Source organism: Litorimonas cladophorae (assembly GCF_014652455.1).
In the GTDB taxonomy this organism is placed as follows: Bacteria; Pseudomonadota; Alphaproteobacteria; order Caulobacterales; family Maricaulaceae; genus Litorimonas; species Litorimonas cladophorae.
In genome coordinates, this window is sequence record NZ_BMYV01000003.1 from 115,344 (window position 1) to 230,686 (window position 115,343).

93 protein-coding genes, 4 tRNA genes, 3 rRNA genes and 1 riboswitch (2 of these 101 cut by a window edge) are annotated in these 115,343 nt (G+C 51.2%); of the genes, 49 read left to right on the forward strand and 51 right to left on the reverse strand.

Annotation, left to right across the window (positions count from 1 at the left end; genetic code table 11):
- A protein-coding gene (locus IE073_RS12420; RefSeq protein ID WP_189586615.1) for an aromatic ring-hydroxylating oxygenase subunit alpha crosses the window boundary here: on the forward strand, positions 1 to 34 show its 3' end. It extends 1,175 nt beyond the left edge of the window; only the last 34 of its 1,209 coding nucleotides appear in the window; its start codon lies off the left edge, out of view; the stop codon is at positions 32 to 34.
- A 1,051-nt stretch (positions 35 to 1,085) separates the two neighbouring features.
- Here the strand turns inward: IE073_RS12420 and IE073_RS12425 are convergent.
- Positions 1,086 to 2,036 (reverse strand): isopenicillin N synthase family dioxygenase, encoded by a 951-nt coding sequence (locus IE073_RS12425; protein ID WP_233350072.1) that lies wholly within the window; start codon positions 2,034 to 2,036, stop codon positions 1,086 to 1,088.
- An 82-nt stretch (positions 2,037 to 2,118) separates the two neighbouring features.
- Positions 2,119 to 2,415 (reverse strand): DUF1905 domain-containing protein, encoded by a 297-nt coding sequence (locus tag IE073_RS12430; protein WP_189586618.1) that lies wholly within the window; start codon positions 2,413 to 2,415, stop codon positions 2,119 to 2,121.
- 112 nt (positions 2,416 to 2,527) lie between these two features.
- On the opposite strand from IE073_RS12430, the gene IE073_RS12435 reads away from it, so the two are divergent.
- Both IE073_RS12435 and IE073_RS12440 read left to right on the forward strand, forming a co-directional pair.
- Positions 2,528 to 3,265 (forward strand): M50 family metallopeptidase, encoded by a 738-nt coding sequence (locus IE073_RS12435; RefSeq protein ID WP_233350073.1) that lies wholly within the window; start codon positions 2,528 to 2,530, stop codon positions 3,263 to 3,265.
- Between the two features lie 52 nt (positions 3,266 to 3,317).
- Complete coding sequence (locus IE073_RS12440) at positions 3,318 to 4,835, forward strand: hypothetical protein (protein WP_189586624.1); 1,518 nt, start codon at positions 3,318 to 3,320, stop codon at positions 4,833 to 4,835.
- 2 nt (positions 4,836 to 4,837) lie between these two features.
- On the opposite strand, the gene IE073_RS12445 is transcribed toward IE073_RS12440, so the two are convergent.
- The 8 genes from IE073_RS12445 to IE073_RS12480 all read right to left on the reverse strand — a co-directional run bounded on the left by IE073_RS12445 (position 4,838) and on the right by IE073_RS12480 (position 12,840).
- Positions 4,838 to 5,491 carry a DUF1523 family protein gene (locus tag IE073_RS12445; RefSeq protein ID WP_189586627.1) on the reverse strand — a complete coding sequence of 218 codons (654 nt, stop codon included), beginning with the start codon at positions 5,489 to 5,491 and terminating at the stop codon, positions 4,838 to 4,840.
- A gap of 10 nt (positions 5,492 to 5,501) precedes the next feature.
- Entirely contained in the window at positions 5,502 to 5,780 is a 279-nt protein-coding gene (locus IE073_RS12450) for a hypothetical protein (RefSeq protein ID WP_189586630.1), read from the reverse strand.
- Between the two features lie 3 nt (positions 5,781 to 5,783).
- Entirely contained in the window at positions 5,784 to 7,256 is a 1,473-nt protein-coding gene (locus tag IE073_RS12455) for a DUF6638 family protein (RefSeq protein ID WP_189586632.1), read from the reverse strand.
- Positions 7,253 to 7,450 carry a hypothetical protein gene (locus IE073_RS12460; protein WP_189586635.1) on the reverse strand — a complete coding sequence of 66 codons (198 nt, stop codon included), beginning with the start codon at positions 7,448 to 7,450 and terminating at the stop codon, positions 7,253 to 7,255. Before IE073_RS12460 ends, IE073_RS12455 begins: the two co-directional genes overlap by 4 nt.
- A 119-nt stretch (positions 7,451 to 7,569) precedes the next feature.
- The gene (locus tag IE073_RS12465) at positions 7,570 to 9,516 is read right to left on the reverse strand and encodes an ATP-binding protein (RefSeq protein ID WP_189586638.1); all 1,947 of its coding nucleotides are present in this window, start codon (positions 9,514 to 9,516) and stop codon (positions 7,570 to 7,572) included.
- Positions 9,517 to 9,525: 9 nt separating this feature from the next.
- A complete protein-coding gene (locus IE073_RS12470) occupies positions 9,526 to 10,644 on the reverse strand; it encodes a hypothetical protein (protein WP_189586641.1) in 1,119 nt (372 codons plus the stop codon).
- Position 10,645: 1 nt separating this feature from the next.
- A complete protein-coding gene (locus IE073_RS12475; RefSeq protein ID WP_189586644.1) occupies positions 10,646 to 11,755 on the reverse strand; it encodes a coiled-coil domain-containing protein in 1,110 nt (369 codons plus the stop codon).
- Between the two features lie 173 nt (positions 11,756 to 11,928).
- The gene (locus IE073_RS12480) at positions 11,929 to 12,840 is read right to left on the reverse strand and encodes a hydrogen peroxide-inducible genes activator (protein WP_189586647.1); all 912 of its coding nucleotides are present in this window, start codon (positions 12,838 to 12,840) and stop codon (positions 11,929 to 11,931) included.
- A 558-nt stretch (positions 12,841 to 13,398) separates the two neighbouring features.
- Here IE073_RS12480 and nhaA point away from each other — a divergent pair.
- The 5 genes from nhaA (at position 13,399) to glmS (ending at position 20,003) form a co-directional block, all read left to right on the forward strand.
- Complete coding sequence (nhaA, locus tag IE073_RS12485) at positions 13,399 to 14,637, forward strand: Na+/H+ antiporter NhaA (RefSeq protein WP_189586650.1); 1,239 nt, start codon at positions 13,399 to 13,401, stop codon at positions 14,635 to 14,637.
- Positions 14,638 to 14,640: 3 nt separating this feature from the next.
- Positions 14,641 to 15,618: a sodium-dependent bicarbonate transport family permease gene (locus tag IE073_RS12490; RefSeq protein WP_189586652.1), complete on the forward strand. Its 978-nt coding sequence runs from the start codon at positions 14,641 to 14,643 to the stop codon at positions 15,616 to 15,618.
- Positions 15,615 to 15,932, forward strand: a complete 318-nt coding sequence (locus IE073_RS12495) for a P-II family nitrogen regulator (protein WP_189586656.1) — start codon at positions 15,615 to 15,617, stop codon at positions 15,930 to 15,932. Before IE073_RS12490 ends, IE073_RS12495 begins: the two co-directional genes overlap by 4 nt.
- Before the next feature lie 52 nt (positions 15,933 to 15,984).
- Positions 15,985 to 18,093 (forward strand): amino acid permease, encoded by a 2,109-nt coding sequence (locus tag IE073_RS12500; RefSeq protein WP_189586659.1) that lies wholly within the window; start codon positions 15,985 to 15,987, stop codon positions 18,091 to 18,093.
- A 92-nt stretch (positions 18,094 to 18,185) separates the two neighbouring features.
- The gene (gene glmS / locus IE073_RS12505) at positions 18,186 to 20,003 is read left to right on the forward strand and encodes a glutamine--fructose-6-phosphate transaminase (isomerizing) (protein WP_189586662.1); all 1,818 of its coding nucleotides are present in this window, start codon (positions 18,186 to 18,188) and stop codon (positions 20,001 to 20,003) included.
- Here glmS and IE073_RS12510 read toward each other — a convergent pair whose 3' ends face one another.
- The 5 genes from IE073_RS12510 to IE073_RS12530 all read right to left on the reverse strand — a co-directional run bounded on the left by IE073_RS12510 (position 20,004) and on the right by IE073_RS12530 (position 25,200).
- A complete protein-coding gene (locus IE073_RS12510) occupies positions 20,004 to 20,792 on the reverse strand; it encodes a sterol desaturase family protein (protein WP_189586666.1) in 789 nt (262 codons plus the stop codon). It lies immediately after the preceding gene.
- Positions 20,793 to 20,848: 56 nt separating this feature from the next.
- Positions 20,849 to 22,045 (reverse strand): hydroxymethylglutaryl-CoA reductase, encoded by a 1,197-nt coding sequence (locus IE073_RS12515; protein ID WP_189586669.1) that lies wholly within the window; start codon positions 22,043 to 22,045, stop codon positions 20,849 to 20,851.
- An 85-nt stretch (positions 22,046 to 22,130) separates the two neighbouring features.
- A complete protein-coding gene (locus IE073_RS12520) occupies positions 22,131 to 23,267 on the reverse strand; it encodes an acyl-CoA dehydrogenase family protein (RefSeq protein ID WP_189586672.1) in 1,137 nt (378 codons plus the stop codon).
- Entirely contained in the window at positions 23,267 to 24,448 is a 1,182-nt protein-coding gene (locus IE073_RS12525; protein ID WP_189586675.1) for an acyl-CoA dehydrogenase family protein, read from the reverse strand. The genes IE073_RS12520 and IE073_RS12525 overlap by 1 nt, the downstream gene beginning before the upstream one ends.
- Positions 24,445 to 25,200 carry a TetR/AcrR family transcriptional regulator gene (locus tag IE073_RS12530; protein WP_189586679.1) on the reverse strand — a complete coding sequence of 252 codons (756 nt, stop codon included), beginning with the start codon at positions 25,198 to 25,200 and terminating at the stop codon, positions 24,445 to 24,447. Before IE073_RS12530 ends, IE073_RS12525 begins: the two co-directional genes overlap by 4 nt.
- 173 nt (positions 25,201 to 25,373) lie before the next feature.
- Here IE073_RS12530 and IE073_RS12535 point away from each other — a divergent pair, with 173 nt between their 5' ends.
- Genes IE073_RS12535 through IE073_RS12550 form a run of 4 tightly spaced genes read left to right on the forward strand, consistent with a single transcriptional unit; the run spans position 25,374 to position 30,037 of the window.
- Positions 25,374 to 27,188: an acyclic terpene utilization AtuA family protein gene (locus IE073_RS12535; RefSeq protein WP_189586682.1), complete on the forward strand. Its 1,815-nt coding sequence runs from the start codon at positions 25,374 to 25,376 to the stop codon at positions 27,186 to 27,188.
- Positions 27,185 to 27,985, forward strand: coding sequence for a TIGR03084 family metal-binding protein (locus IE073_RS12540; RefSeq protein ID WP_189586685.1), 801 nt, complete (start codon positions 27,185 to 27,187; stop codon positions 27,983 to 27,985). The genes IE073_RS12535 and IE073_RS12540 overlap by 4 nt, the downstream gene beginning before the upstream one ends.
- A 55-nt stretch (positions 27,986 to 28,040) precedes the next feature.
- Positions 28,041 to 28,871, forward strand: a complete 831-nt coding sequence (locus IE073_RS12545; RefSeq protein WP_189586688.1) for an SDR family oxidoreductase — start codon at positions 28,041 to 28,043, stop codon at positions 28,869 to 28,871.
- Positions 28,871 to 30,037, forward strand: coding sequence for a serine hydrolase domain-containing protein (locus tag IE073_RS12550; RefSeq protein WP_189586691.1), 1,167 nt, complete (start codon positions 28,871 to 28,873; stop codon positions 30,035 to 30,037). Before IE073_RS12545 ends, IE073_RS12550 begins: the two co-directional genes overlap by 1 nt.
- On the opposite strand, the gene IE073_RS12555 is transcribed toward IE073_RS12550, so the two are convergent.
- Positions 30,038 to 31,204, reverse strand: a complete 1,167-nt coding sequence (locus tag IE073_RS12555) for an acyl-CoA dehydrogenase family protein (RefSeq protein ID WP_189586694.1) — start codon at positions 31,202 to 31,204, stop codon at positions 30,038 to 30,040.
- A 153-nt stretch (positions 31,205 to 31,357) separates the two neighbouring features.
- Positions 31,358 to 33,952, reverse strand: a complete 2,595-nt coding sequence (locus IE073_RS12560) for a TonB-dependent receptor (protein ID WP_189586697.1) — start codon at positions 33,950 to 33,952, stop codon at positions 31,358 to 31,360.
- A 234-nt stretch (positions 33,953 to 34,186) separates the two neighbouring features.
- On the opposite strand from IE073_RS12560, the gene mnmC2 reads away from it, so the two are divergent.
- On the forward strand, positions 34,187 to 35,890 hold the full coding sequence (gene mnmC2 / locus IE073_RS12565) for a tRNA (5-methylaminomethyl-2-thiouridine)(34)-methyltransferase MnmC2 (RefSeq protein WP_189586700.1): 1,704 nt from the start codon (positions 34,187 to 34,189) through the stop codon (positions 35,888 to 35,890).
- Positions 35,891 to 35,900: 10 nt separating this feature from the next.
- Here mnmC2 and IE073_RS12570 read toward each other — a convergent pair whose 3' ends face one another.
- The 7 genes from IE073_RS12570 to IE073_RS12595 form a co-directional block, all read right to left on the reverse strand.
- Positions 35,901 to 36,938, reverse strand: a complete 1,038-nt coding sequence (locus IE073_RS12570) for a GIN domain-containing protein (protein ID WP_189586703.1) — start codon at positions 36,936 to 36,938, stop codon at positions 35,901 to 35,903.
- Positions 36,939 to 36,940: 2 nt separating this feature from the next.
- Entirely contained in the window at positions 36,941 to 37,186 is a 246-nt protein-coding gene (locus IE073_RS12575; protein ID WP_189586706.1) for a hypothetical protein, read from the reverse strand.
- A gap of 138 nt (positions 37,187 to 37,324) precedes the next feature.
- Complete coding sequence (locus IE073_RS12580) at positions 37,325 to 37,798, reverse strand: PspC domain-containing protein (protein ID WP_189586709.1); 474 nt, start codon at positions 37,796 to 37,798, stop codon at positions 37,325 to 37,327.
- A complete protein-coding gene (gene pspB / locus IE073_RS12585) occupies positions 37,795 to 38,013 on the reverse strand; it encodes an envelope stress response membrane protein PspB (RefSeq protein ID WP_189586713.1) in 219 nt (72 codons plus the stop codon). The genes IE073_RS12580 and pspB overlap by 4 nt, the downstream gene beginning before the upstream one ends.
- Before the next feature lie 122 nt (positions 38,014 to 38,135).
- A complete protein-coding gene (gene pspA, locus IE073_RS12590) occupies positions 38,136 to 38,834 on the reverse strand; it encodes a phage shock protein PspA (RefSeq protein ID WP_189586716.1) in 699 nt (232 codons plus the stop codon).
- Positions 38,835 to 38,899: 65 nt separating this feature from the next.
- A complete protein-coding gene (locus IE073_RS14240) occupies positions 38,900 to 39,034 on the reverse strand; it encodes a hypothetical protein (protein WP_267905577.1) in 135 nt (44 codons plus the stop codon).
- Positions 39,035 to 39,048: 14 nt separating this feature from the next.
- The gene (locus IE073_RS12595) at positions 39,049 to 39,210 is read right to left on the reverse strand and encodes a hypothetical protein (RefSeq protein ID WP_189586719.1); all 162 of its coding nucleotides are present in this window, start codon (positions 39,208 to 39,210) and stop codon (positions 39,049 to 39,051) included.
- Positions 39,211 to 39,473: 263 nt separating this feature from the next.
- On the opposite strand from IE073_RS12595, the gene IE073_RS12600 reads away from it, so the two are divergent.
- The 4 genes from IE073_RS12600 (at position 39,474) to IE073_RS12615 (ending at position 43,620) form a co-directional block, all read left to right on the forward strand.
- Positions 39,474 to 40,553, forward strand: coding sequence for a sigma 54-interacting transcriptional regulator (locus IE073_RS12600; protein WP_189586722.1), 1,080 nt, complete (start codon positions 39,474 to 39,476; stop codon positions 40,551 to 40,553).
- A gap of 178 nt (positions 40,554 to 40,731) precedes the next feature.
- A tRNA-Met gene (locus tag IE073_RS12605) sits at positions 40,732 to 40,808 on the forward strand.
- A 595-nt stretch (positions 40,809 to 41,403) separates the two neighbouring features.
- Positions 41,404 to 43,068, forward strand: a complete 1,665-nt coding sequence (locus IE073_RS12610) for a winged helix-turn-helix domain-containing protein (RefSeq protein WP_189586725.1) — start codon at positions 41,404 to 41,406, stop codon at positions 43,066 to 43,068.
- Positions 43,069 to 43,092: 24 nt separating this feature from the next.
- Positions 43,093 to 43,620: a hypothetical protein gene (locus IE073_RS12615; RefSeq protein WP_189586729.1), complete on the forward strand. Its 528-nt coding sequence runs from the start codon at positions 43,093 to 43,095 to the stop codon at positions 43,618 to 43,620.
- An 89-nt stretch (positions 43,621 to 43,709) separates the two neighbouring features.
- Here IE073_RS12615 and IE073_RS12620 read toward each other — a convergent pair whose 3' ends face one another.
- The 6 genes from IE073_RS12620 to IE073_RS12645 form a co-directional block, all read right to left on the reverse strand.
- Positions 43,710 to 45,062 (reverse strand): YiiX/YebB-like N1pC/P60 family cysteine hydrolase, encoded by a 1,353-nt coding sequence (locus tag IE073_RS12620; RefSeq protein ID WP_189586731.1) that lies wholly within the window; start codon positions 45,060 to 45,062, stop codon positions 43,710 to 43,712.
- Positions 45,063 to 45,232: 170 nt separating this feature from the next.
- Positions 45,233 to 45,347, reverse strand: a 5S ribosomal RNA gene (gene rrf / locus IE073_RS12625).
- A 174-nt stretch (positions 45,348 to 45,521) separates the two neighbouring features.
- Positions 45,522 to 48,320, reverse strand: a 23S ribosomal RNA gene (locus IE073_RS12630).
- Between the two features lie 300 nt (positions 48,321 to 48,620).
- Positions 48,621 to 48,696 (reverse strand) — tRNA-Ala (locus tag IE073_RS12635).
- A 162-nt stretch (positions 48,697 to 48,858) separates the two neighbouring features.
- A tRNA-Ile gene (locus tag IE073_RS12640) sits at positions 48,859 to 48,935 on the reverse strand.
- 227 nt (positions 48,936 to 49,162) lie between these two features.
- Positions 49,163 to 50,641: ribosomal RNA gene (locus IE073_RS12645) — 16S ribosomal RNA — on the reverse strand.
- The 16S, 23S and 5S rRNA genes sit together here with 2 tRNA genes alongside, the layout of an rRNA operon.
- A gap of 529 nt (positions 50,642 to 51,170) precedes the next feature.
- Here IE073_RS12645 and IE073_RS12650 point away from each other — a divergent pair.
- The 3 genes from IE073_RS12650 (at position 51,171) to IE073_RS12660 (ending at position 54,432) form a co-directional block, all read left to right on the forward strand.
- Positions 51,171 to 52,568 carry an alkaline phosphatase gene (locus tag IE073_RS12650; protein ID WP_189586734.1) on the forward strand — a complete coding sequence of 466 codons (1,398 nt, stop codon included), beginning with the start codon at positions 51,171 to 51,173 and terminating at the stop codon, positions 52,566 to 52,568.
- A 33-nt stretch (positions 52,569 to 52,601) separates the two neighbouring features.
- The gene (locus IE073_RS12655; RefSeq protein WP_189586737.1) at positions 52,602 to 53,405 is read left to right on the forward strand and encodes an alpha/beta fold hydrolase; all 804 of its coding nucleotides are present in this window, start codon (positions 52,602 to 52,604) and stop codon (positions 53,403 to 53,405) included.
- A 178-nt stretch (positions 53,406 to 53,583) separates the two neighbouring features.
- A complete protein-coding gene (locus tag IE073_RS12660; RefSeq protein ID WP_233350074.1) occupies positions 53,584 to 54,432 on the forward strand; it encodes a delta-class carbonic anhydrase in 849 nt (282 codons plus the stop codon).
- Positions 54,433 to 54,652: 220 nt separating this feature from the next.
- Here the strand turns inward: IE073_RS12660 and IE073_RS12665 are convergent, their stop codons facing one another.
- Positions 54,653 to 55,021 carry a hypothetical protein gene (locus IE073_RS12665; protein WP_189586742.1) on the reverse strand — a complete coding sequence of 123 codons (369 nt, stop codon included), beginning with the start codon at positions 55,019 to 55,021 and terminating at the stop codon, positions 54,653 to 54,655.
- 1,436 nt (positions 55,022 to 56,457) lie between these two features.
- A complete protein-coding gene (locus IE073_RS12670) occupies positions 56,458 to 57,732 on the reverse strand; it encodes a serine hydrolase domain-containing protein (RefSeq protein ID WP_189586745.1) in 1,275 nt (424 codons plus the stop codon).
- Between the two features lie 65 nt (positions 57,733 to 57,797).
- On the opposite strand from IE073_RS12670, the gene IE073_RS12675 reads away from it, so the two are divergent.
- The 4 genes from IE073_RS12675 to IE073_RS12690 are packed head-to-tail and all read left to right on the forward strand — an operon-like array spanning position 57,798 to position 61,790.
- Entirely contained in the window at positions 57,798 to 58,568 is a 771-nt protein-coding gene (locus IE073_RS12675) for an alpha/beta hydrolase (protein ID WP_189586748.1), read from the forward strand.
- 56 nt (positions 58,569 to 58,624) lie between these two features.
- Positions 58,625 to 59,578 (forward strand): ABC transporter ATP-binding protein, encoded by a 954-nt coding sequence (locus IE073_RS12680; protein ID WP_189586751.1) that lies wholly within the window; start codon positions 58,625 to 58,627, stop codon positions 59,576 to 59,578.
- Positions 59,575 to 61,056: an ABC transporter permease gene (locus IE073_RS12685; RefSeq protein WP_189586756.1), complete on the forward strand. Its 1,482-nt coding sequence runs from the start codon at positions 59,575 to 59,577 to the stop codon at positions 61,054 to 61,056. The genes IE073_RS12680 and IE073_RS12685 overlap by 4 nt, the downstream gene beginning before the upstream one ends.
- 35 nt (positions 61,057 to 61,091) lie before the next feature.
- On the forward strand, positions 61,092 to 61,790 hold the full coding sequence (locus IE073_RS12690; RefSeq protein ID WP_189586759.1) for a COQ9 family protein: 699 nt from the start codon (positions 61,092 to 61,094) through the stop codon (positions 61,788 to 61,790).
- Here IE073_RS12690 and IE073_RS12695 read toward each other — a convergent pair.
- Together IE073_RS12695 and IE073_RS12700 are read right to left on the reverse strand one after the other, a co-directional pair.
- Positions 61,778 to 62,875, reverse strand: coding sequence for an Mrp/NBP35 family ATP-binding protein (locus IE073_RS12695; RefSeq protein ID WP_189586762.1), 1,098 nt, complete (start codon positions 62,873 to 62,875; stop codon positions 61,778 to 61,780). The two genes, IE073_RS12690 and IE073_RS12695, sit on opposite strands and share 13 nt — an antisense overlap.
- A 4-nt stretch (positions 62,876 to 62,879) precedes the next feature.
- The gene (locus IE073_RS12700) at positions 62,880 to 64,736 is read right to left on the reverse strand and encodes a hypothetical protein (protein WP_189586765.1); all 1,857 of its coding nucleotides are present in this window, start codon (positions 64,734 to 64,736) and stop codon (positions 62,880 to 62,882) included.
- Between the two features lie 644 nt (positions 64,737 to 65,380).
- Here IE073_RS12700 and IE073_RS12705 point away from each other — a divergent pair.
- On the forward strand, positions 65,381 to 68,017 hold the full coding sequence (locus tag IE073_RS12705; RefSeq protein WP_189586768.1) for a pentapeptide repeat-containing protein: 2,637 nt from the start codon (positions 65,381 to 65,383) through the stop codon (positions 68,015 to 68,017).
- A 78-nt stretch (positions 68,018 to 68,095) separates the two neighbouring features.
- On the opposite strand, the gene IE073_RS14245 is transcribed toward IE073_RS12705, so the two are convergent.
- A complete protein-coding gene (locus IE073_RS14245; protein WP_267905578.1) occupies positions 68,096 to 68,227 on the reverse strand; it encodes a hypothetical protein in 132 nt (43 codons plus the stop codon).
- A gap of 18 nt (positions 68,228 to 68,245) precedes the next feature.
- Between IE073_RS14245 and IE073_RS12710 the strand changes: the two genes are divergently transcribed.
- Together IE073_RS12710 and IE073_RS12715 are read left to right on the forward strand one after the other, a co-directional pair.
- A complete protein-coding gene (locus IE073_RS12710; protein WP_189586772.1) occupies positions 68,246 to 69,487 on the forward strand; it encodes a PLP-dependent aminotransferase family protein in 1,242 nt (413 codons plus the stop codon).
- Complete coding sequence (locus tag IE073_RS12715; RefSeq protein ID WP_189586774.1) at positions 69,484 to 71,163, forward strand: SET domain-containing protein; 1,680 nt, start codon at positions 69,484 to 69,486, stop codon at positions 71,161 to 71,163. Before IE073_RS12710 ends, IE073_RS12715 begins: the two co-directional genes overlap by 4 nt.
- On the opposite strand, the gene IE073_RS12720 is transcribed toward IE073_RS12715, so the two are convergent.
- The 3 genes from IE073_RS12720 to IE073_RS12730 form a co-directional block, all read right to left on the reverse strand.
- Positions 71,160 to 72,149: a hypothetical protein gene (locus IE073_RS12720; RefSeq protein ID WP_189586778.1), complete on the reverse strand. Its 990-nt coding sequence runs from the start codon at positions 72,147 to 72,149 to the stop codon at positions 71,160 to 71,162. The two genes, IE073_RS12715 and IE073_RS12720, sit on opposite strands and share 4 nt — an antisense overlap.
- A 171-nt stretch (positions 72,150 to 72,320) precedes the next feature.
- Positions 72,321 to 72,395 (reverse strand) — tRNA-Val (locus IE073_RS12725).
- A 124-nt stretch (positions 72,396 to 72,519) separates the two neighbouring features.
- Positions 72,520 to 72,879, reverse strand: coding sequence for a response regulator (locus tag IE073_RS12730; protein ID WP_189586781.1), 360 nt, complete (start codon positions 72,877 to 72,879; stop codon positions 72,520 to 72,522).
- 138 nt (positions 72,880 to 73,017) lie between these two features.
- Between IE073_RS12730 and IE073_RS12735 the strand changes: the two genes are divergently transcribed.
- The 3 genes from IE073_RS12735 to IE073_RS12745 all read left to right on the forward strand — a co-directional run bounded on the left by IE073_RS12735 (position 73,018) and on the right by IE073_RS12745 (position 75,325).
- Positions 73,018 to 73,908 carry an N-formylglutamate amidohydrolase gene (locus IE073_RS12735; RefSeq protein ID WP_189586784.1) on the forward strand — a complete coding sequence of 297 codons (891 nt, stop codon included), beginning with the start codon at positions 73,018 to 73,020 and terminating at the stop codon, positions 73,906 to 73,908.
- 149 nt (positions 73,909 to 74,057) lie between these two features.
- Entirely contained in the window at positions 74,058 to 74,462 is a 405-nt protein-coding gene (locus IE073_RS12740) for a helix-turn-helix domain-containing protein (RefSeq protein ID WP_189587113.1), read from the forward strand.
- A 32-nt stretch (positions 74,463 to 74,494) separates the two neighbouring features.
- A complete protein-coding gene (locus IE073_RS12745) occupies positions 74,495 to 75,325 on the forward strand; it encodes an inositol monophosphatase family protein (RefSeq protein WP_189586787.1) in 831 nt (276 codons plus the stop codon).
- Positions 75,326 to 75,365: 40 nt separating this feature from the next.
- Here IE073_RS12745 and IE073_RS12750 read toward each other — a convergent pair whose 3' ends face one another.
- The 3 genes from IE073_RS12750 to IE073_RS12760 form a co-directional block, all read right to left on the reverse strand.
- Entirely contained in the window at positions 75,366 to 81,050 is a 5,685-nt protein-coding gene (locus IE073_RS12750; protein WP_189586790.1) for a DUF11 domain-containing protein, read from the reverse strand.
- A 165-nt stretch (positions 81,051 to 81,215) separates the two neighbouring features.
- Entirely contained in the window at positions 81,216 to 82,409 is a 1,194-nt protein-coding gene (locus IE073_RS12755; protein ID WP_189586792.1) for a DUF11 domain-containing protein, read from the reverse strand.
- Between the two features lie 271 nt (positions 82,410 to 82,680).
- Positions 82,681 to 83,163, reverse strand: a complete 483-nt coding sequence (locus IE073_RS12760; RefSeq protein WP_189586797.1) for a DUF11 domain-containing protein — start codon at positions 83,161 to 83,163, stop codon at positions 82,681 to 82,683.
- A gap of 264 nt (positions 83,164 to 83,427) precedes the next feature.
- Here IE073_RS12760 and cpaB point away from each other — a divergent pair, with 264 nt between their 5' ends.
- The 11 genes from cpaB to IE073_RS12815 all read left to right on the forward strand — a co-directional run bounded on the left by cpaB (position 83,428) and on the right by IE073_RS12815 (position 93,888).
- Positions 83,428 to 84,390 carry a Flp pilus assembly protein CpaB gene (gene cpaB / locus IE073_RS12765; protein ID WP_189586799.1) on the forward strand — a complete coding sequence of 321 codons (963 nt, stop codon included), beginning with the start codon at positions 83,428 to 83,430 and terminating at the stop codon, positions 84,388 to 84,390.
- A gap of 1 nt (position 84,391) precedes the next feature.
- Positions 84,392 to 85,720 carry a type II and III secretion system protein family protein gene (locus IE073_RS12770; protein WP_189586804.1) on the forward strand — a complete coding sequence of 443 codons (1,329 nt, stop codon included), beginning with the start codon at positions 84,392 to 84,394 and terminating at the stop codon, positions 85,718 to 85,720.
- Positions 85,707 to 85,973, forward strand: coding sequence for a YqhG/Tai3 family protein (locus IE073_RS12775; protein ID WP_189586807.1), 267 nt, complete (start codon positions 85,707 to 85,709; stop codon positions 85,971 to 85,973). The genes IE073_RS12770 and IE073_RS12775 overlap by 14 nt, the downstream gene beginning before the upstream one ends.
- 29 nt (positions 85,974 to 86,002) lie before the next feature.
- A complete protein-coding gene (locus IE073_RS12780; protein ID WP_189586810.1) occupies positions 86,003 to 87,526 on the forward strand; it encodes a pilus assembly protein TadG-related protein in 1,524 nt (507 codons plus the stop codon).
- Positions 87,526 to 87,987 carry a TadE/TadG family type IV pilus assembly protein gene (locus tag IE073_RS12785; protein ID WP_189586812.1) on the forward strand — a complete coding sequence of 154 codons (462 nt, stop codon included), beginning with the start codon at positions 87,526 to 87,528 and terminating at the stop codon, positions 87,985 to 87,987. The genes IE073_RS12780 and IE073_RS12785 overlap by 1 nt, the downstream gene beginning before the upstream one ends.
- Complete coding sequence (locus tag IE073_RS12790; protein WP_189586815.1) at positions 87,984 to 88,577, forward strand: TadE/TadG family type IV pilus assembly protein; 594 nt, start codon at positions 87,984 to 87,986, stop codon at positions 88,575 to 88,577. Before IE073_RS12785 ends, IE073_RS12790 begins: the two co-directional genes overlap by 4 nt.
- Entirely contained in the window at positions 88,570 to 89,607 is a 1,038-nt protein-coding gene (locus IE073_RS12795) for a CpaE/TadZ family protein (protein WP_189586818.1), read from the forward strand. The genes IE073_RS12790 and IE073_RS12795 overlap by 8 nt, the downstream gene beginning before the upstream one ends.
- Before the next feature lie 81 nt (positions 89,608 to 89,688).
- Positions 89,689 to 91,149, forward strand: a complete 1,461-nt coding sequence (locus tag IE073_RS12800) for a TadA family conjugal transfer-associated ATPase (protein ID WP_189586821.1) — start codon at positions 89,689 to 89,691, stop codon at positions 91,147 to 91,149.
- On the forward strand, positions 91,149 to 92,108 hold the full coding sequence (locus tag IE073_RS12805; protein WP_189586825.1) for a type II secretion system F family protein: 960 nt from the start codon (positions 91,149 to 91,151) through the stop codon (positions 92,106 to 92,108). Before IE073_RS12800 ends, IE073_RS12805 begins: the two co-directional genes overlap by 1 nt.
- Positions 92,105 to 93,043, forward strand: coding sequence for a type II secretion system F family protein (locus tag IE073_RS12810; RefSeq protein ID WP_189586827.1), 939 nt, complete (start codon positions 92,105 to 92,107; stop codon positions 93,041 to 93,043). The genes IE073_RS12805 and IE073_RS12810 overlap by 4 nt, the downstream gene beginning before the upstream one ends.
- The gene (locus IE073_RS12815; RefSeq protein ID WP_189586830.1) at positions 93,040 to 93,888 is read left to right on the forward strand and encodes a tetratricopeptide repeat protein; all 849 of its coding nucleotides are present in this window, start codon (positions 93,040 to 93,042) and stop codon (positions 93,886 to 93,888) included. The genes IE073_RS12810 and IE073_RS12815 overlap by 4 nt, the downstream gene beginning before the upstream one ends.
- Here the strand turns inward: IE073_RS12815 and IE073_RS12820 are convergent.
- On the reverse strand, positions 93,885 to 94,526 hold the full coding sequence (locus IE073_RS12820) for an exopolysaccharide biosynthesis protein (RefSeq protein ID WP_189586833.1): 642 nt from the start codon (positions 94,524 to 94,526) through the stop codon (positions 93,885 to 93,887). The two genes, IE073_RS12815 and IE073_RS12820, sit on opposite strands and share 4 nt — an antisense overlap.
- A gap of 66 nt (positions 94,527 to 94,592) precedes the next feature.
- On the opposite strand from IE073_RS12820, the gene IE073_RS12825 reads away from it, so the two are divergent.
- The 3 genes from IE073_RS12825 to IE073_RS12835 all read left to right on the forward strand — a co-directional run bounded on the left by IE073_RS12825 (position 94,593) and on the right by IE073_RS12835 (position 97,864).
- Positions 94,593 to 95,210 carry a LysE family translocator gene (locus IE073_RS12825; RefSeq protein ID WP_189586836.1) on the forward strand — a complete coding sequence of 206 codons (618 nt, stop codon included), beginning with the start codon at positions 94,593 to 94,595 and terminating at the stop codon, positions 95,208 to 95,210.
- Between the two features lie 62 nt (positions 95,211 to 95,272).
- Positions 95,273 to 95,800, forward strand: a complete 528-nt coding sequence (ppa, locus tag IE073_RS12830; RefSeq protein WP_189586838.1) for an inorganic diphosphatase — start codon at positions 95,273 to 95,275, stop codon at positions 95,798 to 95,800.
- A gap of 78 nt (positions 95,801 to 95,878) precedes the next feature.
- Positions 95,879 to 97,864, forward strand: coding sequence for an alkyl/aryl-sulfatase (locus IE073_RS12835; RefSeq protein ID WP_189586840.1), 1,986 nt, complete (start codon positions 95,879 to 95,881; stop codon positions 97,862 to 97,864).
- 76 nt (positions 97,865 to 97,940) lie between these two features.
- On the opposite strand, the gene IE073_RS12840 is transcribed toward IE073_RS12835, so the two are convergent.
- Positions 97,941 to 99,086 carry a PQQ-dependent sugar dehydrogenase gene (locus IE073_RS12840; RefSeq protein ID WP_189586842.1) on the reverse strand — a complete coding sequence of 382 codons (1,146 nt, stop codon included), beginning with the start codon at positions 99,084 to 99,086 and terminating at the stop codon, positions 97,941 to 97,943.
- Between the two features lie 60 nt (positions 99,087 to 99,146).
- Positions 99,147 to 99,887, reverse strand: a complete 741-nt coding sequence (locus tag IE073_RS12845; RefSeq protein WP_189586844.1) for a pirin family protein — start codon at positions 99,885 to 99,887, stop codon at positions 99,147 to 99,149.
- A 351-nt stretch (positions 99,888 to 100,238) separates the two neighbouring features.
- Between IE073_RS12845 and IE073_RS12850 the strand changes: the two genes are divergently transcribed.
- From IE073_RS12850 to IE073_RS12860, 3 genes are all read left to right on the forward strand, one after another.
- On the forward strand, positions 100,239 to 102,365 hold the full coding sequence (locus IE073_RS12850; RefSeq protein WP_189586846.1) for a sodium-translocating pyrophosphatase: 2,127 nt from the start codon (positions 100,239 to 100,241) through the stop codon (positions 102,363 to 102,365).
- A 124-nt stretch (positions 102,366 to 102,489) separates the two neighbouring features.
- Positions 102,490 to 102,969 (forward strand): hypothetical protein, encoded by a 480-nt coding sequence (locus IE073_RS12855; RefSeq protein ID WP_189586848.1) that lies wholly within the window; start codon positions 102,490 to 102,492, stop codon positions 102,967 to 102,969.
- 74 nt (positions 102,970 to 103,043) lie between these two features.
- Positions 103,044 to 103,691 (forward strand): CC0125/CC1285 family lipoprotein, encoded by a 648-nt coding sequence (locus IE073_RS12860; protein WP_233350076.1) that lies wholly within the window; start codon positions 103,044 to 103,046, stop codon positions 103,689 to 103,691.
- Between the two features lie 72 nt (positions 103,692 to 103,763).
- Here the strand turns inward: IE073_RS12860 and IE073_RS12865 are convergent, their stop codons facing one another.
- The 4 genes from IE073_RS12865 to IE073_RS12880 form a co-directional block, all read right to left on the reverse strand.
- Positions 103,764 to 104,990: a dicarboxylate/amino acid:cation symporter gene (locus IE073_RS12865; RefSeq protein WP_189586850.1), complete on the reverse strand. Its 1,227-nt coding sequence runs from the start codon at positions 104,988 to 104,990 to the stop codon at positions 103,764 to 103,766.
- 815 nt (positions 104,991 to 105,805) lie between these two features.
- Entirely contained in the window at positions 105,806 to 106,078 is a 273-nt protein-coding gene (locus IE073_RS12870) for a hypothetical protein (RefSeq protein WP_189586852.1), read from the reverse strand.
- A 394-nt stretch (positions 106,079 to 106,472) separates the two neighbouring features.
- The gene (locus tag IE073_RS12875; RefSeq protein ID WP_189586855.1) at positions 106,473 to 107,747 is read right to left on the reverse strand and encodes an O-acetylhomoserine aminocarboxypropyltransferase/cysteine synthase family protein; all 1,275 of its coding nucleotides are present in this window, start codon (positions 107,745 to 107,747) and stop codon (positions 106,473 to 106,475) included.
- Positions 107,748 to 107,871: 124 nt separating this feature from the next.
- The gene (locus IE073_RS12880; RefSeq protein ID WP_189586857.1) at positions 107,872 to 109,158 is read right to left on the reverse strand and encodes a Xaa-Pro dipeptidase; all 1,287 of its coding nucleotides are present in this window, start codon (positions 109,156 to 109,158) and stop codon (positions 107,872 to 107,874) included.
- Positions 109,159 to 109,308: 150 nt separating this feature from the next.
- Here IE073_RS12880 and IE073_RS12885 point away from each other — a divergent pair, with 150 nt between their 5' ends.
- Entirely contained in the window at positions 109,309 to 110,793 is a 1,485-nt protein-coding gene (locus tag IE073_RS12885) for a glycosyltransferase family 39 protein (protein ID WP_189586859.1), read from the forward strand.
- Between the two features lie 10 nt (positions 110,794 to 110,803).
- Here IE073_RS12885 and msrA read toward each other — a convergent pair whose 3' ends face one another.
- The 3 genes from msrA to IE073_RS12900 all read right to left on the reverse strand — a co-directional run bounded on the left by msrA (position 110,804) and on the right by IE073_RS12900 (position 114,728).
- Complete coding sequence (gene msrA, locus IE073_RS12890; protein ID WP_189586861.1) at positions 110,804 to 111,469, reverse strand: peptide-methionine (S)-S-oxide reductase MsrA; 666 nt, start codon at positions 111,467 to 111,469, stop codon at positions 110,804 to 110,806.
- 69 nt (positions 111,470 to 111,538) lie between these two features.
- Positions 111,539 to 112,972 carry a cryptochrome/photolyase family protein gene (locus IE073_RS12895; protein ID WP_189586863.1) on the reverse strand — a complete coding sequence of 478 codons (1,434 nt, stop codon included), beginning with the start codon at positions 112,970 to 112,972 and terminating at the stop codon, positions 111,539 to 111,541.
- Between the two features lie 88 nt (positions 112,973 to 113,060).
- On the reverse strand, positions 113,061 to 114,728 hold the full coding sequence (locus IE073_RS12900; protein ID WP_189586865.1) for an amino acid kinase family protein: 1,668 nt from the start codon (positions 114,726 to 114,728) through the stop codon (positions 113,061 to 113,063).
- An 87-nt stretch (positions 114,729 to 114,815) separates the two neighbouring features.
- Between IE073_RS12900 and IE073_RS12905 the strand changes: the two genes are divergently transcribed.
- Positions 114,816 to 115,211 carry a DUF983 domain-containing protein gene (locus IE073_RS12905; protein ID WP_189586867.1) on the forward strand — a complete coding sequence of 132 codons (396 nt, stop codon included), beginning with the start codon at positions 114,816 to 114,818 and terminating at the stop codon, positions 115,209 to 115,211.
- Between the two features lie 47 nt (positions 115,212 to 115,258).
- A riboswitch (SAM riboswitch) is annotated at positions 115,259 to 115,343 on the forward strand; it runs 38 nt beyond the window's last position.

Sequence of the window (115,343 nt, forward strand, 5' to 3'; positions counted from 1 at the left end):
GCGGCTTCAAACGCGAGAGGACATCCAAGAATGAAGGTCAAACGCGTTTTTATTGGACTCTTTTGGATTTTTTTGATTTTTTTATTCGCCTTATTTGCGGTGCCTGTAGTCGTGGGCAATAACTCTAAAGAGTTCAAAATCCTTATAGGAAGCGTCATTTTAATTTCTGGCCTATACGGAGGCGTCCAACAAATATTTTGGAATCGAAAATGATGAAATAGGTGACGTCAATTTTACCCCACCCTCGGATACTACAAATTTACAAAACATCACTGATTATCATAAGTGAGTCATATGACTTGGGAATATCGACTAATTAAGGTGAATGGGGCTTTTGGAGTCTATGAAGTCTACTACGAGGACGGGAAGGTTGTGTCTTATTCTCAACGGCCTGCTTCACCCCGTGGGGAAGATATCGAAGCTATAAAGGAAGATTTCAAACGTTATTCTGCGGCACTTGATAAACCGGCAATTGAAGTTGACTGACTACAAAAGCAGCGCGCCATATTGGGCAAAAGCCCCAGACAACAATGATCCCCGCCTATTAAAAATTTTAATGTATAGCTTTCAGTGACTTAAACCTAATTTCAAGAGAATGATCCCCGCCCTCAAAACCTATGATATGTTGTTTAGGTTCTTTCGGACACGGGACAGGTAGGAGCTCACCTGGTGTAATTTGCTGAAAGCAAAATACACACTATGCATTTTGTCTTCGACAAATTGCATTGACTGGTCCGAGAGACGGTGGGTCTGAGCGTTGGGTGGTGAGACATCCGAAGGTGCCGGGACTTTAGGAGTGAGAGCCGATGCCTGGGGCCACAGCTGCCTCAACTGGTAGGACAAACGGGCCGCTTCTTCAAAAACCATTGCCGCAAGGTTTGCATTATTCGTCTGACAATCGGGTGATGTGGCAATCGCGTAAAACAAAAACTATAAATTTGGTATTCCATCGCGGATGCCAACCTTGCGGACGGTCCCGCTTATAATTTTGGCTTCGGCAGTTCCCCCTGAAATAAGGAGATGGGCTGCGAGCATTGGCGCTTGTCTTGAACGTTATTAAAAAAAGATGGAACCGTTTCGCGAATCTATTTTTTCAGCAAACCAATCTCAAGGAGGCGTTCCGTCAGATAATCTTCTGCGGTGATGGGGGCCTCAACCTTGCCTGTTTTCGCGACGCAATTTGGCAGCGGGTCAATTAAATAATCTTGATTGGGATGCAGGAAGAACGGGAAGGAATAGCGAGGGAATTTTGCGCGTTCAGCAGACGGATTCAAGACGCGGTGAGTTGTCGACGGGATCGTCCAAGCCGTCAGGCGTTGCAACATGTCACCCGCATTGACGACCAAAGCCCCCTTGGGAGCATTGACATCCAGCCACGTTCCATTGCGATGTTTCGCCTGCAAGCCCGCTTCTTCTGCGCCGAGCAAAAGCGTTATCAGGTTAATATCTTCATGGGCGGCCGCGCGAACAGACCCTTCTGGTGGTGGGTTGATGTGTGCGGGGTAATGCAACATGCGTAGAATGGAATTGCCATTATTGACCTTGTCATCGAAATAGCTCTCCTCCAGCCCCAAATGGAGTGCGACCGCGCGCAGAAGGTCAGCACCGAAACTATCCAAAGCCTCATAAAGGTCCCGCGTTGATGTGTTAAATTCGGGCAGTTCCTCAACCACCGGCGTGTCCTTCATCTTCGCGCGATATGGGCTATCGGCGGGAAGATCACGGCCTGTGTGCCAAAATTCTTTGAAATCAGAGATCGCGCGGCCCTTGGCATTTTCCGAACCAATGGGAGAGTAGCCCCGCTGATGTCCATTATCGGGATCCGCATATTTCCGCTTTGTCTCTGGCGATTGCGCGAAGAACGTCTTGGCGTCCTCTGCAGCTTTATCAATAATATCTTGCGGGATAGTGTGATCAGAGACGACCGCGAATCCAGTCTCTGCGAAACTTTCGCCAAAGGCTTTCGCAAAAGCGGCTTTGTCAGTTTTCCAAAGGTTATAGCTGACGGGTTTTATCTCGATTGTTGTCATATCCATTTTATCGCGCGAGTCTGAGGGGGTTGGCAATGGCCTTCGGCAGAAAGCGCTGCATTATCCAAGATGGGCGAACGTGGTGCGTTCAGATCGCGACGCTAATGGCGACATCCACGCTGTCACCGATTTCAAGATCCTCGGCTTTGCGAATGGCTTTCTTGATCGGCAGGAAATATGCGCCGCTTTCCTTGTCTGGGAAAAGGGAGGTGTTCCATTCGGTGTCCCCAATGCGGAACTTCACACGGACCGAGCGAAAACCGCGCGCCGAATGCCGCGTAAAATGTTTGATATCTGCGCTCATTTCGACGGGCAATGTCACAAAGACCCAACTGCCTTTCCACTCCCAAAGCGCGGCGGTAAATTCGAAGTCCAAATCGATCATGACGCCTCCTGCATTGGACCCCTGTTTCTCACAGTCGAGGATAAAAGACCAATAGCTGTTGAAACCAAGAAGCGGGCTTGCGACAGCTCGTGACACCCTTAACATTAAGACCATGTCAGTGACCCAATTCAAGAATATAAAACCCCTCCCCCCGCGCCTGCCTGCGACGCAATTTTGGGGCCTTTGCTTCATTGTCTGGATGTTGCTGCAGGTGCCTATGGTTCGCATTCCGATCATGTTCACCTCAACCTGGGCCCATGAATTAGGGCATGGGTTAGGAGCGGTCTTCACAGGGGGGCGCTTTATTGAATTGACCGTCTTTCCCAATTTTTCGGGCGTCGCCCAAACCGCGACCGTCAATGACTTTCAGCGCGCTATGGTTATTATCGTTGGGCTGCTGGGCCCAAGCCTTCTCGGCGTATTGATGATTATTCTAACGCGGGCGTTAAATTGGTATCGCATTGCCATTATTGTGTTGGCGGCTTTGCTGGCGATGTCGCAGATTTGGGCCGCCGATAGTTTCACACAGCTAACATTGGCAAGCGGAACCTTGGCTCTGGGTTTGGTCGCGTGGAAGGTACCAAACCAGGCCGTGCTCTATATCGCACATATTATCGCGATCGGGCTCTGTTTGAATGCGCTGACGGGATTTGGTTATTTCTTCATCGGGAACGCCGAAGTGGCGGGATCACTCTATAGGTCAGACTCAGGCGTGTTGTCCGACATCATTGGGGGGCCGCATTGGTTTTGGGGCGGGTTGATTGCCGCACTGTCGATACTTATTTTGTTTGCGGGCGTCGTACTGTCAGACAAATGGGCGCGTCGTAAAGACATCATCCACCCGCCATAGTGGCATGTAGATTGCATCGAGAGGATTAAATTCTTCTTGGGGGCATCCGACAATGAAACATCTAAAAACTACAATGGCAGCTTGTGTCTTAATGGGGCTGAGTGGGCCAGCATTTGCTGCTGAAGTAGACCTAGAAGCTATTTGTGCACTGGACAATATACCCGAGGATCAGCGCGATGCTGTTAAAGAGATTTGCGACAGCGTGCGTCTCGAACTCGTCAAAGCGCAAATCGAAGACTTGCGGAATGCAGCAAAGCTAGAGGGTTTAGATACCGATGCTCCGAATGAGGGCACGACCACCCTCAATGGTGTCGCGACAGGATACGCGTCTGTTTTGGCTGTTCAGGCGGCGGCACGCGCAGGCGGCGAAATGGGTGGCGAAATCTGCCGACAAGCACGAGGACGAACTATTTATTTCGGTATGCCACAGCAATATAGGCAATCGGCAAATCTAAAAAAACATTATCTGAGGCGTATCAAATCCCTACAAAGTCAGCATATTACTGCAGCAACCGCAATAACCCAGGCCACGCAGTCCGTTTCTACCCTTGAAGTGGAGGTTAACAATGCGATTGTAGCAGCACAAGCGCAGCCCGAGGAAAATGGCGGAACAGATGAAATAAAGAACTTTTTAGCTCCCGGTGTTGTAACAGCCGTGGGACAAATCATCGGCACGACGAATGTATTAAACGCTCTAACAAAACTCGTGCGGAGTAACGTAACAATTACGGGTATTAGTCCTGACATCCCTGACGAAGCCGTTGCATATGCAATCAAAAGCGGAATCACGGCTGCGGCTAGAACGCAAGGCGGATGCCGCATTGCATCACCAGAGAGCAATCTAGATGCCAACGACCCGCTCGAAGGCGAATTGAACAGCTTGTACATAAAACTAAGTGATTTGCAGGGGACGTTAGATACCCTAGTCGGCCAAATGACGACATCAGTTGCCAGAATTAGATTGGTAGATACAAATGCCGCTGATGACCTGAAAGAAACGCTTACAGACCTTGAAACTAAAGCTAGGACAATTGTAAATAATGCGAGCACGGAGTCGGAAAAAATCTGGACTGAACTCGCGACGGCCAGCGGGTCAGGTGCCACGCCTAAGACAACATTATTGGATCGTATAATCAGTGCAGATGTCGCAGTCAGAGACAGGAATGCGGTCTTCCTCGATGCGCGTCAGGTTAAAAGTGCAGCGGCGCAGGTCCATAGCAAAGGCCTCTTCCGCACCGACCGCTTACATTTCAGCGGTAGCGTCGTCGTCGGCTATGAGCTCGTTGACAGAACGGGACACACTCTGGGCAGTGGGATGTTTGATGCGAGTCGCGCAGAACAGATCCGCGACAGAACAGGCTTTAATTCTCGCAATGGCAGGATAACCAGCTTTGACTATGCACCTACTGTACAGCCTACGTATCGTCCCGCACCTCGCCCAGCTTACGCGCCACAGCATGTCCCAAGTTACGCGCCACGATATGCACCATCTGGAACGGTGACATATCGTCCAACGTATGTTCAATCTATACCGCCACAGACCATTTATACCTATGAATCAGGGCGATAACGCTACTTAGGCGATCCAAATAATTTGCGCCAAAATCCACGAGCTTTTTCGCTGCCCTCTTCGACGGTTTCGCCGACTTCGCGTGCAGCATCGCTGATTGTATCGCCGACTTTATCCAGCGTCGGATCAATCCGTTTGGCTTTCCAACGGCGAATGGCGCGCCAACTCATGAACCAGAGGACCAATAAAAGCCCGATGAAGAAAATATTAAAATAGGGAAAGATGAAAACATCGGGTCCCGAAACTCGCTTCATAGATGTCGCGTTGGGAAAAATCGAAAACATCCGAATGCGCCACCCATAGTGCCGCACCGCGACCCATTGATCATCATCTTTGGCTAAAGCCTGCGCTTGGGCTGTGACATCACTACTGTTGAATTTGAAATAGGGTGGAAAGCCCCAACCTGTATCTTCGTTCCTATAGACACGCGTTCGTCCCTTTGGAGTCTCCGTATTGATAAAGCGAACGTCGCGGGTCGCGCCTTCATTTGTACCGATATCGGCGCGGTCCCAAAAAGGGTCATCCTTATCTATATCCACGCGTTTCATATCCACGCCGACAATGCGAACCACGTCATTTTGAGGCAAAAAATAGTTCAGGAAAACAGCGCCAAAAACGAAAAGAAGAATGGCAGGTAAGTGTTTGGCGAATTTCATGGTCGTCCCCTTAAGTGTATTGGGCCAGATAAATCAGAAACCCCATGATCAGGCCGGGGATCACATAAACCCCGAGTATCAACTTGGGTTTATATGACCGATTATAGCGTTTCATGCCACGGGCGACAAAGACGTCCTCTTCTTCCGTGATCTGTTTGATTTTAGATTGCGATTTATACTCAGCCTTCAAACTCGCTTGCTGACGAATACGCGCCGTAAAGCTCAAAATAGCATAAGCGATACTGAGCAATATGAAAACGATGATGAAATTGCGAATGATTGGAAACATGATCTATCTCCTATTCCGATCTTTGCTTCGAGAACGCTTCTGCGGTTTGCCCCATGGACTGATATAGGGTTTTGCTTCGGCACTGCGGTTTCTCCAACCCGTTTCAACATCAACGACAACCAGTTCATCATCGACAATCCGGGTCATTGAGCCGCTCGTGCTGATGTCAGGTTGAATGCGAGTCGGCGTCGGGACCTCCTCTGACATGCTCGGCTCGCTCCCGAAGAGCGCTTCTCGCGCGCCCGCTTTGTCCATCGCATATTCTTGTTCCAAGAATCGGACGACAAACTCCTTCTTATCATCAGGCCACGCACGGTAGGCTTCGTAAAATAGCGGCTTGTGGCAGATGAACAATTGACGGAAATCCAAGCGGGATAAATCCGAGAGCAACATATTCACAAGGTCGCGGTCTTTGTGCTGCGACCCACGTAGGGCATAGAAGAATGCAGGGTGAGACGGGCCTAGCTTTGGCACCCGTCCACCCAATGAGGCCCAGCGCCAGACCTCCATCAGGCCTGTAAATTCGGGCGGCAATTGGTTGGCATAGCGACGCTCGAGGCTGCGCATATTCTGGCGCGAGAGCGTCGAGAGATCATGCCCTTGATCGGCGGCTGTGGAGACGACAATGAAATCCATCTTCTGACGGATAATCAGGGCGCTCGCCTCGCTTGGTCGTTGAACGATCAACTGGCTGAGGCCCTCATCGCGCAACCAATTCGCGATGCCTTCGGGATCGGCGAAGGTCAGGACTTGGTCGATATCAACATCACTTAGGCCCGGCACATCTTCACGCGCGACAATAGTTGGCGTGGCCGCATCGCGGAACACATAGACCCCGCCGAAATGAGAGGAGAAATAATTGCCTTGCTGGAACACTTGGCTTTCCAGCTTCACGGGATTGCGTTGGATATTACCTGTACGTTTGGCCAGTTCGATCATTTCCGAGATCAGAACATCATCCCACCACGCGTCATCATCGGCCATGAAACGGTCGATGTGACCGCTTAGCTCTTCGGCCTCGGCGACATGGGCTTGTGTCGTATCTGCCGTGATTTCGACACGGTTGATGTCGAGCAAATCTGCGGGTTCATCCAATTTGAAAACGGAATTCATCAACTCGCCCGCAACCGCTTCGCGGGCTGTGAGGGCGAAAAGCTGATCTTCGTTCTCTTCGATATATTGGCGCAGAATATGGCGTGAGGTTGAGAATTGAGAATTCAGCAGCGGCGCTGTTTTCTGATCGGTCGAGAGCAGAATAAACATCTGGTTGGCGCCATGCGGATTCAGATAAAGCTCGTCACCCAACTCATGCGCGATCTCTGGTGAGGCCCCCGCAATATCGATATGAAATTCTGTTAGCTCTGTGCGTTTGCCAATCAAATGCTCAAGCGCGCGGTTATAGCGTTCCACAAGCGCAGGCGAAGACACCTCATAGAGGTTTCCAAACATCAACCCAGCTTTGACGAGGCGCATCATGTGGAACGTTCCCTTGAAAGGTTCAGCAAAGTCCCAACAAGACCAATGCATCCAAATACACCCGCAGGAAGCACAGCAAAAATTGGTGCATGGATCAACTTTAAACCTTCAGGATTAGGGTCGACACCCAAGTTAAAGCTAAAGAACATTAAGCCGAAAACAACTGTAAAGGCGACGTAAGTAGAAACAGTCATAATTATAACCGTCATCCAATCAGGTCGATCAGATCCAGTTAGCTTGCTCTGGAGTCTTCTGAGGCCAAAACAGCCAGTGGCTATGAAGGTCAGAAGCACAATGATGGCTAAAGTCCAACTCATCCCTTACTCGCCAAATAACGCCGCTTGGCCTCTTCGTTTCGACCAAAATCACGCACCATATTCTCGATCGCGATTTCGTCGCTTTTGTCGGCGTAGCGGAATTCGGAATCTGCGTATCGATTGATTTCTTGGATGACCATGTCGACCGTGATTTCTTTGGACAGGTCCGCAATCATCTTGCGTTTGGTGTCGTAATCCTTGTCGAGGAACAGTTCTGTATTTTCCATCCATTCATCTGGCAATTCAAAGTCCATCGCGCGCACTTTGACTGCGTCTGTGATGTTCTTAATCGCGCGGCCCGTGAAACGCGGATCGGCGGTTTGAATACCTTTGAGATAGGTGCCGAGCTTAGCAATCGTATCCAGTTTACCGACGGATTTATTGACGGCATCAAAGACAACAGCGAGCCCTTCTTCCTTGGGGCGGGCATAGGAGGAATAGCTTGCGGCAACGGCTTTTTTGATCTGTTGTGCCGAGAATAGCTCATGATCTCCAACCGGGATGTCGTGGTTCTTGCCCATTAACAAATGCAGGATATCGATATAGTCGTCACGGCTTTGCGGGCCATCGACGAGGAAGCGCGCAGCCGCACGTTGGCGAAGGGCATCATCAACATTTTCAGGATAGTTGGAGAACATGCCAAAGGTACAATTCCCGCGCACGACGGTATTTGCGCCTGCAAAACTTTCCATCAAGACAGCTGTGATCTCTAGCTGGCCGGCTGAGGATTGACGATCCCCGCGTTTACCCGCCAGTTGGTCAATATCGTCAATCGTGCCAAAGCCGATAACATTGGGATCAATGATCTGATTGATGAAGGATTTCGCGTTCTGCGCCGATTTACCCTGATAGCTGTCGATACTATCCGTGCTGAGATTGGCATAGCGGAAAGGGTATCCCGCATTGTTACAATAGTCGTTGATCAAGCCCGCCATCATTTGGATGAGCGTTGTCTTACCCGTCCCCGGCGCGCCATCTCCCATGAAGGTAAAGATGAACCCGCCGAGATCGGCAAAGGGGTTTAACTTGCGCTCAAAATCATAGGCCATGAGCATTTTGGACAGCTTCATGGACTGATATTTGGCGATATGGTTGCCGACGACTTCATTCGGTTTTTTGAACGTCATCGTCAGCTTGGTTGATTTCGCACGGCTGGACGCTTCAAATCCCCGAATTTCAAAATCATCTTCTTCGACGCGGTAAGCCACCGATGCGAAGGCGTCCAGGCGCGGCAAGTTCGCAGCGCGTAGGGCCGCTTTCTCCATAAGTTGTTCGAGGAACGCGGTGACTGTCGGGATGAGCTTTTCATCGCCATCGGCGAAAACCGCAAGGTCTTGGTCAAGTTCCCAAAGCGCGCCTGTCAGCGCGAGCTGAGGGTTATCCGTTAAAATTTCTTCGACATCTCCGACATCCACCGACAGCTCTGAGGTTTCGTGCATGGTCGAGAGCAGGAAGCTCGCCATATTGGCAAAAACATGCAGGGCAATAACGGAACTGGCGGCAAGGCCCTCGGTAAATTCCAATTGTTTCGATGCAGGCAATTTACCCTGCATATTGGTCTTCATCAGCGCAGACAGCCCAGTCGCATCGGCATATTGATCAACGACTGTCAAAGATGTCGCCAAGGCGCGGCGCAGGGCATGTAGCACGCCCGCCTGAATGGGGCTCATCAAGGCGTCGTCCTCTTCCGTGGCCTCAACGCGGGCAATGATATTGACGCCTTCGGCCCGCGCGGTCGACGCGGTTACAAGTCCTGGCGTGGTCGAACGGAAACGCCGACGGGTTGTGCCAACACCTGGCGATTTGGCCGCCACGGCTTCGACGTCTTTCGGTTTGGCCAAACGGGGCGTATGGTCAAATCCATCCAACATGGCCTGCGCGGCTGGGACTTTCTCCCGAATGGCCGTTTCTTTGATTTCCATAAGATCGGAGGCGTTCGACATTAAAATTCCCTAGGTGTAACTTAGTATTTTGGCGTTTTGGCCAACAACATATTTGCGAACGCCCGAAAAAGCGGTCGCGTGACTTTCTTCCATGACCTGAAAAGCACGATGCGGCAGAATGAGCGCACGCGTCACGTCGGTCACGCCGTCAGTTTTTCCTGTCAGGTTAAAAGCGTCCAGCTTGAAGACTTCGCGCGGGGCCTGTTTGAACACGCCAACTTTTTTCCATTGCTGACCGTCAGAGATCAATGTCTCGACTGTCCAAGCCAGAGCCCAATCCAGGCCTTCTTCGCCAACGGCGCTAGCCAGAACGTCGCGGATCGGACCATGCTGTTCGGTAAACGCGTGGCTATGCATCGGCCCCAGGTGGAACCGGCGCAAGCTCTTGGGATGTAAACCATCGAAATCTTCGTCAAAGCCTTTGGCAATTGTCAGAAGCTTTAGCTCGGACAGCGCTTGCGCCATCAATGCATCCTGAACCCGCGGCCATCGGCGTTCGTCATTGGGCAAGGCCCGCGACGCCGTATCATCCACCACCATCAAATAGACGACAGGAATGTTGGTTTTGGAATCATAGGTCGCCCAGTGAATGATGTAGCGGCGCTTCCGACGCTCTAAATCTTTACCCACCCAAACAATTTGAGGGTGGTTTTGCGAGAGAAACAAGTTCTCATTCACCAAAGTCTCATAATAAATGCGCTGCGCCAGAGCATATTGCAGCGCCGTTGGCGGCGTGCGTTCTGTCAGGATGTGATTGACCATATCCTTCTTGAGGCGGCCTTGTTCTGGCAGAGATTTGAGATGCTTTTTGGCCTGCGTTGTGTCGGCGGCCAATTGAATGATTTCCGAGAAAACGGGAAAGCCTGACTCCGTTTTATCAATACTCATTTTGCCCGAATCCGCCGCGCGGTTAGTCATCAGGTATTTATAGGACAGGGCCGTGAAACTATTATTCAGGTCACCCAGATATTGGCTGAGTATGTTGCCTTCGGCCTCGCTGATAAGACCTTCACCAATAGAGAGTGCTGTAACAGAGCCCAAATGGGCTATGATACGGTCAAATTTTGCAAAGTAACGTCGAGTTGCCCGCGCGCTGTCAAGCACGCGGTGCGTATAGGATAGGTCCACCTTAGGACGCGCCGCCAGTTGGAGCGCCTAAGGAGTCTTCGCCATATGAGTTGGCGTCATGCTTCTCGACGATCTTCTCAAATCGGCGCGCGAAGCGCTCGTCGGCTTTGGCTTTCTCTTCCAAGACCTTACGTGCAAAGACGATGTGTTCCTCATGGGATTCCATCATTTCGGCCATCTTATTGTTGGTCGCCGCACCGATAGCCGCCATCGCAACCTGTGCCTCTTTGTCTGTCGCCACACCGATCTCATTGATCTTATGTGCAACATCTTGCTGTTGGGCGGTCTTCAAGGATTTCGACAAGGCATCATAAAGGACAACGCGCTGTTTCGTATCCGTGGACAGCTTATTGAGAAGCACCATCTGGGTCGCAATCTGGTTCTGGAGCGAGTCCATCCAGGTCTTGCCTTTTTCGATGTAGCGCTCGAGCGTCTGGCTTTCGGACAGCTTGACCTGTTCCAATTGCGCCAACTCATTGTGACGCGAATTAAGCTTGGCCAGTTCAGCTTCCAATTTTGCACGCTCTTTTGGCGCGGTGACAACCGCAAGTTTGCCTTCGAGCTCAATCAGCTGCGGGTCTAGCGCCGTGATCTCTGCCTTAATTTCTTCCAACACCGTGACCGCAGCTTCGCGGTCAACCAGTGTTTTTTCGAGGTTTCCTTCAACTTGGTTTTTGTGATGGCCAAGCTCGTTTAACTGTTCTTGCAGCATCGCTTGGATCGTGTTGGATTTGGCGATTAGGTCTTGCAGCTTATCTTCGATCGAGGCCGCACGAACACGTTCGGACCGCAGGCTTTCGGCCCGTTGCTTTGAGAAGATACCAACAAATTTTTCCCAGCCTGTTTTAGAGCGCAGACCGTCAAAGTCTTTGGAAAACCCCGCGGTGACATCGTCAAGGCCCATAATGAGCTCTGCGATGTTCGCGTTCATCAAATCTGAATGGGCATGCACGTCATCAAGTGACGCGTTCTCTATATCCAACGTGATGTCGGTCCCCTGACTCATCTTGGCGCGAGCGGTGTCGATACGGGCCGATAATTCGGCAATTTTACTCTGTGCGACAGCAACCTCTTTTTTGGATTGCTCGATCTGTGTTTCGAATGTGGACATAGCTGACGTTCCTCCCGTTCGCGTCTTTTCTTAGTGTAGACCTAAGGAGGATTTTATCGCTTTTCAATAAGGGGTTGCACCGATTTCGTGAAAATCGACACGATGGCTTAATAAATCAGCTACGCGATACCTCTTTATAGAGAGCGCGGATTTTAGATCCCAACATCGTCCGGTTAATCGGGCTGTATCAAAATTTTTGAGGCCGCTTTCAGCGTCTCACCGATCGCCACAAACTTCTTCGATAGCGGTGAAGATGGTCGCCAAAGAAGGCTGATTGCACGCCGCGCCTGCGGATGATCTATGCGGCGTGTGATGATCCCTGGATCTTCGCGCGCCTCAGATGACGTGTATAGGCTCGGCATGACGGCGACAGCACCGCCCATTTCAGCCATTTGTCGGATTGCATCCAGGCTTGTTCCTTCATATTCAGCACTAACGCGACCTCCTGCCAAGTCAGCTAGCTGCTGCACCACAACGGCTAGCTTATGCCCATAACCCAAACTCAAAAGGTCCCGTCCCTTTAACTCCTCTAGCTTCACATCTCCTTGGCCTTGGGCCAACGGATCGTCTGGAGCAACACCGATGAAAAGCTGTTCTTCGAACAGTTCGAAACTTTTCATGCCGACGTGGTCTTCAGGCGTCGAGATAATCATGTCTAAATGTCCGTTCTCCAAATCACGCTGCAAGTCTAACGTACGCTCCTCACGAACAAGTATCCGCATCTGCGGATAGGACTTATGAAGATTTCGCATCGCGAGGGGTAAGAGGTAGGGCCCAATAGAGGGCAATGTTCCTAAACGAATTTTCCCCGCAAAGGTCTGCCCCGCTTCGCGGGCCAATGTTTTAAAGGCCTCCATGTCTCGCAAAATTATGCGCGCACGCGCGACGAGTTCAGCCCCCACGGGCGTCAAAGGCGCACCACCTCGACCACGTTCAACGAGCTTCACGCTCAAAACCGCTTCCATATCCATGATCTGATTAGACAAGCTGGGCTGAGAGACATGCGTGTGACGGGCAGCCCCAGAGAAGGAACCCGTTTCGTCAATCGCGACCAAATATTGTAGTTGTCGCAAAGTCGGTTTCATAAAAGCTCCATAGGAAAATACTATAACTAGTATTTCAAACTTATCTTTTACCTAAACACCTGCCTCCGCCATATCAAGGTTGCGAAAACGAAAGGAGATCAAAATGTTTCGCTTAAACACTGCTTTAACTCAGTCCGACGCGCTGGCCACTCGCCTGTACAACGCACTCCCCTTGCGGAAGGCGGTACCGGTCGCAACTGGCGCTAATCTTCGCGTGACTGAGACATGTGTACCCCTGCGGCGCAATCGGAAACGGCGCGCAGCAACTTATTCGAGCCCAGAGGCGGTCAGAACCACCTGGTTTTAAACCGTTCGTCCGGCAATCCAAAAATTTAAACCCGAGAGGACGCAGAATGAAGACATTTTTCAAAGAGCTATACACGAAACGCAAAGCTGAATTGTCTCTCATTGGCCTTGTACTCTTCTTGGGCGCTAGCGCTTAACCCCCAAAACCAAGCAAACTTCTAAACTCGCATTTTACCGAACCATCCGCCCCGGCTCCCTTCCGGGTGTCGGGTGGTTTTTCATTGGTCAAATGCCCTGAACAGAGACGACGATATGCCCTCATCACTCTCCGCTAAAACAGTCCGAGAACGAATTGTTCACTTCATGCACCTTGAGGCGTCAGGCGGTATTGTTCTGATGTTTGTCGCCCTTTTGGCGCTTGTCGCGAACAATTCCTTCATGGCCTCTGGCTACCAAGGTATTTTAAACACGCCCGTCGCCGTTCAATTTGGCGACTTTAAAATTGCTAAACCTGCGCTGCTTTGGATCAATGACGGCTTAATGGCGATATTCTTTTTTCTAGTTGGCTTAGAAATTAAACGAGAAGTATTGCGGGGCGAGCTCTCTTCATTGGACAAAATTGCTTTGCCTCTCTTCGCTGCCGTCGGAGGCATAACGGTTCCAGCGCTAGTCTATCTCGGGTTTAACCACGCAGACCCTGTGACATCACAAGGGTGGGCAATCCCTGCGGCCACAGATATTGCTTTTGCGCTTGGCATCCTTGCCCTGGTTGGCAAACGCGTCCCTGTCTCTCTCAAAATTTTGCTACTCGCAGTCGCAATCATCGACGATTTAGCGGCGATTGTCATTATTGCGCTGTTTTATACGGAAAACCTGTCCTTGATTGCGTTGTCTTGGGCGGCAATAGGTTCGGCTATTTTGTTTGCTATGAACCGTTTCCGCGTCATGCGAATTTTGCCTTATGCCGTCGTTGGAACCCTAGTTTGGGCTGCCGTCTTGAAGTCAGGTGTCCATGCAACACTTGCTGGCGTGATCACAGCTTTTGCGATCCCCATGGTACGGCCAAATCCAGAAACGCCTTCACCCCTCACACGCGCCGAGCATGGACTCCATATCTGGGTCGCCTTCCTCATCTTGCCTCTGTTCGCCTTTGCCAATGCCGGCGTGTCTTTAGGTGGATTATCACCTGCAGACCTGCTCTCGCCCGTCCCAATGGGAATTGCAGCAGGCCTATTTATCGGAAAGCAGTTAGGCGTTTTTTCCGCTTGCTGGATCGCAGTGAAATTGGGTCTCGCGAAACTTCCTGAGGGCGCAAATTGGATGCAAGTTTACGGTGTGGCTTGTCTAACGGGTGTAGGGTTTACGATGAGCTTATTTATTGGCACACTCGCTTTTGATGATGCCGAACTTTTAAACGGTGTTCGGTTGGGCGTGCTCATGGGTTCAATTTTGTCGGGTATTCTCGGTTATGCCCTTCTCCGCATGTCTTGCAAAACGGACCAGATTTTAGCAGATGCACCAGTCTCTAATACGGCAGAAGTCAAGAGCTAAACCATGCTAGATACGCTCCTCTCCCCTGTTGTATTGTTCTTCGCCTTGGGAGCCTTTGCGGCTCTCTTGCGGTCACCTATGAGCGTACCGCAGAGTTTCGCCAAAGGCCTAGCGATCTATCTCATGATGGCTATCGGGCTGAAGGGCGGTGTGGAGATGAGCCAAACGGCATTCTCTGGGCAAGTTTTCGCTGTTTTCGGTGTCGCTATTGTCTTGTCCTTTGGCTTGCCGCTAATTGCCTATGCGGCCTTGCGGAAATCCAGTGGCTTGTCGCGGACAGATGCGGCGGCCACGGCAGGTCATTATGGTTCAATTTCAATTGTGACATTCGTGGCTGCTATTGAAGCCCTTCGCTTAGCAGGGCTGCCGTCATCTGGATATTTAATCGCGATAGCGGCAATCATGGAAACCCCAGCCATCGTTACGGCGCTATGGCTAGCCCTGAGAGGCCAGAAAACAGATGCCGATGCGCCCGCCCTAGATCGCGGCGAATTGGGCAGAGAGATCCTACTCAATGCGTCAATTGTTGTTCTCATTGGCGGGCTCGTGATTGGTTTTATCGCAGGCAAGGACGGGTTCGTTCGACTTGAACCTTTCTTTGTGGCGCCATTCCAAGGCATATTGTGTCTGTTTATGCTTGATATGGGTTTGAATGCTGGACGGGGGCTTCGGCGCGGGTGGCGAGCACTTGGCCTCGCGCCCATTGCTTTCGGGCTCTACATGCCTTTGATTGGCGCCTCTATTGCAGCGGCTCTCAGCCTCGCAATTAGGTTACCAGCAGGGGACATGGCACTATTGATGGTCCTCAGCGGGTCTGCCTCATATATTGCGGTGCCTGCTGCCATGCGTCTTGCCCTGCCGCAGTCGGATCCGTCTGTTTATTTGACACTTTCTTTGGGGGTCACATTTCCCTTTAATATCGCATTCGGCATACCTTTATATATCGCCACAGCGGTTTGGCTTTCTGGAGCTTTTGGATGATACCTGATTTACATGACAAGCTTCGCCTTGAACTGATCATCGAAAGTCCCGCCTTGCGGCGCGCTGAAGACATATTATCAGAAGCCAATGTTCATGGTTGGACGGTGCTGCCAGCAATTTCTGGTTTTGATGGACGGCGACGATGGTCGCGTGGGACTGATATTTCCACGGCTACGGATATGGTCGTTTTGATTTGCGTAGGCGATGAAAATATTCTGCTTCCACTTCTTTCAAAACTTCATACACTCCTAAAGCGCCACATAGGCGTATTAGATATTATGAAAGTTCAAGTTTTGCGCGACGCAGAATTTTGATCACTTAAATCAAAACACAAAGTTCTCTGTTCAGCCACTTTATTGAGATTTTATGATGGATAAGCCCGCCAAGCTCGCGCGTAATCTTACGCTCTTCGATGTCTACGCCATGTCGACTGGCGCAATGTTCAGTTCAGGGCTTTTTCTGCTGCCCGGTATCGCGGCCATGGCTACGGGTAACTCCGTTTTCCTCGCCTATTTTCTAGCAGGCTTCCTGATTTTGCCGGCCATGTATTGCATGGCTGAACTTTCAACTGCGATGCCGAAAGCTGGCGGTACATATTATTTCCTCGACCGGGCGATGGGACCGCTCATGGGAACCATCGGCGGGCTGGGCAGCTGGATCGCTGTGATCTTTAAAAGCGCCTTCGCGCTTGTCGGCATGGGCGCTTACCTCGGAATCTATCTGGACCTTCCGTTCAAGGTCACGGCGATCGTCCTCGCGATCGCCTTTGGCGCCATCAATATTTTTGGGGCGAAAGAGACAACGCAACTTCAGCGCATTCTTGTTATCACTTTGGTTGTCATTCTGGTCGGCTTCACTCTCTTAGGGCTCAAAGCTGCCGCGTCCGGCCCAGAACCGCTTTTCGAATTGAACACAAATTATGGCAGTTTTTTCAAATCTGGACTCGTTGGATTTGTATCCACCATTGGCTTGGTATTCGTGTCTTATGCTGGCCTGACCAAAGTAGCATCTGTCGCCGAGGAAGTGCAAAATCCAGATCGGAATATTCCCTTGGGCATGACCCTTTCGTTGATCACAGCAACAGCGCTTTATACTCTGGGTACATTTGTGTTGGTCAAGATTATGCCTGCTGAGCAGCTAACGAACAGCCTCACCCCGATTGCCGATGCGGGTCGTATTTTTATGGGCAACTGGCCGTTTGACATTGGGGTTATCCTCATTGTTGTCGCGGCGATTGCGGCCTTCGCTTCAACAGGGAACGCCGGTATTATGAGCGCGTCACGCTACCCGTATGCCATGGCGAAAGATAAATTGGTTCCTGATGATTTAGCTAAACTCGGTCGTTACAAAACACCGACAATCTCGATTTTGCTAACTGTGGGAATCATGGTCATCGTTATCCAGCTTTTCGACGTTCAGTCAGTCGCGAAGCTGGCGTCAGCCTTCCAACTTTTGCTCTTCATGTTGGTTTGTGGCGCGGTCATAGTCATGCGAGAATCCCGCATTTCGACCTATAAACCGGGCTTCAAGGTTCCGCTTTATCCGTGGATGCCCATCGCAGGCATATTGATCGGATTTTGGTTGATCATTGAGATGGGCATTTTAGCTATCGGTTTCACAGGCACAATCGTGATTGCCTGTGTCCTCTGGTATAATTTTTACGCCAGCCAACGCGTCTCACGTCGCGGCGCCATTTTTCACGTGCATGAGCGCTTGGGGCGAAACACGTATGATGGGTTAGAACATGAATTGATGAGTATCATTCACGACCGGACGCAGGCTCAGAACTTGTCTTACGAAGCCGTGATCGCTCGCTCTGTGGTGACAGATTTCCGTTACGGGAAATATGATCTAGAGCAAGTGCAGGACATGGTGAAAGATATCAGCATGGATCGGCATAGCCTTTCCGACGAAATCGCAACTGATATTTCGAAAGGCGAATTTAACTTTCGCGCCCTGAGTGAAGGTATCAGATTAGCCATTCGGCTGGACAAGCGTTTGGAAGAGCCAGAGCTATATATTTTCCGGTTTGGTCCCAAGGCACGCATTCTATTCGATATAGATGGCGCAGACGCACTTCACACGATGATGGTCTTAATTTGCCCACCTGTTCCCGCTGGCTTGGATATGAGAATAGCCGGGCATTTGGCCGAAATCATCGGTGGCGAAGGGTTTGAGCAACGCTGGCTGGACGCCACATCAGAGGCAGAGTTGAATGACGTGCTGGTGCGGGATGACCATTTCCTTCATCTGCCCATAGAGAACATTCCCGCGCTGGCCTCCCAAATAGGTGTGCCGCTAGCTGAAATCGTGATGCCACAAGACGTTAGCCTAGCTCTCGTTGAACGCGGTGGAGATATGCTATATGCGGCGCCTTCTCTGGTTTTAGAGGCGGGTGACACGATCGCATTGATCGGGGAGCCGTCTTCACTGGAAGAAATGCGTCGACAGGCAAAGAAAACCTCGCCTAACTGACAATTCATATTTGAGCCACATTGCAACTTTACTCTTTTTACACGGACGAGATGCAATGATGCGTCTAGACTAAAAGTGTAAGGCAGAAGAGTATGTGCGGCATTATCGGAATTGCTGGCCGGGGCGCCGTCACGGAGCGTTTGGTTGATGGCTTAAAACGTTTGGAATATCGGGGCTATGATAGTTCCGGCATTGCAGTTTTAACCGATGGACATTTGGACCGACGCCGGGCCGAAGGCAAAATCGTGAACTTGGAAGCCCGCATCGCGGATTCCCCGTTAGACGGTCAAATTGGAATTGCCCATACGCGTTGGGCCACACATGGTGCCCCCAATGAAACAAATGCCCACCCGCACCAAGCTGGACGTGTAGCCGTCGTCCATAATGGCATTATTGAGAACTATCTTGAGCTTCGAGAGAGTTTGGCAAGCTCGCGCACGTTTAAAACTGAAACCGACACAGAAGTCGTGGCGCATTTGGTCGACGTCGAGCTCGGCAAAGGCCTGTCACCTCAGGACGCCTTCGCCGTCACATTAAAGAAGCTCAAAGGCGCATATGCTTTTGGTCTTATCATCGACGACAATCCCGATGAAATTTATTGTGCTCGTGCGGGATCGCCTCTGGCATTGGGTATTGGGGATGGAGAACATTATCTCGGCTCTGATGCAATGGCGATGGCGCAACTGACAGATAAGTTGATCTATCTGGAAGAAGGGGATTGGGCGATAATTCGACCCACGAGCTTCGAGATTTTCGACGAAGCAGACAAGGTCGTCCAGCGTGACGTAACGGTCATCACTGGGGGTCCTGCGATGGCGGAAAAAGGTAATTTTGGGCATTTCATGCTCAAAGAAATTTACGAACAGCCAGAAACAGTAACACGCACACTCACGAACTATCTAGACGGCTCTCTTCAACACCCTCTGATGTCAGAAGAGCTGGATTTTAAAAAATTCGATCGCGTCATCATCATCGCATGCGGCACGGCCTATTACGCTGGCATGGTTGCTAAATATTGGTTTGAGCAGGTTGCTGGAATCGCGGTTGATATCGATGTCGCTTCCGAATTTCGGTACCGTCGACCTGTGTTAAACGAACGCTCCCTCTTTATTGCAGTATCCCAATCTGGCGAGACCGCTGATACTCTGGCGGCACTGCGCTATTGCAAAGAAAATGGATTGAAAACAGCGGCGCTTGTCAATGTCATGACATCGACTATGGCGCGCGAAGCCGATATCGCATTGCCGATCAAAGCTGGCCCTGAAATTGGCGTGGCATCGACGAAGGCTTTTACCTCGCAACTGACCGCGTTGGCCGCTTTGGCTTTGGCCGCAGCTACAGCGCAGGGTGCAATTTCAAAATCGGAAGAGAGTCGTCTCACAGCAGAGCTTCTATCGCTACCCCGCAAAATCACGGAAGCTTTAGAGTTAGATCTTCATATTGAGGCCGTCGCAAAACGTCTTTCAACCGCGTCATCGGCATTTTATCTTGGGAGGGGGAGTCAAGTTCCGATTGCCTTAGAGGGCGCACTGAAGCTCAAAGAAATTTCTTATATTCATGCAGAAGGTTATGCCGCGGGCGAGTTAAAACATGGACCTATCGCCCTGATCGAAGACGGCACCCCTGTGATCGTCATCGCGCCACATGATGAGCTTTTTGAAAAGACAATTTCGAATCTGCAAGAAGTAGCCACGCGTGGTGCACGCATAACATTGATAACAGATGAAGCCGGCGCAAAAGCAGCGAGCCAAATGGCATCTGACATCATTGTGGTCCCAACAGGCGATCCGTTCATCGCACCAATTCTGACATCAATTGCGGTCCAACTTTTGGCCTATCATGCAGCCGTCCATCTGGGTACAGATGTCGACCAACCCCGAAATCTCGCGAAGTCCGTCACGGTTGAATAATTAGTTGCGGGGCGCTGCCCTACGAAACGGCGTCATCAGGCTCCACAAAAGTCCCGATGGCGCGTCGTCTTGATATTCGTTTAGCCCCAGCGTCAATATACCTTTCGGTTTAGCGGTGAATGATCCGAAAAGACGATCCCACCAAATGACAGAAAATCCGTAATTTGAGTTCGTCTCGACCTCTCGCACGGAGTGATGAATGCGGTGTAGTGCAGGTGTGATGATGACCAGTCGCAGAGGTCGCTCAAGCCAACGCGGCAAACGCACATTTGCATGATTGAAAATAGCGCAGGCATTCAAAATAATCTCAAAAATGATAACCGCAACTACAGGGGCCCCCAGTGCTACCACGGCCGCCATTTTAAGGACCATAGAGAGGACGATTTCAACGGGATGAAATCGCAAGCCAGAGCTGGCGTCCAGATCACGATCCGCATGATGGACTTTGTGCAACCGCCAAAAGATCGGAATTTTATGGAAGGCCACATGTTGCCAATAGATCAGCATGTCCAAGATTATGACAGCAGCGATAACTTTCACCCAAAGCGGCAGCGCTAAAACATTTAGCAGACCCCACCCTCGGCTTTCCGCCCAGAGCGCCGCCCCCACGGCGATCACAGGGAAAAGCAAACGGATCGCCAGTGTGTCTATCACGACTAAACCGAGATTTGTCGTCCAGCGCCGACCACGACTTTGGGTGCGCGACTTTGCGGGAAAAAAAGCTTCAATTGCGCTCATTAAAATGAGCATACCGAGAAAAATGGAAAGTCTAATTTGGGCTTCGGTCATGACGCTCCTTTAGCACAACGTGAGTACAAATGCGTCTCACAGAAGCTTTACTCAAATTATGGCCGATTTCGCCCATGCGCATCGTGACTGTTGACCCATTCATCAGAGACCACAGCCGTAGAGAGCGAAATTTCTCCCGCGAGAACTGTTCCCGCGACAATTTCACAAAACTTCCCGACTTTACCTGCTCCATAACAATCTAGCATTTCCAAACATTCGCGCTGCGTCGCTAGACCTGTCCCGCCGCCATATGTCGCGACGATGAGAGACGGCAAGGTGATCGACCAGTAGAGGTCGCCGTTCTCTAGCAATTCCACATAAGTCAGGCCCGCCTGGCTTTCTGCAACATTGGCGGCATCCTGCCCCGTGGCGATAAAAATGGCGGCCAGGGCATTTGCCGCATGCAAGCCGTTATTTGTGGTGCCAGCGTGTAACCCGCCCAAGGTGCTGACCTGACGCGCACGATAGAGATCGCGTGTATCGCAACGCGTCATCTTCATCATCAGCTCACGGGGTAATGTCACTTCTGCAACGACGCGGGCTCCACGTGAATGGATGGTATTTAATTGGCTATGCTTCTTATCCGTATCGATTGCACCTGACAAAGTATAGCGGATCGGGGCATCCGAAAAATTTGCCATGATCCATTTGCAGGCCGCATCGGTGGCTTTGCCGCACATATTCTGACCTGCCGCATCGCCAGTCGTGTAGTTGAAACGCGTGTAGTGCATTTTGGCAATCGTATAATGTTCCACGTGGGACAATTTACCTGTGCGAGTCGTTCCCTCGGCGGCAGCCCGAATATCCGCTAGGTTGGCTTTAAACCAAAGTCCAAAATCACGAGCGGTCCGAGCGTCGGCGAAATGAAAGACAGGTGCGCGTTGCATATATCGCTCAACCAAGGTCGTCTTCACACCGCCTGCTTCGGATATAATGCGCATCCCTCGGGAGTAACTCGCGACCAGAGTTCCCTCTGTCGTGGCGAGCGGCACATAGAAGTCTCCTTGGGCGTGCTCCCCATTGAGCCGCAATGGCCCTGCAAGTCCCAGCGGAACCTGCGCAGTTCCAATCGGGTTTTCCAAATTACCTGGCAACTGCGCAGGGTCTTGGCTTGTATGAGCGACATGAGCAACGGAGACGCCTGTGCGTTCGGAGATAAAGTCATGCCGAGCTTCGATCGCAGAGTCCGTGAAGTTATCCGTCTTGTCGCGAGGGATCGACGGGGCGCGTTCGGCTGGGGTCTTTTTGGTCATGCATCATCCCTTATATTTTTTAAACCAGACGGGCGTTGACATGATATATTAAATCGCCGCCGTAATCGGAAATTTCCGCACGAGCTTAATTAAACAATAGCCTTGCAAGCTGCTTTTTTTGCCAACGCGTATCGCCAAACTGGCCGTCGTGGAAGATGGCACGGCGGCGATATAGCTGCGCGTCGCAATCATAGGTAAACCCAAAGCCTCCATGAAATTGGATGGAGCGATCTGCCGAAAAAGACAATGCGCGCCCCGCCGCAACTTTTGCCATACGTGTTGCGACTTCACCTTTGCCCTGCTGCTCAAAACTATGCGCGGCGGCATAGAGCAGCGAACGCGCTTTCTCATACCCAATATAGGCGTCCACAATCGGATGTTTCAGCGCCTGATAAGAGCCAATCAATTTCCCAAATTGTTTGCGTGTGCGGAGATAATCAAGCGTGTAGTCTAGACAGGTCTGCGTCGCCCCGACTAGCTCAGCACTGCCCAATAAATTTCCGCAGAGATCGATGTGAGATAATGTTGCCGTTGATTGATTTAAGTCCAGTAACGCCGACTCAGGCAGAATAAGCCCATCAAACGAAACCTCACAACTGCGCTTGGTTTCATCAATCAGTTTTTCGCGGCGACGCGCGGAGTCTGGAATAAGGCTAGCATCCAAAATAAAAAGTGCCGTCTGACCCTCAAACTTTGCGCTCAACAGCACCAACTCAGCAGCGTCCAAGTTTTGAACAAGGATCTTTTGGCCTGAGACCTTAAATCCGTTCGTGGTACGTTGAGCCTGTGTTTCAATATCATTTAAATCAAAGCTACCGTTTAACTCAGACAGCGCGAGCGTGGCGACGCTGCCTTCGGCAATCTTGGGCAAGTAAGTCGTTTTCTGAGTTTCTGTTCCGCCTTTCAGAATCGCTTGCGCGACAAGCGTTGTCGAGAGGAAGGGCAAAGCCATCATGCGACGGCCCATTTGCTCGACGACGGGAACCACCTCCGCAAGTGACAGGCCAACGCCGCCAAATTCTTCGGGTATAGCGATACCTAACCACCCCAGATCGGCTATCGCCGTCCAGTCGTCTTGGCTGAAACCACGGGCGTCATCCAATTGAGCCCGCACCTTTGCGATGTCGGATTCATCGCGACAGAAGGACTCTGCTACATCCATCAATTCGACTTGTTCTTCGGTAATACCAAGACGGCCTAAAGTCTGAGGATCAAAAGACATTAGTAACTCTTCGGGAGCCCGAGAACATGCTCGGCAATGATGTTGCGTTGAATTTGCGATGTGCCGCCGCCAATCGTTGCCGAAAAGGCGTTCAAATAAGATCGATGCCATAGCCCTTTATCAAAAGCATTGGGCTCATCAACATAATAGGCTCCGCGCGTGCCTTGCAGGGTCAATGCATATTGATTGATCTCACGCGCAAACTCAGTTTTCACCAATTTGTCCATCAGGGGTAGACCTGCTGGATTGTCGCGCATGAGCGGTCCAATTTTAGCACGCTGTTGGTTCAAATTCACGGCTTGGGCATCAATGATATAATCAAGTAAGTCATCCTGCACGACAGGGTCATTTAACTGACCCGTTTCACGCGCGAGGTTTAAAATTTCTAGCGGGTCGGGTTCTGTTATTGAATACCCACCCGCTTGGCCGCCCCGCGCACCACGCTCATATTCCAGCGTTTGCATGGCGATTTTCCAGCCTTGACCCTCTTGACCCATTAACCCGTCAGCTGGAATTCGTGCGTCCTCAAAAAATGTCTGCGTGAAACCATGTTCACCTGTGAGTTTCTTGATTTTGCGCGTTTCAACGCCCGGCACATCCATCGGCGTTAAAATGAAGGACAGGCCTGCATATTTATTCGGCGCATCGGGGTTTGTCCGCGCGAGCAGGATCATATATTTCCCATAGTTCCCATGGGTCGTCCAAATCTTAGACCCGTTGAGAATATAGTCATCCCCATCACGGACCGCTCGTAATTGCGCGTTGCCGAGGTCCGAGCCATTTTCTGGTTCAGAAAACCCCTGACACCAGATGTCATCGGCAGACAGAATACCTTTAATATATTTCTGCTTATGCGCCTCAGACCCGATATCAAGAATAAGTGGGCCTGCCCAGCTCAGCCCGATTGTGTTCATCATAATGGGCGCTTCATATTTTCGCATGGCTTTGGTTGCGGCCGCTTGATGCGCGTCGGTTAAACCACCACCCCCATATTCAGAGGGCCAAGCCGCGCCTAGGAATCCGGCTTCATAGACTTGGCGTTGCCAGTCGCGCAGGAATTCGAACTGCTGATCAGTGCCGACCTCCATAAAAGTCAGAGGCATCATAAAATCCACATCACGTGGCGTATGTTCGGCAAACCACTGGTCTGCATTTTTTGCAAATTCTTCGACCGAGATCATTTGTTTTCCACTTGCTTAAGGCTGGCTTCCAATCGATCGGCCGCGAGTTCCAATCGATCCGCAACCGATCTTGCGCTGCTACTTGTACCCACAATCATTCCAACTAGGCGGTCTACGAGCCGCGTCATATCCGCCTTGCGTACACCGTCACGCAGGGACCGCATCATGAGAGACTTCCCGCCGTAATCTAACGCGCCATAGAAAATATCGCGCAGAACACTGACATCGGCATCTCCGGGAATATCACCACAGGCGCGGCCCTCCCTGACGATACGATCAAAGACGGCGACATATGTTTTGTTCAGCCGGTAGAGTTCGCTACCCGCGTAATCCGACAAACTTGTAGTCAACGCGGGAAGCATCTCTATGATTCCACGCTCATCCATCACTTGGCCTAAATGATGTCTGGCAAGGAAATCTAACTTGGTCCGCGTCGTTCGCCTTCCGTCCACCCCTTTTTGGGAGCTTTCGGTTAGACGCTTGTAAAAATCTGAAATCACGCCCCTCGCCAAGGCGTCCTTATTCTCAAAATAAGTGTAGAGCGTCCCATCGGCAACACCTGCCTCGCGAGCGATCATCGCCATGGTTGTTCCTGCATATCCATGCGTCACAAACATATTGCGGGCAGCAGAAATAATGGCGCCTTCTCGGCGGCGTACACGGGTTTGGCGAGTCTGGGGTGTTGGACTGGGAGATGACAAGGCATCGGAGTCAGTGGCCGCTTGTGTGGTCTCTGCCGGCCCCGATGCCATGTCTTTCGCTCTCCCCGCGAGTGCGCTGGCTTTAGCTGTCGTTCATCATCCGCAATCGGTTGACTTGAGACAGTTGAAGCCTATTCAATTTCATCGAATTACTATTCAGTGAACCGCTCAAGTCAAGCTATGGTTTCAGGCTTATAAACAGCGGCAAATGCAGGTCACGTAACATGTCCAAAACAATCAACATCGCGGGCGCATCGGGATATTGGGGCGAAAGCGCCATGGCGACACCGCAACTCTTGCACGCGCATAAGTCTGGCGACGTGCATCTCGACTATATCGTGTATGACTATTTGGCTGAAATCACGATGAGTATCCTAGCCCGCGCCAAAGCCAAAAACCCAGAGAATGGGGGCTATGCAACCGACTTTGTGGAGGCCGTGATCCAGCCGCATTTGCGCGATATCGCCGACACAGGCATCACGCTGATCGCCAACGCTGGCGGCGTAAATCCAGAAGCCTGCGGCCGAGCGGTGCGCGCCCTCGTCAAAGAGGCAGGGCTGAGTTTGAAAGTTGCCGTTATTACAGGCGACAATCGTATGGATGAAATCGAAGCCATTTCCGCATCGAAGCCTAAGGACATGTTCTCCGGCGCAGCGATGCCCGCCAGCGACAAGGTCGCCTCAGTGAACACTTATCTGGGGGCCTTTCCCGTTGCGAAAGCTTTGGGCGCAGGCGCGAATATTGTGATCACAGGACGCGTTGTAGATAGCGCCGTTACGCTTGGCGCTTGTATTCACGAGTTTGGTTGGGGCGCAGAAGATTGGGACCTCTTGGCCAGCGGATCACTCTGTGGGCATATTCTGGAATGCGGGCCCCAAACAACGGGTGGTAATTTTACCGACTGGGAGTTGGCAGGCGATATTTCAGAAATTGGATACCCCATCGCCGAAGTCGCAGCGGATGGTAGTTTCGTGACGACCAAGCCTTCAGGGACAACAGGGCTGGTCAGCGTTGGAACGGTCAGCGAACAAATGGTCTATGAGATCGGGGACCCGCAAACCTATCTTTTACCCGATGTGACATGCGACTTCTCTGACGTCACGATCACACAAGTCGGCCCTGACCGCGTTGAAGTTTCTCCCGCTAAGGGTCGCGCGGCACCGACACACTACAAAACCTGTCTGACCTATGCAGATGGATTTCGCGCTGGGTGCTATCTGACCTTTTATGGCAACCGCTCGACAGCAAAAGCCGAAGCTTTTTCTGATGCGGTGATCAAGCGCGCCGAACGTGTTTTGCGCGCCTCTAATCTGGGCGACTTCACAGAGGTAAGCCGCGAAGTCATCGGCGGGGGGTCACAAATGGGCGAGCGCATTGAAGCACAAGAAACCGTGGTGAAAATTGCGGTAAAACATCCGGAAGCTAAAGGCGTCGGTATATTTTTGAAAGAAATGACAGGTACCTTCTTAGCCACACCACCTGGCCTGTCTGCCTTTACAGGCGCAGGACGTCCGAAGCCCTCCCCTGTTGTACGTCTTTTCTCTTACCTCACGCCCAAGGATGAGATTGAAGTGAGTATCGATGTGGATGGCGACATCTCAACCCATACGGACACAGTTTTCGCAGCGGCCCCAGCGCCCGCTCGCCCCGCCGTCCCAGAAACAGTTACTGGAAACGTAGAGGTGACAGTCGAAACCCTTGCGTGGGCACGTTCCGGCGACAAAGGCGACAAGGGCAATATCGGGATTATCGCGCGTGACCCGTCATATCTCCCAGCCCTTTGGTCAGCACTCACCCCAGCATTTGTTGGCGATGTCATGGGTCACTTTCTGGAAGACAAAACGGAAGTTGAGCGTTTTGTCTTGCCTGGTTCCAATTCAATTAATTTCCTTATGGACCGCGCATTGGGTGGAGGCGGCGCGGCCAGTTTGCGCAATGACCCTCAAGCTAAAGGCTTTGCGCAAGTCCTGTTGGCGCAGACGATACGCGTCCCAGTCAGTATTGCAGAAGATGCGAAAAAGAAGGCCCCACATTCATGACGCCTGAAGCCCAAGATTTCCGAGCCGAATGTGATCAGATCCGGGACCTTTTGATTGACCATGACGCGACTGTTTTTAACAAGATTACGCTGTTTAAAAATTGGACCATTGGCGACATCGTCGGACATCTACACGCCTGGAACATCGCGGCTGATCTGTCTTTAAACGCGCCAGTTGAATTTCAAAATTTCGTGGCGATCGCAATGGGGCAACTCGGGGCCGGGAAAACCCATCCCGAATTTCAGCGCGTTTACTTTGCAGGCAAAACAGATGCTGAAATCTTCGCAGACTGGACTGGGTATTACCCTGACATGGCAAAACGTTTCGAGGCTGCAGAGGCAGATCAACGTGTAAAGTGGGTCGGTCCAGACATGTCAGTGCGATCAAGTATTATTGCGCGGCAAATGGAACATTGGGCACATGCGCAAGCAATTTTTGACGTCTTAGGCGTGGATCGAAGAAACACAGACCGTTTGAAAAATGTGGCACATATTGGCGTGACAACATTCTCTTGGTCTTTTCGTGTTCGCGGCCAGACGCCGCCATCCCCAAAGCCATATGTGAAACTTTCCGCGCCCTCTGGCGATATTTGGACGTGGAATGACGCGCAATCAGACAATTGCGTCGAGGGAACTGCGGAGGCCTTTTGCCAAGTCGTCACCCAATGTCGGAACGTGCAAGACACGGACCTCGTGATGACGGGCGAAATTGCCCACGACTGGATGGCACATGCGCAATGTTTTGCGGGCGGCGCAGAGACGCCCCCTGAAAAAGGACTGCGACGCAAAGCCGTCTAGTGCCGGACATCAATCAACTTTTGACGACTCTTTATCCTTTCTGAAAGCCCACCCTATGAACCATTATAAGAACAAGACAGCTTTTGTCACAGGCGCGGCCTCTGGTATTGGCTTTGCTCTCTCCAAAGCCCTACTGGACAAAGGCGCAAATGTCATGATGGCAGATGTGGATGGACCCGGCTTAGGCGAGGCCTTGGCGAAACTGGGCGGCGCATCCGAACACCTTTCCTCCACCCTTTGTGACGTCCGGGACAATGATGCTGTTCAGGCCGCCGCCGAATTGACCCAAGAAACATTTGGGAAGGTTCACATTGTAATCAACAACGCAGGTGTTGGCCTTGCGGGCCGATCGGGCGAAATTGATCTTGAAGATTGGCGTTGGATTGTCGACATAAACCTGATGGGCGTCGTGCATGGCGTGGAGGCCTTTACGCCGCTGATTAAACGACATGGCGAAGGCGGTTACATCCTGAACACGGCGAGTATGGCAGGCCATATGACGACCGAATATATGCCGCCCTATCACGCAACCAAATATGCAGTCGTTGGCTACTCTGAATCCATCGCCCCCGAAGTCGCGAAATATAATATTGGCGTCACCTGCCTATGCCCGACTTGGGTGAAAACAAATATTGCAAACTCTGGCGACCACAAACCATCAACCAATGGTATTGATAACGACACGCTTTCCGCGTTGAAGCAAACCGCGCAGCTTGTGAACAATGGTATGGAAGCGTCTCGCTTGGCTGATTTAACTTTGGCGATGATGAGCCAAGGCCGCATGCATGTCTTCAATGATCTGGAAGCTCGTCCAATGATTGATATTCGGGCTAAAGCCTTGGGCGATGATTATGATGCTGCGTTGGCGTGGCTGGACGAGAACTAATGTCGGCCAAACACGCCGCCATCCAAGGGCATTATGACCCTGCCTTTAAAGCTGTCCGAGAGGCATTTGAGTATAATTTCGTCGCGCGCGGTGAAGCCGGCGCGAGTGTCTGCATTCAAGACCATAAAGGGCGCACTGTTGTCGACCTTTGGGGCGGGACATTGGATGACGGCAAAACGGCGTGGACGAGAGACACCGTTTCAATTGTGTTTTCCTGCACCAAAGCCGCGACGGCTCTTTGCGCCCACCGCCTGATTGAGCAAGGCCGCCTAGACCCCGACGCCAAAGTCGCAAAATATTGGCCAGAATTTGCCGCCAATGGCAAAGATCAGACCACCGTCCGAGATATGTTAGGCCATCGCAGCGGTGTCCCTGCCCTACGCAAACCTATCAAATCAGATGGGTTTTTGGACTTCGACTATATGGCAGAGCAACTCGCAGAAGAATCGCCGTTTTGGGACCCTGGGACGGCCCATGGCTATCATCTGGTGACATTTGGCTGGACCGTTGGCGAACTCATACGCCGCGCGTCAGGGAAATCTCTCGGTGAGTTCTTTTATGATGAAATTGCGGGACCGCGCGGCTTGGACTTTCATATTGGAATGAGCCCGTCCGAATTTTCTCGGATGTCAAAACTTCGCCCGTTCACCCCAAACCCCAAGGACGCGCTTTCACCATTTGCTGCGGCGATGATGGCAGACCCGGCAGGCCTGCAAGCACTGGCCTTTGCCAATAATGGCGGTTGGTATTTTGATGCGCCTAAAAGCTGGGAAGCTGAGATTGGTGGCGCAGGGGGTGTTTCCAATGCCCGTGGTTTGGCGGGGATGTTCCGAACAGGTCTGGGCAGGGATGCCTTATTTTCGCGAGCCCGCGTTAATGCCATGCGGGCGCCTGTTTCAGAGGGGGATGACAAAACACTGTGCATCCCAACGCGTTTCGGCGAAGGCTTTATGTTATCAATCGACAATCGCGACCTGCTTGGTGAAGGCAATTCAGCCGTCTTAGGCGGCGGCGCATTTGGTCACGTCGGGATGGGCGGAAGTCTGGGGTTCGCAGATCCAGACGCCAAGTTTAGTTTTGGCTATTCGATGAACCAGATGGGTGGTGGCATTTTGTTGAATGAGCGCGGACAATCCCTTGTCGATGCCGCCTATAATTGCGTCTAATTATAAGCCCATCTGACGCATCGCGAGGTCTTTCATGATCTCCTCTGACCCGCCGCCTATCGCGATAACCTTGACTTCGCGGTAGACATTTTCGATCCGATTACCGCGCAGGTAGCCAGCGCCGCCTAAAATTTGCATCGCTTCGGAGGCGCAAAATTCTAGCGCTTTGGTGGCGGCAAATTTCGCCTTACAAATTTCCGCGACAGGCATATTCCCCGCATCGATTTGAGCGCACATGATCCAGAGATTAGATTGAACGGCGTCTATTTTCGCGCTCATATCTGCAATCTTATGCCGAATGACTTGATGCTTGATCAGCGGTTTACCAAAGGTGTGACGCTCTTGCGCCCATTCGATACTATCCTCTAGGCAGACTTTCATCATACCCAATGCGCACCCGACGAGGCCTAAACGTTCATAATTGAAGTTATTCACGATTTGTAGAAAGCCATAATCCTTTTGGCCCATGAGGTTACCTGCAGGCACGCGACACTCATCGAAATATAACGTCGCTTGATTGGAAGCCCACCAACCCATTTTCTTTGCCAGCGGCGTACGCGTAAAGCCTGGCGCATCCGCCTCGACAAAGAACAAGGAGATGCCTGTCAATCCAGGTCCACCTGTGCGCGCCGCAATGACGAAGTAATCTGACTCCATGCCGCCTGTGATGAAGGTTTTGGACCCGTTTAGAACCCATTCCTCCCCCTCTTGGCGCGCGGTTGTCGTTAATGCGGCAACGTCCGACCCTCCCCCGGGTTCGGTGATCCCGAGTGATCCGCCTTTCCGCCCAGACAGTATTTCCGGCAGAACACGAAGTTTTATGTCTTCACTCGCAAGTTTTTGAATTGGATCGGTTGAAATACTGCGGGCACCTAATGCGGCTGCTACCCCACCCGCGCCGCACATGGCCATCGTCACAGCATAGTCGGACCGCATGAAGGGGTCTTCAAAACCCAGCCCGCCATATTTTTCGTCAATGCCAAAGCCAAAGACACCCAATGCACCCAGCTTCTCATGAAGCTCCCATGGCACCTGTCCCGCCTCATCCCATTCATGGGCGTAAGGCCGAATTTCTGTCGCGACGAAATTTTGGATCGTCTCGCGGAAGGCCTTTCGCTCAGGCGTGTCGAAGGGGTTGGCGAGGCCAAATTGAGTATGTGAAGTCATGGGTGAACCTTAGGCACACGACAGGCAAAATCACACCCAATTTTGAAAACACCTCGTCATTCAAACTTGTTTCGCGATGCATTGCGCGCAGAGACCAAACAAAAAAGGCGGCCCCGCAGGGCCGCCTAATAAGTGGACTAAATCCCTGAGAACTTAGAAGTTTTTCCGGAGGCTCACGCCATATGTGCGCGGTTGGTTTGGATAGGCGTTGACCGTTCCAGCTTGCACAACACCAGGGAAAGCACTCGTGAAGGTCTCGTGGTCGAACAAGTTACGACCCCAGAACCGCACATCAAGGCTATCGTCCAAAGTGAAGCCAAATGAACCGTTAAACGTGCTCGTATCGCGGTTCAGGCCAATGATGTTGTCGACGATTTGAACTTCGTCCTCATACTGCCAGTCACCACGGACATAGGCGTCAATGGAGTCGCTAAGTGTGAAGTCATATTGTGCAGAAACTGAGAGCGCGAGCTCATTAATACCCGCAGGTTTTTCGCCGGAAAGATCGACAACCGTTCCGTTTGCACCTGGGGCGTTAGCGAAATCATCATAGACAGGGTCTTGAATGATACCGCCGAAGCCAAGCGTTAGGCCGTCAACAGGCTTAATCGTGGAATCAAATTCGATACCCTGGGTAGACTGCGAACCCGCATTGGCAAGAACAAAGCCTGTGCCTTGGAAGATCGTAGACTGGAAGTTGTCAATCGTCTGGTCGAAGACGGCAAGGCTGAATGAACCCCAGTCAAAACGACCTTTCAAACCAAACTCATAGACTGTGACTTCTTCAGGTGCCGAGAAACGCGTACCAGAGTTACGACCTGTTGCTGGGTTGTAATTGTTTGGCAGCAAGCCCGCTGTCTGAAGCGCTGCAAGGTCTGTCGCAAGCGGACGTGAGTCACGTGTCAGGTTAAAGGATGATGCCTTAAAGCCTGTCGCGGTTGAAATATAAGCGTTGAAATTATCGTTGATTTCGTAGCCCGCTTTCAATGTGTAAGTGAAGTCATCATCACGCGTTTTGCCGTCCTCAACAGAGTTCGGGAAAGACACGAATTGCGGCTGGAACTGCAACGGTAGCAACCCGGCCAACGGACCATTTGTCGTATCAGCAGCTAGACCCGCGGAAGCGCCGAGGACTGCATTGATATACCCTTGCGCAGCCGGCCCAAATGTTCCGGCTTGTGCGGCGGCAAAGTTAGCTGGCGTGAATGGCAAGCCACCCAGCGCGGCTGAGAAAGATGGAACGCCTGGCGCGCCACTCAAGAAAATGCCTGTCGAGATCACTTGAGTACCCTGAGCGCCTGTCAGCGTGAGGTTACTAAAGGTGTCATTATTGACAGTCGAACCCGTCACGTCTTTCTTATCTTCTGTGTAGTTACCACCGACAGTTAGGGTCAGGCGGTCAGTGACATCATAGTCAACTGTGCCGAAGATGGAGAGGGCTTCGTTATCTTGAACGAAATTCTCGTCAATGCGGACATCGTCGCTGAAGAAAGTCCCTGGGGCAAAGCCTAGAACGGCTTCGATGCCGCCTAGGGCAGCTGGGCCGCCCGCAAGACCATCGATATAGTTACGCAGATCCGCGCCATAATCGATGCCTGAATTCTGCTCGATGTTTTCGCTGAAGTAGTAACCACCGATCATCCAAGCCAATGGCCCAGAGTTATCAGACGTCAAACGCAATTCTTGCGTGAACGTGTCGATGTCGACAAATTGGAACGTGCTTTCCAGCAAGGACAAGGTGTTGAAGTCACTATCACTATCATAGTCATATGAGTTGCTACGATCAGATGTGATCGATGTGACAGTCATGCCGCCCAGAAGGTCGAGGTTCCAGTTCATTTCCAAAGACAAACCACCATCAGTGATTTCGTTGGATGTCTCAGAGTTAACAGCTGTCTCATATGAGAACGGATCGTTTGGTGTTGGAATTTGACCACCGAGAGCACCGACGAGGGCGGCTGTTGGGCCAACGACTGCAGTGGCAACGCCGCAGCAGTTTTCGTCAAGAACAGATCTGTCCCAGATGACGCGGGCACTGAAATCTTCTGTTGGCTCCCAAAGAGCTTGTGCACGGAAGTTGTAACGGTTGAGATTGTTGAAATCTCCGCCTTTGGTACCCGCTGCTGGCTCAAAGTAACCATCGCGCGACTGGTAACCACCGCCGAGGCTGACTGCCAAATTATCAGTCAGGCCGCCAGTGATATAGGCTTTGGCGTAGTTCAAACCATAATTGCCGACGCCGCCTTCAATATAGCCGTTTGCTTCATAGTCGGGTTTAGATGTTACGATGCTAACAACACCTGTTGAGGCATTTTTACCGAACAATGTTGATTGTGGACCCGAAACAACCTCGACGCGGTCAAGGCGTGGCAAGTCACCGATTTGCGCAGCAGCGCGAGAACGGTAAACACCATCGATGAACAAACCGACGGACGGCTCGATACCAATGTTATTGCCGCCGTTACCAAAACCACGAACTGTCAATGTGGTGTTACCCGCGTTTTGAAGCTGTGAAACACGGAACGTCGGAACAACCGTTTGCAAATCTTTGATGTCAAGAATTTGAGCTTTTTCAATGACGTCAGCCGTCGTCACAGTCACCGCTACCGGCGTTTCTTGCAGGGTCGTATTTCGCTTTGTCGCGCTCACGATGATAACATCGTCATTATCCTGCGCGAAGGCGGGTGCCGTCGCAAGAAGAGCAAAAGCGGAAGCCGACGCGGCCAGAAGAGAAGTTCGATTTGTCATAAGTTCCCGTATGTTTTTGTGTTTATAGACATTTTAGCCTAATTGGGTCCTGATTATAGCGGCATCTGATGTGTTGCAAGAGGCCGACACCTCTGACTTGGACGATTGCGCGGCCTCTGTTGCTCTTTAGTCACAATTTTCTGCGCTAAAAGTCTAGAACCAAGACTGAGTGTCGAACGTGTTCCGAGCTCCTCGGGATCGTGACCTAGAACATTTTGCAGGGTAAGAAGACATATGCCTCAACCTTGCCCCCTCACGCAAACGCCTGCCGCTGATCTAAATTGGTCAGAAGCCGAAGCTCCGGTCGCAACAACATTCGGCGATGTCTATTTTTCCACTGATGGTGGATTGGAAGAATCCCGTGTCGTTTTTTTAAGCGGATGCGGCCTGCCAGAGGCTTGGGAATCCAAACCCGTCTTTACGATTGCCGAACTCGGCTTTGGGTCTGGCTTGAATTTTCTGGCTGCCTGGCAAATGTGGAATCGCACCAAGTCGCCCTCACAACGACTACACTTTGTCTCGGTCGAGAAATTTCCTTTTGATAAAGTCCAACTTGAACGGGCCCTCAAGGCTTGGTCAGACTTAACGCCCTATAGTGAGCGCCTCATCGCGGCTTGGCCTGGGCGGGTTCGCGGCATTCACAGATTGGAATTTGGCTCGATTACACTGACCCTTATCCATGACGATGTTATAAATGCGTTGGAACAAACCGACGGATTAAAAGCGAATGCTTGGTTTCTGGATGGGTTCAACCCGTCAGGCAATCCGATGATGTGGAGTTCTGATGTCATGTACGCCATCGCAGGACAGAGCGCAGCTGGGGCCAAATTGGCTACATTTTCTGTCGCAGGCGCGGTTCGAAGAGCGCTAGGAGATGCTGGGTTCATCGTGAAAAAAATGCCTGGATTTGGAAAGAAGCGCCACCGATTGGAAGCGGAACTAAGTCCCGATTACCCGGTAGCTTCCACAACAGCGCACCCCCCTATTAAAAAGGCATTGATTGTTGGTGCAGGTATTGCGGGACGGTCTTTGGCGCGCGCCCTCAAAACACGTGGAATCCCTTTCCAAATCATAGACGACAGAAACCACCCTGCCGCGAGTGGAAATCCTCTGGCTTTGGTCAAACCCCGATTTGATTTACAAGACAGGCCCGAGAGTCGGTTCTTTTTGTCGGCTTATCTCCACGCCCTTCGCAGCTATCCTGAAACCGCCGTACTAGAGCGTGGAGTTACGCAACTCCCAAAATTGCAAAAAGATAAGGCTCGGTTTGAGAAACTGGTCTTGCAAGCCGCCCTAGGTGAAAACCATATGTTTCTTGCCGATGGAGCTTTAGAGATAGAGAGCGCATTAGTTATCGACCCATCTCGCATTTTCAGTGACGTCGAAGTTCTGGACAAGAGCTATGATGAAGCAACCGCCAAGTCTCAATATAGTCATGTCTTTCTAGCCGCAGGATATGGCCTAAAAAGTCTCGCGCCTGAACTTCACCTTCGTTTGTCGCGCGGTCAATTAAGTTGGTCAGAACCCGTGTCTGAGAAGCCCTTGGCTTATGGGGGCTATGTTGCAAATATTGATGGTGCCGCGCTCGTCGGGGCAACACATGACCGCCTAGATGATCGCGACCCCTTTGCGTTGAGAGCCGAAGACGACGCGCGAAATCTTGCCGCATTGGCGGAAGTTTTAAACAAACCCGTCGCGCCACTCGACCGCCCTTCCCGCGCTAGTGTCCGCGTCACCAGTCGCGATACGCTGCCGATTTTAGCGAACCTCTCCACCGACCCCGATTGCGCCATTTGGGCGATAACGGGCCTGGGAAGTCGCGGCTTTACATTTGCTCCGCTGCTCGCAGAAGCCTTAGTGGCTCATCTGTGTAACGAGGTGGGGCCGTTAGATCGACAGGTTCGCGCTCTTTTTGAAGCCCGAACCCGCTATGAATAGAATGTTCGGTTTACTCGCCGCGGTCATCGATCTGGACTTCGCCTGAGCCGGAAGATTTGATCTCCACATCCCCAATCACCCGTTCGATCCGAATGTCTCCAGACCCTGTCGCGCGTAGATTTGCATCTGTCACCAGACCACCGAACTCAATACTTGCCGAGCCTCTGGCCACCGCAGTTAGGTTTTCAATACGTCCGCTACCAATGTCGATGTCGCCAGATCCGCTGGAAAGAATATCCGCTTTCGAACTTTTCAACATATCGATTTCTAAGTCGCCAGACCCTTGGCTGCGGTAGGTGAGATTGCCGTCAACGCTATCCAGCTCAACATCACCAGACCCACGAGAGGATATATCCACCTCGCCAGCCACGTTTTGGGCCGTAACGTCACCAGAACCTTGCAGGGTTGCCTCCAAAGATGAAATATTTTCGAGATCAACGTCGCCCGAGCCTTGAGATCGAAGCAAAACATCGCCGCTATTGCCGCCCGTTAAATCACCCGAGCCCCTTAAAACAAGGGCCATATTGCCAGTTGCGCCAACTGTCAGATCTGCAGACCCACGACTATCCAGCGCCAAATTGCCTTGAATATCGCCGAGGGTTACATTGCCACAATAGCGTAGGTCGATGTCCGCACTTCCGATGTTCGGGGCGCCTTCCGTGAAGATCACCGAGTTCCGAACGACAAGATTGGTGTCACTGGGAACAGCAATCGTCAAAATGGGCATCTCATCAAGGTCATCATAGCCGCCAAAGCGACCATTTTTCTCTTTACCGAACCAATCAACGGAAAAACTTCCATAGGAAGACTTACATTTTCGGCCGTCAATATCGTCTTGGCCGCCATCAATTGTCATGTCGGTTCGACCGTTAATTTCAGTCTGCCCTTCGTTCTTATCGATCTCGACATTCATGTCGCCATTGGCCCAATTGATCGTGCCGATAAAATTCCGAATTTCCAATGTATCCGCAGCGACTGCAGGGGCGGCGACGCTCGCACTCGCCATCAGACTTAAAAGTAACAGGCTTTTTTTAAACGTATTGCGCATGTTTAGAATCCGATCCGAATGTGAAGATCACCTGGGAATTCGACGTCAACGAAGACATCCGTCTTGTCTGTAACCGACAAGCCAAAGCCTTCAACACCATGGCTTAATTCCAAGTAAGAAAATTGTGCGATGACTTTTTCAGCGCCAGGCAAGGCTAGAATCGTTGGGTCAGCGTCCGAAATCGTTGGAACTGCAGGAGCAGCACCTCCCAAGACGGTAGCGGTAAATAAAATAGCGGTTTTCATCATGGCGTCTCTCCCTTAGCCAAAATTCAAAAATGGGACGCATGGCACTGCGTCATGTTGGTGTTTTTTGATCCCGCGCGTGGCACCGCGCTTGTATCTTTTATGAGGGGTGGAGGCGCGGTCTACGCGCCTCCTTTTTCACTAATTCTCTAAATCACGGAAGTCGCGATTCAGCTTCCATTCCTTCGAGGTGATTGACCGTTCGAGGTCCTGCAAGCGGACTTCCAATGACCGGAACTTTGACTTTACATCACCATAAGTGGTTTTTGATCCAGCGGTCCCGACTGGGGATTCCATACGGCTGCGCGCTTCCTGTTGTTCGCGGTATTCCCGAATATAAGGTGCACGGTCATCTTTGGGCATTAGAACCCAGAGAATGACATAAGCGATCGCTGGCAAGCCCGTGAAGATGATCAGCAAGATCGTAATGATCCGGACCATTGTGTGGTCCCAGCCGAGGTAGTCACCGATGCCGGCGCAAACGCCGCCGAGTTTTCCATCAACTGTATTGCGGCGAAGCTTGTTTGGACCCCGATATGGGTATCCGTCGTTAGATCCATCCCAGTTCATGTCATTGAGCATGCGATGCGTTGGGTTTTTGTAGGACTTACTCACTTCTCTCTCCAATCTGGGACTTCATCGTCCAGAATGCGCTCCAATACGGCCACACGTTGGTCCAGAATATCCGCTATTTTTGACATTTGTGTCAGTTCAGTCGCTTGATCATCCGTGATCGTCCCAGCTGTCTTATTCAGGTGCTTGTAATGCGCGCTGACCCAGACGATGCCAAGAACCATGATGAACGGCGCGAGTGGTATTAATATGCCCATTTCCATGCCTTTCTATCTCTCTCCTATTTTAGTGTTGCGCCCAGCCCATCATTGAACTTCGGGGAAGGTTCGGGGAATTCTCTAGTCAACCTAGAGGGCTGGGCGCAATTTGTGTAGTCGGCTTAACCGGCTTTCTTTTTGGAACCACCATTGGCGGCTTTGGGCTTATTAATCCGCGCTTTGAGCGCTGCGAGTTCGTCTTCGACCGCGTCATTGGCCTCAAGTTCTGCGAACTGGCTTTCGAGGCTATCGCCTGTGCCTAGATCGAAACTCTCGACGTGTGCTTCTAGGTCGTCAACTTTACGCTCCATCCGCTCATAGCGGGAAAGTGCGTCTTCGACTTTCGTGTCACGCACCATCGTGCGCATCTTGATTTGGCCTTTGGCAACGGACGAACGCATGGATAGCGCTTTGTGCTTGGCTTTGGCTTCGTTCAGTTTTGTCTGTAACTTACCTAAGTCCTCATCGGCTTTCGCAACGGCTTCGTCCAGAACTGCGATTTCGCGTTCGACAACATCGACCATTTGTTCGGATTGTTGTTTGGCTGAAAGCGCGCCGCGGGCAAGGTCTTCACGACCTTTGTTGAGCGCAAGCTCTGCTTTGGCTTCCCAATCGCTGGCACGCGCTGAGTAGTCATCGGCTTTGCGGGAAAGTTCTTTGCGCTCCGCGATATTACGTGCGGCGTCGGTACGAACTTCGACCAATGTGTCTTCCATCTCTTGAATGATGAGGCGGGCGATCTTCTCTGGATCTTCCGCCTTGTCGATCATGGCGTTGAGATTTGAGTTGATGATGTCACCCATGCGGGAAAAAATACCCATGTTTTGTCTCCTAATTGACGTTTGTAATTTGGCTCGGTCAAACAAGCCTGAGTTTTAATAAGAGGTTAGAGGAAAATCACTGCGATCACGATACCTGCGGCAAAGAAGCCCCAGCATTCTGTCGATCGTGTTGTCAGGTAGCGGACAAAGCGCGCACCCTTTGCGCGCCAGTCACTTGATGTATTTGAATAACGGTCCATTTTAACGCGTCTCCTTAAATGTTCGAGTAAACCCAGACCCGGGAGCTGCTGAAACGCGACCCCAAGATTGTTGCCCGTCGGGCAGAGCGTGAACGACGTCCCGCACCTGTCGTAATATCGGATCCCGTGGTGGCACCCACAGAAACCATGTCTTTTTCAATCGTACGGAAGGTCATTATTCTCTCCTTTGTCTTCCAGTTTCAGAGACTTGGGTTGGCACACCCAGGTCAGTCTCTGTTTCGTCTCTTGTCTCGCTTTGGGCTGTTGCCCTCCGCCGACAAACAAAAGATGGCGCATAAAATCAAAATTGTCGAATTCTTTTAAACGACTGTTTTTAAACGATTTTATAAAATTTGAGATTCCTGACGCAGAAATGAATGGTAATTTACGCCTGCATTTAGTATAAATTACTAACTCTATTTAGCTGTTTGGACCAATTATGGCTGCCCTACCCCCACAACCGATTGGTCAGAGCCAATCCTACCTCGCGATTCTAGACCGAGTCTCAGATTCTGCTGTTCTAGAACGCCCCGTTTTGATTGTAGGGGAGCGCGGTACCGGTAAAGAATTGATCGCAAAGCGCCTCCATTTCCTTTCGCCACGATGGGAAAAGGTCTTCCTCACCGTCAATTGCGCGGCTTTTACAGATGAAAGACTGGATGAAGAGTTTTTCGGTCAAAGCTTTCTAGATGGCCGCGACGACACGAACGGAAAATTCTATCATGCAGATGAAGGCACGATATTCCTCGATAACGTCGACAGCGTATCGCCGCGCCTTCAGGAAAAGCTCATGGGCGCTATTGAATATGGTCGTTATGAAGCCAGCGGCGAGCATGCCGAACAAGAAGTCGATGTCCGTGTCATTGCCGCGAGTGCGGTCGACCTCCCTGCTGCCGTTGCGCGGGGAGACTTTCGGGCAGACTTGTTAGACCGCTTGGCTTTCGAAGTTATGACGCTCCCGCCGCTGCGCGCGCGTAGAGATGACATTCTTCCGCTTGCAGATCATTTTGGAAAGAAAATCGCGGCCGAACTTGGCGCCGATCGTTTTCCTGGCTTTACAGCAGAGGCCAGCGAACAGCTATTGGATCGCAACTGGGTTGGGAATGTCCGCGAGCTCAAAACCATTGTTGAACGCAATACGGCACAAGCCTGGCTTGCCGATGAAACGCTGAAGGATCCGATCGGCGGAGGACCCGCTGGCCCGCTTCAATTCGACCCCTTTGAAAGCCCGCACCGCCTTCGAGAGCGTCGGCCTCAAGAGATGCCATCAGCCCCAAAGTCGAGTTTACCTCAGACAAATACTCCAATGCCCGCCTATACACTTCCTCCGCTGGAGAAAAACGCACCGCATCAGGTAGAGCCGCTCGATTTTCAAAACCGGGTCTTAACTTTTGAGCGCAAGTTGATTGACGAGGCGTTGCATGTATCGGGCAATCATCAAGGAAAGGCTGCCGAACATCTCGGGCTGAGCTATCATCAGTTTCGAGGTTTGATGCGTAAACATGGGCTCAAGAAATAGTGCCTAGAGGCGCCAACTGCGGTCAGCAGCGGGGCGAGATCATCAAAAGCCCGCAAGCGGCCAGACCGTGTTCTGCAATTGGCTGCAATAAAACGTTCAACAACGAACATTGCGGGTTGATAATCTGACAGAGTGACCATATATGCCTGTCTCCCCTGGAAACAGGGGAATTTGGTAACGCGGGGTGGAGCAGCCCGGTAGCTCGTCAGGCTCATAACCTGAAGGTCGTAGGTTCAAATCCTACCCCCGCAACCAACCAAACGCCCGCCGCCTTTTAGGCGGTTTTTTTATGCTTTGTTCGCATAAGACTTTGCTCCCTGTTCTTATCTCTCGGGCTTCAATCTTCGCCGTCATTTACGTACCATTGGAGGCGCAATAGGCCGAAACGAAAAAAGCGGGCTCATTTCTGAGCCCGCTTAGCCTTTTTCTGCGCCCCGAAAAGGCTATTCTGTGGATAAGCAAGCGTGATTGCCTATCAGGTTTGCAGACCATCTGGTCTGACTTTGTGTTTTCAAAGACTGAACGGCTCAACGTTCGGGTAAGTGCTGGATAGTCGCACAATTAGATAAATTGCCGGCTGGTGATCTAGATGGGAAGTCGAGATCTTGGCCCCCACATGTAATTTATCCAATTTGACGTTAAGTCATTTCAGTCTTTGGCGAAGCGACCAAACTAAGTCTGTAGTCCATTCAACTCGCAACACATGGATAACAACCTCAGACAAAAGAAGTCCTGTGGGATCGCTTAGACTTTTCTTAGGTTTTTCTTAGGTTGCCCTTTTGCATGCAAATTCTATAGAAGAACGAGGTTGCATTTGAAAAGAAAATCAAATGGCCGACGGGAGACACTCATGCGTATCGGGAACGCACGCATTGATTTTGATGGCAATTTAATTGACGGCTTTGACGGTCCATCAATCGTTGAACCGAAAGTCATGCAGCTCCTGAAGGTTCTGGCAGAAAAACCAAACACAGTCTTTTCGCGGGAAGAGTTGATCACTGCGGTTTGGGGTGTCGATTTCGGCGGTGATGAACGCCTCTCTCGAGCGATTTCGCTTTTACGAAAAGCCTTGGGAGACAAGCGCGGACATTACAAATATATTGAGACAATCTCCCGCAGGGGATACCGCCTCATCGCAGAGGTCGCGCCCGAGACGCCAGGCGTTTTGAGCCCGCCGGATATAAATCAGGTCGAGACGACGCCTCCCTCCATACTGGCTCCACCCAAACTATCGCCCAAATCGAAATCAAAGTCCGTCAAGGGACTGACCGCAGCGCTCTCATTGGCCGTCACCATCACACTGGGATTGATCATTTTTATATTATCTCGCGGCCCCATACCGTTGGAAACGCTTTCTGTTGGTGAGGAACTCACCGCGGGTTTTGAAAAAATTCATAATTTTGGCCATGTTGACGCCGTCGAGGAAGCTCAATCTCATTTTCAGTCGGTCCTCAAAAGGGAGCCAGAGAATGCGACGGCCCACGCAGGTTTGGCCCTTGCCTATATTCGCGAATTCACGTCTGCTGAATCAGATCCCGCTTTAATTAAGAACGCTAAATCATCAGCATTGCGCGCGCTCAAACATAACGAGCACCTGGCTTTATCATACATCGCGATGGCTTGGGCGGCGGAATTCGACAATGAGCGCGCAAACGCGCTTCAATATCTTGAACGCGCGGACTCCTTAGATGAAGACAACCCGTTAACACTGGAAAGTCGTTTTAGGCTTTTAGGCTCATCAGGAGATTTGGACGGCGCAGAGGCGCTGATCATAAGATCTATTTCCCTCTATCCAGATAATGCACTTTTTCAGTCAAATGCCGCGAAATTATATGTCTACAATAATGATCTTCCGAAAGCAGAGCGTTATTCAAAAAGGGCTATAGAACTCGATCCCGAAAACCCTTGGTTCTATGCGTCGGCTGCGCAGATATTGCATCTCCAAAACAAAACATCCGAAGCAGTTAAAATCGTTCAAAACGGATTGGAGCGTAGCGAGTCCGCGGCCCTTTATAATAATTTGGGAACATATTTGTTTTTTGATGGAAACTATGAATTGGCCGCGTCCGCTTTTGAGAAAACCCTCAGATTAGACGGCAACACACATGACCCTCAATTTTGGGCGAACCTTGGGGATGCTTATCGTTGGACAAACGGGAAGCAGGACAAAGCAAATCAAAACTACAAACGTGCGGTGCAAATTTGGAAAGAAAGCCTGAAGTCGAGGCCTGAGGACGTTGATCTGCGCACGCGTATAGCTTTGTACGAAGCTAAAATGTCGTCAGGGGAGCGTCCTACCCCATTGTTGAGACAGGTCCTTTCGCAGCCAGAACTGTCAGCCATTCAATATTATCGTGCACTTGTTACGGCCGAAATCTGGGGGGACCGAGACCTAAGCCTCGGATTACTCCAACGCGCAATTGACGGGGGATACCCTCTGAAGGAAATTCAAAACGACCCGGAGCTTCGGGCCTTAAGACAAGATCAAGGATATCATCTCATAGTGTCTGAATAGTAACTTAAAACTGGGGCAATCAGAATGACAAAATACACACTTCAACTCGAGTTCGATATTAATCAAATTACTCGGTCTCTCCAACATAATTTTAAAGCGCCTAAAGGATACCAAGCGGAGAAATACGGCCCGCTTGCCGGCACAGCGCATTTTGAACAAGGTGATGAGCTGGATATTTCTATCACCGCGACAGGGCGTGCAGAGAACGAACTCAGCCTCAAAGTCATGGATTGCAGTGTCGTCACTGTGGGAACGGCAGATTTAGGAAAACTCTTTTTGTCTCCATTTGCTGAGGAAACGGCTGTTGTGTCGGTTTCGGATTGGAAGCCGACGAAGAACAAAACAACACAGGAAGATAAGGAGGCAGACCGTCAACGGCTGTCAATCAAATCGGCGTCGTCCTTTGCGGTAATAGCGCCAAATGGACAGTGGCGGTTTTCCGGGTATCTTTCAGTCCAAATCATCATTGACGGTCAGACATATTACCGCCTGTTCTACTTTGACCCTGAAGGGTCTGTAGGGAATGGCGGCGGATTTGGTTGGCCTAACTAGATATAGAAAAAGGCGCTCGCTCTGCTCAAGCGATGAGCGGGCGCATTACTCCCTATGGCGGTAGGGTGGATTGCCCCCCATTGATCACGCTAAAATGCGGAATCAAAACTATTGCTCAGCATTTCTTTGGCTTCCGGGCCTGTATGGAGTTGGTCGTCCTCAACCCCATAGATTGCAACCACGTCAAACCACTCCTGTCCGACTCCTTGATTGAGTAAGGCTTCGGCCGAAAGACAGTGTCGTCCTGCTTCCATAATCAAATTGAAATTGATCGGGCCGACACCGTGATACGCGCGGTAGACGACTTCCGTACACACTAGGCGGTCAGAGGTGCGGAAATCGAAAACGAAATCATATAGTTTCCCTGCATGCTTCTGGGCGCGTGTTAAGGCACTAGCAATCTCGTCTGCCGGCAATCTAGGCCTGATGACTGTAAAAGCATCAACTTGGAGCGTTTCATTTAGCTCACGGAAAAGGACCCCATCCTTTTTTGCCTCAAGGACTTCCAAGTCTGGTTCTCCTAGCCAGAGCGCACTATGGGGCCAGAAGCCGGGAAGAAAAACATTGCTCATGGCATCATCATGGCGAGTCACAAAAACATCACCGGGTCGGAGCAAGGGTCGAAGCGCATCTATGACTTCGGGTGTCACGCGCTTTAGGGACCGACCTGGTTTTACAAAAGGAATTTTCAGGTCTGCAATATCAGATCCCGCCATTTCAAAAATGGAGAAAACGATGTTTTTCAAAGCAGAGTTTTGACGGCGCTTTAATGAGTGACGAAGGAACCGGCGGTACCGCTTTAGATGGTCCCCACGTGAAGCGGTGGGCAAATTTTGTTCGGTAAGAACCGCTTGAATATAGGGATCAGATTTTTTTAGAATCTCCGCCCTATTTCGATCAAACGTCTCACAAGCTCTATAAAACCCATGCATTTGAAAAGCCGACGTTAATTGGCGGTAGAGACGGGTAAAACTCTTCCGTGGCAATGCGTAGGTTAAATTGGCTTCATCCAATTTCTCCCAGACTAAATTCCGCGTTCGAGCCAAGCCGATTAAATATTCTCCGGTTCGAACGATTATTTCGGCCGCGCAAAATGCGATCCCGAAATTTCGCCAATCCTCATCGGTGGCCTGGTTTGGCTTAAACTGCGCTCGGTGAGATGACGGATGGAGCTCTTGAACAATTTGCCAAAGGGAGACGCGAATGGCGAGATAACGCGTATAAGCATCCCTAAGCCTCTCATCCTCTACCGGGTCATAATAGCCGCGCGCCTCTGCAGCCGCCGCATCAGCCATTAAAACGTCGAGTTCAGAAAGGCTTGGCAATGCCAAATAACAAGCTCGCAAAGTTTGGGTATGGTTATGAATAGTCTCAGCCACTACGGGTGTTGAAACAAACATTGGGGTCTTAACGTGTTCTAATTCACTAGTAGTGGCGATCATGCGGCCGACTTTAACGCGTCGGGTGTTGATGACTACTGCTATATGGCCCTGTTTCTTTTTGATCTCTGCTGTTCTGTTGGATTTTTGGTTACAAAAAAGCCCCGCTGGATTTGTGTCCGAGCGGGGCTGTTTTGTATTGTATAGGAGGGAGTGTTGTATGTTTTGTATAAACCGGGCGGTGACCTACTCTCCCGTGCCTTAAGACAAAGTACCATCGGCGCTGAGAGGCTTAACGGCTGAGTTCGGAATGGGATCAGGTGGGGACCTCTCGCAATAACCACCCGGTCAATGCAAAACATAAACCGCATTCCACACGTATGGGTGTGTGGTTTGCGTAAATAGTAAAGATATCGTCTGCCAGCTGCGCGTGACATTTTAGTCCACGCGCATGGGCACTAACGTTTTACATTCGCTTATGATTATAAATAATCACTTGCTTGGCTGTAAAACAATCTGAAATGAATCAAGCCAATCGAGTTATTAGTACTGGTAAGCTCCACATGTTACCATGCTTCCACACCCAGCCTATCAACGTTGTAGTCTACAACGACTCTCAGGGGAGTTCTCGTATTGAGGGGGGTTTCCCGCTTAGATGCTTTCAGCGGTTATCCTGTCCATTCATAGCTACGCTGCAATGCCACTGGCGTGACAACAGCTCCACCAGAGGAATGTCCACCCCGGTCCTCTCGTACTAAGGGCAGATCCTCTCAAAACTCCTACTCCCACGGTAGATAGGGACCGAACTGTCTCACGACGTTCTAAACCCAGCTCACGTACCGCTTTAAATGGCGAACAGCCATACCCTTGGGACCTTCTCCAGCCCCAGGATGCGATGAGCCGACATCGAGGTGCCAAACAACGCCGTCGATATGGACTCTTGGGCGTCATCAGCCTGTTATCCCCAGCGTACCTTTTATCCGTTGAGCGATGGCCCTTCCACGCGGGACCACCGGATCACTATGACCGACTTTCGTCTCTGCTCGACTTGTCAGTCTCGCAGTCAGGCTGGCTTATGCCATTGCACTCAACGACCGATTTCCGACCGGTCTGAGCCAACCTTCGCGCGCCTCCGTTACTCTTTAGGAGGCGACCGCCCCAGTCAAACTACCCACCACACAGGGTCCCGGATCCGGATAACGGACCGCGGTTAGACATCTATAAGGACAAGGGCGGTATTTCAAGGACGTCTCCACCCGAGCTAGCGCTCAGGTTTCAAAGACTCCCGCCTATCCTACACATATCATTACAAATGCCACTGTGAAGCTGTAGTAAAGGTGCATGGGGTCTTTCCGTCTAGCCGCGGGTACCTCGCATCTTCACGAGGAATTCAATTTCACTGAGTCTCTGCTGGAGACAGTGGGGAAGTCGTTACGCCATTCGTGCAGGTCGGAACTTACCCGACAAGGAATTTCGCTACCTTAGGACCGTTATAGTTACGGCCGCCGTTTACCTGGGCTTCAATTCGCAGCTTTCACCACTCCTTTTAACCTTCAGGCACCGGGCAGGCGTCAGACCCTATACGTCGTTTTGCAACTTCGCAGAGCCCTATGTTTTTAATAAACAGTCGCCACCCCCTGGTCTGTGCCCCCACCAAAAAGTTGCCTTAATGGTGGGCCTCCTTCTCCCGAAGTTACGGAGGTAATTTGCCGAGTTCCTTCAGCAGAGTTCTCTCAAGCGCCTTGGTATGCTCTACCTGATCACCTGTGTCGGTTTGGGGTACGGTCTCAAATGGGAGCTATTTCCTGGAACGCCTTCACCGCACCCCCAATCCAATAAGGGGATACGATATACGGCATCCGTCACTACCCAATGGCCCACGAATATTAACGTGGTTCCCATCGACTACGCATTTCTGCCTCGTCTTAGGGGCCGGCTAACCCTGCGCTGATTAGCATTGCGCAGGAAACCTTGATCTTTCGGCGAAGGGGTCTCTCACCCCTTTTATCGTTACTCATGTCAGCATTCTCACTTCCGATACCTCCAGCCACCCTAACAGGTGACCTTCACAGGCTTACGGAACGCTCCGCTACCGCGCACATAAATGTGCACCCGCGTCTTCGGTGAATGACTTAAGCCCCGGTACATTTTCGACGCAGGAACGCTTGATCAGTGAGCTGTTACGCTATCTTTAAAGGATGGCTGCTTCTAAGCCAACCTCCTGATTGTCTAAGCATTCTCACATTCTTTACCACTTAGTCATTACTTAGGGACCTTAGACGGCGGTCAGGGCTGTTTCCCTTTCCACTACGGACCTTAGCACCCGTAGTGTGTCTGCCAGTCATTACTCCTCGGTATTCGGAGTTTGGTTAGGTTTGGTAAGACGGTGAGTCCCCCTAGCCCATCCAGTGCTCTACCCCCGAGGGTATTCAACTGACGCTCTACCTAAATAGATTTCGCGGAGAACCAGCTATCTCCAAGTTTGATTGGCCTTTCACCCCTAGTCACACGTCATCCCCTCATTTTTCAACATAAGTGGGTTCGGTCCTCCAGTGCGTGTTACCGCACCTTCAACCTGCACATGACTAGATCACTTGGTTTCGGGTCTGATCCAACTAACTCATTCGCCCTATTAAGACTCGCTTTCGCTGCGCCTACACCTATCGGCTTAAGCTTGCTAGTTAGACCAAGTCGCTGACCCATTATACAAAAGGTACGCCGTCGCTACGCAAGGTAGCTTCGACAGCTTGTAGACGTCCAGTTTCAGGAACTGTTTCACTCCCCTCGTCGGGGTACTTTTCACCTTTCCCTCACGGTACTTGTTCACTATCGGTCGCGTAGGAGTACTTAGGCTTGGAGGGTGGTCCCCCCATGTTCAGACAGAATTTCACGTGTTCCGCCCTACTCGAGGACAATTTACAACAACACTCATACGGGACTGTCACCCACTATGGTCAGCCTTCCCAGGCTGTTCTGATTAGTTATAAATTGCCACTGGCCTGATCCGCGTTCGCTCGCCACTACTAACGGAGTCTCGGTTGATGTCCTTTCCTCCGGGTACTGAGATGTTTCAGTTCCCCGGGTTTGCTTTTTTAACCTATGTATTCAGTTAAAAATACCTAACACAAACCTCGATAACAATCCCATTCTAGCAAGCTAGAAATGAGAAAAGTATCGGGGTCTGTAAAGGTGGGTTTCCCCATTCAGAGATCTCGGGGTCAAAGGTTGTTCGCACCTCACCCGAGCTTTTCGCAGCGTACCACGTCTTTCGTCGCCTCTACGCGCCAAGGCATCCACTAAACGCCCTTGTAACGCTTGATTCTTCAGATTCTTGAGATGGTCACACACCCGACCAGAAGTGTTAGGTGCGCAACCGTCAATGTTTGGCGCCCATGCGCGAGGAATAAAATGTCCACTTTAGTGTATGAACAAACCTCACTGACATGAGCTGCCAGACGATATCTTTACTATTTAAAGCTCATCCTTGTCGATAAAGTCTTTGCCAGGTTAAACCTGCGCAAAGCCTCTGGGCGGATGAGCCCTCCTTATACGATGTCAAATATCTGCCAACCTGTCTGAGCTAAAGCCCAAGTCGGTGACAAAACCTTGATGTGTTGAAAATGGTGGAGCTTAGCGGATTCGAACCGCTGACCCTCTGCTTGCAAAGCAGATGCTCTACCAACTGAGCTAAAGCCCCTAAAGCAATTTTTGCAAAGCAAAAAATGCGGGAAGAGAAATGCGGCAGGCAATTGCGAAGCAAATGCCGAGAGCATTTATCTCTTGGCTATAGAGCCTGCACGCATTTGGCTGCGCCAATTGCTTTCGCAGGTTCATTATTTTTGCGGAGCAAAATTAATGTTGGTAGGCCGAAGAAGACTTGAACTTCCGACCTCGCCCTTATCAGGGGCGCGCTCTAACCAGCTGAGCTACCGGCCTCCATATCAACACGCTTACAACCTCATGCGCTCGGTTGATTTAAACTAAACCAACGACGCTCCGGTCGTAAACAAATGGGAAGAAAAACGAAGACGGCGTCTAGCCGCTATGTGATCCGCGCGGCGTGAGCCGACGGATCTTAAATATTTTCTAAAAAGATAAAAGCGTACGTTAAACAACATCTACCGAAGTAAATGCGCAAAGAAGACACTCAAATCTTTCCTTAGAAAGGAGGTGATCCAGCCGCAGGTTCCCCTACGGCTACCTTGTTACGACTTCACCCCAGTCGCTGACCCTACCGTGGTCGCCTGCCTCCAGTAAACTGGTTAGCGCAGCGCCTTCGGGTAGAACCAACTCCCATGGTGTGACGGGCGGTGTGTACAAGGCCCGGGAACGTATTCACCGCGGCATGCTGATCCGCGATTACTAGCGATTCCAACTTCATGTCTTCGAGTTGCAGAAGACAATCCGAACTGAGACGCCTTTTAGGGATTAACCCTCTGTCAGCGCCATTGTAGCACGTGTGTAGCCCTACCCGTAAGGGCCATGAGGACCTGACGTCATCCCCACCTTCCTCCGGCTTAGCACCGGCAGTTCTTCTAGAGTGCCCAACTAAATGCTGGCAACTAAAAGTGAGGGTTGCGCTCGTTGCGGGACTTAACCCAACATCTCACGACACGAGCTGACGACGGCCATGCAGCACCTGTGCACGGTCCAACCGAATTGAAGAAATCCATCTCTGGAAATCGCGACCGGCATGTCAAGGGTAGGTAAGGTTCTGCGCGTTGCTTCGAATTAAACCACATGCTCCACCGCTTGTGCGGGCCCCCGTCAATTTCTTTGAGTTTTAATCTTGCGACCGTACTCCCCAGGCGGAGAGCTTAATGCGTTAGCTGCGTCACCTACAAGCATGCTTGCAGACAACTAGCTCTCATCGTTTACGGTGTGGACTACCAGGGTATCTAATCCTGTTTGCTCCCCACACTTTCGTGCCTCAGCGTCAGTATCTGTCCAGTGAGCCGCCTTCGCCTCTGGTGTTCCTGCTAATATCTACGAATTTCACCTCTACACTAGCAATTCCACTCACCTCTCCAGAACTCAAGACTAACAGTTTAGAAGGCAGTTCCAAGGTTGAGCCTTGGGATTTCACCCTCTACTTATTAGTCCGCCTACGCACGCTTTACGCCCAGTAATTCCGAACAACGCTAGCCCCCTCCGTATTACCGCGGCTGCTGGCACGGAGTTAGCCGGGGCTTCTTTACTAGGTACAGTCATTATCTTCCCTAGCGAAAGAATTTTACAACCCTAAGGCCTTCATCATTCACGCGGCGTTGCTGGATCAGGCTTGCGCCCATTGTCCAATATTCCCCACTGCTGCCTCCCGTAGGAGTCTGGGCCGTGTCTCAGTCCCAGTGTGGCTGATCATCCTCTCAGACCAGCTATAGATCGTCGCCTTGGTGAGCCATTACCTCACCAACTAGCTAATCTAACGCGGCCCCATCTATCAGCGATAAATCTTTCTCCCGGAGGACGTATACGGTATTAGCAGTCGTTTCCAACTGTTGTCCCGTACTGAAAGGTAGGTTGCCACGCGTTACTCACCCGTCTGCCACTGTCCATTACCCGAAGGTAATTTCTCGTTCGACTTGCATGTGTTAAGCACGCCGCCAGCGTTCGTTCTGAGCCAGAATCAAACTCTCAGGTTGAGAGTGAAACTGACCATGTCGTTGTTATTGCTCCTAACCAGAATAAACCAGCCAAGAGCCACTGACGTATGAAATGTATAAATACATCTCAACGTTTTGCGTTCAAAGAAAATTACGAGTTCCTCAAACTACCAATTAAGATAGCCCAAGCAATGTCATAACTTTCGAAAAAAAACGTCAAACATGATCGTTCATCTGATTGTGCAGTGTGTTACCACATCTGCGCACAGCCAAACGCCGCCTGCGTCTTTCTTCCCAATATTCACGATGTAAAATAGCTCGAAACAAACACTTAGGTTTCTTCCAAATTAAAAGCCCCGCTCAAGGAGAGGGGCTCCCGTTTCTCGTCTCAAAGCTGTGTGCCTCTCAACAAGATGCGCCTTATAGCGACCCAAAAAAAAATGCGCAACACCTTTATGCGGAGACTCTGCAGAAAAATGCTTTTGCTTGCAGGGATACCCACTTGTGCTACGTGAAACCCAATAAACGCGTGGGTTTTGACATCCACTTATCCACAGGACCCCCGAAAATGAACGTGAAATTTAATCGGATTAAACATTTATCTGCGCTCTTACTTCTGTCAGCGGCCGCTGTGCAGGTTGGATGCGCGGCGTCTGGCGACACACAGGCTGCCAAGTCCGATTCTTTAGCAACAGAGACGGCTGGGAATTCGCCAAAAAATGTGATTATTTTTATTGGTGACGGGATGGGGATTTCGACAATAACGGCCGGTCGGATTTTCGTGGGGCAAGAAAAAGGCCGTACTGGCGAAGAGAATAAACTAAGTTTTGACAAGTTCCCGCAACTCGCGCTGATCAAGACCTATAACACCAACGCACAAGTCCCAGACTCTGCGGGTACGGCAACGGCAATCTTATCGGGGTATAAGACAAATATCGGCGCGGTGAATGTCAGACCCGATAAGGATGTCCAAAAAATGTTTCTTGAAGGCTGCGGCGGGGAGACGGCCCCCACGCTGACCGACAAAGCCAAGGCCAGCGGCAAATCGGTTGGTGTGATTTCGACAGCCCGCCTCACCCACGCCACACCCGCGGCCATGTTTGCCCACTCCGTGAGCCGAGATATCGAAGCCGATAAAGATTTAGAGGCTCCATTTGATTATGATGGTTGTGTGAGCATTAGCCAGCAATTGATCACGAGTGAGGTCGATCTTGCCCTGGGGGGCGGCCGCAAAGAATTCACGGACGCACAGGTTGCCGCTTGGTCTGGCGCCGTTGTTTCGACCAAAGCCGAACTCATGGCCGCACCGACAGATCAACGCGTCTTGGGCTTGTTCAATCGCAGCCATATGTCATTTGATGCAGATCGGCCTGAGACAGAAGAGCCCTCCCTTGCGGAAATGACGACCTATACAATGGACCGACTAAGCTCAGACCCAGACGGGTATGTGATGATGGTCGAAGCCGGCCGCATTGATCACGCGCATCACGGCACCAACGCTTACCGCGCGCTCAAAGATCTGCAAGCTTTGGACGAGGCCGTGGCCGCAGCCGTCGCGAAAGCCGATAAGGATACGCTGATCCTTGTGACGGCAGATCATAGCCACGTCTTTACCATGGCGGGTTATCCGGTCCGAGGAAATCCGATCATGGGTCTGGTTCGAGGCGTTGATCGTAAAACGGGTGGTCCCGATGCAGACTATAGTCTGGACCAAGACGGCAAGCCTTACACGACGCTTGGCTATCAAAATGGCCCAAATGTGCGCGAAGCCAGCTCCGACACCTTAACGGATAACATGGTTCAAGATCGCGATTATCGTCAACAAACCGCCGTGAACTTGAGCGGCGAGACACATGCGGGCGAAGACGTGGCGCTGTTTGCGGCGGGGCCTGGCGCGGCGCGTTTCTCTGGCGTGATGGAGCAGGATGAGATCGGGCAAGCGCTAGCGGAAATGCTAGGGCAGTAGGGTCGCCAAGCTGCGGGCGGCCATACATTATATATGACGCGAAAAACTGAGCCTGATTTGCCCCCTGCCCTGCGAGGTCCGCGAAAGCGGGACTTGCTGCGCATACCGCTCTGGCCTTGGGAAATCCGGGGCCTGCCATCGGCGCTAAAAACCGCCAAAGCCGACGTCACAGGTTCGCCGCCCGTGATTGTCGTGCCGGGATTATGGGCTTCGGATCGGACAATGCGCATTTTGCGGCAGTTCCTCACTAAATCTGGATATGACGCGCAAGGCTGGGGCCTAGGTCGGAATCTTGCGGGGCGCGGTTGGGACGGCAAACTGTCCGATCTGTCGGCGGGTTGGGCCAAGGGCAATCGTGACCGACACTATAATGGAGAAGGACAAGTCCCCGCGCTCTGCGATCAATTCGGTGAAAGCGTCCGCGCGCGCAGCGAAAGACTGGAACGCCCCATCGCCCTTGTCGGCTGGAGCCTTGGCGGATTTCTGGCCCGCGAAGCCGCCCGCGATCATCCCGACCATGTTAGCACAGTCATCACCTTAGGAAGCCCGCTGATCGGTGGCCCGAAATATACATTTGTAAACGCCCGCTATCGGCGACGCGGGTTTGATGTCGATTGGATTGCGGCCGAAACCGTCGCCCGCCATGACACGCCCCTGCAATGTCCGGTCACCTCAATCTACTCCAAACAAGACGCCATCGTTCATTGGAGCGCGTCCATCGATAGGTGGACACCCCAAGCCCGCCACCACGAAGTTCGATGCACACATACGGCCTTTGGGTTTCATCCGCCGACATTTGCCCTGATCAAAGCTGAGTTGGATGAAGTTTACGCATAGAGATTGTCCAAAGTTCATAGCTTTTAACTATATTAATCATAAATAGAAACTGCTCGTGAGACAGGGGCGGTTCTTCTAAACAGCGTCCAAATCTTCCTGCGTCACTCTGGCGTAGTTAATGAATACGCAGACGCGCGATGCGGGGGCGACAACGTCAACTGTAAGGGCCATTTCTATAATGACCAAATTTTCTAAAACCACTCTCATTCTCGGCATGGCCGCATTTGGCCTCGCCGCCTGCGAAACGGATCCTATGTCAAAAGACATGACCGACGCGGCCATGGATAAAGTGACGATGACGGCTGACGGACCCCTCTGCAAAACAATGGGCCCCCAAACCCCGCGCGACATTTCTTCGGTCAAGGGTCTAAACTTTACAATGTTCGACACCGCCCCACCCAGCACGCAGATGAATCTTTGTAATATTCACACCCATACGAATGCCGAGCATAAAGGCCCAGGCTTCAACGTCTTCGTAAATGACACGGATAATGGCGGATATGCCTGTAATGGAACGGCCGATCTGACAGACGCCGAAAAAGCGCCATATGCGGACAATGACTATGAAGGGGCAAACCCCGGCGAGACGATCGAAGTGCATTGGGTTCACACCTCCTGCGACACTACCCCGGGCGAAGGCCTCGGCGCCTGTGTCCCTGCGACATGTGAAGACCCCATTCTTCGCGTGGAAACCCAAGTCTTTCTTGTCGTGAATGATCGCAACGCCGCTGACTTCATGGACTATGCCTATCAGGGCAATATGACGGGCGGTAAACATCAGCCAAAATTACTGCCGACAGGCACAGGCAAGCCGGTTCAGTTCTTGGGTTCCACAACAGGGCCAAGCTACAACCAATCTGTGTGTTCACCGGCACAGGTCACATGGTCGGTTCGCCCACAATGTCAGAAGATCGACGTTGCTTCCCTCGATGCTTGGGCTGAAAGCGGAAACGTTTTCAACGAAACAAAGAGCCACGGCGTCCGCCAACTTGTGACAGCCCCAGAGCTCCTGTCCGAAATCAAATAACCCCTTTTCGATCCTCCGATTGAAAGAAACGACTAGCCCCCTTTGGCGAAAGCTGGAGGGGGATTTTTTGTGTTTAGGAGGGTGCCGCTAGAGGCCTTAATTTTTTAGGGTTTCGGCTCGGAGTTTAAACATTCCGATTGCAGAGGTTAGCCCGTCATAGATACCGAGACTCCAAAACCAAATATTCCAGCGGCAAGGTCGGAGATGAGAGACACCACGATTAGAGCCAGATTAGGGCCGCCCCCAATACAATCGCGAAAATCGCAAAGACCAGCATGATCGTCGAGCTGGGCATGAATTTTTTAATAGCGCCCATGAATTGCGTTGGCACGGTCAGGAACAAGACGCCTTCTATTAGGCAGCCCCAACCGATCAATGTCACCATGATCGCGGGCCACCCCTGCCAAATGTTATGTGTTAAGACTAAAGCCGCGCCCGCCAGCGTCATCACCGCGCCGCCAAAATAGGTTAGGGCTGGCTGGGCTTCAAATTCATCAATAATTTTCAACGCCCGCTGTCGATCAATCGCGAGGCCAAGCCCCGCCGCAATCATGTAAATCCCAAAAACTGTCGCCAGTAGGTCTGTCATCACCGCCTCCTTTTTAAGGAGGGTAGCATTTCTTCTCGGAATTGCGAAATGATGCAGGATTTATGAAACAACAGGGAGACGTGATAGCGACCCATTTGTTAGACTCAGTCCCAACAAGACCTAAGCTGAGTGTCTTATTTTAGGCGATTTTAGGACGTTCGTAAAATTGTAGAAACATCCCCATTGCGGACATTAGCGAGTGTCTTACTTGGAGCGATTTTAAGCCGCTCGGACTCGGCATTAGAACTGATCCTTCTGTTGTCTATAGTTAAAAACTAGGTTTAGTGTTTCAACCTAAACTTATTGGGTGACAACCATAAGGAAACACAGCGCAAAGACAAAAAGACGCAAACGGCTTTTGGTGTTAAGATATGAAATACTGGGAGGATTTGCGTCTTGAGAGGACGCTGATGTAAACTTTAAAACTAAAGCACCGGAAATGGATGTAACGATAAATAGGCAAATCAATATAAATTCGATTTTACTTATATTCGATAAATTTGGCACCCCCACCCGCAATGTTACTAGGCTAAAGGCTTGGACTATTGCAATGCATATCACCCAGAACACTCCGAGTAGACCGAGAGAAATCGCGGCGGATAAAGCCGCCGTGAATTTTATCTTCTTATCTTGCATGTCAATCGCGCTTCCATAACTAGCCTTAAAACACTGTCACCACAGATTAGTGTTATTCTCTCGATAAGCTTCAATTCTTTCAAATCCCCTATTCTTATCACTCAGTCTTTCTTAACAACTTTGCGTGCCCTGTCGAAAGCCGCGGTGAAACACATGCAAACATTACCAGCGGCCTTCTTTGGGCGTTTTAAGCCTCTCACCTAACGTCCGCTAAGCCCCCTTTGCAGAAATGGACGAGCAGTTTATTTTGGGCGTTTTAAGCCACTGGCCGACGGCTAGCTTTGCCACTGCCCTGGCCTTATGCGAACATCTTTCCCGTTTTTAAACGCCCGCGATGCCCTATGAAACCGCAGTTTCAAAGAGAATGATCCCCGCTTTCAAAAGCTGTGATACTTTACACAGGTTCTTTCGGACAGGGGACAGGGTAGCGCTCTCTATCTCGTTCGGAAGACGGTGGGTCTGAGCGTTTTGGTGTGAGAGCCAGAGAGGTGCCGGGACTTTAGGAGTGAGAGCCGACCCGTCAGTCCAAGTGTCTGAACTCGGGGGTTTATGACTGGCCGCTTCTTCAAAAACCGCTGCCGCGTGGCCTCGCATTTAAGCGAAAGCTTGATTGCGGGACATGTTTGATTAGCAACCAAACATGTTTGGCCTTTGCGTAAAACAATTATCTATTCTGGTCTCCATCGCGGAGGTCACCACGCGGGCCGTCCCAATTTATCGGATAAACCCAAGCTTCGACAGCACGCATCTGAAACAAAAGTTTCAACGGCGGCTGTCAGCGCTTCCGCTCGTCTTGTTTTCTAGGGGGTATCATCCCGCGTTTGTTCCAACGTCAATGCACGGAAGTCGTCGTGGATTTGCGGGTCCTGCCCACCAAAAAATTGCAGCATAATAATGCCAATGGCATCATTTTCTGGGTCCACCCAAAAATCTGTCCGCGCCGCGCCGCCCCAGCCAAATTGCCCGGGATAGCGGCCAGAGGCGGCTTCCTGTTCTGCCGTTGTGCTATTTATGACCGACCCGCCATAGCCAAAGCCCGCGCCGGTATCGCCGCCGAGCCACGGCAGCAGAGACGGCGTGTCACCTAGGTGATCGGTCATCATTAATTGCACGGTTTCAGGATTGAGAATGCGCTGGCCCTCATACTCGCCTTCATTGAGCAACATCCGCGCAAATTTCAGCCAGTCATCAGTGGTTGAAGTCAGGCCTCCACCGCCCGATTCCATCTTATTGGACGGATCGGCAAAGGGCGAGGTTTGACCATCTTCGGCCAAAACATAACTGCCGTCGTCTTGCAAAAGATAAGTCGAGGCGAAACGCGGTTTCAATTCCGCACTGACGCGGAAGGAGGTTTCGCTCATGCCCAGCGGTTCAAAGAAACGCTCATCCATCGCTTCGCCCAGAGACTGGCCCGTCACGACTTCGGCAATTCGGCCCAAAATATCGATGGAGAAAGAATAGAACCATTGCTCGCCCGGTTGCCCGAGCAAAGGCAGCGTCGGCATTTTGTCCATATTTTCGGACATGGGCGCGGCCGGGTTAAACAAATTGGCTTTGCCCCACGCCTCTTCAATCGGGTTTCCGCCAAAAATGCCGTAAGCCATACCGGCGCGATGCAGCAGTAAATCCTCAATCGTCATGGGTCGTAATTGTTCGGCATATTGCGGCGTGCCATCCGGGCCGAGGCTGACGACTTTCATCTGCGCGAGTTGCGGAATATATTTGGAGGCAGGGTCCGACAGCTTGAGCTTACCTTCTTCCATCAAATCCATAATCAGCGCCGAGGTCACAGGCTTGGTCATGGAATACACGCGGTACACTGTGTCGGATTTGACAGGCACATTCCGTTCGCGATCTGCGAGGCCAAAGCTATTGCGGTAAACGGTTTGGCCTTCATCAAAGACCAAAGCTTGGACACCGATCACATCTCCGCGGTCTACGGCGCTGGATAGAAGCGTGTCCATTGCGGCACGATCAAAAGCGGGAGCCGGTTCAGGCGCAGAATCTGCGGGCGGGGAACAAGCCGCGGTTCCAAGCAAGAGAGACGATAGGAGCATATATTTAAAATGTTTCATGCGGCATCTGTGACAGTTTTCACGGGCTGGTCAAGCCATCACGATTGGGGCAGAGCGTCAGGCCTATGATCTGGATATACCGAACACTTCTCGCGGGCCTCGCGATTTATCTCGCATTCGCCGCTGCCGTCTTCTTTGCCCAACGGAAGATGATCTATTTCCCGCCCGATACCTACGCGCCTCCGCCCGCAGGATTTGTCGAAGTCCAAGCCGCAGACGGAACGATGGGGTGGCACGCGCCTGCGCAAGATACCCGCCCGACCGTCATGGTGTTTCACGGCAATGCCTCCGCCATCGACAGCAACATGCACATCTTCAATGATCTGATGTCCGCAGGATATGGCGTCTGGTCTGTTGGTTATCCCGGATATCCTGGCAACGCGGGGACACCCACGCAGTCCAATCTCACGGGTGCAGCGCAGTCTCAATATGATACTCTGCGCGAGATGGGCGTAGAGAAGATCGTATTTTATGGTACATCACTGGGCAGCGCGGTCGCCACGCAATTGGCGGCAGAGAAAAGCCCTGACCTCTTGATCTTGGACGCTCCGTTCAACAACATGGCAGACATGACGCGCATGCACATGCGATGGCTGCCGACGCGGATAATGTTGAAGGATAAATGGTATTCTGACAGAGCGATTGCGGAGCTGAACGTTCCACTCATTTGGCTACATGGTACGGAGGATCAGGTTATTCCTGCCGCACAAGGACAGAAACTATTTGATGGATATAACGGACCAAAATCTGCCCATATTCTGCAGGGCGCACATCATTCGAATACTTGGTTCCTCGGCGGCAGAGACATCACATTTTCCGCTCTCTCGTCGCTGTGATTTTAACCAACAGGTTTAACCTATCCCTCACGATTCTCCTGCCATAGATAACAGTTATGAACGCTCCCCTCGCCTTAAATTCAGTCTCCAAATCCTTCGCGGGAAAACCCGCCGTGACCGATGTGTCCTTTACCATTGAACCGGGTCAGATCGTCGGGTTCCTCGGGCCCAATGGAGCTGGGAAAACGACGACTCTGAGGATGTCACTGGGATTGATCAAACCCGACAGAGGATCCGTCTCTCTGTTCGGGAAACCGCCCGGGGATGACGCCTTCGGCCGCATCGGGTTTCTCCCTGAAGAACGCGGACTGTATAAGAAGCAAACCGCGCGCGAAGCGATTGCCCATATGGCGCGACTGAACGGGGTAAAGAAGAAACCCGCCTTCGTCCTCGCCGATGAAATGCTCGACAAATATGGCCTCGGTAAAGCCAAGCGCAAAAAGAACAAAGACATGTCAAAGGGCATGGCTCAAAAAGTTCAACTTTTGGCCGCGATAGCTCATGATCCCGAGTTTCATATTCTTGATGAGCCGTTCTCTGGCCTAGACCCTGTGAACCAACAGGTCCTTGAGGGTATCGTCCGCGAGATCGCGTCGCGGGGGCGAACGATTATTTTCTCGACCCATGTGATGGAACATGCTGAGCGCTTATGTGATCGCATCATCCTAATGGCGTCTGGCGAAAAGGTCTTCGACGGCACAACGGAAGCGGCCCTCGCCAATGCACCTCGACGGGTTATCTTGGCTTCAGAGTCCGGCGGTTTGACTGATCTTGTGACGCCATTCGCGGCAAATATTGAAACGCGCGCGAATGGAGAACTCTCTTTGACCTTGAAGCCAGACGCACAAGCCCATGACATTTTAGAACGCTGCGTAGAGCAGTCTTTGCGGCTTTCAAAATATGAGCCTATTCGCGCAACCCTTCACGAAGCCTTCGTAGCTCTCGTTGGGGACGATGTGGCGCGACAGGCCGAAGATGCAGATGTTAAAACTGCGGAGATTTTCGGATGAGCCTTGTTCCTAGAGTAAATCTTCGCCGGACCTTCCTGATCGCACGCCGCGATTACCTCGGCTATGTGAAAACTTGGGGTTTTTGGATTTCATTCCTCCTGCCCTTCCTTTTTGGTGGCTTCGGCTTCTTCATGGCCCAAGCCGATTTAGACTTTAGCCCACCGCAATATGTCACCGTGCTGGATACGACGGGTGAGCACGAAGCCCGTTTGATGGACCTCCATGCCGAACGGAAAGATGACCGTGCACAGGGCGTGATGTCGGGCAAGGCTTTCTTTATCCAAGATAAAGCCAAGCGAGCCGAATTTAATCGTGTCCTACGATCCGAGGGAACAGTCGCCGCGCAGGCCTATCTCAAAGAAAATGTGCCTGGCGTTAGAACCGAATTCGAAATGCCAGAGGATAAATTCAAATTTGTACCTCCGCCCGCGTCTTCCCTGGAAGGTTTAGTGCCCTATCTCTTGGGCGAAAAAATGATCTCTGTTGATGGCCAACCCACGGAACTAGGCGGAGCTGTTATCTTCAAAAAAGGCGAGAGCCGCGCACAGCCCCAGACTGAATATTGGTCAACAAACGTCAATAAAGTCGATGTACCCGACCTCTTGGATGTTTATCTACGCCGCATGGCCCGGGTCACCTATCTGGAAACTCAAGGGCTGAGCGTGGCTGAATTGGACCGCCGTGTAGATACGGCACCAGAGGCCGTTTTGTTTAACCCAACTAAAGTTGATGACGCAGATCAAGGTGTCGACTCTAGTGACACCGTGCCATTTATCGTGGCGGGCGTGCTCGCCTTCTTCCTCTGGCTAACGGTATTTTCAGGCGCTTACATGCTGCTGACGTCTATGCTTGAGGAAAAACTCAACAAGTTACTTGAGATGATGCTGGCGACAACGCGGTTCTCGGAAATTATCCTAGGGAAATTACTGGGTGTCGCCGCACTAACCCTGTCGATGATGGCGCCTTATATCATTGTCGGTATCGGCGGCGTTGTGGCTTATATATTTTTCGGGCCCGACCAAGATGTCGTCAAGGGATTAGTCTCGGCCTTTAGCGCCAAGATGATTATTTTCTTAATTATCTATCTCATTTTGGGATATGTGCTTTATGGCGCATTTTTCATTGCGCTCGGCTCTTTGTCGTCATCCATGCAAGATGCGCAGACACTAACAACACCAATTTTGTTTGTGCTTATGGCCTGTTTGATCGTTATCCCGATGGGCGTAACGGATCCGGATAGCCCGATGTTGCGCATTGCGACCTTCATTCCATTCTCAGCGCCTTTCGCTGCGATCGTGCGCTTGCCGTCTGATCCACCGCTTTGGGAATTGCTATTGTCGACGGCATTCCTGACGTTGTTGTGCATCGGGACAATCGCGATGGCCGGACGTATCTTCCGTTTTGGAGTCTTATCTGGCGCTGGCGCTGAGGTCGTGGTTGCTTGGTTCAAACGTGTGGTCCTGCGACGCAAGGCCTAGGTGACATTCCCTCGCACGCACCTTATGTAACCGTCATGAGCCAACCCGATAAAATTCGCGACGATATTCTTGATGCCGCTCTCAAAATAGCGCCTTTCGAAGGGTGGACCGATCTGACACTTCGCCGAGCTGTGAGGAAGGTCGGATTGCCCGAAGGTGCAGATCAGCTTTATTTCGACACAGGCGTTGGCAGCTTACTTGACCATTGGTCTTCACGGATCGACGCTCAAGCAAAACGACAGATCGAAGCGCTCGACCTTGATGCTTTGAAAATTCGCGAACGGGTGACGCAAGGTGTTTTGGCGCGTTTAGAGGCAATTAGTGAAGACGAAGAGGCCGGCCGCCGCGCGTCATCTAGGCTGGTACTCCCAGACCTGGCTGCGACGGGCGCCCGCCAACTTTGGCAAGCCGCAGATACAATTTGGCGGGCCATCGGTGACACATCAACAGACGCTAATTATTATTCGAAACGGGTCATTCTCGCCTCGGTTATTGGTTCTGTTCTACCGATTTGGTTATCCGACCAATCCGATGGCAAGACCAATGCTCGTGCATTTTTGGATGCGCGAATTGCGAATGTCATGAGCTTTGAAGCCCTGAAATGGCGAATGAAATCTGCGACCAAAGACCTACCGAACCCCGCAGAAATTCTCGGGCAGCTCCGCTACGGTGGACTAGATCTGCTCTCGCGACCGAAAAAAGGGCGCGCCAGACGGAGGCGCTACTCGCGCTGAGCGGTCTCATTCGCTTTGTCGATAACAGCTTTGGCCAAATCGTCGAAAAACCCTGACATCTCAGTCTGACTTGCGGTCACTGGCGTGCCTGCGTCTCCGCTCTCTCGAATAGACATGTGCAGAGGCGCAGCGCCGAGATAGGCGATATCGAGTTCTTCGGCATCACGCATCGCGCCGCCCGTTCCAAAGATATGGTGTTGGCCGCCGCAATCAGGACAGGTAAACACAGCCATATTTTCGATTAGCCCCAGCACAGGAATGTCGACCTTGCGAAACATCGCAACGCCTTTACGTGCATCCAAAAGTGCGAGGTCCTGCGGCGTTGACACGATCACCGCTCCACCCGGTTTAATATCTTGGGCCAGACCCAATTGCGCATCACCCGTGCCCGGCGGCATATCAATTAAGAGAAAATCCAACTCACCCCAATCTACATCCCAGAGCATCCGAGAAATTGCGCCTTGGACAAGCGGCCCCCGCCAGACGATTGGACTGTCATCGGGCGTTAAGTAGGCAACCGACATTGTCTTCACCCCATGCGCTTCAATAGGAACAATGATTTTCCTGGAGCCAACCGATATTGCACGCGCCTGCTGACCACGCGTGCCGAACAACATGGGTAAGCTCGGCCCGTGAATATCTGCATCCAAGAGGCCGATTTTCAACCCAGACCGCGCCATTGCCACTGCAATATTAGCCGACATCGTTGATTTACCGACGCCCCCTTTGGCAGATGATATGGCGATGATCCGCTTGACTTCGGCGTCACCTTGCACACCTTCCGGGCGTCGCGGTTGATGTGGATTACCCTTTTTACGGCCGCCAATTTGCGGCCCGGGTTTATGCGCTGATAAAACCACGCGCGCCTTTGTTACGCCGTCTACTGTTTCTAAAACATTCTGTGCCGCCTCACGAATAGGAAAGAAAGCTTCCGCGTCGGCCGGCGGTACTTGCAGGACAGCTTGCAATACGCCCTCTATCATTTCCAATGAAGCCAGTCGTCCAGCAGCGATGATATCGCCTGACTTAACGGGGTCAGATATTGTCGCCAGAGCGCGAAGGGCAAGGTTTTCGGAATAGGACATAGGTTTAATTCAAACTTTGAGAGGAGCGCGGCGCCAACCTTGGCGCACAGGCGAGCGATACTGTACCATTTGCGGAGTAACGTAGGGGCGGTTGCTTCGAACCTGCGCCGTTATCCAGATTCAAAAATGTGACCAGAAAATCGCCATTTGGGGCGACCGAAAATTCCTTCGCATTATGAGGCAGAATTCCAATATGTTTGACCGCTTCGGCTCGGGCAGACATGTCCAACCGATAGAGTGAGGTATCGTCAGAATCCCCACCCCAGCTATCGACGATCCAAAAGCGAAATGTCGTCTGCCCTAAGTTTAAGTGTCGATCGGGAAGGACGGCTATGGGGCTGACGAAGTCACCAACATGTCGAGAGTCGCCCGTCTTATTGTCATAAATTACGAGCCCCCCTCCAGAAACGGATGTATTCGACCGAAGCGCACTGAGATCATACCCTGCTAGCCAACCTCTACTTGTGGGATGTGCTGAGATTAAGGCGTCGCGCGTCGCAGAGATACGAGCGCCGTTCTGAGTTCTAAACCACGCAGAGTCGAAAAACGGCATTTGTTCAGTAACACGATCCATATCATAAGGTGCGAGGCGACACGCTCTTTTAGGTCGAGTTTCTTTAGTCGGAAGCTTTAACGTCCGTTTCGCTGTGATGGCAATTTCTGAGACCGGATGGTTAATCTGTGATTTGATATCGGCTGTATGTTTAAGTGACGCTAGTTTTATTCCAGCTCTCACACTTCGAATATCATCAGAGCGAATGAGGTCTCGAACTGCGGCGTCATAGAATGGGGTCGCTTTCAAGGATTGAGTGATCCGGTCCCGATTAACCCACTTTTCCGACTGCGCAATTCTCACCACATCAGCGATGGCTTTTGTTTGCCCGGCCAATGTCAGGGCAGGCATATATATGTCTTGGGTTATGAAGTTCTGTTGACTTAACAAGAAGGCGAACGGCGCGCTCTCGCGTGGAATTGCCAAAATGGCCTTTGAATTACGACTACGCAGAACAGCATGTAATCCAGCAGCGCGAGCAGGAATTGGAAAGCTGGAGTCTGCAAAAATGTCCTGCGCGAACTTAAGATAGAAGCCATCGTTCCGTTGCGCATGGCGTTCTGCCAACATGTCTCCAATCGCTCGGGCTTGTTCAGGGGATTCAATGCGTCGCATCTCTGAAAGTAAAAGTTGGAAGGCCTGCTTTGGGTTTTCCCGATAAAGCGCTTTGTAGGCCGCAATGACGAGGTCCACATCACCACTTCGGAGAAGGGTCGAGAACAAATCAGCGTGAGCACCTACTTTTGCACGCTCGACAAAGGGGGCCGCAATTGTCATGGGGTCGTTGATCAGAGCCATCATGAGGGGCGCAACAATGTCATTTCCGGGAGGCGCTTTGAAAGCGTCGTCGGGCCAAGACATCATTGCCTGACGCGCCGCTTCTCTGACATTCGGATCAGCATGGCCCAGTGTTAGAAGAATTTTATCTCGAGCGTCGGAGGCGTTTTTCAAGAGCGGTAGAATCTGTGCGGCGTTTCGAAGAGACCACATTCTATTTAGGCGTTCAATTTCAGCTGGCGACAGTGGGCCCAAAGACAAGATCATACTAGCAATATCCGGATTGCCGGCATCGCTCTCTAAAATATCGAAAAGGGCGTTTCGACCAGATATCCCAAAACGCTCAAACTCACGCTGCAGAACGGCATAGTCAAATTCGGACGCATCATGTCGCTCCAATATTTCAGCGCAGCCACGCAAGCTCTGGCAGACAACGCGTTCGCTTTTTGACAGCGGTTTCGAGCTTGCAAAGGCAGCGTTAGATAAGCTCCCTGCGACGGCGGCGGCAATAATGTATCGATGGCCCAACATGGGTTTGACTTATGTCATCCACGGCACAGCAACAAGCGTCTGACTGGATTAGACACAGCCGTGCAGATGGGTTTTGAAAATTAGGAAACAATCGTGAATTGGGCGCATTTCTATTTAGGGGCTCGCACCTTTGATCCTATAATTTGTGACCGTAACGCACACTGAATGAAATCGCAGATCTTGATGTCGGACCCTTAGAGCCACATAGTATAGATGGACTGCCCAAACACCAAGATCTGCAAGTCTATTCACAATATTGAAAACCTCACCTTAGACCGTCCACTGATTGTTCGTGGAAGGGTCTACATTTCGGTGTGTCTGCCAGGGTCGGATGGTACGACACTGAAAGGTGGGACAACAAGACACGCCTCTTTGTAGCTGTGTTTATTTTGATTAGATCAAGACAAACGGTGAAGTTTTGGTAGCCTCCAATAGAGCCCCAGATCAAAATCGCCGTTTCGTTTTCAAATCGTCAGTCGGGTAAAAAGACGTTTAAAACGCGATAAATTCAGACGCTTTCATCTAAAACTCGTGAATAGACTGATTCCTTTATTTAAAGTCTCAAGGGTTTAAACCCGACGATCGTCGGGTGATGGGTTACATCACCGTTGCGGTAATTTTGTTGACAACCACAGGCTGATTTTTTGACCCAAAACATCAATATTTCACCTCCAAAGGACTTCGAAACATTTGGGCCCTCTGAATTATTCAGATTCTTTTTTCAGCTTGGGCACTGGACCGAAGAGACTTTCAGCTCGCAGTTGCAGACCTACGCGCGTGGAAAAAGCGTCAGTACCGTAACAATAAGCAAATGGAAGAACCGGAACGTTATTCCGACGCATTACACATCGGCTATTTTCAAGCTTATTGAGAGCACATTTACGACGAACGCTGCCCATGAATGGATAGCGGCGTTCGAAACGGTATGGGCGTATCATGCCGCAGGCAAAAACAACGCGTCGGCGCTTGAGCGAGCGCGATCCTTCGAAGAAACTGCGGCAAATCGGGTACGGGACCAACATGTGTCCTGGGTCCAATCGAAATATAATGCTCCATTTTTAGGTGAAAGGTTTTCAATCGCCGACCTTTATGTACCCATGCAGATGGTTGAAGAAACCCCCGATACTTATGTGTTATATAACCCGCCTGACCTAGCACGATATATGCGCCACGGATGGAATGGCCGGCCCGATGCAGATTGGTTGATTGTCTCTGGGGCCCCTGGTTCAGGTAAGTCCTTGACCGCCCTCCACCTCGCCAACTCCATGTCAGACTCAGATGTTTTCCCCATCTACATAAGGCTTTCTCAGCGTTCATCGATACAAATTGGACTGTCTGACATCTCACAACAAATTGGGGATAACGCCTCTCTTTCGTCACTTCTAATGCATTTCAGATGTTCGACATATACGACGTGTTGCATTGTCCTTGACGGATTAGATGAAATTGGCGGAACGGTGAGCACCTCCCTCGACAAACTTAAAGAGATGATCTCAGATATTCAGGCAGAAAAACAACATTGCCGATCGCAGAAAAAGATGTTGAGAGTTTTGGCATTTGGACGCAGCGCTCGCGCGGAATGGATGTTCAAACTCCTGCCGGATCAGCAATCAAAATTGCTCAAGATGGTTGGACTAAATGGGCAAATAACGTCGCTGTCGCAGAACGGGAATGAAACCGTAGGAAAAGACTTTCGTGACATGTGGTGGCAAAAACTCTTGGCAGCGAAAGGCTTATCAACACAGAGTCCAACTCCTGAATTTCTTTCGACGGATTATAACGAATTTGCCGATTTCGGGACCGTCCCCCTGCTTTCATATCTGCTTTGCCGCGCGGCGTTTTCTGATGCAGACACTCAAGCCTCAGCGATGCCTGCAAATGAGCTCGTCGATAGAATTACTTACGTCAAAAACAAGAATAGTGTTTATGACGCCATCATTGATCAGGTCCGCCAAGAAAGTATTTGGCGCATCGAGACTTTAAAAAATCCGATCCTCGAAAAAGATGACTTCAGAGCGATCCTCCAACACATCGCATTGGCAAATTGGAAAGGCGGTGCAGGACATCAAATTAGCGTTCGGCAAGTCGAACGCTCGATTAAAGACAAACGCACGAGAAAGATTTTTCGATCTCTTTCATTCTACAGTTCGCCTTCGCGCGATGACCCAACAGACAATCTCTCAACAGTCTTTTATTACGGGTTAAATTCGCCTTCTGAAGAAAACGTTCTGACCTTTACGCATAAGACCTTTTCTGACTACTTGCTTTCGACACTAATATTTGATGCCTTTATCTACCTAATTTCATGTTTTTCCAGGGGACATGATTTTGACCGAGCTTTGTCTAACTGGCTCTCAATATGTGCAGCAAAATCACAAGACCCAAGTATCGCTGACTTTTGCGAGCATGAAGCCAAATTACGATATGATGATCTAGACAACCTCGACTGGGACACCGCTCTGCAACTGCTAAAAGCTCCAATTTTCAGCCCCACACGGAATCAGGAAAAGTCGAAAACGTTTGCGGATAAAATAGCCCAATTCAACCTGGCGAGTAGCCTCATCCTCTTAATTTGGAACTGTTTGAATCGCGAACGATACCGTCGACAGGATACAGCTTTTCATCTGACAAATTCAGACACCGATTTCAGCTTATCGGACTTAAATTTCATGCAGCCCGACCGCACGTCCGATCCAACAAACTGGTCCGCCTTGGAAACAAAAGCCATACGCCCAAATTTTTTAGGGCATTCACTCTCAGGGCTTCACTTAACAGACGGACAGCTTTTTGGTTTATTCCTTAAAACAGGTCATGTTCAAAACACCGTATTCCAGGCGGTTCATTTCTCCACGAGCCATTGGGACCGCGTTAGAACTGACAGCTGTGTATTTAAGGCGTGTTCTTTTCAGCAACTATCTTTCGTAAGGTCTATGTTCAGCGATAGCGCCTTCCGAGACTGCTTTTTTCAGATGTCTGGCTTTAACAAGGTCGAGTTTTCTGGGTCCCGGTTAAGGGATACGCAATTTGCACAATGTCATTTTGCAGATGTGGATTGGAGCGCCTGCGAGCTGAAAGATGTAATTTTCGACCATTGCATTTTTGTGAATTGTCTCTTCGAGATGAAGACCCGGTCTGCCCACGCAACCAAGTTTCGGCAGTGTACTTTTGTCGACATGAAGGGTGAGTATAATACAATTCCGAAGACAGATTTAGAAAACTGCACTTACAGCAAAAATTCCAATGCTGAATTTAGCTTTTTTTCTGACTCCTTAGAGATTTAATTAATCAACAGTTTCAATGGCTTGATAGGACAGCGCTATAAGGCGTTTGGAATGGGTTTATGGGTATTGTTTCTAACCTTAGGTAGCCAGCGGCATGACCAAGGAGACCATCATGCCCAACACAAGCCCCAAAACCCCCTCATCCATCAAATCTGTGATCGTCAGATCTCTATTTGTAAGACCACGCTTATCTTTTTGCACGCCTGTCAAAATTGCGTCCCGAGTTAAATGAGCCAGTCCGTTCCTAGCGTCACAATTCAAAGACGCGAAGTTGGTTGGTTCGCTTTCGCCCTCATAAAAAAAGCTATTCGCCTGTTGTTTCTGGCTATGTTTAAGCCTCGGGAAATTGAGACTTATGCCGATGAATTCGCATCCCTTTATTCGAATTTATGGGACTATGCGGAACACTCTATATCTAATCGAAACTTCCACTTACCGTCAGCTCTGGGAGACGGACCCGTTCAAGCTGTAAGCGCCCGACTCGCGAAACTTTATTGCGCCACATATGCCTGTTTATCCTTCAGCGGATCATCTGGGGCCGCTCTCGTGCTTCTTACCGCTGTATTACCAAAATTGCAGTCCCGCCGAGAAATTGTTCTATTCGACGAAATGTGTCATCAGAGCACAATAGGCGGCCTGATATTCGGACGTTGGAAATCGGTAAAAATACCTCGATCTTTCGACCTCACTCACGGCACCTCGCGCCCGGTGACATGTGAGACAATCATTGAATGCGTTGAAGCATATGGCGCCGAAAATGTCGCGGCCATTATACTCGTTCTACCGTCTTATGATGGTTTCAGATCACGAACTGAGGAAGTTAAGATTTACAATTACGCAAAATCTCAAGGTATCTACCTTTTCATCGACGGTGCTTGGGACGCTACTGCATTTCGTCGTGTTTCTGATGAAATTTATACACCGACGCTGCTGTGTGATGCTTGGATTACTAGTCCTCATAAGAGGGGGCTCTCGCCATCAAGTTTAGGCTGCATGGTGACGAACAATAGAAAAATTGCGCGTCTTTGGGACGAAGCGCTGGACCTCGGATTCCGATCATCTAGCGTGTCCTTTGTTGATATTATGATCGCTGAACATCGCTTGCAATGTGTCGCAAATGGGAGCTGGGATGCTTCATTCGCTCAGGCCGATGACGCAGCGCGCGAAATAGCGGCCAGAATTTCAGAAGTCCATCCAGACGTCTATTCCGTGAGACCAGAACAAGTCGGCGCAGAAACGTCCGACCCTGCTCATATATTAATTAGCACGTCCCGAATTCCACAATTGGACGCGAGAAACTGGGCCTTCCATTTGTCAGAGACATTTGGATTAGATGTCGAAAAAGCAACCGCCACCAGCTTGCTGCTCTTATGTGGATCTCCGTCTCACGGCGACGCCTCTGAAAAGACCCTATCCACGTTGCGGGATGCCCTGCGAATGACACTTGCCACAACGGAAAGTTTACAATGACCGTCAAAACCGATCTGCCGCAAATAGAAATATTGGACATGTGGGAAGCTTACTCTTCATCAACTGAGCGTGTTGCCCTTCGGCAGGCCGCGGGGCGAATTGCGGCCTCGACAATCCGCCAATACCCGCCCGGCATTCCCGAAGTGACCCCAGGGATGACCTACTCAACAGACATCATATCCAAACTGGAAGATGCCCATAGAGCTGGCGCTGAAATTATTGGCGTTGATTTCACGACAGGCGGTTATGTGGATGTTCTGGAGAAACCTCAGGCTGGGTATTCCAGCGAGAACTACACGGTCACCACACATCTCTCGGAAAATATCTCAGATGAGACCGCGACGGAAATTGCGGACTTCTTTCGCCTTAGTTTCTCCGGCGCACCGTACCATCATTTTGCCTTTCATGAAAGCGCACCGCTTCAAGCTCTGCCGTGGGGACTAGACTTTGCTAGATGGGAAAAGGCGCTGAAGCTATCCTCAGAAGCGGAAATTAGGGCAGCGCAGGATCGACTGCTGACAGCTGCTTGTCAGATTGCCATCGAAACTATCCGTAATGACGAAATCTCCTCTTTAACACTCCCAGATGGTTTCCATCTTTGGACCGACAGAGATCTGTGCAGAACTCTCATGAAAGGTCGTTTGAGAGATCCCGGTTATGTAACGCTGGTTCGGGACACGGTCGAAGGGCATCTCGTGGGTCTCTTACACTCTCGAATGGGGACATTAGAACGTCTGTTTCATAGCGAGGAATGGCGCGATCCGCTCTTGTTTAGCGACCACGAAAATATCAATTTATTGGATCAGTCCGAAGTTTTTTATGAGAAAATGCGGGTCCATTTCGGCCTAGAACCGAATGACGAGGTGATGACAATTTCAGCTCAAATTGTGAGGCAAGAAGCGCAAGGCGGGGGCGTGTTTTATGAAATGATGCGATCAATGGCTCAACGCGTTACCCCCCCACATGCTGAACTCCCCTTACTTTGTGAAATACCGAATGATGGAACGGCTCATGTCCTAAATACAGCTTTCACAGATAGGTTGATTTTTGGAGTCTTAAAAAATGATCATCCGCTCGTTTTTTGTCAGAAAACATCATCGGCACTTTTCCCGTTCCTAACAGACAAATCCCATTGGCAGCATAGAGTGCGCGAAAAGCTCGTTAAGAAGAGACAGTTCGAGAAACAGTTTTTTGTCTCATCCTCAACCGATCATCCTGGGCTGGAAGTTAGAGAGAATGGGGCGATGGGACTTGCCGTATTTGCAACCGATGAGATTAAGGCGGGGGAGCGGATTGCTGTCTTCGAAGGCGAGATCTATCACGCAAAGGACGCATTAAGTTTACCAAATATCATGCGAGATCACGCGATACAGACGAGCGAAACGACCTATGTTTTTGGCTATCAGGGGCTGGCGCATTGTCTGTGCCATTCATGCGACCCGAATTGCGGGATAAGAAATCTAGCCGAGATTTTTGCCGTTCGAGATATAGCCAAGGGCGAACAACTAACTTGGGATTATCGTTGCTCTGAAAACTCCACTTGGGTCCTAGATAAGTGTTTATGCGGAACGGATGCATGTACGGGTAAAGTTGGTAACTTTGATAGTCTCTCGGAAAGCACAAAGATGCGATACCTCGAAAACGGTATGGTATCAGAATGGCTAGCGAAGACCTAATGGGCGGCTTTATTCAATGTCTCTATGAGAGGCGCCGTGTGGTCACCGAGCATAAGCAAAAAACCAAAATGCTGGTCCAAAAGCCGCGTCGGCGTATTGCGATTCTCGGGAACTGTGAGATTCAATTTATACATTGTTGAATTTCGGATCAGCGCCAAATCTTCCTTCAACGTACTGGCACGGATACCCAGATCATTGGCTTGTTGATCGAAGCTTTGTAACGATGCGTTGATGTATTTGCGTAAATTTAACAAGCGGCTTTCGGTCAAACCCTGAAGGAGCAAGAACATCTTGCGTAACTTAGATTCATCAAAAATACCGGCACGATAGAGCCAGGCCAAAGCAAAAGGAAACGAGGCCAGTTCAATTTTGATATGATTAAACGGAACCCAATCAATGTTGTTTTCGTCGCCTAAGTAATCAAATGATAAGAACGTGCTTTCATGGCCAGGATGCAAGAACCCGACTGAAATAGCATGATGAATCCCGAACTTGTGGCAGTGCTCAATAAAAAATGGGTGCTCTTCTACTCGCTCATGTCGGCAGACGTAGGTATAATTTAACGCTCGCCCTGGATTCGCATAAACCATAGGTGACAATTCATCTAAATGCCCATGTACCATATAACTTTGGATGCATTCGTCGGGCAGATTCCAGCTGACGGTGTTCAGGTCCAACATCTCACCTTTTTCGGAAAGACTGACCTGGCTCGTTGCACAGAATTGATAGGTGAACCCTGGGAATATACGTTCAAAAACCTTATTTTGATAGGCGGAGAATTCTAGATTTCCTTCAGGCGTCCTTGGGCACGACTTCGCAGTCTCAAGCAGCTCCAACAAGGAGTCTGCATCCAGAAGCTGCTTAACCGCGTTTTTATGCGCTGAGGCAGGTCTTTTCGTCGCCATCCCAATTCCGATGCTACCCAATGGCCGGCCGACATAGACCAGCAGCTTCCCACACTGCTTTAACCAGTCTTGATCTTTCACATAATTTTCGTGGAATGGGAAGTTTAAGTGTATGCTTTTAGCAGCCGTACATCAGGTAAAGTATCCACAGCACCTTTGAAATTGAGTCGCCATTTTCAGAGGCATAGGATCGATGACTTTGTGAATTTCTAAAGCTTATAAGCCGCCGACCTTCCCCAGCGGGGAAAGGTCTGGTGGGCGATACTGGGATTGAACCAGTGACCCCTACAATGTCAATGTAGTGCTCTCCCGCTGAGCTAATCGCCCGTCCAAATCTGAACGTAAAAATCGGAAGACACGAATGTCTCTCGCGTTCGGGAAACGGCGATATACGCAAGGGGTATAGAGGTGGCAAGCCCTAAATCCCGCGCAACCGCAGCCTTTTTTGTCGCTAGGCCGCGATTAGACGATCAACCTCAGTCACGAGCTGACGCAAGTGTACAGGCTTGGACAAAACTGTTTGACTACTTGCATCTTGATCGCCCATCGCTACCGCAGCGAAACCTGTGATAAACATGATTTTTATCCCTGGTGAAAGCGTTTCAGCGTGTTTCGCGAGTTCGATACCATCCATCCCAGGCATCATGATATCTGTCAAAAGCATATCAAATGCGCCGTCTGCGAATTTCAACGCACGCAAAGCCCGCTCACCATCCGCGCAGGCAATGACGTGGTGTCCAGCTTTTTCCAAAGCCTTCTCAAAGAACTTACGCATTGCGTCATCGTCTTCAGCGTAAAGAATGGTTGCCATTTGCCTGTCCCAGTCGTGTTATCTTTGAGTTCTGCCCGCGAGATATGCAATTCGCTAGCCAGTTGAACCTTGTTCGTAACGTCGCATGTTTAAAATTGTCTGACGACGCCATCCTTTTTACAATCTATAGACCTATAGATGCGATTCCGATCCACAACTCAGCCAGAAGACCTTAGCCCCTACGGAGCCGGGCATATTGTGGACCGTCCCCAAGACTGGCGTTCCGCCGTAATATTTGCTTCTCCACATTCAGGATCAATTTACCCCACAGATTTCCTCAAACGCTCCAAACTTTCAGCGCATCAACTGCGAAAAAATGAGGACATCTTTATAGATCATCTCTTTCACAGCGCGGTTCAGGCGGGCGCGCCCTTTCTCCGCGCCGTATTTCCGCGTGTTTTAGTTGATGTGAATCGAGCATCTGAGGAGGTTCATCCAGATTGGTCGGACGCACTCGGGATGGACCCCCTTGAACAACCCACCCCGAGGGCCGCCGCGGGATTAGGTGTTATCCCAACCTATCTCTCAGAATCGCTCGCGATTTATTCGCGTACGCCAACAATGGACGATGTTCGCGCTCGACTTGATACTTTGTACCACCCTTATCACGCCGCATTGAAGGCATTATTGAACCAGTCCTTAAGTCGCTTTGGGCGCGCGCTTTTGGTAGATTGCCACTCCATGCCAGGGTTTTCGCAAATGGGGGCCCGTCGCCCAGACATCATCCTTGGAGACAGATTTGGGACAGCCTGCCACGCAGACACACTCGAACAATTTCGTCACCTATTTGTTCAGGCTGGGTATAATGTCGGCGTAAACTACCCCTATGCTGGCGGGTATACGACGGCACATTACGGACGCCCCGCCGAGGGTATCGAAGCCATACAAATCGAGATCAACAGAGACATTTATGTCAATCCGGTGACACTGGCGCCCAAATCTGGCTATGTGCAGCTCAGGGAAGACCTTCAGAGCATCATTCAGGATGTCATCACTCAGGCCCTTCCTCAGGACCTCGCCGCGCAATAGCGCCCCAATATGAAACAATAGAAGGTGTAGTCCCCGTTCCTGATTATATTTTATCCTAGCAAATTTCTGTTTCGCTTAAAACGCGAAAACTTGGCATGGCACTTGCTCCCCTCTCAGGCGAACAGCTGAGTCACTTCGGGAAATATGCCATGACAAATGATATCGACTTACACGTTGGAAAACGTTTGCGCCGCCGCCGTCGCCTTCTGGGGCTTACCCAACAAACCTTGGCGGAAGAGGTCGGAATCCGATTTCAACAAATTCAAAAGTATGAATGTGGTGCCAACCGAGTGTCTGCCGCGCGTTTGTTCGAACTTTCTGAAGCGCTCTCTGTCCCAATCCAATATTTTTATGAAGGCTTGGGTTCCAATGACCCGCTCACAGGTGACATTGATCCAGACATCATTGCGCCTGATGTTTTGTCTCGCAAAGAAACAATGGACCTCGTTCGCGCCTATTACGCTATGGACGATGCCCCACGAAAACACCTACTCGATCTTGCAAAGTCGCTCGAGCAAGCTGCTAAACCAAAACTGCGTCTGGTTGCGCAATAGACAGGTCAAAGCAGGACTGATAGCGGGCCTGCATGACCTTATCTTTTGAAATTGGAAAACGTCTCGATCATCTACAGGTCTTGTCTCGTATTGCCCGCGATATAACGCTTCCGCTTTTTGCAGCGCCGAAAGGCGTTGAGAACAAAGCTGGTGGAGGAGATTATGATCCTGTCACAAAAGCCGACATTGACGCGGAAGACGCCCTGCGCGCAGAAATTCGAAAGCAATTTCCAGAGGACTCTATTCAAGGCGAGGAGCGGCCCGACCACATTGGAACAAATGCGTTTTCATGGACTTTAGATCCTGTCGACGGAACGCGGGGATTCGTAGCTGGCGTCCCCGTCTGGAGTACCCTCATCGCACTTTCGCACAAAAGTGAACCTGTGTTGGGCATGATTGACCTGCCTGCGCTCAACAAACGCTATATCGGGCACACTGACAAAGAAACATGTCGCGCGTGGCTAGAAACCGAAGCTTGCCCCGATGGCACCTATATTGACTTGAAGACATCGCCATGTGCTGAAATTCGAGACGCTATTTTGGGCTGCACAGCACCTTTTGGGATGTTTAAAGCTGGGGAGTTGGCTGCATTCAAAATCATTGGAGCCGGCACACGGTTTATGCGTTTGGGTCTAGATGCACTCGGATATGGTTTAATCGCGGAAGGCCGAATGGACATTATCATCGAAGGCTGCATGAAACCTTGCGATGTCCGCGCCTTAATTCCGATTATCCGAGGCGCAGGGGGTGAGCTAACCAATTGGGAAGGCCAGAGCGCTGTAGACGGTGGCCGTATCGTTGCAGTCGGAGACCCTGCTTTGCTGCCCGAGCTTTATACTTACCTAGGGCGCGCGCTAGATTGATCTAACAAACGCCGCAGGAAAACATCTCAGGGTCGTAGCCTTACTCGCAAGCGTACATGTAGTTTCCGCATGTTTTCATAAAATGTACAACAGAGCCATTTGCACTCTGTATGCGGAAAGCTTCCCGGTCCGCCTCAACAGCTGGCAAAATGGAATATTGCAGATGGTGTTGTTTTCCCAACCCCATCAAGCCCGTTGTTCCAACAGGAAGAATTTCTTCGCTGAACATATAGGGTTGCGCATCGGCCCAGCCGTTTGCGTAGCCCATGGATTTAAATAGGTAATCCAAATAGGTCTGATCAACGGCATTGTCGTAATAACGGGCGTTTAATTTGTCGTAGAACTGCGAGGGTGTCAGGCCACGGCTATCGCCAAACTCGGGCATCGTGCCTAAACGAGAAACCGCTTTTGGTGTCATGTTAACGGGCACGTCAAAGATGGCGACAGGAGACTTCCGACAAAAATTTAGGTTCGTTCGTGCGGCACTGGCTTCAAACACAGGCGCAGGGTCAATAACCAACGCCGTATCGGCTTTGTAAACAGGCGCAACAACAGGGGCTAAGACCGTCTCTGAATTCGCCACCTCTACAGGCGGGGTGACAACAGCGACTCGCGCTCTCGCAAGCGGGGGCGAACTCAAAACTTGGCGGCTTTCAGGTGGGGCCAAGACGTTTGCGGTCGGACTAATACGGCGAAGAAGGCCTCGTGCTGTATCTTGGTCAAATTTCACGCGAAGCTGAAGATAGGCACCTTTGCGTGCATATTCAGCCGCTTCGAAATCGCGATCTTTAAAGCCTTCAACGTTATAACCTGCACTGATCCAGACATTGTCGACAGGGGATACCCCGACACTTGGCCCCCAGGAGTAGGATGTCCCAGCGCCTTTGCTTGTCATCACAGCACCGCGCATACCGACGTCAATGCGCTCCGTCACGTCGAAACGTGTTTCCGCGCCGACAAGATGCGTCCAGTTAGAGAGGTTCTGATCACCGACTTCTGTTTTGACATATTTAGTTCCGACATTCGTCGAAAGTTGCCAACGATCAGAGATCATTGTGTTCATAGCCGCATTATTCACCAACTTGGTTGTGTTAATGTCGTTCAGGGGTTGGGCATTGACGACATCGAAGCGGTTAAAGAAAACGGTGTCTTCATTGCGTGGACGCCATGCGGCACCGACGCGAGCTTCAAAACGCTTGTCCGTCCCGAAAGACCCAGTCGCAGCAGAAATTCGTCCGCGAGCGGAGGCTGCCAAGGACAATGTATCTGAAAGTTCTCGTGCGGCTGAACCCGCGAAAACCCAAGTCTGGTCTTGATTTGTGTCACGCACTTCCACACGGCTAGATGCGGTCATGGCCTGATCGTTATAAGCGGCACCGATGTAGATTGACTGAAAGTCCTCATTTGACTCAAATGGTGAAATGGGATCATCCGGCGTAACTTCGACGAAGCTATCTTCTTCATTGATCATTCGGCGTGCGCGGACGCCAACTTGTCCGGAGATCTTATCCGTCAAACGTACAGTTTGATCTAAACCAACAGTTGCACCCAAACGTTTTCCACTATCATTTGTCACATTATCAGCCGCAACTGTGGCCGTACCGCCGGTCCATGGCGTTGCTGAAACGCCAAGTGTTGTATTTGCAGATTCTTGCCCAGCACCATTGAGGAGCTCATGCCGTAAATTGACGATCGCGACATTACCAACCCGCTTATCAACGCCTATCATAAGACGCTGCGGTTGGGCAGATACTTCATCTTTTCCGCTAATCGGAGTTTCGGCAGAAGCTTGAAGCGTAATTCCGTGGCGACCGATATCGTAGGATGCTCGGGCCACAGCCAAAAGAGACGTGCGATCATCTGCATCAACGATTTCATCTCGCGTCATGCGAATACCGCCAGTGGCGTCAAGTTTTGTTCCCTCTTGGGCCGCAAGAAGTTCGCCCGTCGTGCGCCGGTTATCATTTGAGAGGTTTTCCTCGCGATAGACCTGGGCCTTGATCTTCCGCAGCGCACGTTGCCCGCTCTCTTCTTCGGTTAGCTCTTGAACCTTGACCTCGCCTCGCGCGCCATAACGGCGAATGCCATTCGTGTTTGAACTTGTTTGGTTCAAACCGAAGTTGCCATCCTCTTCACGGTAATAAGCCTCTGCGAGGACTTTTTCCGACGTATGGATGAGCTCTAGAAGCTTCGCGTCTGCAATACCCTGCCCGTCGCCAGCTTGATCGGTGACGGCATACTCAGCCCGGAGTTCCGTGCTGTCGGTCAGTTGGGCAATCACATCAATACCAATTTGATTTGATTTCGCGCCAGCGGCTAATGAGCTGCCGTTCTCATGTGTAAAAGTCGAACCGACTTGAAGCTTATCGTTCAAGAACTGAGCCTGGACACGACCACCAGCCGTGATGTTGCGTTCGGCATCCTCAGATGTTTCGTAATCGACCACGATCACGTTCGGATTAAAGTTCGGGTCCGTCGCATCAACAGGTAGGCGGAAAATCAGTTTACCAGAAAAATAGTCAAGTGTGTAGTCTAGGTAGCGCACAAGAGTTTTGCGCTCTAAAATTATATCCGGACGAACACGGTCACGTGTCTCTACGACAATCTCTTCGGACTGCGGTAGGATACGTTCGTGGCTCAGTTGATATGGCCCAGATAGGCCTTCGGCGGCTATTTCATCTTGCGTGAAACCTTGGTTCGTTTCGGCAGCAAAGCCCAAGACTTGCAGGTCGTCGCCAAGATATTCGGCCTTCAAACCTGTCAGCTTTCGATTGTAGCTCGTGAGTCTGCCTTCAGTGATGTCAGTATCGAAATCACCGAATAGAGCATAAGCTTGGCGTTTTTCGAGTTTCACGAATAGCGGATAGCGTGAAACGCCTTCAAACTGCTGGTAAGTCTGGTCACCATATAAGGTGTAGTAAGCATTCGGATCAATTTCGCCTTCGAATTCACCATCTTGGGAGCCACGACGTTTGTCAGTGTCCACAGCCAAGGTCATCAACCAATTGCCTTTGATCAGGCCTTTGGCGAAAAACGAAACACGGCCATCCGTTACAACATCATCGGCGTCGCCGCCAAAAGCGTTTACATTGCCTTTTACGTTTTGCAGTGCGGCTGAACCTTCGGCCAGGCCGACCAAAATCCAGTCACGTTTCTCGGGCTCAAGATACATGTAGACTGGGATTTCACGGCCGGTATCGAGCGTCGCAATAACTGTGACTTTACCCGTGCGGAGAGTTGGCTCCAAAGGCACTTTCAAAACGCCATCAGCGCCCACAGAAAATTCGCGACTGTTGGAAAGCGGCGCAATTAATTCTTGCGTTTGCTCGCGCAGACGGTTGTCGCCGTTCTCATCGTTCAAGCGATAAGGGGCTTCAAGATTAATTTTTGTGATCCGCCCTGCATGAACTGGACGACCAGATTGATCTTCCATACGGATAGCGATGACAGGCGTTGTACGACCATCAGCAACCAAAATGGATTGGTCCGGCAGAGGTGTTGCCCGCGCGATCGTTTTTACGTACCAAATTTCTTCGCGAATTGTTTCAATTTTTGTTCCATCGGCGTCGTGAATGTCAGCCAAGATAACGTTTCGGCCGTCTTGCAAGGGTAAGCCGCGCCAGCGGGAAATCTGTACTTGACCGTTGGTGCTGCTATCGCGACCTTGGAAATAATATCCCGCAATCTCTGAATCATTCAGGCGAATCGAGACGCGTTGCCCCGCAGCGTGTTTGATACCCAAGTGGGTCGAAGGCGAATTTGGGGTACGGCCAACTTGGGGGTACGCCCACTTGGCACTCTTATCTTGAGTGTCCAACCAATCGACATCAAACTTTAAATGCTCTGTCGTTTCGGCGTTTTCAACTGCCTCCACAACCGCTTCAGTTTCTCCTGTCTGCTTGAGATAGAAGTTTGCGCGCCAAATTCCGCCCCCTTGGACGTCAATGAACTTTGAGTTCATTGCGCCTGCATAGCGGGTGCTTTCTTCGCACGTCATCAGCTCGAAGCCCTTAGGCAGAGTTTCCTCATCCACTTGGACAACGTGTGTACCTTCCGTAACTCCCTCGAAATGATAGAGTCCATTGGCATCTGATACGGCGTAGGCGCCCGTTTCCATATAGAGGCGGACGCCGTCTACGCCGATACCTTGATCGATGGGTCGGGCCCAATCTGCATCGCCGTCGCAGCTTTGCTCCGTAACGCGTCCGATGATTGTGCTAGTAGAGCGCAGAAGATCTTCGCGTAATTTAACACCTGCACGCGCCACGTTCGAAATTGGATTGAACACCGCATCACGCACAACCGCTTCATTGACCGCGTCACCCAAATGAGCGCCAGGGCCGACAGCTAGTGTATACGTTAAGGAAGTGGTCTCGCCGGGCGCGAGCATATCCATATCAAAAGTTAGAAGCGTTGCGTCTTCAGAGACAATTGGGTTTTCTGCCGCGGTGCTTTCAATACGGGCTGTACCTGGAACATAGCGGAAACCAATAGGTAGTGTGTCATATAGTCGAATAGGTGCGAGAGCGAAGCCCGCGTTTCGGACTGAAACTGTATAATTGATGTAGTCACCAACATCAGCCGTCGTTCTGTCCGCTTCTTTGGTGACAACAAGATTACTCTTTGGGTCGAGCGGAATGTCAAAGCGAAGCGGACCCGTTTCGGATACGGTGAAAGTTTCGCCCAGCGATGCCGATGTGACCAGAAACCCTTTTTGCTGTTGCAGATTTGCGAGGTCCTCTTTGCTTACAACAGTTGAAAACGTATAACCTTCGGGTGGGTCGACTTCAATGCGGTAGGTTCCAGGCTCGACCACGGGGAAACGAAATTCGCCGGTCTCATTCTCATAGATGAGGCCCGCTGCATCAAGACTATCTTCGCCAGAGACGACAACAGGGGGGAATGTTGAGAATCCATCAACGCCAAAAACTTGGGCCTGTGCGCCTGTGTTTTCATTGATAAGCCTAACAACGGCATCATCAACGCTTTCCCCGTTAACCGACGAAAACACGCGGTTTAATGGATTCAGGATCGCTGTATCGACCGTGACGTTCGTTCGATCTGTAATATTGAAATATGTTGCGGTCAGCTGTGTGTTACCACCGGCACTAATCTTGTTATCATTGGGATCGGAAGCCCCAGCCGTTGATGGCAGGTACGCAAAAAACTCACCGGAGTCTGCACTCGACTCATAGAGGCGCATTGTGATCGTGTCGCCATTGTCGGCGCTGATTGTAATGGTAACGGTTTCAATTTCTGTACTGTCAAGGTTTTGACCCAAGTCAGTAACCCGCACAAACATCAACTCACCAGCGAGATAGGTTGTCGCAGGAATAAGCGGAATGGCGGACGATAGATCAACAGTCTGCAAACCTGTCGTAATCGGAGCACCGGTTGAGACGTAAGGACCGTCTAATTCTCCATTTGGGCTATAATCCGATCCATTAACAGAACGGAAAATCGGGCTCGGCGCAGTTGGAGAATGCCGGAAGAATTCGATCACAGCCGGCGTTTGAGGCGGCGTGATGACGAAAACGGCGGCGTCTGTATTGAATGTCGCAGTTCGACCACCCGTAGTATAGGTCATCGTCGCGATATTGACGACTTCCGTACCGAAGTTGCGAGCAGCTAGATCGTCTTGCCCAAAAGCAAGTGGAGCTGAGCTTACCCACGCAGTGGCAGCGAGGACAATTAATCCAGAGATATGAGTGGAGGAGCGGGTCATATTAGATTGCGGGGGCAATCAACAAGGTCCAGCGAAGAGTCGTATTTTCAGACAATATAGGAGCGATGACGTCTTAGCGCCTTTAATCCCACATTCTGTGATGATCGGACTGCGTAAGCCAAAGCGGCAAACGCAGTCCATATCAACGAACTCTAGGCAGAAGCCTTACTTAATAGTCGCCCGAATAACGAAGTGACCTTCGGTTGGCGTCAATGGGTCGGCTGTGCCGGCCAAAGTCGCACCCGTCAATGTCGCATTACAAGTACTCGCTGTACCATCACACTCGGTGTCTGGCGCAATCGTGGACAATGTGCCACCCGTCAAATCACCAACGACAGCCATTGATTCAAAGATCAAGTGCTCTGGCAAGTTATCGACGAGATTGATCCCTGTCGCGTCGGCATTCCCGCTGTTACGGACTGTGATAAAGTATTCAACACAAGCGCCAGGCTGGTTGTAACCATTATTTGCAACAGGCCCGACAGGCGCGTCTGTGCTTGGAGCTGGAGGCGTGTAAGTACCTGGAATTGCGGCACAATCGTAAAGTGCCGGAGACGGGCCATCACTTAAGACAAAGACATCCTTCGTGGCTGTCACTTCAGCAGATTCCACACTATAAGTTCCTGTTGCGGAATGCGCACCATCAGCTAGTCCATCGTTAGTACCGTCAGACGCAGGGCCGTTCAAGTCAGCCAGAACGTTGTCGACGGTTGCTGTTTCATTGGTTGCGTTATCATCTCCAACAATTGCCGTACCTGTTGGATCAGTTTCGTCACGCGTATCCGCATAAAGGTAAACATCCGCTGTTTCACCGTCATTGGCAGTTGTAGGAATGTCTTGCTGGACAGTAACAGTAATGTTCCCATCAGGAGCGAGAACTGGCCATGTGGTGTCATCTGCAGGGTCATAGACTTTCACTACAGCTTCAGCCGCCGAAATAAGTCCGTCGCCATCTTCATCGCCAGAATAAGAAATCACATTAGTACTTGTTGGCGCTTCCAGAACGAAATCTGGCGACGCTTCGTTTTCTAAACCCAGCAAATATGCGTGCGTATCGTTACCATCGTTTTGAACGGTAAATGTAACTTCTGCGTTTTCTGTCCCAGGGGCGAGATTATCGCCGCCACCAGTTGATGCGACAGTCACGTTGACAAGACGGTCAACGACAAACACAGTTGGCGTCGCACTGTTCTCAATTTGTGTCTGTCCAACAAGTCCGACATTATAGTCTAGTGTAAACGTGTTAGAGACAGGTGTATCCGCAGGGGTGAAATTGTTTTGCGCGAAGGCAGTTCCTGTTGAAAGAACCGTGAGAGCGGTTGCACCCAATAAGCCCTTCATGAATTTAGTTTTAGTCATTGCATATGGTCCCAGTAGTTAGTTGACCCCCAATTCCTAACCTAGGATGGTTAAACCTATGAAAACCAGCATGGTTAACCAAAGCAAAACAAAGAGGCGTTCAGTTTCAGTTCATATAGCAATATCTTAGGTTTTTCGGGTAGTTAGCATAGTTTACTCAAATCCTTGTTTACGACTTATTAGGACAAAAATCTTTTACGCCTGATGTTCGCGCAAAAAAAAACCGTGATCTGAAAGATCACGGTCCAAAGACTTTATTGAAAGCTAAGCCCTATCTGAGACGGCCTTTGAACAGAATTTCGTCTTTCGCACCGACAGGAACTGGCCCTGCGATTTGCCATTGAATATGCGTGATATCGTCAGCAGACGCTGGCCGTGTCCCACCGCCGACAGCTGGACGTGTCAGCTCGTCGCGCGCGGCAAAACTGGATCCGCCGTCGGTTGAATACCGGACAATAGCGCCCTCGCGATCAGCAGACCCTTCCAAAAACCTGACTGTTGGCGGAACTGGCATCGCCAAAATAAGATTGCTGGCCGGCGTCGCGTCATTATTTACAAAACTGACTGTATACACGATTTTCTCACCTGGCGTGACCGCGTCGACAGCGAGACGCTGCGTTGTGACGGAGCCATCTTCCTGTGTGACCGTAATCTCCTTCTCGACTTTCTGTGTGGCCTCAAGCGCGTGAGCTTGAGCCCCAAAAGCGAAGGTGGCTGCTGACAAGGCCAAAATTGATAATCTACGAATGAACATTGGGCACTCCTGCGCGGTGAATTCAGTATCTGAGGCTAACTTATGCCGACAGACTTAACGCGAGTTTAACTTCCAATCGCATCGCGCAGTCATTCAGACGGTGTTCATTAAGGTTTTCTTCACTTCAATTAATCGCAACTTATTCACTTCGTTCATGAACGAAACCTTACCGCGACTTAGTTAAGCCTATCCTTCGCAGTTGGTTTGAATGTGGGGTTCAACCAAATTTGCAAATCGTTTGGGATGGAGCGGCTGACCAGAATTATGCGAACCAATACACTTGTCACCTTAGGTGCCAGCGCCGTGTTCGGCGTGATGGCCATTGTTCTGGCGCGCGGCTGGATTGAGGGCGCAGTTGAAGACGAATTCCGTCAAGCCCCAATAACGACCGCGACGCAATCTAGTGCCCCGGCACCCTCACGCGTCGCCACGGTTTCCGTTGTCGTCGCAAACTCTGACCTTTTATTTGGTGACGAACTAACACCTGACGTGCTGCGTGTTGTTGACATGCCAGAAGACATGGCACCGCTTGATGCGCTGCAGGGTCTCGATGATGTCTTTCCTTCCGACTATGCCCCGCTCACGACTGGACCACTGGTGGCTTTAGATGACATTCGTATGAATGAAGTCATACTCCCTCACCGTATTTCGGGCTTGAACGGTCGCGGCTCATTGTCGGCTAGAATTCGCCCGGGATACCGCGCTGTCTCCGTCCGCGTGGACGATGTGACGGGCGTAGCAGGTTTCATCGTCCCTGGCGATTTAGTTGACGTTCAATATATATCGGAACCTGACCCGTCAGCAGATACCCCGATTTATCGATCTGACGTCTTGCTTCAATCTGTTCGGGTTTTAGCGATTGATCAGTCACAAAACCGTCGACAAGATGCGCCCGAAGTTGCGCGCACAGTTACGCTTGAGGTCAGTCATATGGACGCCCAGGCGTTGAGCATCGCACAAGAGCGCGGAGTGCTGTCCCTGGTGTTGCGCGCGGTGGGCGAGGCCCTTCCCTCGACAACAAAATCTCTCGACACGCGGCAACTTGATCGCCGCGCAAACTCAAACAGCGCTGCGAAAAAACCAAAGCGACCTGTAAAAGTCACGCCCAAAAAAGCGCCGCCCGCGATCGCACAGATTACTGTGATCCGCGGAGACGCAACACAATCCGTCTCTGTTCGTCGCGAAGCCCTCCCCCGCTCGACCGATACTGATTTAGCAGGAGGATAGAATGAAACGCGCTCTTACATTAATCGCGCTGGCCACCCTGATGACCAGTACAGCCGATGCACGCTCTTGGGTTGATACAAAAACAGGTGAACGAACCTCTACCTCCGTAACAAAAGACGACACATTGGTGATGCGGACAGATAATGCTTTCACGCAGGTTCGGGTCGCAAATGCAGACATTGCTGACGTTGTCGTTCTCTCTGATCGGTCCTTTCAAGTATTGGGCAAGGCTGGCGGAAAAACCAACGTCATGCTTTATGATCGCGACAATCAACTCGTGGACATCGTCGATGTTACCGTGGGTTTTGATGTCGCAAGCCTCAAAAAAACATTATTTGAAACCTTTCCAAATGAAGCCGTTGAAGTGCGACCTCTGGCTGGCGGTATCTACCTCTCTGGGGACGTCTCTAGCGTCAGCGTTGCGGAACGCGCAGTTTCAATTGCTGAAGCCTATGCCCCCGCACGGGTCACATCAGGCCTAGCCATTCGCGATAGTCATCAAGTGATGCTGGAAGTTCGTTTTGTCGAAGCTAGCCGAGACTCCATCAAACGATTGGGAGTCAATTTGCTATCCGAACGCGGAGGCGTCATCGATTCTGTCGGGAATATTATGGGTGCAAACCCTGGAGATTTCGGAATCGGTGGGTCCACCAGCTTAGTGAATTCAACAGCCAGCTTGATCTTAGGTGGCGGTATCGGGACAGCGTCTCTTGATGTCCGTATTGATGCCCTAGAAGAAAAAGGGATCATTAGAACCCTCGCCGAGCCGAACCTGGTTTCCATGTCTGGTGAAACAGCCAGCTTTCTTGCCGGGGGTGAATTTCCCATTCCGGTTTCCTCTGGCTTGGGCGAAGTCACTATTGAATATCGGAAATTTGGCGTTGGGTTAGCGTTCACGCCGACAGTTTTGGACAATGGCGTTATCAACCTCAAAGTTGCGCCCGAGGTGTCTCAACTGGATGTGCAAAATACCGTGGAAATTGGTGGTGTCACCGTTCCCGGCCTTCGGGTGCGACGCGCGAATACGACTGTTGAGCTGCGCAATGGGCAGAGTTTTGCGATTGCAGGTTTATTACAGAATGAAAGTGCCAATACCCGAGAGCAGGTGCCTTGGCTCGGCAAGTTACCCATCATTGGATCCCTATTTTCGTCTACGCGATATCAAAGCGCGGAAACAGAACTCGTCATCATCGTCACCCCGCATCTTGCGCGTCCCGTTTCAGACCGATCCCAACTCTCGGATCCGTTAGCTAATGTAAGTTTGCCGAGCGAGGCTTCGGCCTTCCTTGGCGGGAAAATCGAAGGAGGTTTCGGCCATGCGATGGAATAAATATACAGTTATTCTCGGTGCCATTCTCCTCTCTGGATGCGCCACGACGACGCCCGCTTTGGAAGCACACTCGCCGAATTTCGGAAAAGCCGTGGCCCAAAATATTGCGGCGCAGAGGATTGCGCCGACGGCAAAAGACAAGGCCGATACATTCATCCCACCAAATCGGGCTCGTCAAAAAGCGGCCCGCGAAGCTTATGAGAACGGCACCGTCAAAGAACCGATTTCAGTGACAACAACAGGCGACGAGTAAAACCCTAAACGAATATTTTGGAGATTGAGATGAGCTTCCCCCAGGCCGTAACGCATTCGACAACACTTAAAGAGGCGTTCAAGTCGTACCTCTCTGGAACAGGTCGCGGCATTTCTGGTGCCGTTGCTGTTTGGGCCGCCTTGTCTACACCTGTCGTTCTCGCCGGTGCCACTCTCTCTGTTGATGCGGCTCGCATTTATAATGTGGATGCGGAGCTACAAGCTGCCGCAGATGCATTATCTCGCGCAGGCGCGGCAGAGTTGGACCAACGCGGTGACTCTATTTCTCGGGCATCTGGGGCAATCTTGAACCTACTTTCCCATGATCAAAAATTTGCCAAAGGCGCTGCAGAAATCGAAATTGAAACGATCACCTATTTTGATGAAATCCCGACAAATGATTATGAAGACATTCCAGCCAGCAACCGAACCAACTCGGCTGGCGAAGCTCGCTACGTTGAGGTCTCAATCAAGCCGCGGGATGTCGCGACAATTTTCCCATCAAGTTTGATGCAGAAAATAACCGACACCACCCTCAGCGCAAAAGCTGTTGCAGGTATGGATCAAGTTGTGTGCGGCACCGCACCCGTCTTTATTTGTAATCCTTTGGAAGGGGAAAGCACATCCATTTATGAAGCAATGGAAACCAAATCATTTCGTCGCACCCAGATAAAATTTAAAACGCCAAATAATGTTAGTGACCCACATGGCGCAGGTAATTTCGGTTGGTTGGACCCATTCGGCGGCAACTCGGGCGCATCCAAACTCTCTGATGCCGTCGCGATAGACATATCTCCAGCTTGTTTTTCTCAGGCTCAAGGCGTTGTTACCCGTACTGGCAATATTGCTTCAATGCGGTTCGGGCTGAACACGCGCTTCGATCTATATGAGGGATCATTTAAATCGAAAAAATCTGATCCACGTTATGCGCCAGCCCAGAATGTCGTCAAAGGTTACGCGAATTCGAAAAAAGGCAATAGCTGTTCGCAGGCCCCTTCGTCAGAAGCATTAGCTTTGCCTCGGGACGACTGCTTTACCACTGGAGAATGCTCATCGCGTATTGGAAGCGGAGAGTGGGACTTCTCGACATATATGGAAGTGAATCATCCAGGCTTTACTCGGATTACCATTGAGGGCGTTACTTATCGCCGTGGGTATCAGGGCAAATTTTCGCCTGCGACACCTCCATCGCGCTACCAAATGTATCGTTGGGAAATCGACAATGATTGCGTACCTGGATCAGAGACCTATGGGAACAACGCCGTTACGGCCGAAGAAGGCTTGCCCCAGTGTCATACATCTGGCCCATCGACGACAGTTAAAGACCGTCGCATCATCACGGCCGCCGTTCTAAATTGCGGAGAAATCGAGGCCAATTCGCCTAAGGGAATGTTCAAACGTAAAGATCCGTTACCTGTGGAAACTTTCGTCAAGGTCTTCCTGACAGAGCCAATGGGCAAAGGCCAAGATAATATCATATATGGCGAGATCGTGGGTCCCGTCGTTAAAGGCAAAGATAGTGAGGCGAATGAAACGGTCGCCGTGCGTCGCTAATGTTCACCTTATCCTCATATCGCAAAAATGACGACGGCGCTGTTGCCGTTGAAGGCGCTATCCTGTTTCCCATACTGGCGCTGATTGGCTTTGGCATCGTCGATCTGTCCATGATGATGTTGCAAACACACAAAATGGAACAAGGCTTGATGGCGAGCGCAAGTTATCTTGCGCGCGCTGAGTCCCCTGCCCAATTGACCTCGCAGGCAAAAAATATTGCTATGACAGGGCGACCCGATGGAACAGGCCCCGAACGGGTCACAGGATGGAACGAAAGCAACATTACACTTACGATCCGGAACGTCGCCAATAACGGACAATACCGCGGCGGCGCCGTTATTAAGGTTGCCGAACTTTCCTCCGAGTATGATTACACGGGCCTTGGTTTCATTCGACTAGTAACAGGCGGCACGACGAAAATTCGAACCGACCACGAAGAGCGTCTGGTGCATGCACAATGAAACACTTATTTGATCTGTTCCGAAAATCAGAAAGCGGAAGCGTAACCGTCGAGACCTCGCTCATCATCATGCTCCTAATAATGCTCACGGGCGGCACGATTGAGGCAAGCTTTGCGTTTCATCAGTACAATGCAGCCCAACAAGCCGCACGGACGGGCGTTCGGATCGCCGCAACCTCCGACCCAGTTTCTAGAGACTTCTCAGACTATACGAATGTTGCAGACTTAAGTCTTGAACGCCATTGCAGCAGCGACACGCAGCAGTGTTCAGGCGGTCAGTATGACTCAAACGCCATGCGCAGAATTATCTTCGGGCCCGACGGCGACGGAGCCTGCGCTGCGACGACGCGGTCCAGACGTGGCATGTGTGACGTTTTCAGCGACACCCAGCGTGCGCATGTTGACGTTTCATATATCGGCTCTGGTCTCGGGCGCACAGGCGCACAGGGCGACGCGGCGCCTATTGTCAGTGTCACTTTACGCGACATTCCGCTGAACTTCGTTTTTCTCGACCTTGTTGGATTTAAGGACATTGTCCACCTCCCGCCTGTCGAGGCAACGCTCATGGGTGAGGATCTCAAAAATGGCTAGACGGAAAAAATTTAATCGGCGTCGCGGCGATGACCGCGTTGCGAAAAAGCCGGATTATGCTCTCATTCAAAGCGTAGACACAGTCTATGAGGATGATCTCGCTATTCCTTTGTTTAATGAGGTTTCTACTCAAGCTGAAAACGAAGCTGTAGACATAGACATGATGACAGAGCTGCCTGAAACGGGTGAGGCCGAGATAGAGGACGCTTATCTTCCGCTGGCACCCAGCGGAGCAAACACACCGCGCATTTTTGCACTTGTCGGCGCGACGGGCGGGGTTGGCACAACCTCTCTTGCAACCCAATTAGCGCATGAATTTGCCATGTCATCCAAGCAAGTCACACGTCGCAGACCGGCTGATCCAACCGTTTGCTTGATAGATCTTGATTTTGAATCAGGCGCCTGCGCGCACCATCTCGACCTCTTGCCTAGCCTCAGCATTGAAGACCTTTGCGGTCCAGCAGATCATATAGATACGGCCTTCACGCAAGCTTTGGTCTCCACCCATGAATGTGGCGTATCGCTTTTGGCCGCCCCCAATACAATTGGCGCAAACGCGCGCGTGAACCCGTATACGGTCATGGCAATGTTGGACGCCGCAACTGAGCTTTATGACACCGTCATCATCGATATGCCCCGTTACCGCCAGCCATGGACCCTGCCCGTTATGCGCGCCGTCGATGTTTTGGGAATCACATGCGAACTCACAATTCCTTCTCTCCATGCGACACGCGAAACATTGGCAAGACTAGCGCATGAAGCCAATGGGAGCGTCAATGCGCAAGTCATTTTGAGTAAATATGAGAGACGATCTTTTAAAAACACGCTTCGGTTAAGTGATGCTGAAACGGCCCTGGGTCGCGATGTCATGGCGACGCTAAGCTTAGATCCTGATACCACCCGAGAAGCTTTAAACTGTGGCGAACCTGCAGGTGCCATTCGCCCAGATTCTCGTTTTGTCAAAGATGTTCGCAAACTGGCCATCGCCCTGCGGGACCAACAGTCTAACGCCTTAGCGAAGGTTGCATAGTCTCGCAAAAATGCGCGCGTTTATGACTTGTTAACTGCAAGCCCTAACACCGACCTAAATCTTCTGCCCTAAGGTCCTTCTATGGGACGTTTTTCACAGGCATTAATTGACGACTTAGGCCGCGGAGCCCAACCAGCTCCCTCCCCAGTTTTTGTGCCGGAAGCGATCACACCCGCCGCAGTCATTCCCCAAAAAGCCACCACGGTGGAACCTGTTTCACAAGAGATGGGGAATGTCTGGCTTGAAACTAAAATCAAACTCCACACACGACTAATTGACGAAATTGATCTCGCGCAATTGGATGGCCTCGAGAGCCAAGACCTCCGAGACAAAGTCCAATCTATTGTCGTCGAAATGGCACAAGAAGAACGGTTGAAGATGAATTCAGCTGATCTTCGAAGATTGGGCGATGGCGTTTATGATGAGATGGTGGGGCTCGGCCCACTTGAGGTCCTGCTTCAAGATGAGAGCATATCTGACGTTCTGATCAATGGCCATGAACGGGTCTTTGTGGAACGTGGCGGGGAGCTAGAACTATCAGCTGTTCGATTTGCCAATGAAGCTCATTTGCTACGCATCATCAATCGCATTGTCGCCCAAGTCGGTCGCCGTGTGGATGAAAGCCAACCCTTATGTGATTGCCGTCTACTGGACGGAAGCCGCGTAAACGTGGCCATCGCGCCCATAGCTGTTGACGGTCCTCTTGTGTCTATTCGCAAATTTTCGAAAGACCCCCTGACGCTCGATAAACTAGTCGAGTTCAACGCCATTCCTGATGTGGTAGCACAATTTCTTTGGGCCGCCTGTAAAGCCCGCGTGACGATCCTGATCTCCGGCGGAACTGGCTCGGGCAAAACCACACTTCTCAATGCGTTGTCGCAATCGATTTCAGAGAAAGAACGATTGATCACCATTGAAGATGCCGCAGAACTACAACTCCAACAGCCGCATGTCGCACGCATGGAAACGCGTCCGCCCAACATTGAAGGTTTGGGAGAAATCAAACAGCGCGGCCTTGTCAAAAACGCGCTACGTATGCGGCCAGATCGGGTGATTTTAGGCGAAGTTCGCGGCGAAGAAGCCTTCGATATGTTACAGGCCATGAACACCGGACATGAAGGGTCTATGGCCACATTGCATGCCAACACGCCTCGCGATGCCCTTACCCGCCTCGAGCAAATGGTCGCGATGGGAGATATGAAAATCTCGCCCGAAGCCGTGGCTGGACAGATTGCCAGCGCCGTTGGGTTGATCGTCCAAGCAACGCGGCTGTCCGACGGCCAACGTAAAATTACCTCTGTCGCCGAAGTGACCGGCATGGAGGGCCCCGTTATTCAGATGCAGGAATTATTTAACTACACGCGTACCGGAACGGGTCCAAAGCACGAAGTCGTAGGGGAGTTTCGCGCAACAGGCATTCGTCCAAAATGTCTGGACGAAATAATTACCCGCGCCATACCACTACCCGAAGGCCTATTTGAGCCGCGCGTTATACAACCGGGTCGGCTTTCAGACCTAAGCTTGAAAGAGCGAGTTGGATAGTGTCATCAGGTCAGAAAATCGTCATTTATGCGCTCGTATTTGCGGCAGGGTTCCTTCTGCTTCAATCGGTCTTGGGTTTGACCAAGCAAGCGTCTCACCGTGTCCGTCTGGCAAATGATCGCCTGCGACGTGTGGCCAAGGCTGAGAATGAAGGCGAGGCTTTGGCGAATCTTCGCCGGGCTCGCTCCCTAACCTCTGATGGCTATATCGGCGGTCTAAATATCCGCATTGGGCAACTTGTGCTGCAATCAGGGTTGCCGTTGGGTCCATATGGATTTTATTACGCCAGCTTAGGTATGGCAGCCTCCATGGGCATGATGGCGTTTTTGGTCAAAGGCACACCTGTCTGGGGCGCAATTGGGTTTGCTTTCGGTACCGTGTTGCCAACTTTGACCGTCTCTTTCTTCGTGAAACGGCGTCAGAAACGCGCAGTGAGCCAACTGCCCGATGCGTTAGACGTTATAATCCGGTCTCTCGCGGCGGGTCATCCCGTGCCCGTGGCCATGGCCCTAGTCGCGCGCGAAATGCCGGATCCGATTGGCAGTGAATTTGGCATCGCCTCAGATGAAGTCAGTTTCGGCTCAACTGTTTCCGCCGCCATCCAAAAACTGTCAGATAGAATTGGCCATGAAGATTTCGAATTGTTTTCAGCCATGATCCGATTGCAAGAACGCACGGGCGGGAATTTGGCGGAACTCCTGCGCTCAAATGCCAAGACGATACGGGACCGCCAAAAGATGCGGTTGAAGATTAAAGCCGCCTCCGCCGAGGGCCGTATGAGTGCCCTTATTCTCAACGCGGCCCCACTTCTTCTCTTCGTTGCTGTGAACAAAATGAATCCCGAGTTTTATGGTGAGGTCAGCGACAACCCTCTGGTCACTTATTGCCTCTGGGGCGTGGTGGTTTGGATGGGGCTTGGAAACCTTGTCATGCGCAGAATGATTAACTTCAAGATATGAGATTCCATAACGCATTAACGGTCATCATTGCGCTGACCTTTCTAGGGGTTTCTCTGGTGCTCTGCTTCATTGCGGTGCGCGGGGCGATCCGAGAAAATTCCCGTGTGGAAAGACGGTTGGCTGGCGGTGCGCGTTTGGACGAAGATGCTGATGTCGGAATTGGCGCAAAATCGCGTGCGAAACGAAACCTGATTTCTCAACTTGGCGCGCATCTGACACTTCCCGATGCAAAAGAAATTACCCGCCTCAGGTTTATGCTGGCTCAAGCCGGATATTTCGATCGATCAACGGTTAAGACCTTCCTCGCTGCACGTGTCATTTTTCTATTTGGGCCAGCCATGATTTGCCTCCTCATGTGGGGGTCGATTGCCGCGAAGCTGGGAACCAAACCTGCAATTCTGATCTGCTTCTCTCTCGCTGGCCTCGGTCTTCTAGGTCCAGAGCGATTCCTGAAATGGAAAGCAGGAAAGCGGACAGATCAATGCCGTAAGGGCTTCCCAGATATGATGGACTTGATGACCGCCTGCGTGGAAGCCGGGCTGGGAATGGACGCCGCCCTCATTCGCGTTGGCCATGAATTGGGGGGGCGCTATCCCGCGCTCAAAGAGAACTTGGATATCATGAATCTCGAGCTTCGCGCGGGACGGGAACGCAATGAAGCTATGATTAATTTCGCCGACCGCATCAATTTAGACGAAGCAAAAGCCCTCGCGGTTATGCTAAAACAAGCGGAAGAAATGGGATCCAGTGTTGGAAAAGCGCTACGGACATTTTCCGAAGATATGCGGCACAAACGCATGATGAAAGCTGAGGAAAAAGCGGCGGCGCTTTCGGCTAAACTTACCGTGCCGCTTATCCTTTTTATCTTCCCAACAATCATGGTCATGTTGATGCTGCCCGCTGGCATACGCATCATGGAGGGCTTGGCAGGATGATAGGTTTCCGGAAAACTATTTTTACCATTGCAGTCGCCGCGAGCCTATCCAGCCCGAGCTTTGCAAAATCGGTAGTTACGCAAAACATTCGCGCGATAGAGACCGACTCGACAGATGTCTTCGCTGTGCTTGAGAAACTAAAAATCGCGGAGACGGCGCTAGCGCGTAGAGAATACACTGTCGCGAAAAAGGGATTTGAAGATGCCTTGATGCACGATCCAAACCTGCGACCCGCGAGGCGTGGATTACGGCGAACTTTGATAGCGATGGGAGACATTGAAACAGCAGCACAATGGCTGGACGAAGAGGTATCTGCAGATGCCATCATTATCGACATTCTGCTGGGAAAAGTCGACAATCCCAAAACGCGATTGAAGGCCGAGTTGCAAATAAATTCGGAGCCTCGTCTGTGGACCCTTCTGGGTACTTTGTATGACCAAACTAAGGACTATTCTAACGCACGGCAAGCTTATGCCATGGCTGACCTAACAGGGGCTCGTCCCGGATTGACTCAAAATAACATTGGACAATCTCACTGGTTGGAAGGCGATCTAGACTTAGCGCTTAGGTCCTTTGAAGCAGCTGTAGAGGCTGACCCTGATGACACTTTATTTGACAACAACCGTCGCCGGGTTTTGATCGGATTGGGCAATACACATGATGCCGTTCAGGGTCTGAACGCTGAGCGGGCAGGTCTGTTTCTGGCGAAAGCAGGCGATCAGGCCATAATTGATGGCGAAGTCAGATTGGCAGAATTTCTGTACCGCAAATCGCTCGACCTTTCACCGCGTCATCGTCCAGAAGTCGCCGAAAAACTGGCGCGTTTAAGTCAACCCAACCTCTAAAACACGCCTGCACCTTGACCTGTTAAATTTAGGAGTAACGCGCCGACGCCGATGAAGACGCCAAGGCTCAGGCTCAGACCAATCAGAATTAGAAGGCCGTCCCGCGCTGTAATGCCCAAGCCTAGCAACAGCACAATGGCGGCGGGCGCAACGACGCCGAATGGCACCATGCCGAGCGGGAAGAAGGTGAGTGATAGAATTATCGCCACCAAAGACACAACCACTTGCGCAGGCCCCGTCACTGCCCAGCTAAAACGAGGGCTAATGATACCGTCAATTTTTGCCAGTACAGGACGAACCTTAGTTTGAACGGCCGAGAGCTTTTTAGAAGGAATTTTTACTTTACGTAAAATTTCAGGCATCCAAGGCGTCCGACGTCTGAACAACAGCTGCAACGCAAAAACCATCACAATCACGCCAAAGGCCGGGGGAATGCCTGGAAGCGCGCCCAGCGGCGTCATCATGCACAAGCCACACAAGACCATCACAGGGCCAAACGCCCGATTGCCAAACGCTTCGACCACGGTTTTCAAATCAACAGAGTCTTTGCCATCCATGGCAACCTCAATGAGATCCATCACGCTCTGCAAGGGCGTGTCATCTTGATCGGTGGTTTCTGTGTCTTGCGGATCATTCATCACGCGTGACAAATGTGGTCTGCGCGGCTAGGGCGCAAGCGGGATTTTGATAGGACCTGTATAAAGATGGAATTTGGCGTTTGGCTCAGCCTCGTAGCGTTGTTCTTTACGGGCGGCTTGACGCCTGGCCCAGCTGTCATGCTTGTGCTTGCGTCGTCCTTTCGATATGGGTTCAAACCTGCCTTATTGCCGGCTTTGGGCGTTGCTTCGGCCAATGTGTTGTGGCTTTGCCTTGCGGCTAGTGGAACTGCGGCACTATTTGAAATTTACCCTCGGGCAACCTTAGGCCTCAAAATATTAGGCATTTTGGTTCTGACATGGATGGCTATTTCCGTTATTTTTGGCCCTCTGCCGCGTTTGGAACCTGACCCAGACGATATACCGAAGCGCGGGCGGCTCTATGCCAAAGGTTTCCTTTTACAGATTACCTCGCCCATGCCGTTGGTGTATTTTGGTATGCTTCTACCCCTATATTTTTCACCCGATCTGCCATTAGCATCGCAGTTTTTAACTATGCTGGTAACCGTCACAGTTTTGGAGCTTTTCGGTCTTTCCGTATATGCCTACGCCGCTGGAGCCATACGCCGATTTCTGCAGAAACCTAGAACGGGTCGAATATTCAATATTCTCATTGGACTGATTATGATCGCATCTGGCATCTTCGCCGTTCTCTCGACGGCATAAACCCTTGCAATCAGAGGCCCTGACGGTATGAGGCCCGCAAAACTTTAGAGGATCTATCTCACATGGATATGAGCAAAATTCCCGTCGGCGAAAACCCGCCGTTCGACGTAAACGCAATCATCGAAGTCCCCTTGGGCGGCGAACCGATCAAATATGAGCTGGATAAAGAATCCGGCGCCATGTTCGTTGACCGTTTCCTCTACACGGCGATGCGTTACCCTTGCAATTACGGCTTCATCCCACACACACTTTCAGAAGATGGCGATCCGACAGATATCTTAGTCGTCGGTCAACGCCCTCTTATGCCCGGTTCCGTCGTTCGTGCACGCCCGATTGGCGTGATGTTGATGGAAGATGAAGCAGGAATGGACGAGAAGATCATCGCCGTTCCGCACAACAAATTGACGCGTTATTATGACGACATCAAAACTTATCGCGATCTACCGCAAATTCTACAAGATCGCATTCCGCATTTCTTCGAGCACTACAAAGATCTGGAAAGCGACAAGTGGGTGAAAGTGTTAGGCTGGGAAGGCGCTGAAAAAGCAGGCGAGCTTATCATGGCAGGGATCAAAGCTTACAAAGGCTAAGGTCACCAACGCTCCCGTCTGTCTTCACATGTGAAGAAACCATGCTATCCCTGTCCGTAAAACGGATGGGGATTTTTTATGTTTAGACTATTTCTATTGAGCTCCGCGCTTTGCCTGGCGTCTTGCGCTGCTGAAACGGCGTCGGCGCCGGAAAATACTTCAGCCGACGCTATCCCCGACGCACCTGCGCCTGGCTTTGTCGCAACTGCCACAAAGACTGCAAATTCGGACCTCGCAAAACGGTTACCCCTTTCAGATCAACAAGATTTTGAGGATGCCTCCCGTGGCTTTATAGCCGCCATCTCCGCCCCCGCCATTCTTGATGATGCTGGCAATCCCGTTTGGGAAATTGCGCAATATGATTTTGTAACGGGCGCAGCTCCAGACACTGTTAACCCATCGCTCTGGCGGCAAGGCGAACTTGTGGCAAAGCACGGCCTTTTCGAAGTTGCACCAGGTCTGTACCAAGTCCGAGGATATGACCTTTCAGTCATGACGGTTATTGAGGGAAAAACGGGCTGGATTGTCATCGACCCGCTAACCAATGTTGAGACAGGGCGGGCTGCCTTGCAACTCGTCAATGATACATTGGGCGAACGGCCTGTCTCCGCCTTGCTTTATACCCATAGTCATGCCGACCATTTTGGCGGCGCTCGTGGTGTCTTGCCCAATGGCGCAGGCAATGTTCCAGTTATCGCGCCTCAGCATTTTTCCGAAGAAGCCGTAAGCGAGAATGTGATCGCGGGTAATCATATGACGCGGCGTTCGACAATGATGTTCGGCTCCACCCTGCCTCGGAGCGCGACGGGACATGTCAGTTCAGGTCTTGGTCCGGGCCTGCCTCGGGGCAATGTCAGCTTAATTTTACCGACCGAAGAACTCGGGAAAGGTATCACCAAGAAAACCATCGATGGCATTCGGTTTGAATTTATGGACATGGCTGGAACGGAAGCCCCAAGTGAGTTCATCTTTTTCCTGCCAGACCTCAAAGCGCTTCACACTGCCGAAGTCGCAACAGGTACGTTCCACAATGTTCTGACGCTACGCGGCGCGAAATCTCGCGATGCGCTGGCGTGGTCCAAAGGTATTGATGATATGCTCAGTGCCTATGGTGCCAAATCCGACGTCGTTCTGGCCAGCCATCATTGGCCGAAATGGGGCACAGATCGCGTTCAAGGCTTCCTGAAAAGCCAGCGGGACGTGTATCGCTATGTTCACGACGCAACCATCCGAGCCGCCAATGGTGGCGCGGGCATGGTCGAAGCGGCAGAGACCTTGAAAGAGCCAGAATTTCTCTCCCGTGATTTCAATGCGCGCGGATATTACGGGACGATGAACCACAACTCGAAAGCCGTTTATCAACATTATTTCGGTTGGTGGTCAGGCGTTCCAGCGGATTATCATAAGCTGCCAGCGGAACAGTCAGCTGCGAAATATGTTGCGGCGATGGGGGGTTCCGATGCGGTGTTGCGGACGGGGATTAAGGCCTATGAATCAGGCGATTTCCGCTGGGCGGCGGAGGTCCTCAATCATTTGGTTTTTGCTGCACAAGGCGGTCAAACTGCGAAAGATTGGCTCGCGGCAACCTATGAGCAAATGGGGTATCAAGCCGAAAGTGGCGCTTGGCGGAGTTATTTTCTAACAGGCGCACAGGAACTGCGCGTCGGACTGGTCGCGCGTAATGTCGCCAACCCCGGCAGTGCAGATGTCCTGCGTTCCGTTCCCACACGCACATTGCTTGATGCGATGGCTGTCAGATTTGATGGCACGAAAGTGTCTAATAGCGCCAAGTCGATCAATTTCGTCTTCACCGACACAAAAGAGAATTTCTCCGTCGAAGTAAATCGTTCAACTGCTCTCGCTCGTCCCGGTTTAGCTGACGACCCAGCGGTAACTCTGACACTCACACGCACGGCTTTTGACAAGCTGATAGGGCGCCAAGCCCAATTCGGCGATTTGCAAAAAGCGGGTGAGATCAAGCTTAGGGGAAGCGCCGTCGCCATCGGTGAATATCTGACGGCTTTGGACACGCCTGAACTTTGGTTCAATATTGTCGAGCCTTAAAATTCAGCCACAAAAAAACCGCGCCTGCCCCTGAGCAGGCGCGGGCAGAAATAGATGCCTGTAACTGGCCTGACTGTTATTTCGGCGTAATCCGCAATAAACGTCCATCATTGTCTTCGAGAACATAAATCGCGCCATCGAGGCCCGTCTCGACCTCGCGAATGCGTTTTCCCCACTCAAAGCGCTCGGCTTCTTTGGCCTTTGGGCCGCGATTGCCATCTTCGAATTCTACGCGGATAAGGGCTTGAGAGGATAGACCTCCGATAAAGCCGTCACCCGTCCACTCTGAAAAACGTGTGCCGTCGTAGATTTTGAAACCAGCGGGGCTGATCGCTGGCACCCAATATTCGGCTGGCGCCTTATAGACAGGGTTCGCGTCATGGTCGGGAATTTCAACACCCGAATAATGCTTACCATTCGATACAACCGGATATCCATAATTTGCCGAGCGTGTAATATTGTTTAATTCGTCGCCATCACGCGGACCCATTTCATGCACCCACAAACGGCCGTCGGCATCAAAATCGATACCTAGCGGATTACGATGCCCCAGCGTCCAAATTTGTGCTGTGACACCACTTTGGGACGAGAAAGGGTTGTCTGATGGAATTGAGCCATCAGAATTGATCCGAACAACCTTGCCCAGATTCATATCCATATTTTGGGCGGGCGTAAATTTCTGTCGGTCGCCAGAGGTAACGTAAAGATAGCCGCCACCGTCTTTTGCGGTCTCGGGACTGAAGGCCATCCGATGGGCGTAATGGCCGTTACCTGTCATTTTTGGCGACTGGTCCCAAATCCGCTCGCGGTCCACAAGCGCGCCACCACGCGCTGATAGGGTCAGCGTAGCCCGGTCAACGACGGCCCCAGACAAGTCATTGTCATTCGCATCACGCTCTACGTAGGAAAGATAAATGAGGCGGTTGCTGGCAAAGTCCGGATCGATGATGATGTCGCCGAGCCCGCCTTGACCGCGTTCTGTAACCTCAGGCACATTGCCAATCTTACCGAGCTTTTCTCCGTCACGACTGACGAGCCAAACGGATCCAGATTGCTCGGTTACGAGGAGGCGACCATCGGGAAGAAATGTCATCGCCCAAGCCCCGTCAAACTGAGCGAGTTCTGTGAGTTCGATCTGTGACCCAGAGGTGCCCGTGATGGTTTCAGCATTTGCGGCCGCGGCCAGCGAAAATATCGCGGCAGTTATAAGTAAGCTACGCATAGGAAAACCCTTCTAAAAATGACGACGTATATTTCATACGATGCAAAGGGCTTATGGTTCCTATTCAAAGAGATCAAAGTAGAGCAGTTCTGCATCAATGCCCTTCGAGAAAACCACTCGTCCGCCAGAATGAATAGCGAGCCCATCACCTGCTTCTAGATTTACGCCATTCACATCCACGGACCCGCGCGCGATTTGGACCCAAGCTTTGTGACCCTCGGGCAGAACCGTCTCAGTGGTTTGAGACCCGTCAAATGTCCCAGCGTAAATCAGAGCATCTGCGCGCATCGCCATTGATCCGGCTCGACCATCTGGTGAAAGGAATAATTTCAACCGGCCCGCTTTTTCTATCGCACTGATATCCTGCGTCTCGTAGCGTGGCTCACCGCCAGTTTGGTTAGGGAGCAGCCAGACTTGTAAAAAATGCACAGGGTGCGTTTGACTTGGGTTAAATTCAGAATGGCGTACGCCAGACCCCGCTGACATATATTGTATGCCGCCTCCGGCCACGGTCGAGTGATTTCGAAGCGTGTCTTTATGCGCCAATGCGCCTTCAATAATGTAGGAAAATATTTCCGCATTGTCATGTGGATGCTCACCGAACCCCCGCTGCGGCGCGACGACATCCTCATTGATCACGCGTAAATTGGCGAAACCCATGTGCTCTGGATCATAGTAATTTGCGAAGGAAAAACTGTGCGCACTGCGCAACCAACCATGATCGGCGTGACCACGCGCCCCTCCTGGACGCCGACTGAAATTCGTCGCCAATGCTACACTTTCTGTCAAATTTTCGGACATGTCTCGCCTTTAGCGTTGAATGATGAAGCCTTCAGATAGGAACAGCCAGGTCTCTTTTAAAGCCAAAGAAAAGCGACGTCGTCCCAGCCTATCGTCGGTCTCACCCGCCCAAAATGGGAATGGGCTTGACCTATTGTCGCAGGCTTGGCACAAAATAATCCTACGCGAAGGGAAGCGCACGCACCAGATAAATGGGCGGCGGCCAACTTCACACTCGCGAGGGGAAGCGCGCCACTGTCGGGGAGATAGTACACGGTGCGGCCAACTTCATAACATCACAGGACGGTTGCGCGCAGCGATCTGCATAATTGTAACCTGAAACGTACCGTCCTTTTAGGGAGAGACGTTGTTATGACACTCTATTTAATTATAGGCGCAGCCTTATTGGCGATCGTCTACGGGGTATTGACCCGAAGCTTTTTGATGAAAGCTTCGACGGGAAATGAACGCATGAATGAAATCGCGGGTGCGATTCAGGAGGGCGCTAAAGCTTATTTGAGCAAACAATATAAAACGATCGCCGTTGTCGGTGTCGTGGTGACGATTTTACTTTTCGTCCTATTCCGAAACGCCATCGCGCCACTGGGCTTTGTCATTGGTGCCGTTCTGTCTGGCATCGCTGGCTATGTTGGGATGCTGGTTTCAGTGCAAGCCAATGTCCGCACAACTGAAGCCTCACGAGAGAGCCTCGGCGCAGGTCTAAATATAGCGTTCAAAGCCGGCGCCATTACGGGTATGCTTGTCGCAGGTTTCGCGCTTCTGGGTTTAGCCGTATTTTACTTTATCCTCGTTCCAGGTGGACTAGCGACCAATGAGCGGGACGTCATTGACGGTCTCGTCAGCTTGTCGCTCGGTGCGTCATTGATCTCAGTTTTCGCGCGTTTAGGCGGCGGTATCTTTACCAAAGGTGCAGATGTTGGCGGTGATTTGGTTGGTAAAATTGAAGCTGGAATCCCAGAAGATGACCCGCGCAATCCAGCCACCATCGCAGATAATGTCGGCGATAACGTCGGAGACTGTGCGGGTATGGCAGCGGATTTGTTTGAGACCTATGTCGTGACAATTGCCGCGACGATGGTGCTTGGGTCCATTTTATATGGCTCCCTAACTCAGCTCGCACTTTATCCGATGGCGATTGGTGCCGTCTGTATCGTGACATCCATTATTGGCACTTATTTTGTTAGACTTGGCAAGGGTTCAACCAATGTCATGGGCGCGCTTTATAAAGGCCTCATCGCGACAGGCGTTCTTTCAGTCGCTGCTATTGGCGCGTTAACCCATCACATGATCGGTTTCGGCGACGTGGCGGGAACTATGGTCGCGTCTACAGACATGACCGAAGGTTTCGCAGGGTTTTCTGGGATGGACCTGTTTCTTTGCGCCATCGTGGGCCTGATTATTACAGGCTTGATTGTGATGATCACAGAGTATTATACGGGAACTAACTATCGTCCCGTTCGCTCTGTCGCCGCGGCCTCTGAATCTGGCCATGGCACAAATGTGATCGCAGGTCTCGCCGTTTCGATGGAAGCGACAGCGATCCCAGCGCTCATCATCGTTGCCGGTATTATCGTGACCTTCAGCTTGGCCGGCCTCTACGGCATTGCCATTGCAGTAACAGCGATGCTGGGTGTTGCAGGCATGATCGTGGCGCTCGACGCCTTTGGTCCGGTGACTGACAATGCAGGTGGTATTGCTGAAATGGCAGAACTCCCGCCAGAGGTTCGGAACACAACCGACACGCTTGACGCCGTTGGCAATACGACCAAAGCCGTGACCAAAGGTTACGCGATTGGATCAGCTGGTCTTGGTGCTCTCGTTCTATTCGCTGCCTATTATCAGGATATCCTGTATTTCAGCGCACAAGAGGGCAACGCCTTGTCGGGTGTGAATGTCGATTTCAGTCTGACAAATCCTTACGTGATTGTCGGCTTGTTTATCGGCGGCCTGCTGCCTTACCTGTTCGGCGCATGGGCGATGCAATCTGTTGGCCGCGCCGCTTCGGCAATTGTTGAAGAAGTCCGTCGTCAGTTCAAATCCGACCCAGGCATTATGGCGGGCACATCACGTCCCGATTATGCGCGGGCGGTTGATCTGTTGACGGGTGCCGCGATCAAGGAAATGATCAAGCCATCATTGCTACCTATCTTGGCTCCAATTGTTCTCTACTTCGCGATCTATTTCATCGCAGGAACAAGTCAGGCCTTGGCCTCGCTCGGCGCAATGTTGATGGGCGTGATCGTGACGGGTCTTTTCCTCGCACTGTCTATGACCGCAGGTGGCGGCGCATGGGATAATGCGAAGAAATATATCGAAGATGGTCATCATGGCGGCAAGGGTTCTGAAGCCCATAAAGCCTCGATCACAGGTGATACTGTTGGCGATCCTTATAAAGATACAGCGGGTCCAGCTGTGAACCCGATGATCAAGATCACCAATATCATTGCCCTCCTCTTATTGGCGGTCATCGCACACTAAGAGACAGGAACTGATATGAATTTACCCGTCTCAGATTTCTCTGAGGCGGGTTTTTTATTGTGCTGATACCCGACTGCGGTTTGTTTCATGTGACAAACCCACCAGATCGGGACTATGCTGGCTTATGACTGATGATCCCGTCCTTCCCATTGCTGAACGCCCCCATGCTGCGCCGCGCTCAGGGACGAAGCCTTCGGGCCGTCTGGCCGACTTAATTGCGGCGGGCCTCGCAGGACTTGGCGCCGCATTGTCCTTGATCGTCGCGGCTTGGTTTTTTCTCGGCTTTGCCGAGAATGATACGCGCCCCGAACATCTGGCCTCGGCCTTTGTACTGACGGCCGGATTGTTTTCCTTTGCCATTTCTCCCTTTGCCATTTCGGCCTATTTGGCGTGGCGAGCTCACAGCTCAGGTGCGACCCGACGCGGCTTGCTTTGGGTGCTTTTTCTCATGCTGCCTTGGATAGCCTTGGGGGCCGTAGCAGCGACACTCACACCTTTGCCCTTTTGGAGCGGTGTTTTAATGGCCAGCTTGGCGACGATGCTTAGTCTATGGGCGATCATATCGCTCATCCTGGATTGGCGCATGTCTGGGACAACAAAGTGACAGAAAATTAAGGGAACATTTCACCCTACATTCAGGTTATAATCCTAGAGTGTGATCACAAAGGAGATCCCCCAATGCCTCATTTGATCAAAAAACCGATGTCCTTAGCCCGACATCTGTGCGTTGCCGCGTCGGCCCTGACACTAATGGCCTGCGCTACGGCAACCCCATATCAACCGGCCTCGACACCTGGCGGTTTTGACGGTTTCTCTCAACAGATGATCGAGAACGACCGCGCGCGCATTACATTTGGTGGTAATTCACTGACGAAACGCGAAACTGTTGAGAACTACCTTCTCTATCGCGCCGCCGAGATGGCTGTCGAACGCGGCTTTGAAACCTTCACATTGCAAGAGCGCGACGTGGAGCAAAACACCCGTGTCCAAGTCTCACCAGGTTCCAGCTTTGGCCGTGGGTTTGGATATGACCCTTACTTTGGCTATAGCTTTTATAACCCGCGTCGCGGATGGTCACGCGCCTACCCTTATTCTCGCTTCGGCGGATTTTCACGTGGGCGAGGATTTGGGTATAGCGCGTTTTACGACCCGTTTTATGACCCCTTCTTCGACGACATTGATGTAAGAGAAATCACGAAATATCGTGCCACCTCTGAAGTCGTGTTCGGGCGTGATATTGGTAGCCAAAATCCAAACACGTTTAAGGCGCGTGAAGTGCTGAAAAACTTATCTTCCGCGATTACCTATCCTGAAGAAAAATCTTAGACAGCTAACTCGCCTCAATCGAATTGAAAAGCCGCCTTTTGCATCCGTAAAAGGCGGCTTTTTATTGCAGCCCTAATCCACCAAAGTCTTTGGCGTTTTGTAGTAGAGCTTCAGACCATTGGCTGTGCTCATGGAATCAGATTGCGTATTTAGAACCGTGCGCAATCGGTCCAAAATCAACGTATCAATCGTGATAATCAAGCCTGTGACATAGGTCGCATATTCAGCAGATACGCCTTGGCTGACGAGGATATCTTGCAACAAGACAACCGAGGCGGACGGCGTACCCGCTGCAGCGGTCGCAAAGATCATCGACTGCAACCCGACAATACTCATCTCTGGAATGCTGAGATCAATACCATAGGCTTTGATCGCGTAGAGCGAGAGTAGAAGCAATCCGATCAAGGTCCCGACCATATTGATCGTTGCGCCAATCGTATAGAAAGGCGTCGATTCATCCGCATTTGCGCCGAGTTGTGAACAGGCTTCGCGCGTGGCGGGTAAGGTCGCGATTGACGAGCTGGTCGAGAAAGCGACAAGTGCTTGCGGGAGAACCGCCCGCAGAACAAACATGATCCCGCGTTTTTGCATCGCTGCAGTGACACCGACCACAACGAACCACGTTAAGACCATCGCCAAGAGATAGGGCTTCAACAACGGCAGCAGGTCAGACAATGTGCTGACACCGCCGGGGCTGTTTAGGGCCAAAGTGATGGAGCCAAACACAGCGAGGGGAATGGTGTATTGCAAAAATTTCCGAAAGCCTGAGATGAAGAGATCAGACACCTTATCCGCTTGAAGGCCTAAATCTAATTTGCGTAAAGCGCCGCCCAAGAAGACACCCGTATAGATACAGATCATGAGCGAAGACGTCAGCACGCCGTAAATTTTTGCCAAGAAAGGGGTTTGCTTAATGTCGCCGCCACCCGCGCCGATGGTGGACGGATCTGGCAAAATTGTTTCACCTTGGAACAAGAGATATGCGCACAAGCCGATCGCAAGACCGATTAAAGAGAAGAGCGCAAAAAATCCCAAAACGCGGAAAAACTTAGCACCCAATCCGCCATGAGAAATCGCCAATGACGACCCAATCGACAAAATAATCAGAGCATACATGAGCGGTTTCAACGGCACGAACAGCGCGTCTTTGGCAAGACCCGCGACCGATTTCAGCAAATAGCTGCCGCCTGGTGCAATATCTTGGGCGAGCCAAGCAAAGCCTAAGAACCAGAATAGGAAAGCCAGCCCCGCCGCGATGACGACAAGGAGCAAGAGTGGAATATCGTGAATGCGTGACATGTGGGGTCCCTAGTCTTTTTACTGACACTTATTTTCGTTGGCTTGGGTCTAGGCAGGTCAAACCGTGGGGGCAAGTCGCGAGTGCGTGAAACCCGCCATCCACCTGCCCTTATTCAATTTTGAGGAAAATTGCAGCGACGCGACTGCGGAACCAGACATGCGTCATCCCCCACAGCCCATCACCTGTATTTCAAGGGGGGTCTGCAAAGATGCGATGTCCGTTATAGGTGGGACAGCCCGCGTGGTCGATATCCGCGACGGATACCGAAATATAATAATTTTGTTTTACGCGAGTACAAACCACGCGGCTGTGACGTTTCACGCAAAGGCCTCATTAGTATGTTTCCCGTTACACCGCTTGCGCCGTTTATGTTGAAACTAAGGTTTCAACTCATCGAACGCAGCCGCTTATCCGGTCAGGCTCCAATGCGTGAGATAACGAGCAAAGCTGTCAAACCAGTTTCGTTTCACACACAGCCTCTCGAACCAGTAAGCGACGTCTCACCTGTCCCGTGTCCGAAAGAACCTTTGTAACCTATCATAGGTTTTGAAAGCGGGGATCATTCTCTTGAAAATCGCGGTTTTATCGGCGTTATCGGCAGTTCAAATCAGGGAAAGACTTTCAGAAATTTGAATTCAAAGGCGCTGTGAAAGTGAAGCGAACATTTTGAGCATCCTCAAGCGGCCGAATAACAACGGTAACCGTCAACATTACCAACGGCTGCTATTGGGCGATTTTAGGACGCTCGAAATCACTGTATTGGTCTCGACTCTAGACAATAGACTTGCCTTTGAATTGAGAGCAACACGATTAACTAAGCAAGCAAAGCAAAAGGAATAAGGACGTTGGCAGGCATTGTTTTTCTAATCATATTCGCAAACTTTGTTACGTTTTGTCTTTTTTCAAAGCGTATAAATAACTCCCGCTTATTCTGGTCTTGGTTTTTTCTCACATTACCCGCGCCCATACTCACAATTCTTGGACTAAAGCTATTTTTTCCTGAACTGCCGTTTTTGCGATGATCGCTAGTATCTCTAATACTCTCAACTGTTGGCATCAGCGTCTCAAAAGCGGCAGTCTCAAACATTACCAGCGGCTGTTATTGGGCAATTTTAGGACACTCAGGGTATTTAAAATAAGCGCTTTGATTAGCTTATTTTTCAGAACTGTACTTTAGTTGGGCCGCGTGGATTTCATTCTTCAAATAATACGATGGCTTTTTATCATTATCATTTCGATGGGCCTCACTGCTTTGATAGGTCTACCCATTGTCCAAAATCTAGATGTTTCAGAGCCAGCGGGATGGATCATCTTACTCTCACTCTGCCTGCTTCTGATATATCCATTGCATAGGTACTTAGTCACTTTCTAAATTCACCTCGCCGAGCGTCCTTCTTTGGGCGTTTTAAGCCGCTCAGGTCCAGCGACTCTAGGCGCAAAAATGGACGTGGGGGCGAATGTCAATTGCGCCCCCGAAACCCTTATTCAGATGCGGCCAAGGCCTGATCCAGATCCGCCAAAATGTCATCAATATGTTCAATCCCGACGCAGAGACGGATCATTTCTGGCGTGACATTGGCCGATTTCAACTCGTCCACATTCAACTGACGATGTGTTGTCGAGGCAGGATGAGCCGCGAGCGATTTAGCGTCGCCAATATTGACGAGACGTTTGAATATCTGCAGCGCGTCATAGAATTTCACGCCGGCCTCAAATCCGCCTTTGACGCCGAAAGACAACAGTGCCGACGGTTTGCCATCCGTATATTTCTGCGCGAGGTCATAATAGGGCGAAGACTTTAGACCTGCGTAATTGACCCACTCTACCCGCGGATCTTTTTCGAGATATTCCGCCACGGCAATCGCATTTTCGGTGTGACGCTCCATGCGGAGTGCCAAAGTCTCCAAGCCTTGCAAGATCAAGAAAGCGTTCATGGGCGAGAGCGCCGCCCCTGTATTGCGCAGCGGGACTGTCCGCGCCCGTCCGATAAAGGCGGCCGGTCCAAAGGCTTCCGTATAGACCACACCGTGATAGGCGGGTTCGGGATTATTCAGCATCGGGAAGCGCTCTTTATTGGCGACCCAATCAAATTTGCCGCTATCGACAATCATCCCGCCCAGCGAATTACCATGACCGCCGATATATTTTGTCATCGAGTGAATGACGATATCCGCGCCATACTCGATGGGCTTGATAATGCAGGGGCTGGCGACTGTGTTATCAACAATCAACGGCACGCCATGTTTATGAGCAACCGCGGCCAAGGCTTCGAGATCAACGATATTTCCCGCTGGGTTACCAATACTTTCGCAGAAGACAGCGCGCGTGTTCTCGTCGATCAGCGCTTCAATTGCGGCCGCGCTGTCGTCTTTGGCCATGCGGCAATCAATGCCGAGGCTTGGGAACATATGTTTGAACAGCGTATAGGTCCCGCCGTAAAGCATCGGCACGGTTACGATATTTGACCCTTGGTCGGCAATGGTCAAAATCGCATATTGAATGGCCGCACTGCCCGCGGCAACGGCAAGGCCAGCAACGCCGCCTTCCATCGCTGCGACACGTTTTTCCAACACGTCATTGGTGGGGTTCATAATGCGCGTATAGATATTTCCCGGCACGGCCAGATCGAACAAATCTGCACCGTGTTGGGCATTATCAAACTCAAAAGCGACAGTCTGATAAATCGGAACCGCGACAGATTTGGTCGTCGGGTCAGTTTCATATCCGGCGTGAATACCGAGCGTTGCGTCTTTCATGAGGCTCTCCAAGCAAAATTCGCCTTCTCCATAAAGCGCCTGTTCTGAAAGGGAAGATGCATTGGGCAGATTATCCTAAAATCCGATAGATTTAGCGCTCTCACGCAAAGTTTTTTGCGCCAAATTAGTCCTGCTTGTAAACAACACCCGATTTCATCACAAAATCGACATCCTCTAGGGCGCTCACATCCTCTATCGGATTTGTGTCGACCGCGATGATATCTGCCTGTTTCCCGACAGTGATCGAGCCGTGGGTTTTATCAATATCAAAAAGCTTTGCATTCCCAATCGTCGCGGCTTGGATGGCTTTCATGGGCGTTAGGCCCCAGTCGACCATATAGGCAAATTGGCGACCATTTTGGCCGTGGGGATAGACGCCCGCGTCGGACCCAAAGGCGAGATTAACGCCGGCCTTTGTCGCAGCTTGGAACCGTTCCCGTTGAGCTTTACCGACGGTGCGTTCTTTGGCGAGGCTTTCTTCCAAAATACCTGCGGCTTCGCCCTCCGACAGGATATAATCTGAGACGTAAATATCCATTGAAAGATAGGTCCCATTGCGTTTGGCCATGCGCAGGCCTTCGTCGGAAATCAGGCTGGCATGCTCGACCGAGTCGACGCCGGCTCGGATAGCGGTTTCGATACCCTCCGCTCCATGGGCGTGAACGGCCACTTTCAGACCAAGCAAATGCGCTTCGTCGACGATGGCCTTCATCTCTTCAAAACTAAACTGCTGCGCACCAATTTTTGTGCCTTTGGAGAGCACCCCACCCGTCCCGCAGAATTTAATAACCTTCGCGCCATATTTATTATTCTCGCGAACCTTAGCTCGCACAGCCCATGGCCCATCCGCGACGCCGCCAGATTTGGCTTCATATTCATAAGGCAGTAAATTATTGTCACAATGTCCGCCCGTGATACCGATGGATCGACCCGCTGGGATCATATTCGGCCCAGGGACGGCACCCTTATCAATCGCGTCCATCAGCGCGATATCTGCAAAACCTGGCGCCCCCAAATTACGAACCGTTGTGAACCCCGCCATCAGCGTTTTTTCCGCATTCACCACACCCGTGATCGCCGCTGCGGATGTGGAAACTTGCAGACGCTTATACCCGTGAACTGAGGCGTCCGACGTCAAATGGACATGACTGTCAGACAAGCCCGGCAAGACCGTCATGTCAGACAGGTCAATCAGCTTCGCATCGGCTGGTACGTCCATATCGTCCAATGTGGCACGCGAGCCGATCCCGGTAATGAGGCCATCTTCGATCACGATGACGCGGTCATTTAGCACACGCCCGCTTTCAACATCCACCAAATCCCCCGCGTAAATAACGGTCGCCTCTGCGGCGAATATCGGCGCGGCAGCCATTAAGCTGAGTGCTGTAGCAAAAGCGAGAGACTTGATCATGGCGGCGCTCCGAGTGGCAAATAACATGGTTCAGGCTTAGGCCGCAGTTTCGAAAATGCCAAGCGTATCAATTAAAATCCCGCAAGACTGCGCATAGGTGACATGCCAATGCTTTCATTTCCCCATTCGGCGAGGCATAGGCGCCATGTGATGAACACATTCGACAGCCCCGCGCGTAAACTTGCGCTTCTTCTCTTTGGACTTTTGTTCATTCGTCTGATCGTTTTATTTACGGCGCCTTGGGGGCTGCATGGTGATGAAGCCCAATATTGGGCGTGGTCACAAGACCTTGCCTATGGCTATTTCTCAAAACCCCCGATGATTGCTTGGGTAATTGCCGCGACGACAAGCGTTTTTGGGCAGGCTGAATGGGCTGTGCGTCTGGCCGCGCCGTTCTTGCATTTCGCGACCAGCATGATGATTTTCCTAGCTACCCGTCGGTTTTTCGACGCGCGAGTTGGGTTCTGGGCCGCAACGACATATGCTTTGATGCCATCGGTCTGGTTGTCCAGTTTCATAATGAGCACGGATGCAACACTCCTAATCTGCTGGGCGGTTGCCCTGCATGGTTGGGCCTGTCTACGCGACGGCGAGGGGTGGGGCCGCGTGGTTCAACTCGGCCTAGCCCTCGGCTTTGGCTTACTCTCGAAATACGCCATGGCCTTTATGGTGCCTGTCTTGGTCGCAGCTGTGCTCTTTGATGGGCCCAGCCGCCGCGCGCTCTTGGGCGTAAAAGGTTTTGTCATCGCCGGCATTGCGGCCGCGTTGCTTGCGCCAAATTTGATGTGGAATGCCGCGAATGATTTCGCGACGATTTCCCATACGGCGGAAAATGCGAATTTGGGACGTGACCTATTTAACCCCGAGGAGGTCTTTCAATTTTGGGGGGATCAATTAGGCGTATTTGGAATCATCCCTTTCCCGCTTCTTCTCATCGCCTTGGTGTCTGCGTTTCGTGGTAACTTGCCAAAGCCTGCGCGCTGGCTCGCCGCACTCTCAGCGTTACCGTTGATAGCAATCACGCTTGAAGCGCTTCTCTCGCGGGCCAATGCAAATTGGGCTGTCACCGCCTATGTCGCGGGTCCCATTTTGGTCGCCCTTTGGGCCACACAATCCTCAAAAAGATTGGCATGGTTGAAATGGGGGTTGGTTGCGCAAACTGCGATTAGTCTTTTCGTTGGCGGCATGGCGGCCACCGAGCGGAGCGTCGATGCCGTGGGTCTGACGAATTCCGTCAAACGCCTTCGCGCGTGGCCAGAGACAACCGCCCTTATCCAAGCCCGCCTCGCCGAGGATGATTACGCCTTTGTCGTGGCAGATAATCGCCTCGTGTTTTATGATCTGTATTATTATGGGGCTGAGCGGGATAGGCTGGCTGGCACCAAATTGGCGATGTGGTCGCTGAATGCGTCGCCATCGCACCATGCGAATTTGACGCAGGTGCTCCCTGATACGGATCAACCCGTCTTGCTCATTTCCTATCATCACAATTATGATAAATATTTCCGAGAAGACTTTGCAACGTTAGAGGCGCTCCCACCGATAAAAGTTGATTTGGGACGCGGAAAAATTCGGGATCTCAAGGTCTGGCGCGGGACGGGTTATCGTAAGACAACCCGAGAAGACCGCACTTAAATCAAGCCCCTTATTTATCGCCCCAAAGCTTTGCCAGCGTCCTATCGCGACCACAGCCATTGCGATAATATTTATATTGCAGCGCGTTCGTCTTGTAATAGTCCTGATGATAATCTTCCGCGTCATAAAATGTAACGGCGGGCAGGATCGGCGTTACGATATCTGCCGAAAAAGGTTTGGTGGCTTTGATCTGCGCGAGTGAGGCTTCGGCGTCGGCGCGTTGTTCTGGCGTCGTGAAAATAGCCGAGAGATAGCTTTCGCCCTTATCGCAAAACTGGCCGCGACTATCGGTCGGGTCGATTGTCTTCCAATAGTAATCAACCAATTCACGATAAGAAATGACGGCAGGGTCATAGATAATTTTGGCAGCCTCAAAATGGCCTGTGCGATTTGTCCCAACCTTTTTATAGGTTGGGTTGTCCAGCGTCCCGCCCGTATAGCCAGAGATCGCTTCGCGCACGCCTTCGAGTTTTTCAAAATCTGATTCCACGCACCAGAAGCATCCACCCGCAACGATCATCTCTTCGAGCCCGTCTGTGCGGACTGATTTGAAAGGCGCCTGCGGGCCCGTTGTCTGCGCGACCATTGCCGCATCGGAGGCGGGTGTCTCGGACGATTGCGCTGGCGCGCAGGCCGCGAGAGAAATCAGTGATATGGCGGTGATTAAATATTTCATAGTCGCTTCATCCTTCAAAGTGCAGAACGGTTCCAATGACGTTTTCTCACAGACACGTGAGAGACCGGCTTATGCTCGGCTTTCTTTGTAAGCCGCAAGCGCGCGTTCTCTGGCCGCTTTGTGATCGACAACGGGTTTTGGATAGGTTTCGCCTAGCTTCACACCGGCTTTTGCCAAGACCTCCGCTGGCGCCGTCCAAGGTTGGTTGAGATATTTGTTCGGCAAATTCTTGAGTTCGGGCAGATATTTCCGAACGTAATCGCCATTTTTATCAAATTTTTCGCCTTGGCTGAATGGGTTGAAGATACGGAAGTAGGGCGAAGCATCCGCGCCTGATCCTGCCACCCACTGCCAACTGGCAGCGTTCGACGCAGGGTCGGCCTCTAACAATGTATCCCAATACCAAGCTTCCCCCACACGCCAATCCGTCAATAAATGTTTAATCAGGAATGATGCACAAACCATCCGGACACGATTATGTTGCCACCCTGTTTGCCACAGCTCTCGCATACCCGCATCAACGAAAGGGTAGCCCGTTTGGCCATGACGCCACGCTTCGACTTTGGCCTCATCAGAGGCCCATTCAAATTTATCAAAATCGGATTTGTAATTTTCACTGGCAAGCTGCGGGTTATAAAACAGCAGTGTGTAGGAAAATTCCCGCCACCCAATTTCCGTTAGGAATTTGTCAGAAACATAATAATTATTTTTGGTTGCCGTCCAAATCTGACGCGGCGAAATTTCGCCGAAAGCCAAATGCGGTGATAAACGCGATGTCCCGTTTTCATCATCAGGGCGATCACGTTGTTCCGCATAATCCTCGACCGGTCCATCAAGGAATGAAGCTAACCGATCCGCCGCGCCTGCCTCTCCGGGACTATGCAGGGCCATCATTTTAGAGCCCCAATCGGGATCCGTCGGCAGTAAACCCCAGTCCGCCAGATCATCAGAATCAAGATCGCCCGCGAAGGGTTTGATTTCCTCGGGCGCAGATAGCGGCTCATCGACGGTAAAGACGGATTTCGCCGCCCGCCAGAATGGCGTGAAGACTTTGTAGAATCCGCCTGTCTTTGTCTCAACCTCCCAAGGTTCAATCAACAGATTAGCCTTGTGGCTTTCGACCTTTATCCCGCGGTTTTTGAGATCAGTCTTGATGGCGGCATCAACGTCCCGCGCCCATCCTTCGTAGCGGCGGTTCCAGTGGATCTCGTCTGCGCCTGTTTGCTCGATGATGTCGTCTAGGATTTCTGCCGCCTCCCCAGAGCGTAAAACCAAACATCCGCCTTTAAGCTCAATGTCTTTGGATAGAGCCGTGAGGGAATGATGCAGCCAAACCCCTGACGCGCCACCCGTCTCGCGCGCAGCATTTGTCTCTTTGATATAGAGCAGGATGAGTGGTTTCCCACTCTCCACAGCCGTGTGTAGCGCGGGGTTGTCGGCAAGTCGCAAATCGCGACGCAGCCAGACAAGAACAGGTTTTAGATCGGAAGTTTGATTTGCCATAGTCTACATACGAGACACCATCGCAAGTCGTTGCACAACAGTGCAGTTTTATTCCGTTCAAAAACTCAGCAGGTTTTGCCTGACGACCTTATGTCAGCGTCGTCGCCGAAATGTCGAACAAATCCGCCATTACGGATTCAGTTGTCGGCCAACGGCCCGCGCCTTTGCCCCGAATGCGATATTGATCCCCATCGTCGAAATCAAAGACCGCATGCGCCTCCTCGCCATCGGCTTGCGCCAAGAAGTTGTTCTTGGACAAGTCTTTGAGTTCTAGCGCCGAGGAGAACCCATTCTTATCCCGCCAGAGCGTTGAAATGCGCTTCCACGCGCCTTTGGCGGGCGTTTCTGGATTAAAGTCCGCAATGCTGTCGAGGGGGATGTCGTCCAAACCGATAGTCTCGCCAAAGCCGAGCATTGCAATCAAGCGAATTTTCGCGCCTGCATCGGCACCGCCAACATCGGCGGTTGGGTCGGCTTCTGCGAAGCCTTTATCTTGCGCGTCTTTCAGAGCTTCTGCATAGCGGCGGCCTTTGCCGATTTCATCGAGCATATAGTTGGTCGTACCATTGAGTAGGGCTTGGACGCGCGTAATGCGGCCCTTCTCGCGCAAGCACATTTCCAACACAGGCATACCACCACCCGCAGCCGAGGAGAAACGAAGTTGGGCGTTATGGTCAACAGCGAAGTCCATCAAGTCTTGGCCGCCGGCCGCGATCGCTTGCTTGTTCGCTGAGACGACATGAATGCCCCGCGCAAGCATGACCTTGGAATGCGCCAATGCGGGTTCGACGCCGCCTGACACATCGATGAAAATATCGGGCTTCGCCGCCAAAAGGTCATCGAATTCTGTCGTGAGAATTTCGGGTTTGTAGCCTTGATCAATATATTTTTCAGGACTGCGGACCATGATCTTTACGATCTCAAACTGATCCGCATGCGCGGCCACGCGGCGGAAAACACCCCCGCCGACAACCCCAAGGCCCATCATCGCGACACGGAGTTTCTTTGGCTTTGGCGCAGATTTCATCGCACCTGTTTCTGTCCCCACGCGGGTGTAGGACGGCAAGCCCGGAGTCCCGACGCGGAAAGGCACTTGTTCTTTGCGGGCAAAGCCCAGCGCACGCGGCGCAACCAATGGCCCAGCGACGCGCGTGGCGTCATCCCAGGAAATTTCTTCATAGCGAGCGGCGTTTGGATTGGACTTTGGGTCAACTTCGTAAATGCCGTTGACGTCTTTCAACAACACCGCTTCGACACCCAGCTGGTTGGCAACATAAAGTGCGGTCAAATCGGCCCCACCATCACCCAGCAGAACCGCGCGATCTTTTTCGCCAATGGCAACGAAGCCTGGCATGACAACAATATCGTGATCCTTCAGGTCTTGCAGAAGCTGGTCTGTATCCAATCCCGTCAACCGTGCCTCCGTGAAGGACCCTTCAGCTGTTAGCCCCAAATCCCGCGCTTGGCGGACAAAAGCGGGGGCGCCGATACGTTCCAGAGCCAGCGCGAGCAAAGCCGCCGAACGACGTTCGCCGAGCTGAAGAAGCTCTGGTAAATTCTTGGCCTCACCTTCAGGCCCGATTTGGCGCGCTTCGGCCATCAAGACATCTGTTTGATCGCCTTGGGCAGAGGTCACAGCGACGACATTTTGTCCCTGTCGATAATGACGGTAGATTTCGGATGCGGCCTGGGTGTAGTCCTCTAGCGATTTAAGAACGCTGTGGCCAAAATTCAGGACAATAACGGGAACGGGCATGTTCGGCTCTCGTGTTAGAAAGAACGCGGGCTAGGCGTGGACGTCGCATGAGTCAATCCGAGACCCGCAGGGAAAGTGACCCCAGACATGGAAAATAATTCCAACAAACCCGATTTCGGGCCTTTGCCACAGGATGGATCAATCCGCCCGCGCCTATGGCGCGGGATGAAGTTGCGCTGCCCCCGCTGTGGTCAGGGCAAACTCTTTCGCGCTTACCTGAAACCTGTGGAACACTGTTCTAATTGCGGTCAAGCGTGGGGACATGTGCGCGCCGACTTGGCTCCGGCTTGGGCGGCGATGACGATTGCGGCGCATGTGACCGTATTAGTCTGGCATTTCTTTTTCTGGCAGACGGATATGCCAAATTGGCAACTGATCTCCATCCTCTGCGGAATCGCAACCGTGATTTCTCTTATCGCGCTGCCGCCGATGAAAGGCCTGTTCATGGCAATTATCTGGGCGAAGGGAACAACGGATAGTTAAGACCCTTTCTAATCTTGACGCATCGCCATGACACGCGCATATGCGTGACATCATCAAGACCGACGGAGGGACAGGCCCTGCGATGTCGGGGCAACCCCAATCTTATCTCTTCAGGTAAAGGCGGACGGTGCC

What these genes read in the sequence shown, in the direction of transcription:
- IE073_RS12555 (WP_189586694.1), bottom strand. Translation starts at nt 31,204, where the DNA reads ATGACTTCACATACTCAATTTGGCCTCGCCAACCCCTTCGACACGCCT.
- IE073_RS12495 (WP_189586656.1), top strand. Translation starts at nt 15,615, where the DNA reads ATGATACCTGATTTACATGACAAGCTTCGCCTTGAACTGATCATCGAA.
- IE073_RS12745 (WP_189586787.1), top strand. Translation starts at nt 74,495, where the DNA reads ATGACCTTATCTTTTGAAATTGGAAAACGTCTCGATCATCTACAGGTC.
- IE073_RS12755 (WP_189586792.1), bottom strand. Translation starts at nt 82,409, where the DNA reads ATGACTAAAACTAAATTCATGAAGGGCTTATTGGGTGCAACCGCTCTC.
- IE073_RS12685 (WP_189586756.1), top strand. Translation starts at nt 59,575, where the DNA reads ATGAGCCTTGTTCCTAGAGTAAATCTTCGCCGGACCTTCCTGATCGCA.
- IE073_RS12680 (WP_189586751.1), top strand. Translation starts at nt 58,625, where the DNA reads ATGAACGCTCCCCTCGCCTTAAATTCAGTCTCCAAATCCTTCGCGGGA.
- ppa (WP_189586838.1), top strand. Translation starts at nt 95,273, where the DNA reads ATGGATATGAGCAAAATTCCCGTCGGCGAAAACCCGCCGTTCGACGTA.
- mnmC2 (WP_189586700.1), top strand. Translation starts at nt 34,187, where the DNA reads ATGCCTCAACCTTGCCCCCTCACGCAAACGCCTGCCGCTGATCTAAAT.
- IE073_RS12465 (WP_189586638.1), bottom strand. Translation starts at nt 9,516, where the DNA reads ATGTCGAACGCCTCCGATCTTATGGAAATCAAAGAAACGGCCATTCGG.
- glmS (WP_189586662.1), top strand. Translation starts at nt 18,186, where the DNA reads ATGTGCGGCATTATCGGAATTGCTGGCCGGGGCGCCGTCACGGAGCGT.
- IE073_RS12900 (WP_189586865.1), bottom strand. Translation starts at nt 114,728, where the DNA reads ATGCCCGTTCCCGTTATTGTCCTGAATTTTGGCCACAGCGTTCTTAAA.
- IE073_RS12560 (WP_189586697.1), bottom strand. Translation starts at nt 33,952, where the DNA reads ATGACAAATCGAACTTCTCTTCTGGCCGCGTCGGCTTCCGCTTTTGCT.
- IE073_RS12735 (WP_189586784.1), top strand. Translation starts at nt 73,018, where the DNA reads ATGCGATTCCGATCCACAACTCAGCCAGAAGACCTTAGCCCCTACGGA.
- IE073_RS12550 (WP_189586691.1), top strand. Translation starts at nt 28,871, where the DNA reads ATGTCGGCCAAACACGCCGCCATCCAAGGGCATTATGACCCTGCCTTT.
- IE073_RS12895 (WP_189586863.1), bottom strand. Translation starts at nt 112,972, where the DNA reads ATGGCAAATCAAACTTCCGATCTAAAACCTGTTCTTGTCTGGCTGCGT.
- cpaB (WP_189586799.1), top strand. Translation starts at nt 83,428, where the DNA reads ATGCGAACCAATACACTTGTCACCTTAGGTGCCAGCGCCGTGTTCGGC.
- IE073_RS12675 (WP_189586748.1), top strand. Translation starts at nt 57,798, where the DNA reads ATGATCTGGATATACCGAACACTTCTCGCGGGCCTCGCGATTTATCTC.
- IE073_RS12810 (WP_189586827.1), top strand. Translation starts at nt 92,105, where the DNA reads ATGAGATTCCATAACGCATTAACGGTCATCATTGCGCTGACCTTTCTA.
- IE073_RS12615 (WP_189586729.1), top strand. Translation starts at nt 43,093, where the DNA reads ATGACAAAATACACACTTCAACTCGAGTTCGATATTAATCAAATTACT.
- pspB (WP_189586713.1), bottom strand. Translation starts at nt 38,013, where the DNA reads ATGGGCATATTAATACCACTCGCGCCGTTCATCATGGTTCTTGGCATC.
- IE073_RS12885 (WP_189586859.1), top strand. Translation starts at nt 109,309, where the DNA reads ATGAACACATTCGACAGCCCCGCGCGTAAACTTGCGCTTCTTCTCTTT.
- IE073_RS12780 (WP_189586810.1), top strand. Translation starts at nt 86,003, where the DNA reads ATGAGCTTCCCCCAGGCCGTAACGCATTCGACAACACTTAAAGAGGCG.
- IE073_RS12750 (WP_189586790.1), bottom strand. Translation starts at nt 81,050, where the DNA reads ATGACCCGCTCCTCCACTCATATCTCTGGATTAATTGTCCTCGCTGCC.
- IE073_RS14240 (WP_267905577.1), bottom strand. Translation starts at nt 39,034, where the DNA reads ATGGACCGTTATTCAAATACATCAAGTGACTGGCGCGCAAAGGGTGCG.
- IE073_RS12740 (WP_189587113.1), top strand. Translation starts at nt 74,058, where the DNA reads ATGACAAATGATATCGACTTACACGTTGGAAAACGTTTGCGCCGCCGC.
- IE073_RS12545 (WP_189586688.1), top strand. Translation starts at nt 28,041, where the DNA reads ATGAACCATTATAAGAACAAGACAGCTTTTGTCACAGGCGCGGCCTCT.
- IE073_RS12570 (WP_189586703.1), bottom strand. Translation starts at nt 36,938, where the DNA reads ATGCGCAATACGTTTAAAAAAAGCCTGTTACTTTTAAGTCTGATGGCG.
- IE073_RS12530 (WP_189586679.1), bottom strand. Translation starts at nt 25,200, where the DNA reads ATGGCATCGGGGCCGGCAGAGACCACACAAGCGGCCACTGACTCCGAT.
- IE073_RS12475 (WP_189586644.1), bottom strand. Translation starts at nt 11,755, where the DNA reads ATGTCCACATTCGAAACACAGATCGAGCAATCCAAAAAAGAGGTTGCT.
- IE073_RS12610 (WP_189586725.1), top strand. Translation starts at nt 41,404, where the DNA reads ATGCGTATCGGGAACGCACGCATTGATTTTGATGGCAATTTAATTGAC.
- IE073_RS12775 (WP_189586807.1), top strand. Translation starts at nt 85,707, where the DNA reads ATGCGATGGAATAAATATACAGTTATTCTCGGTGCCATTCTCCTCTCT.
- IE073_RS12595 (WP_189586719.1), bottom strand. Translation starts at nt 39,210, where the DNA reads ATGACCTTCCGTACGATTGAAAAAGACATGGTTTCTGTGGGTGCCACC.
- IE073_RS12655 (WP_189586737.1), top strand. Translation starts at nt 52,602, where the DNA reads ATGACGCGAAAAACTGAGCCTGATTTGCCCCCTGCCCTGCGAGGTCCG.
- IE073_RS12785 (WP_189586812.1), top strand. Translation starts at nt 87,526, where the DNA reads ATGTTCACCTTATCCTCATATCGCAAAAATGACGACGGCGCTGTTGCC.
- IE073_RS12430 (WP_189586618.1), bottom strand. Translation starts at nt 2,415, where the DNA reads ATGATCGATTTGGACTTCGAATTTACCGCCGCGCTTTGGGAGTGGAAA.
- IE073_RS12760 (WP_189586797.1), bottom strand. Translation starts at nt 83,163, where the DNA reads ATGTTCATTCGTAGATTATCAATTTTGGCCTTGTCAGCAGCCACCTTC.
- IE073_RS12800 (WP_189586821.1), top strand. Translation starts at nt 89,689, where the DNA reads ATGGGACGTTTTTCACAGGCATTAATTGACGACTTAGGCCGCGGAGCC.
- IE073_RS12845 (WP_189586844.1), bottom strand. Translation starts at nt 99,887, where the DNA reads ATGTCCGAAAATTTGACAGAAAGTGTAGCATTGGCGACGAATTTCAGT.
- IE073_RS12875 (WP_189586855.1), bottom strand. Translation starts at nt 107,747, where the DNA reads ATGAAAGACGCAACGCTCGGTATTCACGCCGGATATGAAACTGACCCG.
- IE073_RS12850 (WP_189586846.1), top strand. Translation starts at nt 100,239, where the DNA reads ATGACACTCTATTTAATTATAGGCGCAGCCTTATTGGCGATCGTCTAC.
- IE073_RS12855 (WP_189586848.1), top strand. Translation starts at nt 102,490, where the DNA reads ATGACTGATGATCCCGTCCTTCCCATTGCTGAACGCCCCCATGCTGCG.
- IE073_RS12865 (WP_189586850.1), bottom strand. Translation starts at nt 104,990, where the DNA reads ATGTCACGCATTCACGATATTCCACTCTTGCTCCTTGTCGTCATCGCG.
- IE073_RS12790 (WP_189586815.1), top strand. Translation starts at nt 87,984, where the DNA reads ATGAAACACTTATTTGATCTGTTCCGAAAATCAGAAAGCGGAAGCGTA.
- IE073_RS12815 (WP_189586830.1), top strand. Translation starts at nt 93,040, where the DNA reads ATGATAGGTTTCCGGAAAACTATTTTTACCATTGCAGTCGCCGCGAGC.
- IE073_RS12835 (WP_189586840.1), top strand. Translation starts at nt 95,879, where the DNA reads ATGTTTAGACTATTTCTATTGAGCTCCGCGCTTTGCCTGGCGTCTTGC.
- IE073_RS12665 (WP_189586742.1), bottom strand. Translation starts at nt 55,021, where the DNA reads ATGACAGACCTACTGGCGACAGTTTTTGGGATTTACATGATTGCGGCG.
- IE073_RS12510 (WP_189586666.1), bottom strand. Translation starts at nt 20,792, where the DNA reads ATGACCGAAGCCCAAATTAGACTTTCCATTTTTCTCGGTATGCTCATT.
- nhaA (WP_189586650.1), top strand. Translation starts at nt 13,399, where the DNA reads ATGCCCTCATCACTCTCCGCTAAAACAGTCCGAGAACGAATTGTTCAC.
- IE073_RS12715 (WP_189586774.1), top strand. Translation starts at nt 69,484, where the DNA reads ATGACCGTCAAAACCGATCTGCCGCAAATAGAAATATTGGACATGTGG.
- IE073_RS12455 (WP_189586632.1), bottom strand. Translation starts at nt 7,256, where the DNA reads ATGATGCGCCTCGTCAAAGCTGGGTTGATGTTTGGAAACCTCTATGAG.
- IE073_RS12795 (WP_189586818.1), top strand. Translation starts at nt 88,570, where the DNA reads ATGGCTAGACGGAAAAAATTTAATCGGCGTCGCGGCGATGACCGCGTT.
- pspA (WP_189586716.1), bottom strand. Translation starts at nt 38,834, where the DNA reads ATGGGTATTTTTTCCCGCATGGGTGACATCATCAACTCAAATCTCAAC.
- IE073_RS12880 (WP_189586857.1), bottom strand. Translation starts at nt 109,158, where the DNA reads ATGATCAAGTCTCTCGCTTTTGCTACAGCACTCAGCTTAATGGCTGCC.
- IE073_RS12460 (WP_189586635.1), bottom strand. Translation starts at nt 7,450, where the DNA reads ATGACTGTTTCTACTTACGTCGCCTTTACAGTTGTTTTCGGCTTAATG.
- IE073_RS12695 (WP_189586762.1), bottom strand. Translation starts at nt 62,875, where the DNA reads ATGTCCTATTCCGAAAACCTTGCCCTTCGCGCTCTGGCGACAATATCT.
- IE073_RS12525 (WP_189586675.1), bottom strand. Translation starts at nt 24,448, where the DNA reads ATGATCTCGGTCGAAGAATTTGCAAAAAATGCAGACCAGTGGTTTGCC.
- IE073_RS12425 (WP_233350072.1), bottom strand. Translation starts at nt 2,036, where the DNA reads ATGGATATGACAACAATCGAGATAAAACCCGTCAGCTATAACCTTTGG.
- IE073_RS12660 (WP_233350074.1), top strand. Translation starts at nt 53,584, where the DNA reads ATGACCAAATTTTCTAAAACCACTCTCATTCTCGGCATGGCCGCATTT.
- IE073_RS12730 (WP_189586781.1), bottom strand. Translation starts at nt 72,879, where the DNA reads ATGGCAACCATTCTTTACGCTGAAGACGATGACGCAATGCGTAAGTTC.
- IE073_RS12515 (WP_189586669.1), bottom strand. Translation starts at nt 22,045, where the DNA reads ATGACCAAAAAGACCCCAGCCGAACGCGCCCCGTCGATCCCTCGCGAC.
- IE073_RS12450 (WP_189586630.1), bottom strand. Translation starts at nt 5,780, where the DNA reads ATGTTTCCAATCATTCGCAATTTCATCATCGTTTTCATATTGCTCAGT.
- IE073_RS12435 (WP_233350073.1), top strand. Translation starts at nt 2,528, where the DNA reads ATGTCAGTGACCCAATTCAAGAATATAAAACCCCTCCCCCCGCGCCTG.
- IE073_RS12820 (WP_189586833.1), bottom strand. Translation starts at nt 94,526, where the DNA reads ATGAATGATCCGCAAGACACAGAAACCACCGATCAAGATGACACGCCC.
- IE073_RS12710 (WP_189586772.1), top strand. Translation starts at nt 68,246, where the DNA reads ATGAGCCAGTCCGTTCCTAGCGTCACAATTCAAAGACGCGAAGTTGGT.
- IE073_RS12690 (WP_189586759.1), top strand. Translation starts at nt 61,092, where the DNA reads ATGAGCCAACCCGATAAAATTCGCGACGATATTCTTGATGCCGCTCTC.
- IE073_RS12480 (WP_189586647.1), bottom strand. Translation starts at nt 12,840, where the DNA reads ATGAAACCGACTTTGCGACAACTACAATATTTGGTCGCGATTGACGAA.
- IE073_RS12860 (WP_233350076.1), top strand. Translation starts at nt 103,044, where the DNA reads ATGCCTCATTTGATCAAAAAACCGATGTCCTTAGCCCGACATCTGTGC.
- IE073_RS12870 (WP_189586852.1), bottom strand. Translation starts at nt 106,078, where the DNA reads ATGTTTGAGACTGCCGCTTTTGAGACGCTGATGCCAACAGTTGAGAGT.
- IE073_RS12500 (WP_189586659.1), top strand. Translation starts at nt 15,985, where the DNA reads ATGATGGATAAGCCCGCCAAGCTCGCGCGTAATCTTACGCTCTTCGAT.
- IE073_RS12440 (WP_189586624.1), top strand. Translation starts at nt 3,318, where the DNA reads ATGAAACATCTAAAAACTACAATGGCAGCTTGTGTCTTAATGGGGCTG.
- IE073_RS12535 (WP_189586682.1), top strand. Translation starts at nt 25,374, where the DNA reads ATGTCCAAAACAATCAACATCGCGGGCGCATCGGGATATTGGGGCGAA.
- IE073_RS12840 (WP_189586842.1), bottom strand. Translation starts at nt 99,086, where the DNA reads ATGCGTAGCTTACTTATAACTGCCGCGATATTTTCGCTGGCCGCGGCC.
- IE073_RS12445 (WP_189586627.1), bottom strand. Translation starts at nt 5,491, where the DNA reads ATGAAATTCGCCAAACACTTACCTGCCATTCTTCTTTTCGTTTTTGGC.
- IE073_RS12650 (WP_189586734.1), top strand. Translation starts at nt 51,171, where the DNA reads ATGAACGTGAAATTTAATCGGATTAAACATTTATCTGCGCTCTTACTT.
- IE073_RS12540 (WP_189586685.1), top strand. Translation starts at nt 27,185, where the DNA reads ATGACGCCTGAAGCCCAAGATTTCCGAGCCGAATGTGATCAGATCCGG.
- msrA (WP_189586861.1), bottom strand. Translation starts at nt 111,469, where the DNA reads ATGAAATATTTAATCACCGCCATATCACTGATTTCTCTCGCGGCCTGC.
- IE073_RS12600 (WP_189586722.1), top strand. Translation starts at nt 39,474, where the DNA reads ATGGCTGCCCTACCCCCACAACCGATTGGTCAGAGCCAATCCTACCTC.
- IE073_RS12825 (WP_189586836.1), top strand. Translation starts at nt 94,593, where the DNA reads ATGGAATTTGGCGTTTGGCTCAGCCTCGTAGCGTTGTTCTTTACGGGC.
- IE073_RS12905 (WP_189586867.1), top strand. Translation starts at nt 114,816, where the DNA reads ATGGAAAATAATTCCAACAAACCCGATTTCGGGCCTTTGCCACAGGAT.
- IE073_RS12490 (WP_189586652.1), top strand. Translation starts at nt 14,641, where the DNA reads ATGCTAGATACGCTCCTCTCCCCTGTTGTATTGTTCTTCGCCTTGGGA.
- IE073_RS12670 (WP_189586745.1), bottom strand. Translation starts at nt 57,732, where the DNA reads ATGAAACATTTTAAATATATGCTCCTATCGTCTCTCTTGCTTGGAACC.
- IE073_RS12575 (WP_189586706.1), bottom strand. Translation starts at nt 37,186, where the DNA reads ATGATGAAAACCGCTATTTTATTTACCGCTACCGTCTTGGGAGGTGCT.
- IE073_RS12770 (WP_189586804.1), top strand. Translation starts at nt 84,392, where the DNA reads ATGAAACGCGCTCTTACATTAATCGCGCTGGCCACCCTGATGACCAGT.
- IE073_RS12520 (WP_189586672.1), bottom strand. Translation starts at nt 23,267, where the DNA reads ATGTCTTTTGATCCTCAGACTTTAGGCCGTCTTGGTATTACCGAAGAA.
- IE073_RS12700 (WP_189586765.1), bottom strand. Translation starts at nt 64,736, where the DNA reads ATGTTGGGCCATCGATACATTATTGCCGCCGCCGTCGCAGGGAGCTTA.
- IE073_RS12620 (WP_189586731.1), bottom strand. Translation starts at nt 45,062, where the DNA reads ATGATCGCCACTACTAGTGAATTAGAACACGTTAAGACCCCAATGTTT.